Consider the following 115,343-nt stretch of genomic DNA (forward strand, 5'->3'; position numbering starts at 1 on the left):
GGTTGAGGGTGTAGAAGAAGACGAACCAGGCCAGCGACTGGCGCATGATGTTCATGCTGCTGAACATCATCAGGCTGACAAAGAAAAAGAAGGTGAACCAGGGCAGAATGAAAGGGAACTTCTCCAGAGCTTTGTAGAAAATGAACATCTGGAACAAAGCCATCAGAATAAAAATGAACGTAAAATGGGCACCTATATAGTTGAGTATTTTATACATGAACTCAAAGCCAAACTCGATTTCCCGGGACACGGAGCCGGTTTCTTTGAGTTCGAGGAAGATTTCCACGTAGACTTTGTAGTCGATGCCCACGTAGTAGCGGCAGCCAACCACGAGGCTATAAAGGATGATGAGTATAGTGAGGTTAGGCCCCCAATAGTTAGGGAAAGTGATTAGTCCGGTGCGTTGGTCAATAACCGCCCTTGCTGATGGTTGTGCAAAGAGCAGCATCGACCCCATCAGCAAGGTGTATAGAATGTATGTTCCGGGCTCGACCATGCCTCCTGGCTGTGTCATATCTACCCTTAAGCCTGCGAGACTTCTTTCTTACCGGTCGGTATGTTCAATAGATCAGTAATCATGTAGAAGTCACCTTTGGTATATATTCCCAAAAGGTAGCCGACTGGCAGTAAACCGAGCAGAATCACCGCGCGAATTCCATAGCTCAGCAGGTAATTGGTAGCGGGTATGAATTCATTCAGAACAAACCAGCCCACGGTGATGCCGGTAAAGAAAAGCATCATTCCTGGATGAAAAAACAGCCGAATCTGAGGGTCTATTTTGGCGGCATCGCGGGTGAACAGCACACGCTCAAACAGACAGGCCAGCAACAGGGCAACGGCAACGGAAACTGGCAGATCATTGAAGAAATTGAAATAGGCCATCGTGGTTGAGAAAAAGACGATAGCCACAATGAACAGGATAGAATTGCGGTTAAAAGCCCTGAAGCTGTTATTGGCAAATAAGTAGTTCTGGTAGGGAATGGTCAATATTTTGACATAAGCGAACAGAATCGACAGAATCAGCACTGGGAACGCTTCGAGGTAGCGGGCGCCAAAAACCAGTGTAATCAATTCGTTTCCGAACAGCGAAGCGGCCAGAACCGCCGGTAAGAAGCTGATAGTGATGAATCGTTCATAACTGCTTAACTGGCTGATCGTTTTGTCGTTGTTGTTGTCCGTTGCGTTCTTAGAGAAAACCGATAACAGAATACTGCCAATGCTGATGCCTAAGGTCATGAGCAGCAGCCCGAGCCGATTTCCTACGTTATAGAAGCCAATTTGCTCCGGCGAAACCTGATAAAGCCCCAATAGTACTTTATCGAAGCTGACTAATAGTCCGTAGGCAATTGTGGATGTGGAAATCGTCATGGAATAACGGATGTACTTCTTCACAACCGCCAGTGAATAGGTGCCAAAGTCCGACCGGATCAAGTTGATCAATGGATAAACAGAGCTTAAAGCGCAAGCCGCCATAATATACCAGGCAATGCCGATTTCCGACTCTCCCAGCAGAACGGCGGCAATTTTGGCAATATTGATCAGCGTCTGAGCATAAAAATCAGTCATGTTGGACCTGATAATATTGAGCTTCGACGATTGATCCGTTATGTAGATATAAAAGGGCGTCATTAAGTAATCCTGGAGGATAAAAATGACGATCAGCGAGATCTGAAGATCGGTAAAGGTGCCGTTATGACTGAAGTGATTCCAGAGAACAAAAGATAAAACCAGTAACGATGTGAGGACATTATACAGAATAAAAACAACCATGTAGTTCTTGAGTCCTATCTGGTTGTTTTCATTGTACATTTTCAAATGAACGCTGTTAACGGTATGCGTAAAGATCGACTTCACCAGAACCTGGAAAGACATGGCCAGTCCGATGTTGCCCATGATGGTTGGTCCGCCAATACGGGCAATAAATACAGAGCTCAGAATACCCAGGCCCATTGATATGATACTAATGAAAAAATTCTGTCCTATCTTCTTGCCTAACATTATTCATTTGTTGTTTACGGTGGTTACTTTACTCGGTAACTATTCTCTTTCCGGGCGTCGTTGAGTACGATGAGCGGACGTTTCAGTTTATTTTCCAGATGGGCTTCCCGGATACTCTCAAGCCGTTCTATAGGGGTGTAATTGTAACGCACAACAAAAATGGTGGTGTCGATATGATCGGCCAGCGCAAAGGTATCGGCCACTTCACCCACGGGTGCCGAGTCGATAATGACATAGTCGAAGCGTTTCCGCAGTTCGCCGATCAATGTGCCTATACCTGCATTTAGCAAAAACTCAGGCGCATTAGCAGGCAAAGGTCCCGTACCGATAACCGATAGGTTAGGCGTACCCGGAAAGGGCGTCAACAGGCTGTTCAGGGAGGGAGTGCTACCGTTCAGGTAATCCGTTATGCCAACCTCATGCTCCACGCGCAAACCAGTCAGAAGGCGTGGATTTCGGAAGTTTAAATCGAGCAGGGCTACTTTCTTATTCAGAAAGCAGAGGCTTAGAGCCAGATTGATACTAAAGAAGGTTTTCCCTTCTTTGGCTACGCTGGACGTTACCAGAATAACCTGGTGCGGCTGATTGGCAGTTGAAAAATGTAGGTTACTTCGTATCAGGCGAAGCTGCTCAATTATTGGCTTCCTGGTTTCCTGCGATATAACGAAAATCCCTTTCTTTCTATAGTGCGTTACCTCGCCCAGAATAGGCACTGCAACGGCGGTCGACACATCGCTGCGCTGGCGAACCTTGTTGCTCAACAAATCAGGAACAGTAATGAAGGCAAGCGGTAAAATCAGCCCCAGTATGAATGCCAGGGCAAAAATAACGGGTTTTTTAGGCGACACGGGCGTTTTAGAGGCCGTTGCCGGATCAATAACGCGGGTATTTGAAAGGGTAGCTGCCAGCGACAGCGACGATTCTTCCCGTTTTTGCAGCAAAAACGAGTACAAATTTCGCTTAACGCCTTCCTGCCGGTTTATGGCGTTGAGCTGGCGCTCAATATCGGGTACCTGAGTAATGTGCTCCTGTAAATTGTTGATTTTGGCTGTCAGGTCGCCCTGCGTAATGAACAGGCCTCGTTTTACGGTCTTTAAGTTTTCAAGAATGGACTGTCTGAAGCTGGCTAGCTGCTCATCGATGTGTACGACCAGTGGGTTTGTTGTTTCGCTGGTACGCAGCATACGTTCGCGCTGGAGAAGCAGATCATTGAATTTACCAATAAAGTCCTGTAACGTTGGGTCGTTGATTGTCAGGTTGCTGGGTACCAACTCATATTTTTGCTTTTGCCGTACCAGGTATCGTTCCAGCGATTCGGCAATATCGAGTTGTATTTTATTGGCTGATAGCTGATTGTTGTAAATTCTGGATTCTTCGAGATATCCATTTGCTTCGGAGCGAACATCGGTTACCTGGTTTCGGCGTTTGAACTCCTCGGTCGCCTTCTCTATATCCGACAATTCGGCGGTTAAGTCTTTTAGCCGTTCCTCAATGAATTTTATTGTGTTGAGTGCCAGTATATTACGGTCTTCCTTGTTCTCTTTATTGTACACCTCAATGAGCTTATTCAGAATAACTTTTCCTTTCTCCGGAACGGCACTCTGCATGTATACACTCAAAACATTTGCTTTTTTATTAAGCTGAATAATGGCTGTCGCTTTACTGTAGCTGTCAGCCATATCCTCCAGGTTATTGAAGAAGATGAATATTTTTTTGGGTTGCCACCGCATGGCTTCCGGATTGGCCTGAACCGTAAACGTGCCATAAGGACGTTGGATCAACTGGCCAAACCGGTAGGTATTGGCGGGGGGGGGGCCGTCCTGCAACTGAAACTCCTGGGTATTTTTAATGACTATGGCAATCGGCTTTGTATAGGCCGATTCCGAGAGTGTTTTAACGAACAGACGGATAGGTAGATCGGCGCCAAAAATCTCTCTTTTCTTGAATGAATCGGCAACGTAATAACTGGTTTGTAAGCCGAGTTCCGTTAAAACCCGGTGCATCAGGGTCACCGATCTTAACGCTTCGATCTCATCCTCAATACTGGTTGTTGAGTTTAAGATATCCAACTCCTTAAAAATCGGATTACCCGGCCGAATATCGGGGCCTTTCTCTATGTCTTTGATTAACAGGCTTATACTGACATTATATTGCGGGGTGGCCGATTTTAAATAAAGGACGGCCAGTACCAGGCTACCGGCAATGCTGATTACAAACAGATACCAGAAACGCCGGTATTTGTAAAGGAATCGTCTGAAGCTGCTTTCTCCGGATGATACGTAACTTACTTCTCCTTCGGTCATAACGTTTTTCTGTAAATTACTCGGGTTATCGAAAGAGTGATATGATCGTTAAAGCAATCGACGAGACAAGGGTAGTCCATAAGGGAATATACCGGTTAGAAGGGTCCGTCTGGTAAGTCTTCGATTTACTGTCGGGTTCTACATAAACGATGTCATTTTGATGCAGGTAAAAAAACGGCGTATCGAGAGCCGCTTTGTTGGTCAGGTCAATGCGATTGGCGGTACGAATGCCGTTCTGATGCCGGATGACCAGAACGTTCTCCCGCTTGCCAAACACAGTCATATCGCCAGCCATCCCCAGCGCTTCGAGCACGTTCACACTTTCGCGGGTTACGGTAAACGTAGATGGGCGCGTCACTTCGCCCAGTACGGTTATGTTAAAGTTGGTCAGCTTCACGCTTACAACCGGTCCTTTCAGGTATTTCGAAACGTCGAGGGTAAGTTTCTGGGCAGCTTCTTCTTTTGTCAGGTCGCCGAGTTTAATTCGCCCCAGCACCGGAAAGTCAATATATCCTTCACGATCTACTAGATAGCCTTCTTTATCCGATTTATTAGTAAGTGCATTATTGACCATACCCGGTTCGGTAGGGCTGGTACTGCTGGAGGCTAGTATCCCTTTGTTGAATAAAATAGTTGATTCAGGGTTTTGGCTGCTTACGGTTATAGAGAGCACATCATCCGGCTGAATCCGTAAGGGGGAGTTGTTCAAAATCTGTGCCTTTTCTTGATCCAGGCCCCGCAAGTCGTTCAGGTAGATCAACTTACGGTTGGTGCTACAGGCCATTAGTCCAAAAAAAGAGAGAAAAAGTAATCGTTTGAAAATCATTTGTTGAGATGTATTACTGAAAAGGGTTTCATTGGAAACGGATGGTATAATAGGATAAATAATGGGTTGAGAACGGTAAAATTCAGTCAGTTTCTGCGATCAGTACAGTCTAGGCTTACACACTGCCAGCGTTTAAATAGGATACGTTGAATTAGATAGAAATAGGATAGAAAAATTCTATAATGGCTCTCTGCCAGAAGAAAGTATAGCAGCTACACCTTCCCAAAAACAGAAGACAATAAAAAGGTAATGGTATGTTTTATACTTTCAATAGACTATTATACTGTACCCAAGGACGAAGATAATAAATTAGTTTAAATTTTTTCATTTGTTTTAACATTAAGTTAAATAAAATGTTGGTTATGAGGTGGTTAGTTCTGTGAATGAGCATCTTGCGCAGCCGGAAAGGCTATTCTATGATGGGGCATTCGGCATGATCTTTCCAGCTAAAACGAAAAAGGGCTGTTCGCTAAATTTTTGTCTTCGAGGGTGATATTTTGCAAAAATATTATAAAGAAAGCAATTACAATAAACTATAAGTGTAATGGGTAGACAATTAATTACCAGAACTGGCTGTAAAGAGCAATTACAGGCAACTACTGGAGAAAAATAAAGTGAAGTCTTCCAGAATACGGGAAATATCCCATTGATTCTCAGCCCGGATTGACAGTCATTTGCCAGAGTATAGTGTATAAGTTGACGAGTAGTTGGAATTGAAGCTGTCTCCCTTTTTATAAAAGATTACTCACCTTTTCGTCTGGCTGGTAATGGGTTACGCTACAGTAAAAAATAGTCTTTGCGTGCTGGGCCTTCTGGCCCTTCTCCAGGCCTGTTCGTATTCCGTAATTGTATCCAACAAGAATGGGGTAGCGCAACCAGACCCTTTCCGGCAGGAACTGGGTTTTTATAACCTTAAAAAGGTGCAGGATGTCAAGTTCATCAACCGCCTTTCTTTATTGCAGAATAGCGTAATGGTCATTGATTCGACCTGTACGGAAGGCTTTCACTCAATAGAATATAAGATTACGTTCGGCGATATGCTTCGGAACACGATCACGTTTGGCAAACGGAAAGCGGTAAGGGTTCGGATTGTCTGTATAAAACCGTCAAATCAGTAATGTCCATGGCGCAAATAACAACGCATCACGTTACGGACTGGAACAACTATCATTTTAACGGGCCTTACCCAACAAAATGCCTGTTTGATATCGACACCAACCGGACCATTGTTTCGCTCATTGATCGATATACTGATAGCGCCAGCAGTATTCAGGGGTTAATAAGTGATAGTCTGGCCAATAACGAACGGTTTCGGGCGTATGGCAGCGCCTGGTCATTGTCGAATGTAGCCCATCAGCGCGATCGAATGCTTTTTAACGCCAACCTGAACATCCGGCTGGAGATCAAGGACAGCCAGTTGCATCCGTCCACCACTTACCAGTCGGAAAACCTTTTTCTGTTTCAGTGCGGCAACACGATCAAGGAGATTTCGGAGTTCCTACAGAAGAAAGGTAAATCGCTGAAAACATGCGGGGCCAGTAATGGACAAACCATAGCCGGGGCTATTTCTACGGGTGTTCACGGATCATCCATTGATGTCGGGTCTGTTCAGGACTGCGTGGTGGGGCTTCAGCTAATCATCGGCCCTAATGCAAATGATCGGGTATACATTGAGCGTGAAAGCCGCCCGGCGCTGTCGGATGAGTTTGCCCGACGGATACAGTCAAGAGTTATTCGGAGCGATGACTTGTTCAATGCGGCACTGGTGAGCTTAGGGGCATTTGGCGTTATTCATGGTGTCGTTCTCGAAGCTGAGGACCTGTATCTCCTGAAGCGCTATGTCAAGAAAATAAGCAAGGCCGATGCGCTGCAAATTGCCGCAACGATGGATTTTGCCAATGCTCGCTTCAAACTTCCCGACGAAGTGCTGCCGGATGGAACCGTAAACCGACCCTTCCACTACAAACTGTACATAAACCCTTACAACGCCAGTGAGGATTTCGTAACCGAAATTATCTACAAAAAGCCCTATCGAACCGGCTACCCCAACCCGGTTCCGTTCGTGCAAAACGCTATTTTTAAAGACATACCCACTTGGGTGTCGGCATTTGCTGCCAAGCATAAGCGAATCATTCCCAGGATATTGGACGCGTTAAAAAGCGAAGCGTTTCCAAAAGTGGATGACACTATAGAAGGTACGCTTGGCGAAATATTCTGGGACACCTCTCAGTCGAGTGCGGCTTTTGGCTGCGGTTTTGGCATAGACATTGCCGACTCGCCCAAAGCCCTCGACCTGTTCATCGACCTGATGAACGACAAAGGCCCGATACCGGGTATTCTGTCTATGCGGTTCGTAAAAGCGTCGGAGGCCACGCTGGGGTTTACCCGGTTTCCGACTACCTGTATTCTGGAAGTGGATGGAGTGCCCTGGAAAGGAAATCAGAATATGATCTCACTGGACGACTTTCTGACGGATGTGATTAAAACCTTCAAGGATAGCGGCATTGCCTTCACCCTGCACTGGGGTAAAAATGCTCCCTGGTCTTTCCCGAACCTGATCGACCTGATGTACGGGAACGCTGACGACAAATGGAAGGATATGCGGAGTATACTACTCTCGAAGGAAATAGCGCATCTGTTTTCCAATGATTTTTTAAGCACCGTCAACCTGGCCGATTACCGTGTAAACATAGCACCTGACTTCGTGGCCCTACGTGATGCGGTTGCCGCTTCGGTTGTGTGAGGGGTAATTTATGGATTTGGAACGTATGCTTTTTTTAGTAATGTCAGGTTAAAGAACCTGACAGAGAAGGTTTCTCAAAACCTTCTCCAGGGAACATGAATAAAATTTGGGATGACTCATGTTTCAGGCTAGTATTTCATTGACAACTTTACCGGCTGTATCTGTAAGACGGAAGTTCCGGCCCTGGAAAGGGTAAGTGAATTTCTCATGATCGAAGCCCATTAAGTGAAGAATTGTGGCTTGTAAATCGTGGACATGCACCCGATCGGTCACGCCATAGTAGCCCAACTCATCGGTCTGCCCATGTGTGTAGCCTTGTTTGGTGCCGCCCCCGGCCATCCACATTGTAAACGCTTCCAGGTGGTGATCCCGGCCCATATAGGGCATTACCAGACCATTTCGGTTTTCCTGCATGGGGGTTCGGCCAAATTCGGCACCCCATACCACCAGAGTTTCCTCAAGCAGTCCCCGCATCTTGAGATCTTGCAGCAAGGCCGCTACTGGCTTGTCCGAGAGCCTGCATTTGTGCCGTAAACCGCCTTCTATATTGTCCGAAGCCGACGTGCCGTGCCCGTCCCAGCCCCAGTCGAAAAGCTGTACGAAACGGACGTCATTCTCAACCAGCTTGCGGGCCAGCAGGCAATTCATCGCAAAGCTGCCATCTCCGGGTTTTACGCCATACATATCCAGAATAAAGGGTGGCTCTCTCGATACGTCCATCACCTGCGGAACGGACATTTGCATCCGGAAAGCCATTTCATACTGGCTTATGCGGGTCAGAGTTTCCGGGTCTTGAGCGTCTTCGTAGGTTTGACGGTTGATGTCGTTGATAGCTTCGATGGTTTTTTGGCGCATGTTGCGATTCATGCCCTTAGGATCAGTCACGTACAGCACCGGATCACCGCCGGTGCGGCATTGCACGCCTTGGTAAACCGATGGCAGAAACCCACTGCCGTACACACTTTTTCCCGCGTCGGGTTGCCGCCCGCCCGACGCCAGCACGATAAAGCCGGGCAGATTCTGGTTATCGGAGCCTAGTCCATACACGGCCCACGCACCCAGACTCGGGCGGCCCAGCCGGGCGCTCCCCGTATGAAGCAGCAACTGCGCCGGGGCATGGTTGAACTGGTCGGTGTGCATGGCTTTCAGGAAAGTGATCTCGTCGGCCATCGTTTGCAGGTAAGGAAGGTAGTCCGATAACCACGCCCCCGACTGACCGTACTGGCCAAACTTCCCCTGAGGGCCCAGCATCTTGGGAACTCCCTGAATAAAGGCAAACTGTTTACCTTCCAGAAAAGCCGCCGGACAATCTTTACCGTGGAATTTCTCCAGTTCGGGTTTGTAATCGAACAGTTCCAGTTGAGAAGGAGCCCCTGCCATATGGATATAAATGACCCGTTGGGCTTTAGGTACAAAGTGCGGCACGTGTAAAGATGCGTCCGAACGGATAGCCGTTGTTTTTTCCCTGGTTGGCCCGCAACCATCCAGCAGTGAGCCCAGCCCCAGCACGCCCAAACCAAAACCAGCGGATTGCAGGAAGTGGCGACGGGTCTGACGCTGCACGTCGGCATGAAGTAGTTCGTTCAGTAACTTGTTCATCGTTGGTTTAGCTGGGAGAAATGGCGTGTGAAAGTGCAGAACTATTCTTTGGTGACTACTTTATCGAGGTTTAGCAGCACGTTGGCCGAAACGGTCAGCGCGGCCAGTTCCGGCGATTTTGCGCTTGCGTAAGGCAGGATGTCATTCACCTCGGCAGGGGAGGCTTTAAACGTAGACAAGGCATCAGTATAGGTAGCCAGCAGTACCGTCAGCTTTCTATCCTCGATTGGCTGGAAGGTGAGCATCCGGTACCCCTCGCGCAACTGTTGCGCCGGTGTTGTCCCCCTTCGCTGCATGGTAGAAGCCAGTTTTTGGGCAGCTTCCAGGTACACCGGATCATTGAGCGTGACCAAAGCCTGCAACGGGGTGTTGGTAGCTATTCGTCTCGACTGGCAGAACTCGCGGCTGGGGGCATCGAAGGTCGTCATGGACGGGTAGGGGGCCGTGCGTTTCCAGTAAGTATAAATGGCGCGTCGGTAGCGGTCTTCGCCCGTACTGGTTACCCAACTCTCGCCATTATAAGGCGATTGCCAGATTTTATCCGGTTGCGGAGGCATCACGCTCGGTCCGTATTGTTTATAAGAGAGCAGCCCGCTACAGGCCAGGGCCTGATCGCGCACCTGCTCCGCACTCAGCCGCACCCGGGGGCCGCGCGACAGCCAGCGATTGGATGGATCTTTCTCTGTCTTTTCCTTCGTGCTTTCCGACCGCTGTCGATACGTGGCCGACAGCACCATTCGGCGGAGGAGTTTCTTTACCTGCCAGTGGTCCTGTTCCATGAACTGCACGGCCAGCCAGTCCAGCAGTGCCTGATGAGTCGGTTCGCTTCCCTGCGACCCAAAATCTTCCAGCGTTTCGACAATGCCCCGTCCGAAAAGCTGCTCCCAAAAACGGTTTACGATAACGCGCGCAGTGAGGGCATTATTCCGACTAACAATCCATTTGGCCAGCCCAAGCCGATTGTTCGGGTAGCCAGCGGGCACCGGGGCCAGTAGCCGGGGTACTCCCGGTTTAACCTCAGCGCCTTTAACCATCCAGTTGCCCCGCACGAAAACATGGGTTTTGCGGGCAAAGTCCCCGTGGCCCTCCCAAATCACCGGCATGCTCTCGGCAGGTCTGACCAGAGTCATGGCATAGTCGGCGACTACCTTCGCATAGTTCGGCTGACCAGCGCCCGGCAAGGGTTTTTGGAAAGAAATCCAGTTTATCTGAACCCATTCCCTAGGAGATGCAGGGCTTTGCAGCGAAAGGTAGACATCATGTTTTCCCCAAACGGAGACAATCGGTGCTATCAGGACCGTATCACGGGCAGCTAGGTTGAGGGTTGTCAGTACCGGGCCGTTCAGCTTGTCGAGATGCAGCGTCAAAACGGCATTTTTTGCTTTTGTGCTTACGTTCAAAACAACGCTGGCAGTCCCTGACAGGTTAACCTGCGGAATCCGGGCATTGCCCTTGTCTTTAACGCCATAATACGAGATTAGCAAGGCGGTCGATGCGTCTCCTTTGATAAAAGAATGGGCATTGATTTTGGGTTCTAAGACCCGCATGAACTGCGTTTTTTCGACCAGTTGCTCCGGTTCATACCGACTGATCCACTGTTTAATTCGCTCGACCCGCGCGGAATCCTCCCCTTTGTAAAAGCGCAGTTTCGGCCACTCATCCCATAGGTCTTCGTCCCGGGAATTGTTGAAGTAGGCCATGTATTTGTAATAATCTTCGTGCGGTATGGGGTCGTAGGGGTGGCTGTGGCACTGAACGCAGGCAAATGTAGTACCCTGCCATACCTCCCAAGTCGTGTTTACACGGTCGATTTGGGCGGCCACCCGAAATTCTTCGTCATTGGTGCCGCCTTCATTATTAGTCATGGTGTTGCGGTGAAAGCCCGTAGCAATCAGGTTTTCTTCTGCTGGAAAACCGCCTGTATCATTCGTCAGCAAATCGCCCGCCAGTTGCTCAATCGTAAAGCGGTCGAAGGGCTTATCCTGGTTAAATGATTTTATGACGTAATCCCGATAAGGCCACATGGTTCGACCACCGTCGCTTTCGTACCCTTTCGTATCGGCATACCGGGCCAGATCCATCCACATGGCCGTCCATCGTTCCCCATAAGCTGGCGATTGCAGGAGCCGGTCAACAACGGTTTCATAAGCATGATTGGACGTATCCAGCTCAAAATTCCGGACTTCGCTCTCTGTTGGTGGCAGACCGGTCAGGTCCAAACTCACACGCCGGATGAGCGTCGCCCTAGATGCTTCGGGTGAGAACGACAACCCTTTTTCGGTTAGTTTTTCGACGACAAAGCGGTCGATTTCATTTTCAACCCAGTTAATGGCAGGAGTATTTAAAAGACCGAACCCATTACTAAGGGTTCGTAAAGAAGGAACATCGGGTTCGTCAACTCGTTTGTAAGCCCAGTGCGTTTCCCAGTGGGCTCCCTCATTAATCCATTGTTTTAGAATGGTTACCTCCTCCTCGTTCAGCGGTGTCCCATGCTTGGGCATTCTCTCGTCCGGATCGTCGGATTGTATACGGCGGATTAGTTCACTGGCATCGGCATCTCCACGTACCACTGGAATCTTCCCTGATTTACCCGGTTGGGTCAGTTCGTGTTCAAAGAGAAAACTAACATTTCCGGCTTTTTTTACGCCCCCATGACAACTCAGGCAATGCTTGTTGAGGATTGGCTTTACGTCTGCGTTGTAGTCTACCCGATGACCAAACCAGGGTGGAGACCAGGTTAAGTAGGTAATGACAACGGCCGCTATGCCTACACAAATGCCGAGGTGTTTGGTCATGATCTCGTCGGTCAATTAGTTCCTGTCCTACCGGCAGACAGCGCTGCCGTATGTTCTATTGAGAATCAGCCGTAAATATCAACGTTCTCGTGGTCTGGCATTGGTATAAACTGCCCGCCGACCTGCGTATACACGCTACATTCTGGGAAAATGACGCATATGCACAGGTCGGCAGGTAGTCTCGTAATTTATAAAGTCAACTGTTGAAGAACAAGTCGTTTAGCTGTTGTAAGCCGTCGATACTGTGTTGCCGCCTTCGCCCGTCCAGTTCGTATGAAAAAACTGCCCGCGTGGTTTGTCGATCCGTTCGTAGGTATGGGCACCGAAGTAATCCCGTTGGGCCTGCAACAGATTGGCGGGTAGCCATTCGCTGCGGAAGCCATCCAGATAACACAGTGCCGAAGTCAGCGAAGGGGCCGGAATACCATTGATCAGAGCCGCAGCACACACCCGACGCCAGCCATCCTGTGCCAATTCTACTTTCTGTTTGAAGAAATCGTCGAGCAGCAGATGCGCAAGTGCCGAATTGTTGTCAAAGGCTTTTTTGATGTCTCCCAGAAACGCAGAGCGGATAATACAGCCACCCCGCCACATCAGGGCAATGCCGCCATAATCCAGTTGCCAGCCATACTCTTTAGCGGCTTCCATCAATAAGTTGTAGCCTTGTGCGTACGAGATAAGCTTGGCACCGTATAGCGCCATTTTCAAATCGTTTAGCATGGCCTGCTTATCACCACTAAACTCGGGTTTTGGCCCACTGATTAGTTTTGATGCCTCTACCCGCATATCTTTTTGGGCCGATAAAAAGCGAGCAAACACCGACTCTCCGATCAATGTAAGCGGAACGCCTAGATCGAGAGCCGCCGAACCCGTCCATTTACCTGTACCTTTTTGTCCGGCTTTATCCAGAATTTTATCAATCATGGGGCTGCCGTCCTCGTCTTTATACGCCATGATGTCGGCAGTGATTTCGATCAGATAGGAGTCCAGTTCTTCGGTATTCCATTTGGTAAATACTTCATGCATTTCATCCGCGCTCATGCCCAGCAGATCTTTCATGATCTGATAGGCTTCGCCAATAATCTGCATGTCGCCATACTCGATACCATTGTGGACCATTTTTACGAAGTGTCCGGCCCCGTCGCTGCCTACCCAGTCGCAGCAGGGCACACCGTTGTCGACTTTGGCGGCAATCGACTGGAAAATATCTTTTACAAAAGGCCATGCCTGGGCACTTCCTCCGGGCATCATTGATGGGCCGTGTAAGGCACCAATCTCCCCACCGGAAACCCCCGTTCCTACATATAGAAACCCTTTGCTTTCTACATAGTGGGTTCGGCGGATGGTGTCCGGGAAATAGGAGTTGCCCCCATCAATAATTATATCGCCCGGCTCAAGATGCGGAATGATCTGGTCAATAAAATCATCCACAGGCTGACCAGCTTTTACCAGCATCATCACCTTGCGCGGTCTTTCCAGCGATGCGACCAGCTCTTCAATAGAGTGGGCACCGATAAAGTTTTTGCCGGCTCCTCTGCCGTTTATAAAGTTGTCGACTTTCTCAACCGTTCGGTTGTAAACGGCTACGGTGTACCCTTTGCTTTCCATGTTGAGTACAAGGTTTTCACCCATCACGGCAAGACCAATTAGGCCGATGTCTGCAGTTTTTGTCATTACGTGAAATCTACTAATTATAAGTTGTATTGGTTTGGTTTAAGTAAGTATCGCCTATGGCTGCCCTACTCATTTCTAAAGGTCGTATCGCTTTGCTGCTGGTTGTCAGGAGGTCTGCTGCTTTCGTGGCATTTTCTGTGCAAATCGAGACGAAACGAACGCTAAGATAATGCCCTCCACCGCCGACATACAAGGGCCTGAAGTTTTCGGGACGTAGTAAGTTATACGTTCAATCGGCTCAGGGGTTGTCCCAACTCCCCGTTATTCAAGCTGTTTCGTAGGCTAATCTATGAGAATGAGCCTATTAAGTTCTTGATCGTTAATGAGTTGTTTATTTTCTGTTCGTATCCCTACCGGGAGGTACCACCTCACCAACCTGCGCTGTTCTAATGCTCGGGCGCTATGAGTTCATAAAAAGGAGGAAAGCAGGTCCCTTTCTCACGGAAGGCTATTCGGGAAGAAAGTTAAAAGCCAGCAGGTTCCCGGCTGTCATCATCAGTTAACTCAAGCATAAACAGCCTGACAAAGTCAACATACTGTTTTTATATGCGCAAAACCGAAAATAGCCTGTGGTAAAAGTCAATTGCCAACGATAGAAATATTTTTTTCGAAACAGAAAAGCTTTAAGCTTGTGTACCATTTGGCATATTCTTCACGGGGACGTACGGCTTCATGCACTTCTTTTATAGCAGTTAAGGCATATTGTAATTTGCTTTGATTGGGCTCCCCACGCATGACCGAACTACAGTATTCCTGATACTCCAGAAACGATTCAACATACTTATATTCAGGTTGCTGATCATACCCTGAACCTTCAAACTCCTTTAATTCAGTAATGATGTTACGGCTATTAGTTAGCTTATTTTCATCTTGGCTAATGGCATATAAATAAGCAAAAGCAACAATAATACCGGTCATTAGAGCCGCTTTTGTTTTTATAAGGACAATATTATCCGGTTCTTCAACAAGTAAGAGGTTATAGTTTGTAAGTGCCTTAAAAGCACTTTCGAGGCCTTGCTCCAGATGTAGTTTCGCGTTCATCGTATCCCCTTCAAGATTGGTACTTGTTGTAGGGATATAGTCTCTGAATTTACAATAATGATACAGGAATAGTCCGTGTGAAAACCGTGGATCTTCGGGGTATGAAGCAATGCCCTTATGAGCATAATATTCTGATTTTTTGTAGTCTAAATTTCTACGGCATACCCAGCACAAGAGGTAATAATAGTCGCCTAACAGCTCTTTGTGGTTGCTGTCATTCTCTATTAGAGGAAGCTGTTTTTCCGCAACGTTAATAACCACAAATTCTGGCGTTATAACAAGCCCTTTTTTTCGGTCAGTCGGGATAATAATATTTAACAGACAGCGAACCAGAATATCTTCCGGACCGGGTTTCCCCTGGGCGTTAAATGATTCCTGTACATTGCTGATAATTAATTCTCTGATTTTTTCCTCCAGAAATTCTTCTTTATCCTGTAAAGACTCAACTTCATCAATAATGTACTGCGTAACGATTTTTTTGATTAGTTCTTTCTGATCTCCTCCGTTTTTAAAAAGCAGTGGGAGGTGATGCCCCGTTCCAAATACGTAGTCGTTTCCGCGCTGGATAAGAAAAGAAGGTTTATCTTTAGCATGAGGCTTGCTCCTAAGCCATTTATTGTAATGTTGGTGAAACTCCAGTTCGAAATCTATTGTGCCAAGTATTCCCTTTGACGTATCTTCCAGTGCATCGACACCTTTAATAAATACCTGTTCCTGTAGTTCTTTAAAAAGTTTAGATAAGTGTCGGTAATTACCCTCCGCTTCATTCAGGCGGTTAAATAGACGCTCAAAATCCTTAAGCTGTTTCAATAAATTTTCATGCGCGTAGCGATTCCGTAAAATATTGATACGCTCATTAAATGCTTCTTCAAACTCGGTAGCTATGGCTTTGTCGCTATCACTTACTCTCTTTGATACAATTTTCCTTATTTCGACTAAAGTAGCCTTGATATCGTTGTCCTCACGTAACAACGTCTGTATGAATATTTGCGCTGACGTTCTGTGGAAATGAAACGCCTTTTTGCCGATAACTGGATAATCAATTATGTTGATATCATCGTTGAAATAAACATCCCGTGACGTATCCGTAGAAGAAAGGAAAAGCAACAGGTACTTTTCCTGATTTTCAATAAGTGTATTGTTGATTTGACAAATCCTGTCAATGGCCTTACAGTCTGCCTCAATAGCGACTTTTCTGTTGTCACGCTTTTTACTAAAGGCTTTCATAAGTCGCTCAACCACCGCTTCCCGGCTGTTCTTCGACATTTCGAAAGCATACTCTATTGGTTTTAAGGCAGCAAATTCGCTAACGATGCGGTCAAATTCTTCGTAATTAACGATCAGCTTTTCGCCAACAAACGAATTATAGCGTTGGGCTCCCTGCTGCAAAACACCAGAAGCGGCAGAGATAAGTAAGCCAAAGTCATTCTTTATATCTTTGCCACTATTACTAAATAAATAATCAGAAAAAGTTTTATAGTCGTTATGAAATTTAATTCGTTTAAATAGATTTTCAATGATTTTATTTCGTAACTCCCGCAGCTCATCCTGATATTCATCCAGTAGTAAGAAGATATTATTGGTATCGAAAAAACGTGAAAGTGCTATGAATTGGTCCGAGATATAAGAAACGGAGTAGCCATCTTTAGTATACCCGTTTTCGGTGAGAGTACTGTCTATTCCAAACGGATAGCAGTACTTACTAATTTCATGGAGGTCAGGCGTACAATAAAAGCTATAACCTTGCTGCTCTAATTCTTCCTGATGAATTAAATCGTCTATTTGCCGTATCGTTAATGTTTCGAATATGGAGTCCCGCATGTCTGGTAATAAGAAAGTAAAATGTACTTTTAGGAAATCAGTTAATTATTTAACCAAGCCGTGATCTAGAGCTACTTAAAAGCAGCTTGCTCATGAACGCGGGAGGAATAATATAATCCTTTTTATGACGTCTTTGTACGCTTTTGGTAAGGTCGGATGTCTTAGACTTAATAATCAAATAGCTAAGTAATCGCTCACAATCTTCATCAAAGTGAGAATCCTCTTCTATAGCTGAAAGCCACAGAACCGTTTCATCCGTTAGTGACTTGAAAAAATCGTTATCGTCAACATCATTTTCTGTATCGCTGAACCAATTATGGATGACTCTGGCTGATTTGTTAATGTAAGTTATTTCATCAAACGTTACCACTATCGCATCAATAATAGCCTTGTTGGTATGATCTATATATTTACATACGTCTTCTAAAAAGAGATTGAAGTCTGGAGATGAACCATACGTTACTCGTGTACTGAAATAGCGCAAAGCCGCCTGAAAAAAATCAGGGTCTTTCTGGTGGCGTACGTCACGTAAGAAGAGTTCTCTTAGTGCATTATCATTATCATAGTCGAAGAGAACAGTTAATAAAAGGTAATGCAGGTTTAGCTTCTGATAATATCGCTTATATAATTCTTTTCGTTCTATGATTTCATAAAATTTGTCAAAATAATGTGAAATTGAAACATCCTCAAAAAAGCGGATTAAAAAATATAGTTCGTTAGTATAACTTTTGTTTTTTCTGTAAAAATCAAATACCTGTAAGAGAGCGCTCTCAAATATTTGTTCATCAATTTTATTCTCTTTAAGGTGTTCGTACAGATATTGTAAGTTATCCGCAGGAAATTCTGATGCCGGGAATGTGATCGCTAAGCCAAGCGGTTTACCTTCTAGAATGTTTCGGATCAGGGTATACCAATGCTTAACAGAAGTTGCGTTGTTTTGTCCTAGAATATGTTTTGCCGATTCGTATATCATACAGTTTTAAATCTTTTCAGCCCTTCATCAATTAGTCCGTCCCGGTTATCATGCGTACTCAGGCCTTTAACTGGCCCGCTAATCTTATGCAAAATAATTTGCTTTTTCTTGTCGTCAGTATCAACGTTTATTACATCGATTATGCGTTCGAAACCTTGATTTTTATGATTTTTAGCCCGAAGCGAGAAGGTGCGGCCCCAGCCATCCATATTACCATACGAAAGAAAGGGGCTATACGGCACATCTTCTGGTGAGCCATCCGCCTTTTTAATTTTTATCGTTGTATTCCATGTGGCCTGGGCTGTGGTTGACTGGTATGCCGTAGGAATTAAGCCAGACGGAAGCTCCAGGTACATCAACTCGGTGCCATCATGACTCAAATGCCGTAAGCCAAGTAAATCTACCAGTATTGTTGCGGCTTCATCGCCGTGAACCGTAAGGATGCCCTCCACCCACTCACATGGGGCCAGCCAAAAAACACTGGGCTTTGGCTTTTTTATGTGCGTATCGGTGTAACCCCTTGCCAGCAGGTTATCGACAGGTAGTTTTCTGTAGCTACTACTGTATGTTTTCCATTTGCTAGTTGTGGGGGACGGAAAGGTATAGTATTTGTCCACGTCTTCCTTTTTCATGATGGTGGCATACTTCTGGCAGTTAGCTCGTATATGCGTGTTGTTCGTATAGCCAGAGAATAGGGGCCCTTCAGTATGAACTATAGCCTTAATCGCATCCTGAAATTGGGTAAAGAATTGATCCACCGGTTGCTTTACATCGACTTTGTACAAGAGCGATTCGTAGCGCTCTATTGGCAGCGAGCCGTGATATAAATCAATAGCCATACATAACAAGAGTTGATACGTTAAGGGCTTATCTTCGGCAACCAGTAGCTTAAGGATTTTTTTGATGTGTCGTTGAACAGGGGCGGGGGAAAGGCTGAACTGACTAGCAATAAAATCTTTTACAGTTTCTTTATTCATGAAGATGTGGTTATTAGAAACAACTTCTGACTAATTTTCAACTGTAAATTTAATTGAACAAATAGATAATCAAAGTACTATTTAATATTCTAAGTCGCTGGTTGAAAGGTATTTAAGTGACATATTAACATGCTTATGGTTATTGCATGTCAGAGGCTGATGCTACCACGGAAGGAACGCTTTTCTTCTTCATTTTAGCTTATTATCATAGTAAGCGAGTTGGTAGATGTACTTTTTAGGCAGTCGCTCTGGCGTTGCTGTTGTCAATGATCTGGACTAGCTGAACGGTCTTGCCACTAAAGAGATTCGATACACCCGAACTGTCAATATTGGTGAAGGGTTGACGATACAGGACTTTCTTTTCGATAACGCCGTTCTCAGCCAAGTAGTGAGTGAGTGTATTGATAAATTCAATCTGTACGGCTGACATCGATCCGTTATCGAGGAGAGCTGAGAAGGCCGATTTACAAAGCAAGGGCAAGCAATGTTATAGCGGATGAAATAGACGGAGATACCGAAAAATTCCAGCCTAATCAATCTTGTTGAAAATAGACTACTATATTAGATAAGAGGTCGTTTATGTATCAAATTGTGTTCAATGTAAATAAAAAAGCACTCACAATTTAACGTAAGTGCTTTTTCTATATGGCTCCCGAAGCTGAGGTGTTATTGTTCAGTTAACATATTCATTATTAGTGGAATACGTCTAATGTTTATTATATAATGTGAGTTAATGCAAATTCTTCTTTTAAAGTGTAGTCATAAATTTATCACAAGCTATTGTAATTCAAGGGGTTACGTGCATTTCTCTGGAGTATTTGTAATAATATTTGCAACTTTATCGGGTATAGGTAAAAGCATTAACTTACTTTGAGTGAACAAATGATAGTAGAATTAATCAAAGCTATCTTATAAGAGATAAAGCGAGTTTAATAAGATCTGTTTACCATATAAAGTAATTTCGACTGGTAAAAATTCTAATGTATTAAATTGTAATCACAGTTATTACATGTTTTTAGATTGTTAATATTTTCAAAGATTTAGATTACTATTCAAATGAAAGATAGATTTTGGTCTTATTACTGGGGATCTTTTAGAAATAAAGATATTATAAAGTATAGTGTATTGCTGACTATTATATATATATTTAATTTTCCTATAAATAAGTTAATAAAAAAATATATACGAGATATACTATTTGAGGGGTTTGATAGTCAACTCTTTACTTCAATAATGTCGTTTCTTTTGTTTTTATACAGCCTGTATTTTTTTAAAAAAAAATTCACTTCTAGAAGATATATATCTGTAACGTCAGTTATATTTTCACTCTTGTGTTTTTTATTTTATTTAGTAAAATATAGAAGTAATATACTTGATTATAATTTTGTGTCATTCTTTTATCTTAATAATTTATATATAATTGATGTAGTTTTCATTAGTCTTTCGATTATCGGGTCAAAATACATTTATATCAAAGAAGATTCTAATAAAACTAATAGTAATCAATACCATTTAATAGAAGATAATTTTGAGGAAGAAAATTCAGATGAATTGTATCGTGAACCATATGCTAAAGAAGTTTCAAAAATTATAAACGATTCAAAAACGAAAAAAGTATTCTCTATAGCAATTACTTCTGAGTGGGGAAATGGTAAAAGTGTATTTATTCGGTATATTGTAAAGCATTTAAACGCTCAAGATTCAATCGTATTATTTTTTGAGCCTTGGAAGTTTGAAAATGTGAATCAGTCTTTGAGTGTTTTTTTAAATGAATTAGATAAAGAGTTTAAAAAGTATGATAGTGAAGCCGCTTTTTTAATAGATTCTTATACAAAGAAGCTGGCTAATGTAGAGTCTGCTAAGTTATTGAGTTTATCAATTAATGAATTATTATTTGCTTCTGGAAATGATGAAAGTAAGCAGATTGAAAATATTAATAAGATAATTGACCGCATTGGAAAAAAAATAATTATAATAGTTGATGATTTAGATAGACTAACTAAGGCCGAATTATTACAGGTATTTAGTATAATTCGTAATTATTTGGATTTTAAAAATGTATTTTTCCTCTCAGCTTTTGATAAAAATTATGTAAATAATCAACTTGCCGAACTTGGAAGTGGTTCTGAAAACTTTATTAATAAAATATTTCAATTGGAAATTTCGCTTCCTCCGATAAATAAAAAATTTTTAAAAAGCATTTTAATTAACCATATCACCAGTGCTCATTATTCATCTGTTGTTAAAAAACAAATGGAAATTGCGATCCATAGAATAGACTTAAATCTTTATGATAATAACATTCAACCTGTTGGTTTAGAGGATGTTAATATCTACCCTAGCGTAAGTCTTATTAATATTTTATTCAAAAATATTAGGGATGTAAAAAGATTTATGAACAGTTATAATATTGCTTATGTATCTATTGGTTCTGAAATTGAGATAATAGACTTATTTTTGCTTGAATTATTGAAATACAGATTTTTTTACGTTTACGCTTTGCTAGCCAATGGTGAAATAATAACATGGACTAAACAAAATTCCTTGTATAGGTTTGATAGTACTAAGTTGGAGGAACAATTAAAGGGTAAGGAAATAGCTATGCAGCCTTATAATATAAAAGTAATATTAAAATTATTAGAGGTTATTTTTCTAGATTCTAATTCAGAACGATCAATATCTAGACCTAGATATTATCATTTATATTTTAATTACCAACTATTAGGCACAGACTCTATTGTGAAATATAGTAAAAAGATATATTCAAGTAAAGATGTGCTGAAGAATTATATGATTGAACTAATTAGAAATTATGAAAATAATTTAGATGATAAAAGCATTGAAGAATATTTGTTTAACATAAAGCAAATAAGTTACTTTGATGATAGCCAAACCTTTGAGAACGTGGTTTTTTCATTGATTTTTCTATATTTTAATTTAAAATACAATGAATTAAAAATGCAAGTTAAAAATATTATTGAAGTCTTAGGAATATATATACCTAAAATTACAGTGTATAATAACGGAATAATGATTATCGATTTATTTGATGAAATACTTAATGATGAAAAATATAATAGTTCTATAAAGTTAATGTTCTTGTGTGAAATACTTCAAAGTATTACTATTAGTAATGACAATGAATTCCTGCCATATATAACTTCAAAAACTACTCGTGTTTTTAAAGAGGAACTCAATTCATTTGAGTCTAACGAGGTAATGATATATTTAGACTTTAAACTTCTATACAATAAATTATATAGGAGTTCTATTTGGTCTGATGAAGATGTTATAAAGGATTATTCTAATTATTTATTAAAAAATTATAAGTATTTTTTATCCAATCTATTTGAGCCAATAAAAGATGAGAATTCAGTGAATGATTATTACTTTATAAACCCCATTGCGTTATATATGTTTAATAACATAGATGGACTTAAAACTTTTTTAAATAAATTACCCCTAGACGCTTGTACGGAATTTATATCCTCAGAATTAAATAATATTACTTTGGGTGACACTTTTCATTTTCCGGATTTTGCAAGCCGCTTTCCGTGCAACAAGTATTGAAAAAGATTTTATTTGTCAGAAGAAGAGTAATTTACGGAATTTCATTCTTCCTCTAAAAATTCAAAAACTCCACTTACCCAATTGCGTGCTTCGCTAAGATTTATTTTTTCTTTATCTCTGCGTTTCATACGCTTGTAAGCATCAATGAACCATTTTTCTGTTATAAAACCTGATGTAACTATTTATATTAATCTTTTTCAATGTCACTTAGATCAATTCCTAATTCATTTGCTTGTCGTTTTAATTCTTCAAAATCTTCCTCCTCTTCTTCAAATCGTTTATTTTCTTTATCAATTAATTCGTTTGCACTCTTGCGAAATAAAGATGCCATAGAGTAGAGGAGATCATTCTTGTGTCTAAGTACTTTATTCGCGGTACGTAAGCGTATGACTTTGCCTTCTAACTCTTTTATCCGTTCTGGTTGTGGACTACTGTTGTAACCTAAGAGTTCAAGGATAGAAACACCTAATACTTCAGCTATCTTCTCAAGCATTTCGATTGTCAACCGCTTTTCCCTTTTTTCTATACGAGGGTAGTTTGTCGGTTCAATGCCTAAAGCCCTTGCTATATCACTTTGCTTAATTCCTTTCTTTTCACGAATGGCTTTGATATTTTCTGATATCATTTTAATCAGATTTTGATTAATGCAATATTACAACTAATGTGATTATAAGGCAATTATCAAATTATGATAAATAAAATTCATCATAATTTGATTTATTATATCATTTAATGATTAGTATTGCATCATTAAATGATGAAGATTTGACTTATGCAAAGAAACAGTTCCATTAGCGAAGCCCTACGATCTTACGAAGATCGTATAAAGGGGAAGTTTAAACCCGACCGAAGATTTTACGGATCGGTGGGCATCAACCAAAAGCGGTTTGGTCAATTAGTAAGAGGGGAAAAGCCAATTATGGGATTTGAAGCTCGTAACCTGTCTCAATTCTTTGGCGTGTCTTTAGAAAGTCTCATTTAACAAAAATAAGCCCTGTATCGCGGCCAGGCGATACAGGGCTAACTCTCAACCAATCACTGAATTATTATGCCAAAGGTAAAACAAGCTGAGCCGTCAGCAAAGGAAAAGCGCATGAACCGCTTAAGCGTTCAGCCGTATTTGCGAGTTACTAACCTGTATCTTAAACTGTCTTATAGTGGGAAAAGCATTTCCTTTTCTACCGGCTTGTCATGCCGGCCTAAACAGTTGGACAAAAAGGCTTTCAGTATTGAAGGAAATGAGTCCGCTACAAACTTGCTACAGGGTTTAAGGGCTGACTTTCAACGGACATTCACCGATTTTCTACTAACAAAGCGAACACCTGATTTAAGGAAAATAAAGGACGTTGTTTTGCAGAAGCTAAGTGCAGACCCAACTATACCAACTTTAATCGAATGTCTGGAGACATTCTTCAAGAATGAATTTGAAGCCTTGACGGGTATCGACTATGAACAAAAGACCGTTGAGAAGAAACGGTACATCGTGCAACGTATACGGCAATACGTTATCACTCATCATAATAATCCACATTTCAGACTGAGTGATCTTAAGTTAGTCGATGCTCAAAATTTGGTCAACTTCTGCAAACGCACCTTTGGGCATGGTCATAATCATGCCGTTTTACATGCTGAGTTTTTAAAGCGTACCTGTAATTATGCGATTGCAAACGAATGGATGGATAGAAATCCGTTTGCCTTCTTTCGGCCCAGAAGAGACCGTAAAGAAGTTGTTTCATTGAGAGAAAGCCATTTAAAGGCTTTAGAAGATGCCGTTTTTGTTGGCCGTGAGTACAATTATGTAAAGGACGTTTTTTTGTTCTGTTGTTATACCGGGCTAGCTTATGTTGATGTGAGTCAGCTAAGTGCTGAACATGTAGTGACTAAAGAGGACGGTAGCCAATTGCTAAAAATTAAACGGGGTAAAAATGGCAATATGTGTACGGTTCCGCTTGTACCAAAGGCATTACGGATACTTAAAAAGTATGAAGCTAACTCTGATTGCCTTGATAAGAATCGACTATTACCCGTTTATGCCAATCAGGTAATGAACCGTATTTTAAAAGAAATACAAGCCATTTGTAAGCTTCCTGTTCGGCTCACTACGCATGTTGCCCGCAAAACATGTGCTTCTTATTACATCGCAAATAATGTCCCTTTGACTAGTGTAGCCACAATGTTAGGGCATAAGAAGACAAGCACTACTGAGCAGTATTACACCGAGCGCACAGAAGAAGCCGTTATACGTCACATCAAAGAATTTCAAGACCGTCAAAGCGAAGTACAAGCCATTTAATTGACGCTGCCCAACAAAAAACCACGCTCCTGCCAGAACGTGGTTTCCTATTCAATTTTTTAAAGCAAAAGCAAATATATGAAAACTAACTCAAACAGTGAGGAAAACACTGAGGGGCAACCTATTATCCAGCGTATTCAGAAGTTTTTGTTTGACAAACATGAATACCGCGTTAACATTGTATCGAACCAACTAGAACGGAAAGGGGAACCCACTTCTGAATGGGAGTTGGTTAATATGGCCGATATTGAATTTGAGCTATTCAATGCCAATTTCAAAAACTTTAAAGACCCATTAAAAGCACTATTCGGTTCGAGAATCCTTCCAAAATATGACCCGTTTATTACCTATTTTGAAGGTTTGCCCAAGTGGGATGAATCACAGCCCAATTACATTGACCAGCTGGCTGACTTTGTTCAAACAGATGACGGTCTATGGTGGAAACTAATGTTTAAAAAATGGATTGTTCGAGCAGTTGGCCAAGCAATCGGAGAGATTAAATTTAATAAGCAGTGTCTAACCTTAGTTGGTAAGCAGAATGATGGTAAGACTACATTCCTAGATTTTCTCATTCCTAAAGGCTTAAAAAACTACGCCAAAAAGGGTTTTGACTTTGGGCACAAAGATGGCAAGTTTTCTCTCATACAGAACTTTATTATCAATTTGGATGAATTGGCTTCTTTTGAGAAAAAAGAACTAAATAACGAATTTAAAACCGTACTATCTGAAAGTACGGTCAAGTTCAGGCTTCTGTTTCAAAATATCGAAACTCCTTTTGCTCGTCGGGCAAGTTTTGTAGCTAGTACTAACCAGTTTGAATTTTTGACCGACGAAACCGGGAACGTTCGTTGGCTTCCATTCGTGGTTAAAAATATAAACCATGATGCCGGAGGGCCTAAGGGGTACGCGGCAGTAATTGATATTGATCGGGTTTGGGCGCAGGCACAAGCGTTACTGTATGACCCTAGATTTAACTGTAACATGACTCCCGATGAAATTAGCCAGCAAGAACTTCTAAACCGTCGTTTCCTGCGTACAACGACTGAAATGGAAGTAATTGGTAAATACTACCTATCAGGAGAGAAGGGGGATACTGAATCTACTTTTAATACAGCTTCAGACATTGAAGAATATCTACGGGGTAAGGTTTCCTTGCGTCTTCACCGAACGCAAATAGGCAAGGCTATGCAAGTAATGGGTTTTGCGCAGGAGACCAATTACAACCCGAAGAAGGGATACTCAGAGAAGGGATATTTTTTGAAAATGAAGTAAACCTGCCTACTCGCTTACTCGAATCACTAATACTATCTGTAAATCAACTACTTATTAGTAATAAATAGAGTAGATAATAAAGTACTCGATTTGTCTTGATTCTCGAAATAAAGACAAAATACGAGTAGATAGTAAAACAAAGGTACTCGAAAAAAAAGCTTTAAGGTGTTGATTAGTAGAAAGGTAAGTTGAAGAGTAAGCGAGTAATAGATTTTTCACCGCTAAAGAAAAAGGCATGAAAACTAAAGAACATATTAAGCAATTAAAAGCCATACCGATAACACATTATTTAAGTGAGCAAGGCTTACAACCTGTAAAAGCAAATGGGGCTGAGTTAGTATACTACTCTCCCAAAAATGAAGAGCATACCCCTTCATTCTTTGTCAATCCACAAAAGAACGTATTTCATGATTATAGCGGAGTAGGAGAGCAAGGGGACATAATTCGACTCATTCAATATCTAAATGGCTGTAGCTTTATGCAAGCTTTAGATGCATTAGAAGTGATCAAACCGGCGAAGGTACAATCCTTTTCTTTTAGCGGCGATAATCGCTCACAGGCTAAGAAATCATCATCTATGGAGATTGTAAACGTTCAACCCCTACGGAACCGGGCTTTGCTGGATTATGTGGCTAGTCGTAAAATCGCTCAGTCTATTGCATCGACCTATTTGCAGGAGGTCTACTACCATATTAATCAGAAGCAGTATTACGCGGCTGGATTCCAGAATGATAAAGGCGGTTATGAATTAAGGAGCCAATATTTTAAAGGTGGTACTTCTCCAAAGTGGTTCACTTATTTGCCTGTTCAAAATTCAACTGAAATAAACCTCTTTGAAGGAGTTTTTGATTTTTTATCCTGTTGCCAGTTTTTTAAAACGGTAAGGCTAAAAAACTCCAACCTTGTTTTAAACTCACTCACCTTTATTAAAGAAGCGTTACCAGTGTTGTCTGGCTGTTTAACAATTAATGCTTTCTTAGATAACGATAGTGCAGGAAAGCGAGCTTTAGAGTATTTAACTGGTATAGGGCTAACGGTTCGTGACTGTTCGAGCTACTATTTGGAATACAAAGATTTTAATGAATACTTAGTCAGTAATAGTATGCTCTAGCTTGCGACTATAGCTATTTATGCTTGCCGGGTGCTTGCCGGGTGCTTGCCGGGTGCTTTTTGCCATTTAACAGAGTGCTAAAGGGTAGCTAATGCACGGCTAACAAAGATTTAAAGCAGATTTAACACGTACATCCAAATGAAAACAGACAATAAATTAAAACATGGGAAAAATGGGCTTCGAAACTACAGCTTTGAAGAAGTAATGAAAGGTAAAGTTATCAACCGTTATGATCCTGACTTTGGTCACTTCACTGAAGAGTGGACTAACTTCTTCTACATTAAGAAATGCTTATACTGTAGTAAGGAGTTTGAGGCTAAAAGAGTAGATTGTACCTTTTGTAGTCAAAACTGTCAAAAAGCGCACATAAGATTAAGAAAGTTACTATAAAGGGAGGGGCAGAAATCAAACTTGATTTCTGCCCCTCCCTTTATAGTAACTTTCTTAATATAAGACTTACTTAATGTCAAAGTATTGGTATAAATCCATAACGGCCTTGATTTCTTAGCTTGCTAAACTTTATATGATTAATTACTGATTCAACATCAGAAGGGGGCTCCTCATTTTCAATTATTATTGATTGTTTCAGAGGAGATATAGATGCGGCATATCTATAGAAATCCATAGCTAAATCAAAGGATATTACTTCCTCATTTGCTTTAGTTTCTTTATAAGTGAGTAAAGGAGAATCAAGGATAGGAACGCCTATTGAGTAGTTTTTCGTTGTCAACATTTCATTAAAAGCATAAATGAAAATTGAATAAATTATTGCTCGTGAACCTTTTCCTGAAAGTCTTCTATCTTGGCCAGATATAACAAAATCCAGTTTGGATTCACTAAAGCCAACAGACGTGCCTTTAGGGTATTTACATTCTAAAAGTATATCTCTCATTTTTTCACATAACGTTGTAAGTAAAGCGGTTGTGATAGTAATATCCTTACTGCCTACCTTGTTGATTTGTTCTTTAAAGGACAATTCGTCTTTTAGCTTAAATAAATAGGATAATCTTTTGCTTTGAGTCAAAGCTATAATCATATCGTTTTTTTCGTTGTTAATAATATCAATATTTCTTAAAATGTCAGATAATCTTATACTAATGTCATTTTCTATAGTATCATTTAGTTCCTTTAATGACTCTTCCAATTTTGAAATTACAATGGAGTATCTGTTTAACTTTTCATCAATTAAATTGCGAGATTTAATCGATTCAGCTAAGAGTAGTTGTATTTTATCAATTTCTTTTGTACAAGAATCAATAATAGAAATAATATCATCTTCTTGGCAAATACTATTCAAAGGATTTTTGCACAAGGAGCAATATGCATCTAAAGTGTGGCTACCTTTTAATAATATACTCGCTTCAATTGTCGCCTCTAGCCGACTAATGTCACTCCTATAATGCTCATTAAGAACCGAAGAACGATATAAGATCTCCTTTAATTCAGATTTTTCTTTTTGAAATAATTCCAACCTATCGTTAGTTTCTTTTCTTCTATTGTCATTTGTTCTAAACAAACTCAGAAGATCACTGTATTTTTTCCTTTCATTAATTAATCGTACTTCTAGAGTGTCTAACAAATTATCATCTACATGAACACTTTCTTGCAGTTCAAGTTGAGTTTGTTTAATTAATTCATCTAGTAATTCAGCTCTTCCCTTACTATAATTTATATCATTTTTATTTTCGTACGCTACCAAATCACTATCATCATATCCAGTTAATAATAGTTTAAATGTGCTATCATCCGATGTATGGCTAATTACTTGATTACCTCTGATAACAGATTTATCACTTAAAATTCTTGTCTCATCTACCAATATATATTTCACTACATCTCGGTAAGATAAACCTCTAACTTCGCCAGTTTTTTTCGTCCTTACGTATTTGTTGTTTAAATTGTTTATTCCAAGTAAAAAGGTAGAGATATTATCATCTTTTCTTGTATTATGTTTCCTTTTTAATGTCTCGAACTTACTATTATTAGTAATTTCCTTGAATGAAGAATCATAAACCTTAAAGTTACCACCTTTAAGGTCACTTTGAAGAGTATAAAGTTTAGAGTTATCTACAAGTAGTTCAAGAAAAATCTTAGTGTAACCCTTAACCTCTTTAATTTCTTTAGGTATGGCACTTGAGCCTAACATATAATTTATACATTCATAAATATATGTTTTCCCAGTGTCAGAAGGCCCAGTTATTACGTTAAGCCCTTCTTTAAAGCGTATTTCAGCAGGGGGAAGTTTATCTCCCGATAGGTGCAATAAAGTAATGATATAAGCCATTGTCTTAGTTTACTGCCTTAAAGTTTATGTCATCTCCAAAAGGAGATATGTTCTCACGAATGTAATTCTTCAACAGCTCAGGAGTCATTTCCGAGAAATGGTTTATTACCCACTGAGACCTTTCACTTAAAGCTTCAAAATAGGTCGAAGTCATAGATTCTAGAAAGGGAGTTGCCTCTTCACTTGCCTTGTATTCAATTCCATTTGTAGAATAAACTATATTTATCAGTCCTTTTTGTATAAAAAAATTTAATCCATCTTCAATAATAGCCCTTCTTATTAATATTTCTCCTGTGCGATTTGGAGTCGGGGGATGTAAGCTTTTTATTCCATTTTTTACATCTCCCGAATGTACAGTCAAATAATCAAGATAAATTAAAGTTTGAACATCGTGTGATTGAGGAAACGATGAATTTAACAGACATAGAAGTCTTAATCCCGTCTCAATGCTATTATTAAATGGTGATGTATTTTTATTCATCATTTGTCCAGCTTAACCTACCTTCATTGACTAATTGATGACAAATTCCACCCCTATCTTTAACGACACTAACATCACTTAGAGGATTAGAACTTATAACTAAAGATACTGCTTTATTTTCAACTTCTTTTACTTTTTTAAAAGCGTTTTCATATTCTTCTTCAACCGTATTTATTATTCCATCAAAAATTTCATTTTGAAAGTCTTCAAATGTTCCTATCGGCAGGCTATCTCTGTAAAAATTTCTTAGTTGTTCTGCATGATGAAAGTTAATTCTAGCTCTTTCAAAATGTTTTCTATGAACGTTACTATGTTTTAAGTCTTCAATATGACTAAATACTGTTGGAGAACTTGTACTGTATGCTAATAATAGCTCGTCAACATACCTGTTTTCATAGTCTTGTACACCTGTTGGAATTGAAATTAATTTCTCTCTCTCAGGTAAACCACCGCCGAATCTTACTAAATGATTGCTGTGACGTTTATGCTCTTCAATAATTAATTTAGTAGGGATTTTATCAAATATTTTAAAGTTGAAATCATTAACATACTTTAGAAAGTCTCCTTCAAGTTTCACTTCTTCTTTATCTGTTATGTTGTTTTTGCAATTTTTGTCCCAGTTCGCTATTAGTTCTTCTTTTAAAAGCTTTGAATTAGATAGTAACGAGGACAAGGTAGTGCCGCATCCTCTTGGCGCTATAAAGTAATATTTTCTTGGTGCCGTATAATCTCCCCGATGTGTATAGTATAGAATTTTTCCGAATTCCTGCCAAACTTTAGATGGCATTAACACTGAGTCATAATGCTTACATTGATAGCAGTCCCAAAGGCAGTTTACATCTCCTTTTTTTCCAACGTAAGCTACAACATCTCTACCCTTGTCACCTGCTCCAGCTAATCTCTCCGTTTCAGTATATTCAGTTTTTGTATCAAGCCATTCCTCTATAAATGTTTCCCAATCTTCTGCCGAAAAAATTTCAATTGCTTTCACAGGAGGTATTCTTTTCCCATAATTTACTTGGCTTGATGATATATATTTTTCCATCGATAAATTTATGAATGTGTAGACTAATTTAAAATTTTAGTTATAAGTTATGATTTTAGCTTTTGCTATTGAGTGCAATACAAATGTATTAACTTCTTTAATTAACATACTGCGCTTCTTTAAGTGTTTAAAATATAATTTATGATTATCATAATTGTGTATAGAGTAGATTTATTATTAGTCACTAGAAAAGTTACTACAAAAACAAATACAAAAATGTACAAAAAAGCCCCAAATCGTAAGATTTGAGGCTTTTTGCTCCCGAAGCTGGGGAGCCTGATTTTGCGTATCGAATTGATAATCAAGCCTTGTTACAGTCATTTATTTCCATGTAGCGGAAATCTGTAGCGAAACTACGCAAAATCCCGGTTTTTACTACCACGGACGCGGCTCATGACCGCATCTGCCTATTAGCGCTTAGGGCTGTGACGCATTGGGTTTGGCCATGTACGAGTAAGCGGCCGAAGGTCGTCCATTGGTAATTTAATCATTGAACGTTTCTCTGCTGGTACACAATCAAACACAAGGGGTAACTGCCATCCCTGGGTGGTATCGCTAATAGACTCAGTTTTTACCGACTCTATATCTTTCCCTAACTGGCTGCTGACAACCGTACGCAGGATTGATACGGTTTCTTCTAAGCGGGCAATTTCTTTCCTTAATCCGGCATTCTCGGCGGCTAGGACTTGATTCGATATCGAAGGCTGTAGGCTTTCCTTTTCCTCGCCAACATCAGTATAGTCATTAAAAGCCTCCTCCGCTTCTCCAGCGGTCGCCATCGCTTTGCCTTGCGTGACGCCAACCCGTAAATCGTAATCGGCATAAACGGCAACCATCTTTTTAATGAAGTCGAAACCGGGGGCATTTCTCCCCGATGCCACCTGGCGAACAGTCTGCCGGTTCATGCCTGTTCGTTTAGCTACCGTTTCCGGCCCTCCTTTCCGGCTGATGAAATCCATGGTGTATGGATCACCTTTTGATTTTTCCTCCATTTTGTATAAGAATTGATTGATCAATTGATTGCCATTTTAAATCATTTGATTACATTTGCTTATTCCTATCGGAATCATAATGAAATCAAACCGTTACAAATGTAATCAAACCGATGAGCGATACAAGGAAAATATTCACAAATGCCGATCGGGTTTTGTTGCACGGCATTTTAAAAGGAACAGCGGAAAAAACGAAGGGTGTAAAGGTAAGCTGTTGGATGCGCAAAGTGCAGGCTATTTTGGCTACAAACAAGGTTGAAATGACAAAGGAGTCAATCAATCAGGCCATCTTTTGGAAGGCTAACAACCAGGATGTTTGGAATGCTGTCTATGAACTAGTCGAGAAAGAGCGGCCCGGTTTATTCGATGAAATACAACAAGGTGAGGGCAGTTTAGTGGAAAGCGTTGCGTAGTGGCTTCTTTTGATTGCAAAAAGTTGAAAAAAAATTTTGACTTTTTTTAATCAAATGATTGCAAAAGGTTTTTCCATTTGAAATCATTTGATTACATTTGATAAATCAAAAAGAAACCCGGCTGCTACCAACAGACCGGGCCACTCTGAAAAAAACTAACGACGCAAAATTATGCAAACTCTCACAGCTCCCCAAACCCTGACGATCGCTGATTTAGACAACGAATGGGATTTCAGCCCACTTGATGAAGCAATTGAGGAAGCCCGCCCCAATAAGTGCAGAACAGTTGAGTTCATTGACGACAATCACAAACGTGGCTACCGGGCACTGGAATACAAAGTTGAGGTTGTTGCCGGAATCGAATACGATGAGGAGGGATGGGCCTCAAAATACGAAAAGTACCTGGTTTCGATTCGTATAACACCAACGATGCCCCTGCACACAATCGTCCATGAATTGGTCGGAGAAATAAACGCCTTAATCGAATCTTAAATTTTAACCTGGCCCGGCTTACCACCGGGCCACTTACTCTTTACGACTATGCATATTATTGGCAATGCCTTTCTAGTGGTGGTGGTTTTCCTCTACTTTCTTCTTTTCGCTAATGCAACCCGGCGTTTACCACGTCCGTGGACGTTGCTAGCGGCCTGGTGGCGTCGTGGCGGCAAAAAAGACGTACTGTCTGTACTCATTCTTATCATCGGCCTGATTGCTCTAATCCAGTTGTTGTGGTTTCTGGATGCATCCGGCTTAAATCATGTAAGCCGATGAGCCTTAATCAACAGGTTTTTGCAATTCACCTCATGCGCCTGTTCGGTAAAAATGCGGTCGTTTCGGACGTCGTATATACTGAAGCGGACATACAGTTTAGCTTGCCGGTTGATGCCGTTCAGGACTTCCCCCACGGCGTCAACGTGACCATTTACGGGATCGAGAAGGGGCGGTTGATCTGCTCCATTAATGAAATCAGCTTGGAGGGTCAACTTGCCTTTGTCAATGCGTTGGCAAAAGCAGCTAAAAAACGGGATCCGCAACATGCAAGCTAAAAAGCCCAATGATGGTCCTGTTTATGATGCGATTGATTTGACGATAGCGGCATCATTCATCTTACTTATCCTTTACGCTGTCGGTTATCACCTGTCACACTACCAACAGGTTTACGGGCATTTACCGTACTAATATGCAATACACGACGATTATGCACCTGGCGAGAAAGAAGCTCGGTCTATCCTGCAACGAGTATTGTGTTGCGGATATGATTGACCTACTGGCAACGCCCACGTCACCCATACCGGGTTGGTGCCATGCGTCACGCGGTTGGATGGCGGATGAAATGGATCTGTCACGGCAATCCATTATTACGATTGTTCAAAAATTAGTGGTCAAAGGGGTGGTTCTGGAGAATGAATGGCATTACCTCCAGACCACACCTGTTTGGAAAGAGGCATTGGCTGACGCGCATAAAGCCTTAGAAGATGGGGTAAAAGAGGGTGTAAAGAAACTTGACACCCTGTCAAGAAAGTTGACACCTGACAACGGGTGTAAAGAAAGTTTACAGGATGTAAATAATCTTGACAGTGGCTGTAAAGAAAGTTTACAGGAGGGGTGTAAAGAAAGTTTACAGGAGGGTGTAAAGAATCTTGACACATATAATAAGAGTGATAATAAGACTCTTGATAATAAGATTTATAACACCACCTCCGCCGAAAACGCGGGCGAAGCAGTTGACAATCTTTCTGAAAACCTAGACGCTACCGGAACGCCTCCTAACCCCCCTGTTCCGTCCGCCCCCCTTTCCTCCAAAAAAATCTATGGTGATGGAGTGCTGCAACAACAGGTCCGGGATTATGCCCGCTCGAATCTGAATCAATATCCTGTGGATATGTACACAGAATTCCTTTCACATTGGACAACACCTGTCCAAAACAGCGAAAAGCCTGCCGATATCGGAAAGGAGCTATGGCGAACGAAAACCGTCTTTACCCTTGCCAAAAAGTTAGAAAACTGGTATCCCGGCTATCAACGTGACAAGCAAAATCAGCAACGCAATGAATCAAGTAGCAATAATCGATCAGTCAACGGCGCTGGCGCTGGCAACCGAACTAGCGGAACGAAAACTGGCGGTGGCAAACCGGCTAAACGAACTGCAACTATCAAGCCCGGTATGTTCGGTAGTCTTGGCCAGAGTCGCCGGGACACCAGTGACGAAAGCGGACGAACAACAATTAGAATTGATGTGGACTGAAATTATTTCACTCCTGAAAATTCAGTTCAAAGACGAAAGCGAAGAGGAGCAATTTGATGCGGATCTGCCGGTATTGAATGAATGGGTTAAGCGGGAATATAAAACCCTTACCTGTGAAGAACTGACACTGGCTTACAATGCGCTGGTTAAAGAAGAACTCACCAAACCGGACGGTCGATTGATTGAGGCTTATCGGTGTCTGGATCCTAAACACATTGGGGAGGTCATTGCCGCCTATCGTCGTCAGGTCGATAACGATACGGAGATAAATCGGGTAATGTCCCAACATTTATACCTACCTGCTCCAGCTGCGCTAACTGAGTCTGAGATTGACGCTCAGATGGAAAAAAATCTGAAAGATGCCATTAATCTGGTAAAAGCCGGTGTGAACTACTTTGATTTGGGGAATGGGCTGTATGCCTGGCTCTACAAGAAAGGCCGGATACGTCCAACCAATGACGAATGGGAGGAGGCCATAATACTGGCGAAAGCGCGGGTTCGTGGAAGCCTGGCTATTCAAAAAGAAACGGCCGCCAAGCTGGCCGGTTTTGAATCGCTTCGTGCTGTCATCGGCAAACGGCTGGGTACGGTGATGAATGAGGAGGGGGATTATAAACTGCGCGTTCGTCAGGAGGCTTTCCGGATCTGTCTGACCAATTGGCTGAAGCGCAAGACGGGTGTAACGGCTGAGTTGGTTTCCAATCTGCCAACAACACCCTCGCTTAAACCACCTGAATCGGATGCGCAAAAGCCATTCTCTCACAACGATTATATCAAATCGCTGACAGAGCAATTGCCGACGATGGGGGATGAGGCTGTATCTGAATTGCAACGATACTCCCGTCGACGGAACATCCTGGACGTGTACGAACTCGCCACCGCCGAATGGAACGCCCGACAAGCGGCCAAACCAGCCAAAAAGAAAAAATGATCAAGTATGCAATTGGCATTGATCCGGATCTGCACAAGTCAGGTCTTGCCGTCTGGTCAAGAACGAAGAAACAGCACAACTACATTGATTCGGTTGGTGCCTTCGAATTGATCCAACTGCTCAACCTGATCAAGCCTGGGGAGGCCTTGTTTTTCGTCGATGCGGGATGGCTCAACGGTGGCTACTTCCACTACGCCAATTTTCCACCTGAATTTGACACCTGGCATGTTAACGCGCAATACGCTTACCTGGTCAAACGAGGCATCAACGTGGGCGAAAACTTCGGCGTCGGAAAGTTCATTGTCGCTTACTTGATCGACGTACACGGTGAAAATAACGTGCGACTGGTACGGCCTGTGAATGAAAAGTGGGATGCCACAAAGCTCAAACAGCTAACCGGCTGGAGCAAACGAACAAACCCCGATAGTCGGGATGCTGCCCGCCTCTGCTGGCAGCGGATCTAATGCAATCAAATTTCTTTCATCTATAAACCAGTTTTCATTATGTGGTTCCTTTCAAAAATTAAGTATGGCATTCAGGATTCATTAGGCAAATGGAAAGCCATTTCAGAGCAATTTCTACATGATGCCATTTCCTATGGTGACGTTGAAGCGCAATTGACGGAATTCCTAAAAGATCGCGTGAAGGACTACGAACACGATATATCAAAGGTCCGGTATTATTCGGTTTATGAACCTCACGTAAAGGGGGCTTTTTATAAAGTGCAGTATGAGGAAAAAACCACTACTAAGGCGGGCGTTGAGAAAATTACCGTCAAATCTCATCTGGTTATTGCGTTGGATGTACCCGATGCCGAACGACGGGCCAAAGAGTACATGAAGAATTGGGTAACTGATACCAAGATCATCGGTGCCGATAAGACCAAAATCCTTGGGGTATGGCACCCACACAATCAGCAATGGAAAGACGATTTCACTGAACGCATGATTGCCCTGGCTGAAGCGGGTCACGAGTCTCCGGAGCCCGCGCCCACCACCCTGTTTAATGCGGACGGTACGGCCAAAAAGGTTGCATTCGGGGATGAAGCTGATCAACTCCTAAAGGAGCATGATGACGCCAAAAAGGAAGCGGATGAGGATCCTGTAAAGACGCTGGAGAATGCCTTTGGCCCTGCGAAAGTAGGAGAGAATGACGCCGATCAGGAGGGTAAAGGGGTTTCTAAACCGGTCAAACAAAAAAGCTCCCAAAGCAAAAAGAAAATCACCTTTCTGGATGAGCAGGGCGACCCCACCAATAACTAACCACCATGGCAGAAATCACGATAAAACAGCAAATAGCGGAGCAAAAACGCGAATTAGAAACCCGTAAACGCGTCTATCCCAGCTGGAGCAGTGGTCCAGCGCCAAAGTTGAAACCAGATGTGGCCAAACATCGAATTGCCTGCATTGAGGCAACGATTAAAGTACTCGAGGAACTTGATGCCCGGCAAGCTGGTCAACAACAGTCGATTTTTTAAATGGATAACCCTATTCAGCTGCGCGGTCCTCCAGCGCCAAGCCTGCCAGCATTGACGAGATTTCAGGCGTCTCAAAAATGGGAATCAATGCTGGCTTACTTTTTATACAATTCACCATGAAACAGCCGACTCCTGAACAAATGTCAATCGCCACGCCCTGCCGTGCCAGCTGGCAGATCATAAGTACCAATGGTGCCGCCTTTACCGTTCGGTGTCGTATCTGTAAAGTGTACTTAGTGAATGGTGGAACGCCCATGTGCTTACTGCCTAAACAGTCGTAAACTCTTTAAACAGATACCTAAATGAAAGTAGATTTTAACAACCTCCGCCGACAAGCCTGTCTGTCTTATGATGCGTTGGTCGGCAAATTAAACGCGGCTCTATTGACAGATGATCAGTGGGCACGGCCCAACGGAAGTATGCATGGTCAGGATATGAATATAAAAGGTTATGTCCTGATTGATGCGGAAGAACTGCAACGTGATTTGGATAACCTCAAAGTTCAAATCGGGTCAATTGCCTTGTGCTTTGAGCAGGACAATCCGGATTGCGCCGATGTGTACCCCGATACCCCTTTGTTAGATTTTAATCCGGAATTAGAATAATAGCAACCTCAACAAATACGATGGGAATTATAAACACCCTCCTTGCCGAAAAGAAAGCCGAACGGCGTGTGCTTACCGGTAAGCTGGAGGTAATCAATAAGCAAATCAACGACTTAGAAAAGGAGTTGAAAACACCCGCCGCGGCCAAACCTGCGACCGCTAAGAAAACCACTAAACCCGCTCGTAAGAGTGTGAAAAAGTAATGCACGATCCCAAAACAGTAGCATTCGAAATAAAGAACCCCTTCATCTGGGTGAAGAAGGGCGGCTATCGACCCGCCCTCATAACTGTCTGGCACGTTGATCCGGAGAATTTTAAATTCAAGGATGGCACGGAGAAGCAGGGCGGAGGTCGTGACGATAGTTGTGGCTGGTCTAGACCCATCTACCATAAAGAGGAATGGGAGGCTTTACGCCCAGGTGCCTTTTGTCTGATTTTGTCTTTTCTCTCTTCAGTAAAACGTTGTCCCCTCAATGATGCCTTTCTTTTCTCGTTAGCCTCAAAAGAAACCCTGCCTCCTTTACCGCCAGCCGCCGTATTGACCAAATTTAAGCCCCACGATCTAAAGAGATCAATGTAATGTTGCTCCCAGAATCCCCATTCTTCAATAGGGCACTCGTCAATAATTTCTATTTCAGGAATTAGTCCATCATCAACTAAAGACTTAATCCAATGTCTTCGGTAATTACCCCTTTTGTTGGCCTCATTTAGATGAGACTTTAATCGCAAAAAAAGGCAATCTGCTTTACCTATATAGCGAATATCTCCACTTGTAGGGCAGGACAGAGCATAAATAAATGTAGTTTTTCTTACCTTTAAATTATCCATTTCAATAGACCTTTTATTGGTTTGGCTAGGCCTGAACTCATGGTGCAAACACGAGTTCAGGCTGATTATTTTTACAGTTAAATCTACTAATAATCAGTGATTTATCCTAAATGGACTGATAGATAGTTTTGCCCTTTACTCGCTTCATAACCATCACTTGATTCCGATCTGGAAGGCCATTCCTATTGTGAGCAACATGAATCCAACTAGGGTTATTATTTTCATCTGGCGCTTCTAATATGAGCTGGTCGAACTTCAGATTAGCCCGGATATAATTGAACACGTCTATATTGGATGGTTTTCCAATTCCGTCACAATCGATATCAATGGCGCAACCGGCCAAATGGGCGGAGGTGGTGGCACCGCCGATGGCCTTGTTCAGCTCGGCCGATCGGAAGAAACTACTAACAGGTAATTTGCGGCCAAAATGAAGGCAAACCGGGGCGTAGAAATCCCGATAAATGGCAATCATATTGGCGTATTGCTTTGAGTTAGGTACGTTGACAATACCCTTTCTTATCGCTGTATCAGACTTGATGGACTCCTTGAATGTCAGTAAAGGTCCAAAGTCCGGAAATGTTATAACTTGGCTCATCGTCTATAAATCTATAATTGCATACGATCTAGGTATGAATGAGGGTGGTTTTAATGCCCACGTTCCACCATCCGAAGGGTATTAGTATGTACAGATCCGCTTTCACATCCTTGTTCGTGTTGCGTACGAAGCTCACCCGGTAGGGGTAGCGCATCAGCAGGGACTGAAGTTTGACCGGTCCATCAGCCAATCCGTTATTCTGGATAAAGGACCATAGACGTTCCTCCGCCTTTCCGTCCTTCTCGCCTTTCCAGTTGAGGGTACGGTACCAGGGCAGGCGGACGGCTTCAATTTTCTCCCCGGACGAATCCGAGGTGCCGTCGTCATACTTCATTTTTGGGTATTCAGCCAGCAAGGCTTTCAGATCGGCAAACAACTGCTCATTTTTATTCATGATGCATTAGGGGTTAACGTGAAACGATTACTGTTTTCGCTGATTAGCTTTTTGCTGATCGAGTGTCAGGCGATGCATGCGTAGGCTTTGATCCGTTAGGCGGCTGTTGAGTTCCTCCATTCTTTTGTCAAGGCCTGCTCTATAGGCAGAATCTTTGGCGTCCTTTTGGTTGAATTTTCCGTTTAGATCCTTGATATCCTCTTTCGTTGATTCAATGCCGGTCATCAACTCTTCCTGGTTGTCAATTGCATTGTTGAGCTTCTTATCAAACCGCTGGAGAAAGCCGATGCCACCCTCATAGGTGGCACCAATGCACCAAACGGTAAATAGAAAGCCCATTAATGGTAGGGCGAAGTACAGGACACGTCGATTCGTGGCCTCTTTTCGATTCGGTGGAACGGGTTGTAAAAACGCGTGTAAGGCCGTAGCTGAGCCAGAAACGCCGAGTAAAAAGATGGTCACTACGGTCGCTTCAAAGACGTAGATCCTCATGAAAAATGTTGTTAGAAACGTCACCAGGCAGGAAAACATCAAAAAGTAAATCGGGATGGGTAGCCACCATTTGACGTTGTGCATGCTCATGCAGGTAATCAATAGTGTCACTGTCGACAGGGCGGTGCCTGCCTGAAGCAGTCGTAGAAATATCTCTTCTTGTACCATTCGTTCATTTTGGTTTAAGACGTGCTTTGATCACGTCGTAGGTGTCCATAATCCATTCGATAAAAACCTTGATAGGCGTTTGCTGGAATTGCTTGCCTATCGTTTCCGCTCCACCCAAAACGAAGTTGGCAATGAAGGCCAATCCCGCGCCCAAAAACCACCATTCGCCCATATCCAGCCCCTTCGCTTTGCAGAGTGCCAGCGTAAGCAGATAGCCCGCAATGATGGCAATCACGGCACTGCTGAGTCCTTCCCGAATGGGTACCCCTTTGTTTCGCAAAAACACGCAGGTCGCTCCCAAGAAAGTGCCTAAAAACAATTTCATGGCGGAGGGCATAGCCTGCCAAAAAAGGTCCCATTCGTCTTTGTTCATTTCCGTCAATGTTTCTCATAGCTTTTTATTGAGTTCTTTTTCGATGTCACTTACCTCATCGATGACGCTTTTCAGACTGTCGGCTTTGTGCTGCATAGCTTTAGCCTGCCTGACCCGTTTTCTTCGCAGTATGGGTATACCTCCTTTCTGATTGGCTTTGGCCTGTTCACTCAGTTGCGATAGGCCAACTGAGGCCGTAGAAAGTCCTTTGCCTAATCGCTCATTAGCTGCCTGTAAGTAGCCGACGGTCTGCCCCAGATTGGCAACTGTGGCCGCCGCTACCGATTCGCGGGCGGCGGTTTTCAATCCGGCCGAAACAACAAGTGGGTTTTGGGGAGTCAACTTTTGGATCTCGCCTACCTGATCAGCGGATAGAGTTCCATTTTTGAGCAGGGCTTTGTAATAGGCCACTTCCTTTTCACGTTCGGTCAGGGCATCGCTGTTGGCATCCGATTCGGCAACTGCCAGGTTGAATTTGCCTTTCCACTCATTGCCGTAATCAAGTGCTTTTTTTGCCTCGCCGGTCAGCTTATCAATGAGCACATCCTTTTGCTTAACAACGTTGCCCAAACTGTCGAGCTTAAAGCCCGATCGCGTTGAATCGGACTTTAAGCTGACAACATGGACCAAATATGCTTTAGCGGTTGGATTCCACTTCTCGGGTGCATCCCAATAGAGATTATACAGGACAGAAAAGGCAACTGCCCCAATCACCAGAACGATGAAGTAACGCCCTAATTTGTCGACCATATTACTTGGGTTTATACCATTTAAAAGTCAAGTATTTTATCAAAGATAAAAGAACAATTAGTTTAAATATCTGGTCCTTTTTCATTTGTTGGCGTTAAGGTTTGAACACCCTGCTCGGTCGAATTTGGCGGCGAACTCTGATTTGTTGAGATGACCGGATTCTTTGCCTGTGCGTAGTCTGTAATGGCCGAAAGTCCTTCTCTCAGAGCGATGAAAAAAAGCGCTCCTCGTTCGGATCCTTGAAATAGCTGATCGATTGTCAGAGCGATCATCATCCGTTTGACTACCCAAATCCAACCAACTACGTTGCGGTTCCAAAGGAAAAAGGTAAGCTGTGTCTGTAACTTTTCCATACTAGTTAGCTTTAAACCACCCATCAAGTAATCCATATATCCTGCCCGTATTACTGCCGTTAACCCAGCTAAACACCTGTATGGATGCCGGACTTGTTAGCGTTGCTGTAGCGTCATATTTTGGTACCGTAACGCTGCCATAACTGCCATACGAGCAAATTAAATTAGTGCCCGATGCTGTGATGGTAATAGGTACGTAAGCCGGAACAGAGTTGCCCGCTTTGGAATAGGCCGTGACGCCATTAAAGCCCATAACAACGTTACTACCGCTGATTTTCTGAAAGTACTGTACCAGCGTCTTACCGGCGTTATCCAGTATCCGGATGTATCCTCCACCGCTACCGGCCTGGCCATACTCGCCTACGCTCGGATAGTACCTCGTTGCCTGTAGCGTAAACGACACCTTCCAACTTGTTAAACCGGTTTGGCTATTGAAAGGAACGGTGGCAAACTTGTCTCCTGCGGCATTATTGTTCTGAAAATAGAAGTCCGGTGCTGTTACCTTAGAATAGCTCAGTGCGTTGGTCCTGACAGTATATTCGCCATCGTCAGCTGCTGGTGATCGAACCAAACCAGCCGTGCCATTAGCGAGTATTGAGTTCTTGGGTAAACCGCCAAAGAGTGGAACACCCCGCGGATCCGGAGCCAAACTTACCGTTGCCGTGACAACCTGCCGTTTGTTATCACGCTTCACGATTTTCCAAAGGTGCAGGCCTGACCAGCCGTACTCCTCACCATGAACAAGGTATTGGTTTCCATTCGAACCCTGTACACCGGTAATGGCAAATACATTGCCGGCCATCCCTCTATTCGTTACCGGGTCGTCTTGCGATTCAGCCTGCGTAACGCCGAAACTTCCCTGCAGCAACCCAATGTTCGACCAGTGGCCCTGTTTGTTGACCTGGCCACCCTGCCAGTTCTCACCGTGGTAGTTCGCGTAGATATCATTGCCAACGGTCTGAACGTTGCCACCTCCATAGTTTACATTGTTGCCGATGTCATAAGCGCCATCGGTCGGGTATGGACCAACATAGTTACGGTTCGTCGCCATGTGAGTACCCCAAATAACTTTGTTGTTCTTAATGCCGCTCAGGTGATAGCCCAAACCAGCTCCCGTAACCGGATTAAACAAACTACTGTTGAAGGTGATCACAGTACCATTTGTGGTCTGCGCGAATGGTTCTGACCCGCCATAGACGGGGAACGCATCATTGGCCGTCAGGGCCACGGATTGCAGGGTAGATTCCGCCCCCCAAACCGGGTTGTTGTTGCCGTCAATGCCTAAGAACTGCTTACGCACAAACGTTGAGGTTGCCCCGTTGCCATTCAGTACCGAGCGTTGAACCGCCAGGCTACCGTCTTTCAGAATGACCCATGCATCGACGTTCTTATTCCCCTGAAGCGAAACGCCCAGATAGATGCCGGTAAACCTCAACGGGGCATTGGGCATTAATTCCACTACCGCGTAAAACTTATCAGTAAACCGCTGAATAAGGGCATACGTGTGGCCGTTAACCGTTGCTACCTGCTCAAATAGATGAACCTGAAAAACGTTCTGCAGCCGGTTAAACTCGTTCTCAAAATATTGAGTCGGTACCGTAGCCCGGTAGTTTCGTACGAGCGTCCAGGCTGTAGCCGGATTGTCATAATCTGTCACGGCGAATTCCAGCCACTGACCGAACAACCGGCTGGGATCGTTCTTGTCAACCCCTGTCGTATAGGTGTTTTCCAAATACGAGATTGGCTCGATGTACGTCCGATTAGCCGCAAAGTGCATGGCCCGGAAGTTGCCATTGTCGCCTATCCAATAGCTGCCGTTGGCTTCATAGGCCACATACGTATCGTTGATAACGCCAACCGGATCATCGAAATAAAACTTATTGGTCGTTACGTTTGGATCGTTCTGATAACCGCCTTTGAGGCCCTGCGAAGCGATGAGCGTGGCCGTCGAGGTGGAATAGTGCTTAACCTTCTGAGCGGTATCTCCATCACATACCGTCAACGTGCTGCCATCAGGCGATATGCCCATGGCCATAGGCTTGCCCAGGTACGGAATGGTGAGCCCTGTAGCCGTCAATGAGCCATCCGCGTTGATGGTGAATTGTCTCAGTACACCATTGGTTACGGCCCAAAGCAGGTTGTCATTGGTCACGTCAACACACATGGCGCCCACCGACGAAAACGCAATATCTCGAATAGGGGCACCGGTCGTTTTGTGCCAAACCCGAATCAGGTTTTTGTTAGCCCCCAGGGCGGCAAACAGGTAGTTGCCGTTTTTCTGCACCGCCCCACCTTTGAACAGGCTGGTGTTGTTGGGCATCCCAACCGTGTCCGACACGAACAGAGCAGAATTGTAGGTTTCCCCATGATCCTGACCCTTTGCCGTTTTGTAGATACTACCCCCACCGGTAAAAATGTACTCTTTATTATCGGCTACCGTGAACGCAAAAATCCAGTTTTCTTTACGCCAATCGGTCAATACATCATACCCGAAGTTATACATACGAACGCCATCTGAAACCATCAGGATGGTTGACTGTCCGGTTTTGCCATCCCTGAAAAAGTCGTTTCGTACCTGCGGGTTACTAATATCGTAATACCCCTGTGAGGGATGCCCTTCGGCGTATCCTATTCCATAATACATGCGGGATCCTACCCGGTACATCGTGTAAATCCGGCGAAACCCTTTGTGCATTTGATTCGGGTTCGACAGATTGAATGATGTATTGCCCAGCACCCCCATCCAACTGTACTGGTTGTTATTACTCTCCAGTTGCAGCACATAGTTTTGACCCGGCTCAACATCATTTCCATAGTCATCTTTACCGTCCCACGTCGCCGTAAACGTGCCCGGCTGGGTCGTAACGGCGGAGTACAACGTACGCACCAGAATGGTATCAGCTCCGACAACCTTATAAGCGCCTAAACTTGCCCTGGCAGCGGTGGCCAAGGTAAAGGCACCATTGACGGTAACACTTACCGGTTTTGATAGCGGAGCCGTGATGACTACGTTTGACTGAGCCGCTGTAGGTGGCTTACTAAGCGGAGCCCCAACCGTGGGAACTCTTGGATCCGGCTTACTAAGCGGCAACCCAACCTGACCAAACGAGGTCAGGTTGAGCAGGGATACAAATAGAATTAGCAGGTTCTTCATTAATAGGTCACGAAATTGTTAGATGAGGAGGGCATGTAAACGCGTCCGTTAAAGTGGATCGCAATACCACCATACAGCTCGCTTGTGATCGGCGTAACAGATGGGACCGTTGAACGGATATCCGTCAAAATCGTATTGTAGGTTGTTCCGTCTGTGGAGTATTCTACATTGAACGTACCCGTTGTTGTCCGTCGAAGCCTTATGTAACTGCCCGATGCTGCGGTAAATGTCGAGGCAACTTCCAGCGATGCCCGGCCCTGAACAACGGTAGCAATCTTGCCTGAACTGTTGACGTAGATGCCCGCCTGATATCGGCTTAGGTTCTGCTCGGTCTTTACGCCCGATGTGTTGAATCCAATAGCGGCAAAATCCTGCATCGGGAAATAGCGCATTTCCAGATAGCCTTCAGTACCTGCGGGTAGCCTGGTTGTTGAAACTCCGCTATTCGGACCGCTATCCCAATCGACTAGACTACCCCCTTTGTAGTATCTAAGGGGGGCACTGGAGCTATCGACTGCGACGATCGGAGCCGCAACACCCGCGTCGGTGAAAGTCAGGGCCACCCTTCCGGTTACCACTGTGCCACTGGTTGCCGTCGCTGAGGCAGTACCCGTCAGTAAGCCGGGCTTGATGCGAATAAAAGAAATCTTTGTACCGCTGATAATGGTGTCAACAGTTACAAATTGATTGGCATCAAATAGCGGCTTGTACTGAGCCAACAACGTATCACGTAGCAGGCGCATAACCTCATCATAGGTAAACTTAGTGGTCGCCACTACATTACTGGCCGTGCCGGTTACGGGCGTAGGTGCGGTCAGCGTACCGTTTACGTTGACATTGCGCGGGGTAATATCAACCTGGTTGGTAATAACCGACTGTTTTGTGGTGGAATAGCTATCCCACTGAGTGATTTTTGAATCCGGGACAAACCGCTTAGTGGAACTCTCCGCAATTTTGGAAGGATCAATATTTATCAACCAACTCGGATTGGAGTAAGTAACACTGGTTTTTATAACGGTAGATGGTAACCGCTCCTCGGGTAATATGCCTGTATTGATTTGGCTTGCATCAGCTATTACAGTTCCGGATCCGCCCCCTCCGCCGCTGGAGGCGGGCGTTGCCAGTAAGTAAGCCAGGTAAGCGGCATCGGCCGTAGACCCGTATGGCACTCCGGAAACATTGCGAAACTGAGCAGGCCGGTAGTATTTACCGGCCTGACCAACGATGGTCACACGTAACAAATTGTTGATTGATCGAACTGTGACATTGCTATAAGCATAGGCCTGCCCGTTGTTTCCATTGCTATCCGCAATTGACACCTGGTCAGCAAACCGATAGATCCGGATAGGGTAGGGGTCTGGAACTTGTGCCTTGGCAGACAATGCCCCAAAAAGGAGCAAAAACAGAATCTGAACGTGTTTCATTATCGTTGAATTAGAATTGAGTTAGTAAGATGTGCCAAGTCCCTGCTGCTCGAACGGGGAGCCGGGTCGCTGCTTCATTTCGTCAGGCGGTGTACTTGATAGGTTTCTTAAGCTGGTAGGATTGCGTACTAATGCACCTGTAGAGCGATCGTAATACAGTACATTCCAATAGTCGCGCCAGTTGGCAGCCGAACCGGGTTTGATGGCAGTGTTATTAGCTGCTTTTGATTCATAGACAACGCCATGCCACATCCGTATCTCACCTACCGGCACCGTTACCAATGTGCCTTTGGCGCTACCACTTGCGGGAAACAGCGAACTGTTACCAATCTTATCGGTCCAGGTCAGAATTTTGGTATAATCATAGTCGTTGCCGAGCCCCATGAAATTTTTAAACTCGGCGTATGGGACGGTACCTGTTAGCGTATTGCCTGACTCGATCACCGTAGCGGTGCCCGGATTGCTGTTTGACACCCACGAGGTCACTGGAGAGGAGCCATCGAAGGTGTTATTTTGTACCAGAATTTTCGTGTTCGCCCCCTTCACATCAAACTTCATGATGTAGGCTTCTCTCTGCTTTGAGGGGTAAATCCGAGTGTACGTAAGTCGGTTATGACCAAACCAGTTTCCCGCGAATTTTATGGTTAGATTCGGTATGGGAGTCCCTCCAGTAGTGCTGTTGAAGTACGTTTCGTAGAGTCCGGAGTTATTCAGCCACGCATTTTTGCGGTAGATGATTGTGTCGGCAGACGTGGTAACGTGGCCAGCCACATCGGAGGTCTGCGACAAGGCATTCAGGAATTTCTCACCGCCCCGGATGAAGATGTTCTTCTCAACCACTTGGCCACCTTCCCGCCAATCATCCTGTTTATTATTGTCTTGAAATTCCTTAAACGGGTCCTCCTCGTCAATATTGGCCAGCGTGACGTTGTTGTAAATTTTGGTCCCTCTGTGAAGCTGTCCGGTCTGGATAGCCTCCGATCCCGTTCTTACTATGACGTTATTGTAGATTTCCAGCGAATCGAATTTTGCCCAGGTACCGCTGCCCGTGTTGCCGAGATACATGCCCTCCGACTCCGTGTCATGTATGTACATGTCGTGGAATTTCATCCGGCGATAAGGGAGACACGCCGTACTGCCGGTGATGCGCATATCGTAGTTTTTGGTGTTGCAGAATACCCCGGCGAAATAGCCGCGATCAATCTCTGTAAATTCGCTTTCCACCCGCCAGCAACCACCATCCATCGCCAAACCGTTTTTCGTGCTGTCCGTCCACCGGTTGCTGAGGTAAATACCATACCGTCCTGACCGCACACCGTAGTTACCTTCATGGCCCCTATAATCAGAATCGCCATCTCCTGTTGCCGGATCGTATCGACCCGAGATTAGTAGACCCTGTGCCCCCAGAATTTGGAATGTGTTCAGTACTTTGACCTGACCATCGTAGTTCTTGATCCGGATCGGCGCTTGCGTATCAGTTGTTCGAGAGGAGTCCAGCTGGATTACCACATTCACGTAATCCGCTCCCTTCAGCCAAACGGTGGAGTTTGGGGCGAGGGTTGGCGCGTTTTTCTGACTCGTCCGGATTTGAATCGAGTGATCGCCTGAAACGAAATTTGCACCTCCAACAAGATAGTCGCCTAATTTCATTTGAGGAAATTTGGCGATATCAGCGGTGGTCACCATACGGGGAACAAATTTGGTTGCCGTCACCGTGGCGTCTGCCAAGACGATTTCGCGCGTAATGGTTTTCCCGTTAAAACTGGCAGAAAGTGTCGTGATTCGATCGTCACCTTTGATTCCATTCGTTGCATTGTCCAGCACAATTGAGGGCCCTTGCGTAATTGTCAAGCCCGATGCCGCCCCACGGCTTGCCGTAAACGTGGCGGAGGTTGTCAGATCGGACGTTGATCCCGATGGAGCGGTAGAAATTACCCGGTACGTACCTGAACTTCCTTCTGCTACTGAATCAGGACCCACAATGGCCAATGTTGAGCCCGCTGACAACAGATCCGGATTGTCGACGGTCTTTTTCTCCCAAAAAATATTGATCAAACCGGTAGTCGGATTGTACGTCATCCGGTCATGGGCGCCACTCGCCGTCACGCTGGCAATCGTACCACCAGTGGCCAGTAAACTCATATCCCGGAATCGGTTCACGACTGGTACCGAGCTGATATCAAGACTAACAACCATGGTATTGCCTGAAACGGACTGGCTTTTCTGCGTGAGCCGTTTTACTTCCTGGTATTCAAGTTGCTCGGTCATGCCCACAAACCAGACCCGATCAGCGGCAAGAGAGTCGGCATAGTTGAAAAAGTCGCTCATTTCCGGATACGTACCTAAGTGCGTTCCAAGTCGCATGCCCAGGTGTTTGCTGGCATTACTTTTGGCCATCAGATCAGCAAACTGAGCCTTCAACGTACTTACTGTACCAGCATTCCAAGAATCCTGAAGGTTGCGTGTGTACTGCACAAAGCCGGTATTCCCAAACAAGGTTGTTCCATTTGCAGGCAGTGTTTCTTCATTCAGGAAATTACCCCCGTTGTTGCTTGTGTTGAGCGCTGTATTCGTTGGGTAACCTGTGTAGCCGTCGCGTGCCGCCGTTGTGGTGATGCCCAGGTACTGTAAAGAATCTGCCGCCCTGACGAAACCCGGCCAGGCCGATGGTAGCACTACCCCCCTCATGGCGTATTCGACGCCTTCTGCTTTCAATTTGTCAAAAACAAACTTCTGGTTTTGTGCCAGATCCCAACCTGCCTGTGAATACGTATCGCTGGCAGGCGGATAGAAATTATTCGTGGTTGGCGTATCGTGGTAATAACCATGGTTTAATACACCCCATTTTCCATCCTTCACCATGGTAGCAATTTGGGCCGCCGTAAGTTTTCCGGAAATGCCCCACAAATCCCCATTATTGAAATTAGACCTGGCATTTACTACAGCACTACCACGCCAGTTGACGTTGTTGCCTGCGCCGTCAGTGTGCGTTTTGGACTGGAAAAACTGATAGTCAGTCCACGTCGATGACAACAGGTCATCACGCTCGTACTGAAACCATGCTTGCTTATTATACTTCAACGGCGCAAATGTGGCAGTGGGTGAGGTTGGCGCACTGGCATACGTAATTGTCAGACTGACGATGTTTGTATTAGCGACCGGTTCGGTCACGGTCGATGAGCTTGTACCCGACATGCGCCAAGGTAGTCTCAGGCTTTGGGCCTGCCCCTGAACTACAATCAGGAGCAGGAGAAAAATAAGTTTTTTCATAGGGTGGGTTAAGGTCTTGTTCCGGTATATTCTTCAAGTACCCATGTGTTCCAGGGTACAGAAGCCGAGCCAACACCAACTGTGCCGCCTCGGGTGATACCTAGTGTAATGACATTACTACCATCAGGCACGAGGTTTTTGAACTCAATCAATGCACCGGACGGGTCGAGTTCATTGCCTTGAGCGACACCGAAGTTGTTGTTCACGACTTTTTCTTTCGTCACGCCGCCTACCGTAAAGGCCGTACTACCCGTTGAGGTCTGTGAAACGGCATAGAGCAGGAGCCGATATTTCTTCGTTGCGTCGAGGTTGTTGAAGGTGACCTGCGCCGGAGTCGAAGCGGTCACCATCCATCCGCCCTTGTAGACATCCAGTGGGTACAGCGAATTAGCGACAGCCGTGCCACTCAGCGAACCCGATACCTGCGCGAACGGAGCCGTAATGCTAAGCGTAATGCCTGAGGCTGTACCCGTTTCGGTCAGCAGACTCTGCGAGGTGTAACCCAGGGTCGAAGTGGTAGCCTGCGTCGCGGTTGGCTTGAGCTGGTTGAATGGCGACGTTACCGGTACTGAGAACGTACTCTGCATATTCTGACCACGAACGATCCGGGTCACCGTGTAAGAGGTTTCTGCCTGTGTGGTAGCCGTAACAGTGGCAGTAGCCGCACTGCTCGTATAGCCGGATGCACTTGCGGAAACATCAAAATAGTAAGGTGTCGATGAGCTTAAGCCAGCTATCGTATAGCTGGTGGCGGAGGTGGTCACGCTGGTGGCACCGGCCATGCTGCTACTGGTCGAATAACGAAGCGTGTAGCTGGTTGCATTGCTGGAGGCTGTCCACGAAACACCAACCGCACTACTGCTAATCGCTGAGGCAATCAACCCGGTAGGCGTTGCCAGTACTGGAAGTGTACTGCTGGTTGTTGCTGAGGTTGTGCCATACGCGGATGGTGAGGTACCCGCTCCTCCAGCTGCCCGGATCCTGAACCAATACGTAGTACCCATAGCCAGGCCTGTGACGGCGTAACTCAAAGCGGAGGTAACCGTTAGTGTGGTCAGGCCTGTAGTAAATCCGCTATTGGTTGCCGATTCGATTGTATAGGAGGTCGCACTCGTTGAGGCTGGCCAGCTTAGAAGCAAAGAAGTATTGGTAACATTACTAGCTGTGAGCGCTGGAGCGGCAATGGTAAACGTTCCCGATACAGCCGCTACTGCTGCCTGTAAACTGGCAACGGTGGCGTTGAGGGCTGTGATGGCTGCCGTATTAGTGCTGATATTCGTACCTGCTGTGGTTAGCCCTGCTGCATTGGTAGCAATGTTTGTATTGGCTGTTGTGATTGCCGTGGTGTTGTTGGCAATATTGTTATTGGCCGTCGAAATAGCTGACGTATTGTTGGCAATATTGGTGTTGGCTGTCGATAGACCGTTTGTCAAGGTATTGATGGCCGATGCGACCGCCGAGTTGGCGACGGCATTGGACGACGAACTATTCAGCGACGGATCAACTATAACGGAACTTCCACCGGGAATAGTGACGGTCACGTTGTTACCTATACGTGAGGTCAATTGACCCGCGCCGGTAAAGGTGACATTAAGTGCATCTGCATTGTTGAACGGCACAAAACCCAACGCATCCTGTTTGTTATTCCAGGCTAGTTTCTCATTGTCACTCACAAACCGGTACAGGCTTGTTTGCGTAATTCGTGTCGGATCGAATGCGGTTATCCATCCGGGATTCGAATACACACCGCTCGTCTTGACCACATTGGCTGACAACCTTGCATCGTCAAGTGTGCCTGCTGTGAGCGAAGTGGCACTGGTCGTTACCGAGCCGCTACCTCCAGCAATGGCCAAATCACCGGATCCAAGTATAGACGCTCCGTTGATCGTTTTGATATTGCTCCCCGAAACGAGTTGAGCTTGTTTGTTATTCCATGCCTCCTTTTCCGCATCACTCGTAAACCGGTTTAAACTGTTCTGGGAAATCCGGGATGGGTCCAACGCGTTAATAAAGGTCGGATTCGAGTAAGTACCCCCGGTTTTGACAACGGTAGCCGGTAAACGTTCCTCCGCTAATGTGCCTGTATTGATCTGCGAGGCATCCGCAATAACAACCGTGCTGCCTCCACCTCCTCCACCGCCCGATGGCGTTGCCAGCAGATAAGCCAAATAAGCGGCATCAGCCGTAGAGCCATAGGGTACACCCGACACATTACGAAACTGCGAAGGCTTATAGTACTTGCCCGCCTGCCCAACAATCGTAACTCGAAGCAAATTGTTAATCGAGCGAACTGTAACGTTACTGAAGGCATACGCCTGCCCATTGTTGCCGTTGCTGTCGGCAATGGATACCTGATCAGCAAACCGGTAAATTCGGATGGGATTAGGATCTGTGACTTGCCCTTGGGCAGTTATTGCCCCCATAAGAAGCAATAACAGAATCTGAACGTGTTTCATAAACTTGATTTACGAATTGGACTTAAGTGAAAAATGGTAAGAGAAAAAGCCATTCCTCATGGATGAGGAATGGTGATAATCAGTAGCTATGGCTCGGGGTCGGTGTTGCTGGTATTGAACCAGCCGATGGTAATCTTCGCCCCTTCGGGCTGATTGGCGTCGAGGAGTTTGAGCAAACTGATCGTATTGTTCCAGCCTCCGTTGCTGCCCACGTTGATTTCGGCGGTCCGCCAGGTGTTATCATTGATGGTTTGGAATTGTACTTCCTGATTGGCCTGCTGTGCGTCGATCTCCTGCTGACCAGATTTCTGAAAGCGTAAGACCCGGTTGGTTGACGGCCCGGTGGCCTTATAGTACATATACAGCTTACTAATCCCCGTAGCGGGCACAGCCATGTAGGGCCATTTGATGTAGAACTCGTTCTGCGAAGTCGTCTTGGTAATTTCCACGCCCGTATTCGGCGTTGGGAAACCACTGGTCACTCCGTTTTTGATCCCAAAATGCCCGATGCCGTTTCTTTCGTTGAACTTCCAGCTGATCTTATTTCGGGGATCGGGCTGGGCTTCTGCCCAGGTGCGAATTTTATTGGCGTCACCCACGATGAAGGCATGATGACCGTACCAAACGTCGTTCCAGGCTGCTTGGATGAAAGCCCGGTTGGCGGTGTAACCTGCGCCGTTGGAAAACTCGTCAGCTCCATCCTCCACACTCTTCTGCCACTGTGTTGAGAGGTACATACCCGGCGACCATAGACCGATTGCCTTGGTATTGTCGTATACATTTTCGAGTGCGACCCAGGGTTTGCGGATATTCAAGTCAAACTGACCCGCCTGATTTTCTAGCTGGTTTAGATTGCCGTTTGCGTCAACGTACCGCAAACGCCGGTATGCCGCCCCCGTATATACGCAAGGATATTCTTGGGCTTCAAATTCATAGAAATTTTTATCGTCGGTGCGGTTGTACGTAACCTTTGTGTAAACGTGTACGACGTAATCAGCAACCGGGTCAGCCTTTACCCATTGCTCCATTATAGCGTCCGTCGTTTCATTCTGAACGGCCCAATTTTTCATGGCCGTTTTCGTATAGATCGTTGTTGCATTACGACCGTATGCCAGAATTTCAGACGGATTATCATAAACGTCGCCGTGCTGGATGGGGTCATTTCCGACACCGCCCGAAGGTGGTTGCGCCCATTGTGTATTGATTACCGCCGAAGGGTTCGGACTAATCAAGCCGCCCCGATAGAGCGCGTAACCATTCATCGTGCCCAAATCATGAATATTTATCATGTTTGAGCCGCCCGGCCGTGAAATGTGCGTAGGTGCCCCGCCGTGTCGTTTTCGTACCCGTACGGTTATACCGTTTAATTCTAAGCTGGCTTGTTCGCCTACCTGTTTGCCGAACTTATCAACCCGGCTGTCGAACTCTGTCCAGGTCGTGTTTGTCGTTATTGGCTGGTAGTCGAAGGTTTCCCACGAGGGCAGGTTTGCTGCACTGGTTATGACAGGAGTAGTTCCCGTACTAACCGTAAATGCGCGCCGGGCAGCTGTTGGATCTGTCGTCTTACAAACCGTGCCGTCTAAAACAAGGGTATAGCTGCCATCGGGCAAAGCGGTACCTAAGCTAATGCCAAACGTACTGGTCGTTAACGTACCCGAATTTCCTGAGCGGACAACGGAGCCACTTTGTTCAATTTTCCAATCAATGCTGGTAAGACTCGTTCCGTTGTACTGGACCGATAGCGAACTAGCTGAATTGACCGTTAGCCCAACAACCGTAGGGCCGCCTGCGCAAAAGGGCCTCGAATCGCCAGCGCCACCGGGATTTGTGGCGGTGCCTATCAGCGCAGTAAAAGTATTGTTTACGCTGGCGGTAAAGTTGCTGGTATAGCTGCTCCCCGACCCGTTCTTGAGCGTCAGTGCAAAGGTCGTCGGGGCTTTATTGATTTGCCACTGGCGGGTGTAATTGCCGTTACTTACTTGTCCATAGCCATAATCTACGCCGGACAGAATCTGAACGCCGTCTGGGTTGCTGGCGGTGAAATTGCTGGCCGGGACGGTGTTGAAAGCGATCGTTTCTACATTGCTATTCGCCTGAATAGACATCGTCGTTCCGTCGTGTTTCCATTGCAGGGCGGTGAGCCAGGCGGGAACGTCAGAGCAAACCGGTGGGCTGGTCGGTGGCCGGGTACCCGCTGCAATAACGCAACCCGATGAAACGACTGTGAGGTTGAGTGACCCCGACGCAATGGCGGTGGTCAGTGAGTTCAGGCCGCTGGTCGTGGCCGGATAGGTTGACCAGTTGCGAGTATACTGGACCGTGTAGGCAGATCCCGTTTTGCCCGGTGCGGGGGCAATAACCGCTGTTTTGAGGGTCGTTTGGCCGAAAGACGCAAGCGAGAAGAGCGCTAGAACTAGCGTGAGCAGGTTTTTCATGGATTTGTGTTCATTGGTTTACTCGTTAGATTTGCTTAGGCTGGTGCCCTGCTACGGTGCCCCGCTGTTATCCGTGGTTACGGTCACATCGAATTGCTGGGTGCTGCAATCGCGGGCCTGTGCTTTGTAGCCCGATGGGGGCGGGGGTGGCTCCGTCAGACTCTGGTTGCGCCAAACTAGCCTCTGCTCATCGGTGAGTGATGCCAGATATGCCTCTATCTGGGCGCAGGTGTACTGCGTGCCGTCATAGCTGATGATGACATCAACACTGCCCGTAAGCACCCCGTCAGCTTTGGTATCGAATACTGCTTTGAAATACGCCATATATTGTTGGATTGATTGAAGCGGATAGGGAGACTCACGATCCGGGTGTAATAGGCTGAAACTGGGTCACGCCGGTACTCAGGTTGATCGTGACCGTGCCGATCTTTTTCTTAGCACCGCCCGAAATGGTGAATTCGGTGTGCAAATTGTTGGTCGTGTTGCGCTGACCCGTCCCATTTCCCGCGTCATAGCCCCAGAATTCCGCTACCGCCGATTGAGGGTTGGCGTATTCGTAGTCGAAGCCGTTGGACAGTGCTTTTTTCTGGATACCCGACGATACCTGGTAGCTGCTGTTGAGCCGGTTCACAATCCGATCTACCGTGCTGTTGGGATGCACATAGACATCGAAAGCGGCAACTGTAGCCGATGGGTAGCGGGAGCGAAACAGGTTAATGCCAAACCCAAATGAAAAGTAGCCAACTCCACTGGTTGTGGTGTAGCCTGAACTGCCTAGTGCAAGCGAATTATCCACATCATTACCCCCGATGAACCGGCGGCTCTTGTCAGCGACCGCAAAGGCTCCCGCCCCACTCTCGGCAAAGCCTGGCGTTGTCAGGATAATGCTGCATTCGGCGGCATTAACCATTACAATGTTGATGGCTGCGGAACCGACCGTGGTTGGCGTCTGGGTGGCGGGTACGGCAATCTCTAACTCGAACTCATCATCAATCGACTGTCCGGCACTATCGACGTAAACGACCCGTATGGTAAGGGTCTGGTTGGGTGTTCCGGCTGGTGGCTGGGCGAAAGTGCGGGTAACAGGATCGAAAACCAGCCAGCTCGGCAGGTTCATGTAGGCGTTGAACGGGCTATAGTAATAGAGTGCCCGCAATTCTCCGGTGTCTCCTGCATTATCAGCGAACTGGTTTGCCGCCAATACTTTGGGAGTCCCGTCGAAGGCCGTAATTTTCCAATTGCCCGTCGGGTTGATAAGCTGGGGAGCGGGGTTGCCGGTCTGTTCGGTTGTTTCACAAGTGATGGTAGACGGTGCCCCTACGTCGGTAGAAGCCTCCACATTGCTACTGCCTACGAATACCCGCCATGTATGGGTTCCACTTGACTCCGCTGTCGATTTATAGTAAGCAAAGCCCAATTTATCGGTTGATGCGATGATACCCTGTTCGGCTAGATAAGCTACTACGTCAGGGCGCGAAATGTCGGTATCGACGTAAGCGACCACTACGCCATCCCGTTCGATTCTGGCTTTGCCGCCATACATCCAGCCCGTCAAGCGTGGGCAAACATTCGCATCAATACGGGCGATTTGTGGGGTTTCCGGAACTGCTTTAGGCTTAAACTCAAAATGCTCGAAAGCTCGGAAACTGTAGCTCATGACCGGTTGAGGGGTAACCACCGTCCCGCACTCATTGAAGGCTACGCACAGTAAAACACCATTCCGATTAAAGACCAGTTCGGTTTTGTTTGTGGTCGTATTGGTGATAATACGGGTTAATCCTGTTCCTACATCGGCGGTTGTCGGGTCACCGGCTTTTTCAAGCGGAGGTAGGGAGGAATCCGATCCACACGTTGGCTCACAATCGCAGATCTCCACCGGTACCGAAGCGCCATCACCGCTTTCGCCTGTGTTTCGGATGTAAAGACGGCCTGATGAAAGTACACCCGGAAAGGCATACGAATAGCTGTTTGGCTCGCCGTTGGTTCCGGCTCCTATAAAGTCCGTACCCGCCCAACCGGTACCGACGAGCTTAAATTCAGGTTTAGTCAAACTGATTAGATTCACTGTCAGAACATGGGTCAAGGCGTTGTAATCGAGGTACAGATCAAAGGGCGTCGTAGCATACTGATTGCTTGCAACGATGTTGACAGGGAGGCTTATCGATACGTTTGGATTACCCATTTGCCGAATCTTAAGCTGACCCGATTTAGTGACCTCCGTGAAGTCGAATCGGAAAACATCAGTTTGGTCATTGGGATAGGGTTCAATGAAATCGACACCCTGCCAACCGGTGCCAATCACCTTTGCTTCAGGTTTAAACGGGGCCTCAATCACTACCGTCAACATCCTGGTTTGCGCATTATAGGCGGTTGAGACAGCCAGATTGGTATCAAGCAATGTCGGTGCAGCAGGAGCGACAGAAACGCTAAAGGGCACGTTAATAGAGCCCCCACCGGGTTGAGCGACTACGGCAACAGCGGTTGTTTCGCCTGACTCGGTAGGTGTTCCGCCTAGCCTACCTCCTGAGTAGGTGACACCATTAGGCAGATTCTGCACCGTGATTTCTGGTTCTTGTAGCCGGCCAGGTGCGGCACCAAATAGGCCTTGCGGAATGAGTAAATGATTGATGGATTGCCCGGCCCTCAGCATTACACCTTTCAGCAATCCGGGAATCGTTGGAACAGGTACAGTTGCGGGGTCAAGTGTGCATGGATCAGAAAACAGAAATTCATTAATAACGCCTCCGCTACCATTCGCGCGGGCAATGGTGGTCATTGCCTTGTAGCGTAAACCACTGTTGATATCAATGAAGGGATCACCGCAATCGGTGACCGCTTCCGACTGCTCTATAATCGTTCCGGCGATAGGTACGGTAGTATCGACTCCAGCGGGCGGCTCTGCGATCGGCGGTACATACGGGGAGGCGGTGGGGTCCGTATCGGCCGGATCCGTGTAGCCAATATCCGCTAGGCTCAATCCTGTTTTTTCCGATAGTTCAGGAGTTGAACAGGTACCCCATTCTGAAATCGTTTCCTCAAACGACAGGGACACACTGAGTGTGCAGCAACTATCGGCCTTGATGGTCGTTTTGATTCGACTACCTTCCACAGTTAGGCTTTTACGCGCATCTGTGATCACAACGCGGTCAAGTAGCTCCAGGCTTTTGAGCAGGCCGGCCAACGGCTCAGATACTTCAGGATAATCGATCGTCCAAACCCGGTACTGGCGGGAATAGGTTATTTTGTCGCCAAACCGCTCGGACTTATCGGCTTCGGTGTAGTTCTTGGCCTCACCTGCGCATAACTCTCCCGGCAAACCGAAAATCTGTTTGTAACCCGTTTCATAGGGTACCTGTGCCAATTGTGCGGCATTACTTAACTCAAACAGCAGATGACCAATTGGCGGAATATGATCACCATTGGTGTAGTTAACCACCCGGAAGGGCTCCGACACCAATCCAGCGACCGTTAGGTAATATACGCCAACGGGTAAGTCGTTTGTCAGGTTCGTAGTTGCCGGAACAACAACCGTATCCCAGATGCTCTGTCGGTACACCTTGACGCCACTCAGCTGGGCGGAGGCAAATGTTTTGGCCACTGTATTATTGGTGGCATCATAAACCTTGATGACGAATTTGGCTGAGTCGGCATCTGCCTTCCGGATGAAGAATAAACCCGGCTGCCAACGCTGAGGTAGCTCAACTAAAACCCGGCTGTCAACATCCCAAACCTGCCGATCTTCCCGGCAATCACACCGGGCCAACCGGTTTTTGTCTGTCTGCAAAGGCAGACTCATCAGTGATGAGTTAAAACTTATCTTTTCCTGTGCCATTAGCAACCATTAGAAATTACATCGTTTGTAGAATATTCGCCGCACTTGCCATCGGTGTAGTAGTTGCCCCAATTGACGGCGCACGGTTGCGCTCCAGTCGCTGCGGATTGGCCTGGGAAATATTGATACTCGTACACCTCACGAATGAATTCGCCCGCTGGTGGGCAAGTGGATGGATTCTCATCCGGATCGAATGGGAGATCAACTTTGGGTACCTGGCACGGCCCCGGATGACTGATCTCCAGCGTCAGCAATTCGGCTGCCACATCCAATGTTGCTTTGACCAGGTGCCCATCAGCGCCAAGCCACGTTTCAATAGTTTCGGTAATTGAAATGGGGTTGTCTGTGCAACAGTAGGGTATCGTGATGGTGCCGATTGTGCGGACGTGAGCAACCGATTTCATGCCGCGCCGGTAGCCTTTTGGCAAGAGTGCCGTATGCTTGTTCATTACTCCAGCCGAAAAGGGCTGATTGTGCCGATGAAAGTCACGGACAAGGGAGGTTGCGGAAAAATTTCCGTTTTCGAAGTAGCCGTTCGCCATTTCCGTCAGGCCGGAGGCGATCACCGGCACCCCTCCGCCATCGGGTGTTGGGTTTTCGACGATAAACAGCCAATTCGCTTTGTCAATCGTATCATCCCACGCCTGAGCCCCGCCGATATCGGTGGCAATACGTTTTACGGTTCGCTCTTTGGCAAGGGGCTGCTCACCTGGCAGCCGGGCAACACAAGCATCGGTAAACTCAATGGTTGATACGCCAAAATCAGGCGTGGTGGCAAAGATGTTGGTCCCGAGTAAGTCAATGGTATGGTTGGTACCAATGGCCACGTTGGGTTCGATGGTCAGGCGGTATAAACCATACAGGGCTTCGGTATTGGTTTTAACCGTCCGATTGCCATCCCAGACAGGGTCCGTGTCCGGTAACGATAAGCCTTGAGTCGGGGAATCGTAGGTTAAAGCGGGAAAGTAGCTTATATGCTCCCAGCGTAACTTGCCCGTATCCGGATCGAGAAACGGATATAAACAGGTTAGCTCTATTAAATCCTCTACGACCTCTTTAAGCGTTAGTTCCGCCACTCTGGCAAAGCCATAGGTTGGCGCCGGTGCTTTGGGATCACCGGGAGCGGCAACTTCGGATGCCTGAATGCACAATGCGTTTTTCCATGTATTGGCACGGCGCGTTACCGGGTTGGTCGTTGCAGTAAGGAAAACAGAAAGGGTAGGGGATCCAGCGTCCGGAATGATAGAAGCGGCGGAGGTATCTGCCAACGACTGAGAAACCAGATTTGCCAACACATGCGTCAGGCGTCGGGCTCGGCGGTATAAGGCCTGTTTGTTCGCGCTATAAATGGTTTGTACAGGCTCAGTTTTTAGCCAGTTGACCGTTTTCGACCAGTTTTCTAACAGCGTTTGGTACCCGTCGTCAGGTTTGGGCGGATTGGGAAGCGTTGCCATGCAGGCATCGACATCAAACTTTAAGTCGGATAGGTTGAATACACCTTTCCAGGGCGTTGCCCCTGAACAGGACCGATACAGACTAACGAATACCTGTTGGCAGCAGGTCTGCTTGGCCAGATCCCAGAATAATTTAAAGTCATCACCAACAAACCTGATTTCACCCTGCCACTTAGTACGGAAAAATTGCTGACCATCTTCTAACTCGGTAATCAGGCTGACGTTACCAAGTCCCTGAGTCAAGGGATGGGCTTTTGTCGTTGTTCCGTTAACCGTGTAGGTGAGTAAAGGAATGGGCACAATCTTTCTATTTTACCGTTTAAAAGTCAAACAATAATACATCAAAAATGTAGGCTTGACAAATCCCGATTTTGGGGTTTACGGCTTAATGATTAAATCGCGCCCTATGAAGCATATATACCTTTTATTCGCACTAGCCGCTCTGTTGCTTAGTACAACATTGACGCAGGCACAGAAATATGTCAATGTTCCACCAGCCTCACCAATTCCGATTGATTCAACAACGGGAATGGTTCAATTCAGGCGAATTATTCAGATCCCTGGCGATAGCTCCGTGTCAAGCACGATCAGTCGCGCTCGTAATTGGGTAACAAAAACCTACCGATCTGCTAATGATGTTGTCCAACAATACGACCCATCTAATGGCATCATGGTTGTGCAAGGACTTTTTGTGCTTGAGTATGCCGAAATGCAGTATATGCTGCTCAACAAGATAACCAAAACGCTTCAGGTTTTCCATACCGTAACCATTGAGGCAAAATCAAATCGGGTTAGAATAACCATTGATGGGTTGCAGACTAAAAAGCCTGATTATGCTGGTACGTCGGGTCGCATTATTCAGTCGGAACGCATTAGTTATGTACCCACACCCCCTTCCAATGAAATCGCTTTGCAAGTTGAAGAGAAAAAATTAGACGAAATGCCAATGGTGGGCAAGGGCTGGGCTAGACGAAATGCTCCCGTTTATTTATATACCGACAGAAACATTGATGCAGCTCTTTATAAACGGGTGTCTGACTTGTTGTCTGACTTTGAGTCATCAATGAGTAAAAAGGAGAAAGATTGGTAGATTCTATTTTTTTTTCAAAAATTTTTTGAGTGAGAATTGTAATCTTTTGATTGTTTATGCCCATATTTTACCGTTTAAAAGTCAAATAGAGCCGCTCAAATAAAACAAAAAGGTAGACTTTGTAATCATTTGATTGATAGCTAGTTTTGCGCCCGGCAATGAGAAAATCTAGCAGTTTGGAAGTCTCGAAAACACTTGCGACCTTTGAAATGCTAAGTTACGAGTACCGGTCGGCGTCAGCCGCCCACAATTTTTTGTAGGGCTTTTTTTGTGCCTATACATTCGGCCTCAGCCATAATTGGCGGTGCGCTGTACCCTGTGCTTGTGTTGTAATGGCATAAGCAGTCGTCCGGTAACGGTAACTTAGCAGCAGGTAGTACAGCGTACCGCTTTTTCGTTTCCAATGCCCAAGGCTGTGTAGGGTAATAACTGCTAAGTTATCATGTTACAATGCAAGACAAGCCAGTCAACCGGAACTGGCCGCGCACAAGTTGCGCCCGAATCCTCCATTATCCTTTCTGATCAACTGGTTGATCATTTCAGCCAAAAGGACAACACCCACAAAGCCAGGCTCATGCTTCGGGCCTGGTTCCTCAATCACGTTCTGCACAGTGATGCGCCCGTTACTGCCAATCCCGGTAGCGCGGAAGACAATGTTTATCTCTATGAGATGCTGGATGATTTTTTGTCTGATCTACTCAAAAATGAGTAAGCCATGAACGAGCTAATCCGCATAACAACCAACGAACAAGGTTCGGAGGTTGTGTCAGCCCGTGAATTGTATGCATTCTTAGAAGTAAAGCAGCAGTTTTCCGACTGGATAAAAAACCGAATCATCCGGTACGGCTTTCGTGAGGGAGAAGACTATGTGTCGCTTTCTAAAACTTTAGAAAGCGACGATGAATCTATTTTTCATAAAACTATGAAAAATAGTAATGCTGGTAGAACTGCAACCGACTACGCCCTCACCCTTGACATGGCCAAGGAGCTGTCGATGGTCGAGCGGAACGACAAAGGCAAACAGGCAAGGCAGTACTTTATTGAAGCGGAGAAGGCTTTACGTCAGGTGGTGAGCCAACCGGCTCAACTATCCTCTGAGCAAATGCTTATCCAGTTAGCAACTCAGACAACGCAACTACTCGCCAGTCAGCAGCAGCAATTGAATCAGCTTCGTGCCGATGTGGAGGAAATAACTGCGAATCGACGATTACCCCGCCCCGCCGAACCTACGCGGCCGCATGAGTCAAAAACCAAAGCAAGTTTGCGACAGTCGATCAGCCGAAAGGTGAACGAGTACTGCGGCATATACAATGCCGAACAACAGGAAACCTATAATTATCTCTATAAGCGAATGCAACAGGTGTTTGGTATTGACATTCGGCGTTTGCGGAGGGGTAGCGGAGAAAGTTACCTGGATGCCATTGAACGGTATGGGCACCTAGAAAAACTCTATTCACTAGTGGTTGCCGAACTGGAGTACATTGAGGAATAGTACAAAAAAAAGAAAGGCCGGATTAAAACCCGGCCTTTCTTTTTAAACTACTGGATAATTACAGGATTGCAGGGCGTACACGCTTTGGCAATTCCAAAACCGAACCCCATGTGATCCGACCCGTCCAACCTTCAGTCGGGGTGTCCGTGTTGTTGACAATGCCATGCCAGCTGGAGAATGAGCCAACGACAAATTCTTTAGGACCATACAAGAACGAACCGGCAAGGGGCAAAAATTTAATGATCTTCAGACAGTTCATTTCAATATGCCACTGGTGGTTGGTAATTGAGTTGTCGTAATCAACAAATTCAATCGACTTGTTGGTTTTCTTGGCGAACTGCAATCCACCGAAGGCTGTCACAAACTCAGGCTCAACACCGGGCTTGGTGGCATCAAATACCTCCCATTTGCGGATGGCGGCATTGCCTGTGTAACCTTCAACTGTTTTTTCGCCGGTCTGCGCTAACCGGGCAACCAGGGCGGTAGTCAGAGCCGCATCTGTTGCCCATTCCGCTGTCGTAAAACCGGGGGCTCCGGATTCCGTAATCAATACCGTGTCAAAGAGGTCCACGCCAATTTTACGGCAACCGGCTACGGGTATTTCAGGCATTGTCGGATTACAGTCATTGTACTCCGATGGGCAATAAAGCAAAGCACTATTTGTGGCCATACTTGTAAAAGTTAAACTCGTTAAACCATCTATTTAAAAACAACGAACGCTAGTTAAGTGCGACGGTAAACCGTGACGTTTCCATTCTCATCGACCTCACGGATCCGGCCATCAGGGAGTTGAGTGATGGTACTCCCTTTGTTACCCTTTCGGGTTTCATCAATCAGGGTATCGAGCCGGTTGGTTAACCCATCGACCCGTCGGTGCAATTCATAATCCGGACTCGTGGACCGGGATTCATTGTAATTGTGTATCAATAGTAGATCTCGCTCCCGAACACCTTCTGGCAAATCAACCCCGGTACCATCAAGTAGATAGGCCAAGTCGCTAGTTTCAATTCGCCTACCCAACTTATTGATTTTCGTAAGCGTTTGCTTATTCGGCTGGTAAGACTCCTTCCGAATAACTCCTTCACCTATCTGCAACCGGGCATCCACTTCATCCGCTTTACGGCCGCCGCTGGTGGTGCGGGCGCGGGCGGTGTCATGCGTAACCTCATCCCCATCATGGTATTTAGGGAGTGAATGCACTTGGCTTATTGATGAGGCTAATAATGCCAGCATACCCGCAATTTGTACACCTGCTAAAATAAGGCCAAAGGGGGGCGGGTAGTCTGCAAATGTTCTAATGGTTTTCGCTAAGGCTAATGCCATTTCTGATTCTTGCAGTACGGTATTTAGGGCTATTTGAATGGTTTGATCACGGCGTTGAGCCTCAACTGCTTTTTTGCGCTCGGCTTGTAGAGCAGCTTGCTCCTGCTTCTTTAAGGCTAAATTATTGGCCAAACCCTGTTTTGATAATTCAAGCTCTACAGCTACTTCGTTTTGTTTAGCTTGTAGTTGAGCGTCGATAGAAGAAATTCGAGCTTGATCGTTGGCAATTTGGGCATCCAATATCTGATTAGCGGTGTTTATTGCCATATTGCCAGCCTCAACAAGTTGCTGTTTTACCTCATCGCTAACATCTTTACCTGATGAATCTTTGAAGGTTATATTCAATAGCTCAAAAATATTTTGGGGGCCGGTTTTCCCTTTCTCCTTAACAGACTTTAATTCTCCCTGTAATTGCTGAATCGTTTCTTTGAATCCCTGAACTGTAGAAGGATCGGTAAACGGATCCTTCTCCGCTAAAGCGAGTAATTGCCTGTAGTAGTCAAGGCGAATTTTTAACAGGGCTTCGGTGCGACGCTGTTCAAAGTCCTGCTCGGATTCTCCTGCCTGACGGGTTAACTTTTCCGTTTCCGCTAAGGCATCTTTACGCATCTGCAACTCCAAATCAGCGTACTTCTGTTGGCGGCTTAAGTTCTCCTTAGCTAGTTTCTCTGAAAAGTCTGCCTTAATTGAACTGGTTAATTTATCCGTATCGTTCTGATAAAGGTCTGGGGATGACTGCGCCCGCATGCTATCAAAAATAGCTTCGGTCGATTGTGGTAATTTGTAAGCTAAATTATCAACCTTTTCGCGTTTGCCTGTCTTTCGGTTAACGGCATAATAGCCAGTTAACTCCTGACCTAGCTTGATTAAGTGAGCGCGGGTTTGCTCAATTTCCTTCAAATCCTGCTGTTGCTTCAATAGCAAATATTCTTTACTGGATTTGTCCAGACTATCGAGCCGTTGTTTATCGTAGGTGTCTTGCAGCTTCTGCAATTCATCCTCCAGCTTGGTTTTACTTTTTACCAAATCTTCCCGCTCCTTCTGGGCCTGCTCCTCCGCCTTAACTTTCGCGCCCGCATCTGACGGTGTGGCGGTGGCGGTTTTTGTTGGCGTAAAGCCCTCGAAAGCCTCCGTAGATAAGCGTGCGCGCCGGTCCTGTCGGCGTTGGCGCATATTGTCCCGACTAACATATTTATCCATGCTAACGCGCATGTCGTCAAGGGTCTTGCCAAATTCATTTCGATACTCCTTTAGCCGTTTTCCGGATTCGATCAATTGGCCGTTTAAGGTAGACGCAAGCCCTTTGTTACCTGCTAGCTTGGCGGCTACAAGTTGACCCGCTATAACAATGGTGTTGAAGCTCTCAACGAGTTGAGCGGTAATATTGATTGTCAGTACAAATGGATCAATGACGTATTTATTGAAGTAGTAGCCAATCTTTTGCGCCGTGGTGCCGACATTACCTCCTTCACCATTTAAACTGTTCAGGGAAGTTATCAGGCTACCCACAGAGGTAAACACCTCACCAAACACTTTCGTCAAACCACTAAAAGCCGGTTGCAACGTTTTCACTAAGTCAATACCCCCTTGAACAATTTTGCTTAGCAAGTCAACAAAGTCATTCAAAACACCGGTATTGCCCTGACCGATGGTGCGAAAGAAACCTGCTACTAAATCAGTCAATGTTGAAATCTTACCGCTGAGGCTTTGACCGGCTTCAATCGTTGACCCCTGCACTTTCCCTAATGCGGAAAAAGCCTGAATCGCTTCGTATGCCCCCTTAACTGAGTTGTCAACCGTTTTCGTGAAGTCACCATAGGCAAGAGTCATCTTATTGCCTTGTGTCTTTACCGTGAAGCCTAGCTCCTTCCATCGCTCCGAATTATTGGCATCAAGAATAGCTTCGTTTAGCTGCTCAAAATCTTTGTTAATGAAGTTGGCAACGTCACCTAATCCAAGTAGCTCTTTTTTGGTCGGAATGATGCCCCGGCTTGCCAGCTTTGCAATGTTGTCAGCCAAGGTGTCAAAAGTGAAGTTAGTTGTATCAGCCGTGTTTTGAAGAACAGCAAGGTACCCTTCCGCCGCCTCCGCGTTGCCCTCGAAGATTCGCGTAAACTGGTTTTGATAGTGTTGCCCGATGCCGGTTACCTCAACAATCGTTTTGCCGATCTCAATAATTTTATCAATAAGAAACAGAATACCCGTTAGCGTGAAAGCGGCCTTGATGGATTGACCAATACGATCAAACCCACCCTTTACCCGGTCGGCGGCTTTGGGCGTTTGATCGAGCAGGTAGTTTGTTTCCTTTAGCTTATCTTTTACCCCGGCTATCTCATCAGCGGTTTGTTTCCAGTTGCCTCCTTTTGTGGCTTTATCCTGAGTGGAGGCATACTTGATTAGCTCTGACGATAAACGGGAAATCTCCCCTTGCAGTACTTTAGGGTTGGCGGTGATTTTCTTAAACAGATCACTGCCAGCCCTAAGCTGGGTATTGACTTTATTAAGGTCATCAGCTTGGCCTTTAAATGGATTGTTAGCGGTAGCTTTTTTTGCTGTTTCCCCTATCTGGTCCCATTCTTGAGCCGCCTTACCCATATTTGACTCAAAGTTCGATAAGTCAAGATTGAGCACTTGGGTAACAACAGTATTGTCCATTACTTTTTACCGTTTAAAAGTCAAACAATAATACGGACAAAACCATGCATGGGCAAGAAGCTGAATCTTCTCATTTCAACTAATATGTGTACCTACATAAAATTATACCGCCAAAGAAAAAATAGTTGACTTACGGATAGTGACCGTTATTGTCCTATCTGAGCTTTTGTGTATGATTGTAAGGTATTATTAACTGCTATCTACAAAGTAATATGAGTAAGCATTTACTTATTTTGGTATTATCCCTATTTGGGATTCTAGTTTTAGTCCTTACTAACCCTAGGGAGGAGGAACACAAATCGGCTGTAAGGGTTAAAATTAACGCCTTTATGCAACATAAGTTAAAAGAAACAACTTCCAGTTCAGGTGACTCTTTTAGCCAACTAGGACAAGGCATAGGCTCACTATTTGGCGGTTATGTGGTTGATAAGATTATCGACACAGCCATTACACGGGACAACTATTTAATTTTTTCAATAACAAAGTTCTCGTATGAGGGTAATGACAAAGTTATTGGATTGGGGATTTTAGGAAATGTCTTCTTGTCATCAAAGGTAGACGAGGCTTTAGAGGATACACAAAAAGATTCATAAAAAAGTGGACTAATATTAGTCCACTTTTTTATGAATTAAATAAGAATGTGCTTGTAAGTTCTGCCAGTCTTTATTTCACTTACCTTCCTTCTACTTGTCTGCAACTTTTTACTAATATTGGCGGGCGTTTCCCCTTTTAACAACAATTGCTTTATTGTTTTCACTAAATCATCGGAAAGCTTAGAGGCTTCAAATGCGGTAATTAAACGCACGGGCAGCACAAAGTCTCTTATTTCAAGATCAGTCAATATAATCGATTGCCAAGCCCTGCCAAGTCTTATTCCATTTACGGTTGCTTTGCTAACACCTAATGTTTCGACAATTTCCGAGGTCTTCCAATCTTTGACTATAAGGAGCTTGATAGTTCTGGCTACCTGTTCCGTTATTTTGGCATGTCCACAACTCTCTCCCTTGGCCTTACCCCTCATTACGTATTTTATACCAGTCAAGTAACTGCGAGATTGTCCCGATTTTACTTGAGATACAAATGACTTAGTAACATTAAGCATATCAGCAACAGCCTTATTCGTTTTGCCCTGAGCAATCAATTGGACGATCTTAAGAACAATATCATCCGAATGCTTAGTATTAGTTGAATAGCCTTTATTCGTCCCTGCCTGCTCCCTCAAGTTATACCCATATTGCCTGTTGTTTGCTTTATGAGCTTGGATAATATCATTTTCAAATCCTATTAACTTTCTCTGGAAATTTGACTTGGTATCACTTAAGGGAAATTCTATGACCACTAGAATGTTAAATTGCCAACACTCGGGAGGATATTTATTGTAAGCTGATTGTAAATAAATATTAGCATGCTTGTTTCTTTTCAATTTTGACTTGTGAGCTACAAATCTTGAGTATAAATCAATGGTTGATCCAATGTAGCACTTGCCGTTTACAATATTTAGAATTTGATAAACACCTGCTACATTGCGATACTCGGAACTGATTTTATTTTTCATGACACATGAGAAAAAGGCGAGATTAACTTTATAGTTAACCTCGCTTATTGATTATTGATGTACGGATTTTTTTCGAGACATTTTTGCCTTTTTTCTTAATTGAATGGGATATGAATCAGTCAATTCATGACATGAGCGACATAAACAACGACCATTTGCAATGTCCCACAAAACCGGACACATTAAAGCTTGTGCTATCGTTGTGATGTCATTCTCTCGAATGAGAACAGCTAAGCTTTTAATGTGGTCAGCTTCAATAACCCGTTTTCGACCGTTCCTAGCTCCGCAATGCTGACAGGTAAATCGGTCACGAATAAACACCGCTCTCTTCCAGTCTTCATACTCGGGTAGCTGACGAATAAGACGAACAAGGGAAGTCTTTTTTAAGAGGGGCTTGCTGTTCATAAATCATCTGAGGTATTAAGTTCATTAACAACAAGCTTGTGCAGGCTATCGAGGTGCCCGTATCGTTCTAGTGTATCAAGCATATTTTCCCCCTCATTTTGCTTAAGGCGATGTACATTGATAGCATAGACTTCAAATAGCCGCCTGTAGAGGTAATTCCAGGTTTCTCGCCGGTTGTAACCCTGATAATCACAGTAGTCGTCTATTTTACGGTTAATGCGTTGGCGTAATGAGGGATGAGGTGCGTTCATGCCCGGCAAACCAAGCTGACGACTACCACGCCGAATTTGACGCGGGGCAGTGGCGGAGCGGTCCTCAGACATAATGCGATCCACGTCAGCACGTAATTGACTGAGCAACTCCTGTGTTCCGGCCATAAGTTGATTCTGCTGAGCAACTAGCTGAATAAGCACCTGCTCAGTGGTTGGGATAGGTGATTGGAGTCGTTTTTCGCATTCCAGAAAATATCGCCTCGCCTCCTCGCCCTTTTCCGTTCGGGCTAACATGGAAAGCCGTTTAGCAAAATCCAGCGTTAGTGCATAATCGACAGAGGGTCTGCCCTTTTCTGTATTTTTCGACATCATGTCGAGAACTTGCCAATCTTCCCCCTCTGTGCTATAAGGATTGTTAATGATATTCTTCTTTGACCATCTTGACCACTGTGATTCATCAAGCCCTAAGAAAATATACAATTCGCGGGCTGACACTACGGGCGAACCTTGTCCGCCCGTAGTGATTTGAATTAGCTCATTCATGCTTCAACCGCTTCTGAAAAAATCCATTCTGCTAATACCACAGCATATAGCTCCTCTATGTAGCCGAACCGTTCAGCTACACTTATAAGGCTTTCGCCAGCCTGACGCGGGTGTGCATTTAGATTGACACCATACAAAAGCTGCAACCGGCTGTAAACGCGATGCCATACCCGGTAACGAGCCTCGCCCGTTGTCTGTGAAATCGTCGTAACGACCGTTACGGCTTTGGCGCGAGTGGTGGTTGGTTTATTCATGACCTCCACCCCCTTCTTTTGCGCCTTCCTCTGCCTCGATTTGGAAAGCCTCATACGTATCTCGTAGTCGGGCAAAAAATGAACTCATACTTAAGGCCGTATGCAACTGACTCCTAGTATGCAGGTCAGCTAAATCAACGTGAGCTTGACTAATCCATGTTGTGAGCATGTCATTAATTGTTGGCACTTGGTTTGGTGCCTCGCATTGAATGGTAATCAATTCGAGCAAGTGAGTTAAGTGCTCCAATGCTCCCGGATTATCAATAATCTTTTGCCAATAGGCGCGTCGAACGGCAGCCGCCGTTGGGGTTGAGTGATTTTCCATAGCAAGAAAGAGGATTAAGCAACCCGACGAAAGGGCTGATAGGTTACCGTGTTGACATGTCGCTTCTGCATAGCCTTATCGACAGTATGCCCGGTTGTTTTTACGTAGTATCTTTCTGTAATTGTTACCGAACTATGGCCGAGCATTCGACTAACAGCACCTATATCTTCATACTCTGAATAGAAGATAGCTCCTGCTGTTTTTCGTCCAATCTTACAGGTCAGGCGACGCTGAAAGCCGATAAGTGTAGCAACGGCATACATTTCACGGTTAATTTCCCAATCCTGCGGAATCTCACTTGTTGGCCGGGTTGCCAACAGAGACTCTAAAGCGGGCAGCACAGGAATGTGGCACTCAGCAAATGGTGGCTTTGATCGACTAATGACAATCTTCTTATCCCCCCACTGGTTTGTGCGCTCATACAGAGCTCTGTTCTCCACATACCTTACAGCATCACAATAATCTAATCCAGTCAAAAAAATCACCCCCATCCACCAACAAGCAACGCCCGCTTTACCCGGTAGGTCCAATTGCCAAAATCGATTTAAATGCTCATGGTCAAGAAAATAAACGTCTTTTGTTTTATCGCGAGGTAGTTTTTGATTAGCTAGTGGATTATGCTTTAATCTTCCTGACTCAACTATGTAATTAATCGCTTCAACCAATCGATTTACGTAACGCGTGGCGGCGTCGGCGGACATTGGTCCCGTTTTCATTAACCAACGGTGGTACGACTTAACCCAAAAAACCGTCAACTCGTCAGCAGGTCCAATACTTAACGGCTCATCAACTTGCGTCTTCGCTATATAAGCCTGCAAATAGGTCAGCCCGTATCCCCACTTATCTAGCGTTGTCTTTTTTAGCTCTTTTTCGGGAAATCCGCCCGACTGTAGCTCATTCAAATAGGTGGCATAGCAATTAACCGCCGACCACTTTTGTGCTTTAGGGGAATCTTCGAGAGTAAAAGGCTTGCCTGTTTGGTACTCCTCTTTTACGCTTTTAGGGGTGGGGCTAAATCCCATTGCTACCTGTCGGTCATATACGTCATTGATTTTAGCTCTTGTAGCATCTAAAATACCGTTGAACCTACGAGCTTCATTGGAACGATCAACTGCCCTTTGTTGCACCTGATTCCAAGATATGTTAGCTGTCGTTAAGCTAGTGCCATCAGCTAGTGTAGAGAATGCTGACCCCTCATCTCCATTCACGCTAATACGAATTTGAATGGTTGAGTAGCCTTTCCGCTGACAAAATCGGATGCTGATCGGCAATCTTCTTTTAGTAAGAAGTGTCTTAGGGGCTGTGGTAGGCAGGTTACGCATGAGATTGGCCCTCCTTACCTTTTAAAGATGCAATTCGCTCATCATTTAAGGCTGTTACGTTGCAATAGTCCGTGCCGATATTAAAATAATCGAACTCGCTATTCAGATTTACCAAGAAACCAATGAGGTTAACGACTGCATCAATGTGAGTTCGTTCGATTTGACGAATGTCCTTCGCGTTTATTAAATAGAAGTCCAGTAAAGAAACTATTCCCGGTATGGGGTTTTTGCGCTCAAATTGACCTCTCACTAACTCAAGAACCCTGAAAAGGTCATTCTTTTGTAGGTCATCAGTGGCAACCTTAAGTAAGAAGTCAGAACGCCAATCGTCAGGCAAGGGGTGGTCTTTGGCCGTAGTTTTGGCCGCTTCTGGATTTGGGATTGCAAAGGAATCCCCTTTCACGTAGTTTTGCTCCGTGTTACACATTTGACTTGGAGGTTAGATTGTTACACATCGCCCATGCAGTAGATTCGCCGTCTCTGTATGGGCACCTTTTTTTGTTGTCAACTCACTTCATACTTCGCTAGGCAACCCGCTTAGGGTACTGTGTAGCTTTCTTGTGCCTCATTGACTTTACAAATATCGCAAGACTTTACAAATAATGCAAGTGTAAGGTCAAATTTTTTATTTGTCAGTCAGGATTATTTTTAAATCCATACCCATAGCATTAGCAATCTTGAATAGCACCTCTGTTGACATATTCAATGTGCCACTTTCGTACCGAGCAACTGCCGATTCGGAAACCCCAATTTTTACCCCCAACTCTTTTTGAGTTAACCCCTTCCTAATTCTAATCTCCTTAATCTGCTGGCTTATGCTATGCTTAACGCCTTCCATAGTTGCAATTATTTTCTCAAAGGTAGCAGAATGTTGCCATATATGTAAAGTAGAAAGATAGCATTTATTTAAAGGTCAGCAATGACTAATGGATTATTTCATGTATATACACGTAATTCGTCAGCTAGCCAGCCAAAAATAAAACTGCTCAATACGGATTATCTGCAAATAAATATGCAAGATTATCTGCAAATAAATTTGATTTCATTTGATACCATTTGACCAAATATGTTGTTACTTTGACAAAGGCAGAACAAAGTTACGCTCAAACATTAGTTCTACAGTAGATCAACAGTTGTTGTGTAGTTGCTAAACAGTTGTCCCTTAGTAGACGAGTAGTATAAATAACGAAGCTAACCACATCCTCAATTGTATTATGGAAGCGATTGGAAATCTCATAGAACTTGCTGTAAATCATATAGATACGATTGCGACGGCAATTGCATTTATTATTGGATTTCAGCTTGCTTATAAGTTGTTTCGCTCATTACTGTCCGATTACAAACGCCGGAATACAGTAGAGTTCAAGCATAAAGACGCTCCCGAATCAATTACGATTTCTGTTAAGGGTAGTAAAGAGGATGCCAAAAAGCTTGTCGATTATGTAAATCGCTATCATCACTCAACGCCTGCTTAATAGTCAGTATGAGTCAAGTTGAATCCGATTCATCAACTGATGGTAATCCCTATAACCAAGCTGGCCTAACCTCTCTGATTATTGGCCTTTGTACTGGACTGACCGACGATTCTAAAATACGCAGTACAGTTGCTCTTATTGCCCCCTTTATTAGCTATGCCATCATATATCTAATAAAAGACTGGCGAAAAAAGAACAAGATTAAAAAGGCCTGCTTGTCAATTGATAATAATTTAGCCCGTATCAGGACTATCAATCAAAATCAGAATTTACCTGCTAATGAACGAGAAGAGAATGAACGGGAAATAATTAGGCTCAGTCAGTTGAGAACGAATACGGAGCTTCAACAGTACGATGTAAAATAACACCTCCGCCTCCGCCCAATATAGCGGAGGCGTTTTTTTATAGTAAACTAATAGCCAGTCACTACCCTCGTTTTCCTTAAGTTCCTGTGTAACTACCTCGTTCATGTTTCTTGGGTTGTGAAGCCTCTATGCGTTTTTTCCAGGCCTGGTAATAGAAATAGAAATCAATGGTATCCATAGCTTTTAGTGCTACTACTCCTGATGGGTTACCATCGGACATGGCCGTAAGCAGATCTGCCCAGTACTGCCGACGTGTGGCAATTTGAGCCTCTATGGTTCCAGGCTCGGTCTGTGGCTTTCGTCGGCCTCGCTGTTTATCGTCTGATCCTGACTCAAAGACATTTCGGTGATTTCGGAAGAGATTGTCGAGAAATTGGCGACCAAGCCGAGCGCCTGCCTCAAAAAAAAAGCGGAGTCAATCCCTGCGCTTTCCCAGATGCCAATTTTCGTGCGCATCACCTGGTCATTAAAATAGCGTCGGTCCTCATCAGGCATGTTTATAAACAGGGCACAGAGCCAAACCGCAAAGGGTCGTTTGGCGGCAACGTCATTAATAGCTTTCAATGCATTGTAGTTTGTATTGATAAGCGTTGTCATCACCTTTTCCCCCTGGAATGCCCGTTCACACAAATCGATGTTGTTTCGCAACACCTTAACAAGTTCGGTAAACGATACACCTAGTCCTACCTCAAGCCGAAACCGTTCAAACATGCTAAATCGGTCAATGCTTAATTTATCTTCTATCAAAAAAAGTTGGGATTGTGAATTACCAACTTCATCAATCCATCTGCACGTAAATTCAGTGGCAGTGGCGGGTATGTTAACTAGCTCAGTCATTAGTTGAGGCGGTTTAGCAACCAGGTTGCCAGATAAGACGAAAGGGCAATTAGGTATAGCAGGCCGATGATATTGAACGGTAAAAACAGGAGTCCGACCCACAAAGCGAATTGACCTGCAATGCACTTCTCACACGTCAAAATGGGTTTCAGGTAGATTTCAGACCGATCATAAGCCTCCTGCCGTATCGCGCTGAAGGATCGGTTGTCATCCGGACTTGGAATGACGCGCATGACGGCTGAATCGGCGTATAATTCACGCAAATGGTACAGGTACCGTGCCCACCAGGCTAATACCTCACCGGGCTGGGTAAACCGGAAATAAGCGACTGAAATTTGTGCCAGGATAAACGCCATAGCGGTGTATTCTAAGAACTCAGACAAGGCAAGACTCATCGACAAAGGCAGTTAAGGCCAACTCTATAGCGACGTAGCCATAGGGGGGCGTTTTGAAATTGAATAAGGGAGCAAATCCGGTGTACTTCAGGAATGGATCCGTTGTTGCGCTGGAGTAGCCCGAAAGCTGGAGCGATGTGACGGCGGAGGCTTCATCCATTATGGGTATTGTTCGCCCATTGGGGCACATTGTTGCCATCAATACCCGTCCAATTCGGTCAGGAATACAGTTGTTAATCAACTTGCCGTTAAACCAGCAAATGAGCGTCAACCGGGTTTGAACGCGCTTGAATCCATTCACCATGGATGTTCGATAGGTACCGCCCTCGAAGAACACAAAGCCGGGTTTGGCCTGATCCGGTACCAGTCGTTTCCAATCGTCCTGACAATCGCCGGTTGGGCATCCGATCGGGGCGGGATATGAAAGTTTCTTTTTGTTGCCTGAGAGGGCATCACTTTCGATGGTCTGTACCAGTCCAACAACATCCGCCAATAATCCCTGTACTTTCAAGGGCATCAAGCGTTTTACCAGTACGTCAGCAATAAGGTCGTTCATAATAGTTTGAGCCAATTGGCGGTGCCTCGTTGGATATCTTGTTGCCGGTTGGCGAGTTCTTCAGGGGTATTGCGATAAAATGCCCCGTAGCGTTTGATGTTAGCCACAAACACCGCCGCCCGATCGCCCGATATGCCGACGCGGGCGCTAACCTTTCCGTTGCTGACGGTTACCGATAAAACACCATACTGTTTCCACATTTCGCCGGTATATGTCAGGTTGACGTCTTGACTCTTCAGGCCTTGTGCCTGCCGAAGTCCATACCAGTTCACCCGCTTGTTTTCGTCGAGGTACTTTTTGCCGGATTGATTTAACTCCTGCCCTTTCAGAAAGTAGGATGGCACCTTTTTTTCAGAGTATTTGGCTTTGTTACCCGGCCTGCCATCGGCATCAATACCGGTGTCAATGCTACGGGCTTCCATTACCGATACACCTGTTTCCGCAACCTCCGTCATCAACTCAACACCTAATTCGGGCAGGCGTAAAGCGAGGGCGCGGAATCGTGCCGCCATTTCTGATTCGTTCATAGGGTTAAGGTGCCACGGTGCATTGTAAGGCCTGGTTGACAGAGGTAACAGCGTTGATCCGGAATGTTGCCGCTCCAGTTCTGGGTAAGCCATGTGATGTACTCACTCATCTTAGCGGTCCACTCTGCCTTTTTGGCTTCCAACTCCCCTTCACGGATCTGGGTATAAGGAGACAATTGCCCGTTTTCCAACTGGTCGATGACGTTGAGCCCCGTTTTGTAGTACAGCATGTACCCGATGGCGGCCGTGTATTGGTTGTTGGCCAGCAAATCACAGACAAGGCCTGTGAAGTCGCATTCGGAGTAGATGTGCAGCAACAGTCCATGGGCTAAATTGCCATTGATGCTCCTGAGCGGAGTTGCCAGAACGAGGTTCAGATTATAATCCTTGTTGCCGCAATTACAGGACAGCTGGTTGTTGCGCGGGTAGTATCCACCCAGAAGTGGGTAGGTGATACTATAGGTCGATCCGTCCGTTTCCAGCTTAAGGGGTGTCACATCATAACTGGCGCTATCCAGCATGGCAACATCCAGCGTCCAGACTCGAATAGGAACACCGTTTTTGCGGACGGTTACCGGTAAGGCATCCACGTTGGCGTTCAGTAACAGGCCAAGGCGGTCGATCACCAAACTGCCGCCTTTTAGTACGTTCGTGCGAAACTCAATGCCGGCCGTTGATCCACTGACGCTAACAATGGTTGTTGAGTCGATTTCACCAATCATCCGGGAAAACGAACTGAACCGATTTTGAACCCGTCCGCCGATAAAGCCAATGATTTCGGCGGGTAGTTGCAGCATAGCCGCTTCATAGGCATCAATCAATGGTGCCCAGTACGTTGCAGGATCCACGCCATTGGATGAGTCTGCATCAGCGAGTAAGCAGGATCCAACCAAATTCCAGACGTAAAGGCCTAAACTTGATTGGATATCTACTCCGATCGGAAACGAAGTAGGCGGGTTTTTGACAATTCCGACTAGGCCTTTAAGACAATCCATGTTGACAAAAAATAAGGTAAGCGGGCACCGGTCAGGTACCCACTTACCATGGTTTAACTTAGGCTACCACTGGAGGACACGCGTAGGGAGCGGGCGAACAGATTGTTGGCAACGTGTTATCGGCTTGGAATTCCAGAATGCCCGTACCGGTGTCACCTGTGAGGGTTGGGTTTTTAAAGGCATCCCAAACAATACGGTTTTCGAATACCCGGTACAATTCACAGTCACCGGCTTGGCCTGGTACCGCAATTGTTTGGCGTGAAACGTACACATCCTTTTGGACCGCACCCTGACGAGGTAAAACCAATCCATTGACATTTTCCTTGTAACGGATCATGTCTTTCGGTAGATCCTCCGCCCGATCGGGGTTGACGGCCTTGAACGAGAGGGCAACGGCGCCCCGGTCGAGCATAAACAGTTTGTCGAGCATACCGGCATCAATGAACGTATCCAAATCGGCCGTGATGTTGGCAAGCCCTAATGCCGTGCGTTTGGCCGGATCTGTCTCCAGCTGCGCTTGGATAAGCGCTTTAAAGAACATCGTTCCATCCAGCAAGTAAGGAGCCCGCATTTTGTTGCGTTGCTTCAGTAGTTGCAGGTAGGGAATGAAATCCTGCCATACCAGGTTGCCGCGTGGGATGCGGGTGAGGGTAGGAGTTCCAGCGGCAATGGTACCAAGGTTGGCACCGCCGAACTCGTTGCCTTGGGTAGCGACGGTTGGCACCTTGTTAACACCTGCATAACCATGGATTTTTGTCAACAACTGTACACCAAGTTGTTTGATCAGGGCGCGGTCAGCTGCCAACGACTGCGTTGCATAGATTGACTCAAAGTTGGCCAGGTTTTTACAATAAGCCTCTTTGATCATGAACGTAGCTTTGACCATCCGTTGCAGCTTGTAAGTCTGCGTAATGCTGGAGGCCATAGGTCCGGTGATTTCGCAAGGTACCACCTGGTGAACCTGATAGTTTGAGCTTGACGAAACACTTACGTTGGGCTCTACCCAGCCAATTTCCACACCTGCGCAATTGTCAGCCAATTCCAGTTCATTTTTAAACGCTGTGGTATCGTTCTGAGCGATCGCGTTTAACACCTGAACCGTTGGGTCATACAAGACATCATCACCATTTGCCTTTGCATCTGCCCATGCTGACCGTGCGGCCAATTTTAACCGGGGAACGTCTGTTGCAGTGAAATCACCTGCTGCCATCGAAATAAAAAGTAAAAGTCGTGTTAGTGCCCGAAACCGCCTTTCGGGTTAGGCTCGCTGGAGTGAGTCAAAGAAATCGCGGGCTTTCTGCTGATCCGCGAGTTCGATAGAATCATCTTCCAAAATGGTGTTTAACGCATCCTTCGTGCGTGGTTGCAGGTTGACCACTTTCTTGGGACCGGCTGGAGGGTTACCACCCTCTTTTTTGGCACCTGACGAGTCACGGTCTGGAGCTTCGAACTCAAAAAACTGACTGGCACGCTCCTGGCGGATCTGCTCCCATGTGAGGGGAACGCCCATTTGATCTTCAAGCCGCTTGTCACCCTCAAAGTAGTAGGTCTGTCCATTCTCGGTTTTTTCGGAAATGCCTGTGAACGAGTTCCGGTACTGGTCGACAAGGAGTTTCTTCTGCCCTTCGTGGGTTGGCAAAATGGCTTTCAGTTCAGTTAGGGCACTTTCTGCCTTTTGTTGCAGGTTCAGTTCGGCAATACGATTGTTTACGCGTGTGTCGAAGTCGGTTTTTAGCTTTTCAGCCTCCGACTCCGCTTTGGTGGCGCGCTGCTCAATCGTGATGTATCGGCTGTCTGCTTTGAACTTGGCATCTGACAAGGTTTTATCCTTATCATCGACGGGTTCTGGCGTGTAGTTGTCCTTCAGCGCGGCAATGGCGGCGGGGATATCGGCGGTTTCATCAACATCAATCCCAAATGTGTCCTTAAGGGCCTTGTTGAGTTTTTTTTGCGCTTCACCCATACCGGCCGAATGACGGCCTTTGTAAACTTTCGTGCTGTACAGCGTTTCGAGTTCTTTAGCTCCATCCTCTGTGGAGGCTTTTTCCTGTACCTGTTCTAAGGTCAATCCAAGCATTTTGGCAAGGAATGGACCCATGAACTTGGCAAATTCTTCAGCGTTAAACATAGTTGATGCACCTAGCCGGTGCGAGCACAATGAGAGTTAACAGACAATAGGCCGTCTGCATGGCCACTTCGTTCGTTGTTGTTGAGCCAGTTCAAGCCATGGCGGGCCACAATGTCTTTACCGGATTACCTCCACGTTTGTAAGGAGCTTACCATCTTTCAGGCGGTTATAGTCCTCAATAGGTAGGTTGGATTCTGCCTGGGTGATCGTGTTCCGGAACTTGATCATTTCACCCGATTTTGCCTTTTTGTCAACGCCCTCCACCAATGCTGGCGAGGGCGTTTGCTTGTCTCTGTCTGGCATGCTGGTTACTGAGGTTTAGCCTTTCGGCTTCGATTAGTTTTTACCTCTTCGGTGATAGTGGGATTGGTATCGGTACCTGTAGTGTCGGTACCCTCCGTTTGGCTTTCGGCTGTCTGATCCGAAGCGGTTGCAGCATCACCCGTTGGGGCATCTGCTGGTTTGGCATCGGCATTACCATCAACACTGGTGTCGACAGTCGTGTCAATCTTACCGTCAACCGGGGCATCAACCGATTGAGGTGCGTTCTGGTCACCAACCGGGGTTTCATTGTCCGTTTTGGGCTCCGATGAAACAACCTGATCGTTGGACTGATCAACCGGGGTGGTATCGTCAATCCGGTTGGGATCAAAATCGTTGGCACCTGGCTTTTGCGGATCCTCACTGAACGGCGGAATACCTACCGGTGTGGGCTGGGCAGCCTTCTCACCAGACAAACCGGGTATGCCTTCGGGCGTCGGTTGGGTGATCGCCCATCCATCATAGGTACCATCGGCATTAAGGCCAATTTGGTCCAATTGATGTTGGCTGAACATCTTAGGAATACCATCCTTACTTGCCTGGATGTTTTCTTGAAAAGGATTCATATTAAAAGGCGTTTTACCGTTTAAAAGTCAAACAATAATATAAAAAAATATTGGTTCTTCAACTTAGAACACATCTGTAGGCTGTATACGCAATAACCGTATGAGCCAATAACGAGCGTACAGTTTGATGTAATCCCGACGATGGTTATCAAAGAGTTCGGGTACCCGGTGGTACTGGTCAGGCAAAATCTCTTTAATAAAATAATACGAATGAAAACGGAATTCACTTCCCCACGTATTATCCTGATAATGCCCCGATGGCAGGCGGTTGATAACATGTAGGCAGGTGCTTTGATCCCGATTATCGAGCGCATAGACGAGAAACATTTTGTTTTCAGGCTGCAAAAAGCAATGGTGAACGGCAACCCGATGACATTGATAGTTGTAGCGCATCTCTCCACAAACAAACTCCTCTTCTGGGATTCGGGCGAAGTTGCGGGTAAAATGCCTCTCCAACCGTTCTTGGACTCTTTTGATATACCACTGTTTCATTGGTTAGTGATTAGTTTTCCACATTGACACGAACTGACGGGCTTTACTTCGGCAAATGCTTCCGCTTCTATTAGTTGTTCTTCGCTAAAGACTTCGAACAATTCCCCCTTGCTGACGCAAACCGATGCTACCGAACAGAAATTATCCGGTATGTCTTCCAGTTTTACCGTTGCCCTGTATACCACATTGGCCCACAGTTCACGCTTCAGGGTGAATTTGTCTAATGGTAGTCGGGTATACTTTGAATAGCGTGCTGCGATTGTAGACATATTGATTGTTAGTTAAGTTTGAATACTTCATTGTTTCTTGATACGTAATACTCCGTTCTTCTCCTCCAGATCGCTCCGGCGCCGTAACGCTTCGGCGTTGTTGATATAACTCCGATGGTGTCTGCAACGGATCCCTCCGCACATGGTAAATGGGTCATACCCGGTTCGTGGCTTGCCGTTGAACAACCCTTTCGACTTATCCGAATAGCCTCCGTACGTGTCTCGGGGCGTTCCAAACTTTTCCGTTTCACTGTCGAGGAATGTTTTGCCGTTACGCTCCACACAAAATGGCCGTGATGACTCGATCAAACCACCTAAGTACAAACTTGCTTTCAGGTTGGCCCGGATAGCAATGGCACGTTGCAACACCCGATCGGCCTCCACATGGGGTTGGGTATCGAGGGAGTTAAATAGATTCGTTAAGATGCCCGGCACTTTGGCTTTGCCCTGCACAGCTGGAGAGACAATGGCCGTCAGCTGCCCGGCATCCAGTTTGCGCAATTTGGCATCCGTTACCAGGCTGATCAGTTTGCGGGCTGTGCTGGTGTCGTTGAGGATCTGCGACAAATAACCCTGTTTAATCAGGTAGCCGGTTGTTGTCAATCCGATCGCTGAGAGAAACACCGTTTTACCCTCCTCCACCACCGCTGGTTTTACGCTCATGGCGGTAAAATACTCGGTGTTTAATTCGGATACTGCCAACAGACCTTGGGCTAATTCCTGAATGAGTGCGGACCACTGGTTATTCCATCCGGATAGGACAATCATCGTTTGGGCCGGATCCGCAATGAGCTTGGCGGCGGCTTCGATGAGTCGATTTGCCAAATCCTGTTCAACACCAATTACCGACTCTTCAAAATCGGCAATCAGCTTTTCGATGGCGGTTATTCGTTGCTCTGGCGTCATTAGGCGGTTTTCTGCTACTGAGGATCATTAAGCGGTAAGACCTTACCCATGTTGACTTGTAGCGTTTCGGCTGGCAAGTCGGCCATCACCTTGTCGATATACGTGTTGATCAAGGGTGTTCGCTCAGTATCCTTCATCTCGTAAAATTTCGCATTCGACCGCTCCAGGTCAGAAAATACGCTATCCTGATAGGCGAGTAACACCATATCCCGTTTGCGGATGTAGCCTTTCGCATCCAGATACTGAACCATAGCCCAACTGAGCCCCATAAAGGGAATATAGCTCATGCGGATCTGATACTTACGCAATCCCTCAGGGTCACCTTCATAACGCTTTTCCGCCAAATCCTTTATTAGCTGCTCAATCTCAAAGGCCGGTGCCTCGGCTTCGATGGCGGCTTTTAGGTCGGCGTAAATTTCACTGGTCGAAACTGGCTTCAGGTCTTTTGGCAGGTCATAGACAGTACCCAGCTTTTTGTAATCGAATCCTACCGGCGAAACGACCACGGCGGTCGCTCGTATCAAAAACTTACGGGTAGCGGCTTTATGCTTACCGAACGGCATCAATGTATTGTTGATATCGTCACGCTTTACGCCAATCTCAGTGGCGGTCGGATCCGACGCAACAACCGATTGCCTTGGTACCAACTCATTATTGAATATGGCGACATACACCCCATTCGATAGATCGGCCAAATCACCTTTCAGCGCATCAAACGTTCTTAACTCATTCTGAACGTAAACGATCAGCTTGGAGAGTTCAGGAATCTTGTCAAGGTCCTTAATCGATACCTCCAACGTATCCATCGGCTGTGTGTGGGCGGTCATCAGGCCGCTGCCTCCGCACTTTCCGCACTTGCTGCCGTCTGGTTTGAATCCACCATTGCACGTCAGGTTCATGGATGGGTTTTCACCTGGGCACGGTGGCACCGCTTGAACACGCTGCGGAAAGGTGTGCAGGTACTTCGTTAAATCGAAATTGGATCCTGTTCGCAAATGGTCGACCAACAATAAACGGGCCGGTTCAATGGGTGAAACGTAGGTTTCAAACTTAGTGGCCAGGTCGGGCAGGTAGCCTAACGGATAGGCCTGTACGAAAGGCAATTTCGTTTCATACCGTTGGCGGAGGTACTTCGGTCCGTTGGTTTCTGGCTGGTAGATGGCGTCATATCCGTCTATGGCTTTAGGTAGCGAATCTTCGTAACTAACACCCTCCTCGGTCTGCCGATTTTGCTCACCACTATTCATCTGTGAATACCGTAAAACGTACTCTCCAGCGTACAACAGGTAATCCGTTACGTCAAACTCTTTGCCATTCTGATCTACTACCGTCAGGTTTTCTTCAACGAGTAGGTAGTTCAGTTGCTTTTGCCGGTTCTTTCCCCATTCGTAGACTTCCGATGACCAATAAATTACACCCCATGGTTTGATGGTGTTAGCTTCCTTTTCAAACTCCAGTGCCACAAATGCGCCCGGGTCGATCAGGGCAACCCAATCGAATAGTAAGGATAGGTATTCATCAATACCCTCCTCCCCGTAAAACTCGTCGAGTGCTACTTTGATAGGCTCCAGTTCTTTGGCATCCTCTTTGGTGTCAAAGGTCAGTAGCTTCCGGATGTTTTGCAGGCGGGACAACCGTTGAAACTGCGCCAATGCCGGCTTAAGGATTGATGGCGTTTTAGGGATGGTAATCAACTCCCGTTGAACAAATCCGGGGTCATCTTCGCGCCGTTTGAACTGAACCAAGAAACGGGCGTAATCCTGACCGGTGGCCAGAGCGGTGTAATCAGCTGCCAGGTCGATGGTACGCTGATAGTTGATGTGCCTACCGCGTTGCTTTAGTTTGGCCGCCCGATCCAGCCGGGCAATGGCTTTTTCAATCTCAATCATAATTAACGACGATTCATGTCCTGTTCAAAAAAATTGGAGAATGCACCAATGGCAAAGTAGCTTTCGGTCGTGTAACAGTGCCCGTACTTCTCATAGGTGGTACCAGCGGCATCCTTTGCCTTTTCAACCAAAAAGCCAACCTCACCCTGTTTGAGCTTTTGATTGTCGACAATGGTGTTTTTGCAACGTGGGTCAATGATCCATTCAATTGGATACTTACCACCCAATATGTTATTGAAGAAATCCCGCTGTCGGATGACGCTCGGGTTATGCTTCATTGTCCTGTCGGAATTGTTGTGCAGTATCGGCCGTAAGCCTGCTTTAACCCAATCGTAACGCCGTTCATTGGATTTGCCTTCAATCCGGTTGTTGCCCTGGGCATCACCATAGACAAAACCTTGGGAACGTAGATGCATGGGGTAGGAATGCCAGTAACGGGCCAAATACTCTTCACAAACCGCCTCCACTGAATTGCGCGGATGCTCCAAACATATTTCATCGAACTGGCGTACCTGCCAACCTCCGGATCCGCTTGGCGCAATCTGATAACAGGTCATCGTCATGTAGGGGTTTACGTTGAAATCCCAGCTGAGGTGTACGGGTGTACCTGGTATGAAGGGTGCCGGTTTGACGTGTTTGACAAAGGAGAAATTATGCACATACTCTTTGCCGGTTCGGATCTGACCCCATTTGCCTAAAACGTAAACCTCGTAATCATATTCACTGATATCCTTAAGTGCCTCCAGGCGGGCAATATCTTCGGGAGCGGCATACTCATTATCATGGTATGTACAATGAACGACTAATACTTGGTCAGCGTAAGCCGGATTGTCTATCAATTGCGTTTTAATCCAATGATCTTCAGAGACTGGATTTAGAACTAAGACGATTTGAACTTTTGCTGTTGGATGCCGAACGCGTCGATCAAGCTCTAAGAAGTCTTCAAACTCAAATTGGTCGGCCTCTTCCATAACCGCCCGGCAATATTCAGCCGCTGATTTTAAAGAGGCAATGTCAGCTGCCCCAACAAAAGCAATTTCTCTGCCTGTTTTCTTATCACGAGCGGCCCGATTGTCACCCGAATAAGTCATGGCAATCCTATCAGGAATATAGCCCCAACTTTGAAAGTTTTTCCTAACGAGCTTGTAACAAGACTTACGAAGATCAACAGACTTTTTTCTGAGCATCAACGTGTCGGCTTTGGCTGTTAAGAGTGATAAACATTCCGATTGATGCGCACTATATGATTTGCTACTGTTAGAGCCGCCAACTATGACGATGTAACGCTTGTTGCTTTCCATTGCGGCTCTATATCTGGCAAACATGCCTGTAAAGAGCTTTCGGTCCAGTCTTTTACGACTCATCGTCTCCCTCCTCTTCGTCTTCAATGATAATATTACCATCAGCATCAGGACGAACAACGGTACGGCCCCCTTTCTTTACCACCTGCTCTGTCCGCTCCACATATCCACGGTTTTTACCTTTCGTTTTCAGAAAGAAAATAATACAGGTAGTGTCATTGTAGCCAATCTGTTGGAATAGCTTGGATTCGGCAAAATCAATGACTGACTCTGTGGCCAGGTCAGCGGCTTCCTTGTAGGCTTGATCTGTTTTCAGCCAGTTGTAATGGGTCTGCCGGGAAATATTCGCCTTGGCTGCTGCTGTGGATACGATGCCCATGGAGCGGTGTAAGGCTTTTAACATTGCCCTTTTATCTGTGTCAAAAGTGTCAAATTGATCCTCCATGGGTAAACCTCTTAAACGTCATTAAAACGGTGTTGCGGACGTATCGCGGGCCAGTTGAAACGCCCGTCTTTGGGCCGCCGCCGATGGTGCGCCCTTCTTTCCTGGATTCGATTTTAGTCTGTTGCCTTTTCCGTAGGCGGTGCTACCACTTGCCATAATTTTGAATGCCGTAAGGCTCTATTGATGGTTTTGTACTTATTTACAATTCTGGATTGAAACTCATCGGTTACCTGGTACAACTGTTGATTCTCCTCAATCATAATTTGTTCGATGTTTCCCGATGAGCGGAGGTTTGCCGAACCATGAATGACAACATGCTTACCACATTCGGTTTCAAAAGCACATAGTTTGCAATGGGTGCCTGCCACTGCCAACTGAAATCCGGGGAATTGGCCTAACTGCTCATAGATATACGGTGTCAGACCGTTACGCTCATGGGAAAAGAAATAGTCGGAGACAATCAGGTTGAGCGTTTTGACTTTGGCCAGCATGAGGCTTACCAAGCTATCCACATTGTTTTCGTTCATGGATAGGGTTGATATCGTCATTTTGTTGACACTGTACCCGTTCCGGATTATCAAGGCCTCTATAAAATCCCCGAAATAGAACGAACCATTGACGACGGCAAAAAACCGGCTGTCTGTCTCCAGCTGGACCGCTTCCGCCAATTTTTCGGCGTCATCGTACTTTAACAGGTATTCCGCAATCTCTCTGGTTTTGGGTGGTCGGATAAACCACGCTTGTGAGTCAAAGCCAGTGCCTAAGTCTAAATCGAATCCGAATAGTGATGGATCTATTGGATCAAAGTTGAAATCATTACTCGGAGTCTCCATGGTAAAGGCGAAAATACGCTTTTTACCGTTTAAATGTCAACTTGATAGGCAAAGGGGTAACACGGCTGCTAACAGCTGAATATATCCCCCACCTCCACTTTTAGCGCGTCCGCTATACGTTGCCGGGTTTCATGGCGTATGGTACCACGTTTTTTATATTCTGTGGCTGAAGAAAGGGACGATAAGCCCATGGCCTCTTGCAAGTCCACCCAAAACAGACCTTTACTGGTCAGGTAATCAAACAGCTGTTGCCCATCGTGGCACGGCTTATCAACAGGTGTCACGTTGGTTGTCATGGTACCGGCTCCTGATCGGAGCCAGGCAATGGAAATGTCGGGTAACAGGCGGACAATTTTTAACAATAGGCGGTCACTGATTTCCCGCTTGCCATTTAGATATCTGGAGAGTAAGGTTTCATTGATAAAAACCGCCTCGGCAAAATCGCGGGCACTCCCATCAAAGCGTTGATCGATGAGTTGCCGCACTCGAAAAGCTATACGTTTACCCTGAAAGCTAACATCAGGCGTAACCACTTTGGCGGGTCTGCCTCGGGGTATCCTGTGAATGTCCGGCGTAACGGGCAACGGATCCGGCAACGCCTGGGCATCGTCGGTCAGGAATGACAAAGGAATGCCGGACCACTGGGCGAACTGCGCCACCTCCGCCGCCGATGCCCGGCGCTGGCTCCGCTCCAGCTTCTTATAAGTTGGCAAACTCAAATCCAGCAAGTCAGCCAATACGGTTTGTGGTACGCCGGTTTGAGTGCGGTAGTGGGTTAGTTTCTCGCCAAAAGTCATCCGTTTGCATCTCGTTTGCAGGCAAAGGAAATCAGCGTATGCGGATTTACAATAAACTGGTAAAAGCCGCCAACGGTCTGACAATAAACCGATTAATCAATAACTTTCAATTTGTAATCATTTGATTTAATTATTGATCGAATGAAGGGGCAAAGTCATTGCCATTTGAAATCATTTGATTACATTTGTGTATCAAATGAGTGAATCAACCCAACTTCGACCATTAAGTAAATAATCAAAAATTATGAAAACGGCAATCGGCAACCCAACGATTACCCGCAATGACCGCCCCTCTGTTCTGCGCCTGACGTGGCAATTGATTCGTAAATCAGGACTCGCTTTTGGTGAGGCATTAAAGAAAGCCTATGCCGCAATACGGGCTAAACTGATCCTTTCTCAAACCGATGAGCGTGGGGTCTGGATTCAGTTCAAAAAGGTCGATGGTACAATTCGTTCGGTGCTGGCGACTCGTAACACGGCACACATTCCCACCGATAAACAGCCTAAACAGGCAGGTACGCCCGAAACGAATACCATTAAGTATTTCGATATCTGGGCGAATCAATGGAAAAGTTTTCAAGCTGACGCCCTGATTTCAATCGGTTAATTCTCCAATCCGGCCCGGTCTTGTACCGGGCCATAAACTCCTCCAGTACGTATGGAATTAAACGTGATTACCGCTCCGCTTACCATTCATGAAATTGAGTGGCGGGTGCAAAGCCAGACGAAAGACGGTCAGAAAATTGTCGTTGTACCCTACATCACCAATCGGTGTGTCATGCAACGGTTTGATGAACAATTCGGCTGGGCTGGCTGGCAGAACGAAATCAAGGAAATTGACGGTGGTTTCTTATGCACCATTACGGCTGTGATGCCGGGTGGTGAAATCGTCCGCAAAACCGATGGGGCAAGCCGTACGGCTGTCGAACCGGTAAAGGGGGGCATTAGTGATGCCATGAAACGGGCAGCCGTGCAATTTGGGTTGGGTCGGGCTTTGTATGAGTTCCCCAAAGTGCTGATCGAGACTACGGATAAATACATTCCGAATTGGGCAACGCCTTTGCTTGATAAGATGGTCGAAAAGATCAATGCCGGTGGTGCGGTGCGGGATGTGGTGGTATTGAAACCTGAACACGCTAAACCTTCCGCAAGATGAAAGCCTTCCTGATTGATCCTGATGCGGAAACCATCACCGTTGTCGAGCAAAACGGCTTGGAGGACATTTATAAGCTACTTGACTGCCGTAGGATTACCACGGCCGCAATTGGCGCGGATGACGTCATTTATTTGGATGACGAGATTTTAGATGCGGATCCGTTACCGGCCTCTTTCATGTTCGGAAGCAATCCGGCTCCTATGGTTGGCAAGGGGCTCTGTGTTGGCTCTGACGATGAGGGTAACGATGACGTACCGGCGCATGGCATCATCCAACTAACAGCACGTATTAAATGGCTGGGCATTCAACGCATCGAGCCAGACATTGACTTTATCCCTTTCACTTAATTCACCGCCTGCCGATGCTCATGCGTTGGCAGGCATAACCACTTTTATTTATGCTCTTCTCTGACAATTTCATTGCCTTGTCTGATCACCTCACATCGAATTCACACCCGGATATCGCCCTCATGAAAAAGGTTGAAGGTATGGATAGCAATGTGAATGCAACCGACTTGTATCATTTGTTGCTCAACAGCTGGTCAGCGGAATACGCCCTGCGGATTACTCCAGTGGTGAACGATGAGCAATATTTACAAAGCTCCCTGCATTGGACATTCCCCCAGGCTTATTACAGTGTTCTTTTCAGCGCCCGCGCCTTTTTACGCGTTATGGGGTCTAATCTGTCCAATGAAGAAAACATTGTACGCAAGATTTCTTCGTACGTTTCGATGGGCGTATATCCCAAATCGTTATCGTTTTACATGTATGGGACGCCTGACGATTATAAGGTAAAAAATCTCACGGATCAGCTGGCACTAACGCACTTTTTGGCTACTACTCGGGAGCGACAATTTGAAGCCTGCTTTAAGGCTGTACAGATGAGCCCATCTAGGGCATTACGCGATTATAACGGTCACCTGATTGCGAAACTTGACACTGATGTATGCCGGTTGATTGGCTCTCAGGTCAATAGAACGACCTATTTTGATTTAATGCAACGGTTGCGGATATCTACACGCAATCGGGAAATTGAGCAATTGGTTTTAGCTGAAATGGGTCTGATCGATTTTCACAGTCGGTTAACAGGCATTGTTTCTCACATCAATTCAGTTCATGAATGCTACGTGGCTCAATGCCTTGGTTTAGATGATTACCGCTCCTTAGTTGACCGTGCCCCTAGCTATTTAAGGCAAAGTTTCGTGCTGGATCGCCTTGAAACCCTTATCGTGCCAAACATGCAGGCCTTGCAACCGGCTATTACTGCGAATGAGCCGGTGGACTGAAATCCTGGACCATGGGGATGATCCCGGCCGCTACACCCTCATTGATGGCAGCGGCCGGGTTGTCACCTGTAACGAAAACGGGTCTGTGGTCTGTACTCGTAAGTGTCATAACCCGTATGGGGTTGTGGCCGAACTATGCCGGGAGAGGGGCATTAAGGTTGTCAAACCTGCCCAACAGATGGAATTGCTGAAGAAAATAAACCGGTTTTTAAAACCCGATGACGAGGAATAAAGCACATCCAACAATGACAGAATTGATAAATACAATTCAGATTTACAAACATGAGGAGGGGGCAATAATAACCGCCATTATTGATTCTATCCATCGATGGGATTTCGATGAGTTACACACGCTGTTAGCCTTCAATTATCAAGTCAGCGGAATGACGCTGTTTTATCATGGACCTGTATTCTGCGTGAACTACGATATAAACAACCATGACTTCGTGCAGGAAATTGAAACGAAGCTAACCGAGGGCAAATATCCTTTCCTATCGCTAATACAGAAATGACAACGGAAGAACTTAACGCCCTCCAGCCCGGTACGCTCATCTATGTGCCATCCGATTGGTTTGTCAAAGATTGGATTTACGCTGGCCAAGTCGACAATACTAATTATTACACCCTCACACATCCACCCGATCCGGACGGGGAGGTAAAGAACAAACGCCCGGTTTACTTCCACGCCCTTGATTTGCTTGAATCAACATTGGATGAACAAGCGGCCTGGCTTAAAGTGCTGGAGTGGATTGATGAACGTAAAGTGTGGATTTACAAAACTAAACTGCCTAATCTACATGAGTCAACAACAGCAACTTAATTTCAGTCCACCAAAGACTCTGGCTGATTACCCACTGATCACAAAGCATTACGCCAATATGAGTGATCAGTGGCTGCCAAAATGGGGGGACGATATGGCAAAACGGGTTGAAAACCCCATCGGGCCGTGGTGTAAAGAATTCGCTCACTTTCATCTGGAAGCGATTAATCTGGAAGTCGAAAAACGCAATCTCGGTTATTCAAAGACTTAAACTAATCATGATCACTATCCGCACGATCAAACGGGCATTGAGAGCCTTTCTATTATTCGCGCTGTCAGCCTTGGCGGTGCAGTTCATTCAAGCCAAACGGGTGCATCGGCAACACCCTGTCATCACAGCTGTAAGAGGCTGGTAAAATAATGCCAGGGAGGCCGATAGTTTTGCGTACACCTACAATGGTCTTTCTGGTGTTATTTCCTTTTATTGTTCACTATCACCCTAATGCACAGGCTTATTACTCTGCTAATTCAGCTTCTTTAAATAAACACTTATTTTTCGTACGAGCCTCTGCCACCAACTTTTACAAATATCTTGTTCAGAGGTCGGAGGTTCATTCCAACTGGTAACATTTATATTATTGATAATTAATAAATGAGACTGGGTTGCCGTTTTGTTAACAATCCAATGGTTGTAATTAGTAAGCCCAATCCACTTAGTAAATTCCATACCATCAATTGTAATTGGTCTGCAATCAAGAATAGAAATGTTCTTGGGTACTTCGTATTCCTCAAAAAGGAATATATTTGGTGGATTTGAAGTATTTATGTTTGTAAGCTCTTGATGGTATTTGTCAGTACCAATTGGATTAACTAAATATTCATAACCTTCCATTTCACCTCTCCAAATATATTCATTATCCAACTGAGCGATAAGCTGAATACCTCCGTCATCATGAGAGGGTCCAAGTACAAGGCCTCCCTCGGCTGCATTCACAATAAGCTTATGATGGAAAAGGAAATGCATGAATTCAGAACGAACAATTCTTTTTCCTTCTCGCCAATAAAAGATGTCAGGTGCTATGTTGTCAGGTGTTTCCATTTATTTTAAATAAGAATAAAATATTTTATTCAAATAACTTTGATGAGCAAGGATGAATATATACTAACTTTTTAAGTGTTATATATTCATCCTTACTATACTACACACAAGTAAAGGTAGCGTTTGGATAAACTATAAATTATCAGTTTCCTGGTCGACCAATTCTGAAGTGACCTTAACGTAATACCGTTCTGTTATGGCAATGCTGGAGTGCCCCAGGATCCGGCTAACAGCACGAATGGTGTACCCTCTGAGCAAAAATATATAACCGGCTGTTTTGCGGCCGATCTTCAGGGTAAATCGTTCATCAAAGCCAATCAACACCTCCACCCCTCGCATATACGCGTTTATCTCGTCGGCGGTTGGCGGCTCTCCAGCCGGCGTAAATTCAAGTAATGCCGTTAGCTCTGGCCACACTGGTATTTTGCATTCAGCTTTAGGTGGTTTGCTCCTGCGGATGACAATCGACGGACGTTTGTTACCTGGCTTATCGTATGCCTGCCGGTTCTGAACGTACCTGACGGCATCCGGATAGTCTAAGCCAGTAAGCAGAACCAATCCCATCCACCAAATGCACTCACCGCCCTTGCCTCGGTTATCCAGCTGCCAAAACTTTCTAAGATGTTCTTTCTCCAGAAAAAACACATCCTTCGTTTTTGCCCGTCCAAATTTGTAATGAGCCAATGGGTTAAACTCTATGGTTCGATAGTCTACCAAACTGTCCAGGGCATCACTGATCCGCTTTACATACCGAGTGGCCGAATCTGCTGACATTGGCCCAATCTTCATTAAATGCAGGTGATAATCTTTTGCCCATCCGACACTAACATGCTCGGCCTTTAAATGGGATTCACCTCGGCCTATTAAATATTCTTCCAGGTAGGTAAGCCCATATTCCCATTTCTCAATGGTACTGCCGGACAACTGGTTTTCCGTGCCTTTATAACTCTGCAACTGGTGGATCTTATCCCGGTAGGCTTTGAGTAAGGTATTCTGAGGAATGACGGGGAGGGGTGCCAGCTGCTCTGGTTTTTCGCCCCGTTGGTATTCAAGTTGGATCGACTTAGGTGTTGCCGGGAAATTTACCGAAAGCTGGCGTTTGTGGATAGCTCTGATATCGCGGTCGATCTGGTTGAGCTGGTCATTGAAATCAATTGCTGCCTGCGTTCTATCGGTCCGCTTCTGTTTCTTCTGATCCCAAAGACCATCAATTTGAATGGTCTTTTTATTCTTAACCGTTGAAAAGGGTGAACCCTCTACACCATCAACGGTAATACGGATCTGTAAGGTAGTGTAGTTTTTCCTTTTGCAAAAGCGTACCGTTATTGGCATCTTTTTTGGTAATCATGAATACATCTAGTTTTGTTAATATTAAAAATGAAAACTAGATAACGGAGCTTTATAATTGATGGTGCGTAGCAAAAAGATTTCCGCTACATGAAAGCCATGTATCGAGCCCATGTATCGTTGAATAATTAACTGATAGTAAAGGGCGTGTACCTGTGGATAAAAAGCGATTGGGCGCTGGAGGCTCTGAACGCAAAAAAGGCCACTATTGCTAGTGGCCTGTGGTAATAAAAACCTTAGTGATGCTCCCGAAGCTGGGCTCGAACCAGCGACCCTCTGATTAACAGTCAGATGCTCTAACCGACTGAGCTATTCGGGAATCGTGGTGCAAAAGTAGCCTTCAGGAAGATACCACGCAAGTATACGGCTAAAAAAAATCTGACTTTTCAGGCAAGCAGATGATTATCAGTACGATATTTTTTTACCGAAACGCATCCGGCCGGTGAGTCGGCACGTTTTCAAGGATCAGTTCCTTGATCCGGCGGGCATCCGCCTTCGAAAAATTCTGGATAACGATCTCAGGACGGGCTCGCGGAATGACCCGGATGGTCGAGAAGAACAAGCCGTTGTCGATCTCTACGCCCGATATATCGGAATAGAACACGAAATTGTCGGTGCCACCAATCAGCTTACGGGCACGGAACGTAACGCCTTTGTCGTTGAACTCAACCACATCGGGGTTGAGGGGATCTTTGAAACTACTGGAGCGGAATTTTTCTGACATGGTTTATTGGGAGGAGTTAGGAGTGAGGAGTTAGAAGGGCTGACGCGTTAGCGAAAAAAGGATGCCGGTCCGCCGGTGCGGTCAGCCCTTCTAACTCCTCGCTCCTAACTACTTTTTAGGTACATAAATTACTTTCTTGGTTTCGAAAAAAGGTTCGTCGAAATAATCCGAGAGGTCGTAGACGCGGTACCGGTCTGGTACTTCGGCTAGCTCTTCGGCCAGGTCGCCCCCTTTGAGGTACAGAACACCGTTAGGTCGGTCGTTGTTGCCCGCTTTGTGGATTTTATAGCGTATCCAGCCTAAAAACGGCTTTAAACGGGTAACGGCCCGGCTAACCACAAAATCGTAGGTTGTATTCAACTGCTCAACCCGGATTTGTTCGGCTTTCACGTTCGTAAGACCGAGTGCGCCGGAAACTTCCTGTACAACTTTTATCTTCTTGCCAATGCTGTCGACCAGATGGAAATCGGCCATGGGGAACAGAATGGCAAGGGGGATGCCTGGAAAACCACCGCCCGTACCTACATCGAGAATTTCGGTGCCGGGCTTGAACGACACAATTTTAGCAATTCCCAGCGAATGCAGAATGTGTTTTTCGTAAAGCGCATCGATGTCCTGCCGGGAGATAACGTTGATTTTGGCATTCCAATCCCGATACAGGCCGTCCAGAGCCGCAAACTGCTCCTTCTGCTTAGCCGTCAGATTGGGAAAATATTTTAAAATAAGATCGATATTCATAAAATGGGAGAAAAGTGGAGAATAATGGATAATGACCAACGGTTATTTGTTCTTCACTTTTCAATTCTTACTCTTTATTAAAAAGTCTATCGCCAGTAGATTTGTTTTTTGCGACGGTTGAACAGCGTTTTCAGGCCAGCCAGTCCATAATAAACCGCTATTAGCAGGTCCATGAACGGTATGAACGACCAGTGAACGGTGTGGGCCAATCGGTGGCTGATTCGTCCGACAATTGCCCAGAACGCAAGTTGCCGGAGAATAAAAAAGCCTGTACCAACCAGCAAAAGTAACCACTCGTCGCTGGAAAACGAATACCAGTGAAGCGCATGAACGAGTACCAGCAACCCCACTACCAGAGCAACAGCCCAACTTAGCACATGCGAGCCGATGAGTAACCCGAGCCGTACTTTATTGCCCGTTTTGTAGTGCTTGCCCACATTAAGGTGCCGTCGTTTCTGTTGCCGCCAGTCGGCCCAGGTTGTCTTGGGTTTCGACCATACAAAGGTGTCGGGTGCCAGACAAACGAATGTGTTAGATCGGGTAGCGACTTCGTTGATAAACAGATCATCGTCGCCACCAACCACATTCATGTGCGTATAGAAGCCTTTGTTGGCAAAAAATAGGTCGGCCCGGTAGGCCATATTCCGGCCAACTCCCATATAGGGCCGTCCCGACAGGGCCAGTGAAAAATACTGAATAGCCGTAAACAGGGTTTCTGAACGGATCAGCAGGTTGAGCAGCCCCGGGTAATACTCATAAGGCGAGAATCCAATTGTAATATCTTTGGAGCCGAAAATCAACGGCTCAGTCATCTCGGAGAGCCAGTTCAGGGAAGCCGGGCGACAGTCTGCATCTGTGAGCAGAACAGTAGGGTAGCGGGCTTTTTTAATGGCAATGGTGAGGGCGTACTTTTTGGGTGTTACGTGCTGGTGTTCTTTGTCAATACGAATAACACGAACCCGGCTTAATTCAGGGATGTCGTTTTCCAGATACGCGTAGGTGCCATCGGTCGAGCGGTCGTCCATGACGAGTACCTCGAACGTAGGGTAGTCCTGGTTGTTCAGCAGAGGGAGCAGCTCCTTAAGATTGGCTAACTCATTACGTGCACAGACAATGACAGTTACGCCCTGCTGATCGTCTGATTCGGAATAATAGTCGGCAGAATTGTAGGATAAAACAGCATAGTTTCGGTCTGGATGGCGATAAAAAGCCGTTTTGGTGTAAACGAAGAAGATATAGATAAGCTGAATACCGACTATGGATAGCCAGAATAGCAGCAGGGCAGTAATCACAAACGGAGATGTTTATTCGCTAAGGCGTTGGTTCTGAATGAAGAGCAAAGATAGGATAAAAGGGGGAATAAAGGAGTGATGAGGTAGTGGAGTGGTGGAGTGGTAGAGTAAGTAAAATGAGTGGAGTTGGTGGAGTGAGTGCACCAGTTTCACCAACTCCACTCACTCCACTACCTCACCACTCCTTTTTCCTATCTTTGTCGTATGACATTTTCGATTTCTGCCCAGGACACTCAGTCGAAGGCGCGAACGGGAACGCTGACAACGGATCACGGCCCTATTCAAACACCCATTTTTATGCCCGTTGGTACGGCAGGGACGGTGAAAGCCGTTCACCAGCGCGAACTGGAAACGGATATCAACGCCGAAATTATTCTGGGGAATACCTATCATCTTTATTTAAGACCCGGTCTGGAGGTACTGAGCCAGGCGGGTGGTTTACACGCGTTTAATGGCTGGCGTCGGCCTATTCTGACCGATTCGGGTGGGTATCAGGTGTACTCGCTCTCCCAAACCCGGAAGATCAAGGAAGAGGGCGTTACCTTCAAATCGCACATTGACGGTTCCAAACATACGTTTACGCCCGAGGGGGTGATGGACATCCAGCGAATAATTGGCGCCGACATTATCATGGCCTTTGATGAGTGCACGCCCTACCCCTGCGATTACGGGTACGCCCGGCAGTCGATGGAGATGACCCACCGCTGGCTTGGGCGGTGCATTGACCGGTTCGATGCTTCAGAAGGCCATTACGGATACCGACAAACGTTGTTCCCAATTGTGCAGGGGAGTACCTATGCCGATCTGCGCCGTCAGTCGGCCGAGATAATTGCTAGTAAAGAGCGCGAAGGAAACGCCATTGGTGGCTTGGCTGTGGGTGAGCCCGCCGAAGAGATGTATGCCATGATCGACCTGGTAAATGGTATCCTGCCCGCCGATAAGCCACGCTATTTGATGGGCGTAGGCACACCGGCCAATATTCTGGAAGCTATTGCCCTGGGCGTGGACATGTTCGATTGTGTGATGCCCACGCGCAATGCCCGACATGGACTGTTGTTTACGACAGAAGGTATTATCAATATCAAAAACGAAAAATGGAGTCGCGACTTTAGCCCCATTGATGCCGGTTTGGGCGGTTATGCCAGCACCTTTTATTCAAAAGCGTATCTCCGGCATCTGATCAAATCCGAAGAGTTGCTGGGTGGTCAGATCGCCAGTTTGCACAACCTGACATTCTATTTATGGCTCGTTCGGCAGGCACGTACGCACATAGCCGCCGGTGACTTTGTGTCCTGGAAAAAGGAAATGGTAGTGCGGCTCATGCAGCGACTGTAAAGCGTGTTGCACTACCTGGAATCGGGAAATAAGGGGATGGCTTGCTTGAGGTGGTGGCTTATTCATAAATCGTCTGATTGAGTACCCCTGGCCTTCCGACCAGTTCTGAGTTCTTTAAAGAAAAAGTCTCCAAATGATTCGATTTGGAGACTTTTTCTTTGCGTTATCGTCTCATACTCAATGCTGGTTTTCGTGATTGCCGGCAAGCTACCAACACCTTCAGCGAATCGTGCTACCCGAACCGACTCCAGTTGTGCTGACTTTTTCCACCAGTCTGGTCGTGCGTATGCTTTGGCAGGAAAAGCGTAAAGTGCTGCCGTTTCTGGTTGTTTTTGCGGTATTGGGCGTTGTTGTATCATTGCTTATGCACCCCGAATTTCGGTCGGAGGCCCGGCTGATGCCCGAAATGAGCAGCAGTTCGGGCGATGTGCTGAAACGGCTGGCGTCGGTGGCGGGGTTTGCGGGTGTTGATTTGCTGGATGAGGGGGTGGAGGCTGTCCGGCCCGACCTGTACCCGAGTTTATTGCAGAGTACGCCTTTTGTTCTGTACCTGATTCAGCAGCCAGTCACCGCATCGGATGGCCGCGTGCAAACCATAGGCGAATTTCTGGAGGGACAGGCAAGCCCGTGGTGGGGGAGCCGGTTGCTGACGCGCGGCCACGAAGATGCCAAACCGTTACGTCTGGCTGCCGGAACGCTGCAACTCACCGTTCGTCAGCACCAGCTGGCCGACGAAATCAGCGAACGGGTAAGTGCTAAATTTGATACTCGTTCGGGCATTATCACCATCACGGCTACCATGCCCGATGCCGGCGTGGCGGCCAACGTGGCGCAACTGGCCATGAATTACCTGACCCGCTATGTGCGGCACTACCGGACCGAAAAAGCACGGCAGGATTTAGGCTTCTATCGGCAGCAACTGGACGAAGCCCGTAAACGATACCATTTGGCGCAATTGACCTTGTTTCGATACAATGAACAGCACAGGAATGTAGTTCTGCTTTCTACAACCATGGACCGGCAGCGGATGGAGGCCGAACTGACGATCGCGCAAACGGTTTATACAGAACTGGCTGGACAGTTTGAGCAATCGAAGCTAAAAGTGCAGGCCCGAACGCCCGTCTTCAAGGTCCTCGAACCGCCCAAAGTGCCATTCCGGCGGGTAGCACCCAAACGAACATTGGTTGTGTTGCTGTTTGCCGGGGCAGGGCTGGCGCTGGGTGGCCTGTATGTACTGGCCCGAAATGCGGCCATGTTTACCCGAAACCGGGCTCGATTATGGCCCGAAAAAGACAGTGTAGAAAATTAGGCTCAACGAATTTAACCACTAACAAGGCTTGCTAAACGACCTTCAACAGAAAGAAAAACAACTGGCCGTTATCGGTTTGGGCTACGTAGGTCTGCCGATCGCTCTGGCCTTTGCCCAACGGTTTCGGGTGGTGGGCTTCGATACCAACGCCGAACGTGTGGCCATGCTGCAACGGCACGAAGATCCATCGCGTCAGCTACAGTCCGGTGATTTTGCCGGGGCCGATATCCGGTTTACCGCTAATCCCGATGACCTCCGGAACGCCCATTTTTTTGTCGTGGCAGTGCCTACGCCGGTTGATGAGTACAAAGTCCCCGATCTGAAGCCCCTGCAACGGGCGTCCGAAATCATTGGGCGTGTTCTGAAATCCGGCGATTACGTCGTCTATGAGTCTACCGTTTACCCCGGCTGTACCGAAGACGATTGCCTGCCGCTGCTGGAACAGTATTCCGGCCTGAAGCTGGGTGATGATTTTAAACTGGGCTACTCGCCGGAACGGATCAACCCCGGCGATAAGGTTCGAACGCTGACCGATATACTAAAAGTAGTGTCGGGTAACGATGCCCAAGTGGTGCAGACAATTGCCGATGTATACGGGAGTATCATTCGGGCCGGTATATATGCTGCGCCATCCATTAAGGTTGCCGAAGCGGCCAAGGTCATCGAAAATGTTCAGCGGGACCTCAACATATCGCTGATGAATGAATTGGCGGTCATTTTCGACAAAATGAGTATTGACACGCAGGAAGTACTGAAAGCTGCGTCGACAAAATGGAATTTTTTGCCCTTTACGCCGGGGTTGGTCGGCGGGCATTGTATTGGTATTGACCCCTATTACCTTCTTTATAAATCGCGGCAACTGGGCTATGAACCGCAGGTGATCAACTCGGGTCGGCGTGTCAACGACAGTATGCCCGCTTTTGTGGCGACCAAGCTGGTGCAATTGCTGCTCCAACGCGAGAAGAATCCGGCGCAGACTAAAGTGCTGGTCATGGGCCTTACATTCAAGGAGAACATCGCCGACATCCGAAACTCGAAAGTAGTCGACCTTGTGAGGGAGCTGATGAAATACGCCATCAACGTTCATATCGTTGATCCGTGCGCGTCGCCGAACGAAGTTGCGCTTGACTATAAAATGACCCTGCTGGATGCACCAGTCGGTCGATACGACGCTGTCGTTGTTGCCGTTGCTCATGACCAGTATCGCATGCTGGAAGCCGCCCATTTTAAGGCGCTGATGACAGAGCGGCCGATTTTACTGGATTTGAAGGGATTGTATACCATAGGTCAGGAGGATGATCTAACCCACTGGCGATTATAAACTAACCAGAAGAAGCATGAAGATTGTCATTGTTGGAAGCCGGACGTTCGACTCATTCGAGTACAATCTGTGCGATTCGTTCAGGATGCTGGGGCATGATGCATCCATCATTGATATAGTGGATGTGCTGCCGGTATCGGTCCGGCTAAATTACTGGGTGTCGCGTTTCATCGAGTCCTATGATCGGGTGGTGAGTGTTCGTCTGGCCAACAAGGTGGCGCTGCTTCGGCCCGATCTGGTGCTTGTTGTGTATAGAAACCTGCATCCGATGATTGTGAGGCAGATTAAAGATCATTGGCCCGCTGCACCCGTGGTTCAAATCAATCCGGATGCGCTGTCGAACCTCGAAAAGCAGCAGATCATTGCCGCCGATTTCGATCATTATTTCTCGAAAGAACCCTTTGTCGTTGATTTTCTGACAACCAAAATTGGGGCCAGCGCGCACTACCTGCCCGAAGGGTTTAATCCGCGCATTCACCGCAGGCCAGCCATCGAGAAAACCATCGCCGAATGGCTTACGGAGATCGATGTCCTGGTGTTCGGGAATTTATACGCCTACCGGGCCCGTATGATCGAGCACCTCATGCGGGCGGGTATAAAAGTGGCGGTGTACGGAACTGAGGGGCCTTATATGCGCCCGGTTGTCCGGTCGGCGTTTCGGAAGCAATACCTGGTTGGACCCGACAAAAATCGGTTGTTGTACGGGGCTAAAATTGTTTTCAACAATTTTCACTACGCGGAGATAACATCGGTCAACCAGAAGTATTTCGAGATCAACGGAATTGGGGCCTTTCAGCTGTCCGATTATAAACCCACCATTGAGGAGTACACAGGTGTACCGGCCGATCTGGTGACGTACCGGTCGGTCGATGAAGCCATTGAGAAGATCCGGTATTATCTGACCCACGCCACTGAACGGTACGAACTGGCCGATCGTCAGTATGGTCATTTCCAGCGGCATCACACCCTTGACCTGCGCGCCGGTCAACTGCTGCATACCGTGGGAATGTCGGAAGCATCGGCAACCGCAGTGGTTTGATGAAACGTGTTTTGCCCGCTTTTCTGCTTTTTCTGGGCATTTATCAAGGGGCTGATTTCACTGTTTATGAAGCCCTGGCAGCCGCATTGTCGGCCTACGCGTTTCAGCAATGTATAAGTCGCCTAGGCAGGACAATCGCCCTAATGGAGTGCATTGGTTTCATTGCATCGGTTGAACTGCTGCTTGTTCCAGCCATTACTTACCGGGTGTTCCCGGCATCTATGTCTGTTGAGTCCACTACCTATTTTGCCTTTATGCTGCCCGCCTTCTGCGCATTTTATGCCGGTATTCGTGGGTTTGGCAAACGCCCGTCGGCCTGTTCACACGTACCGTATTTTCAGGCTGTTGCAGCTTACCTCCGGCAAAACCAGGCAAGTGGTACAATGTTGCTTATCATGGGTTTAGCCGGGTTTACGGTTCGGACATTAGTGCCGGATGCGCCGACTATGGTTGGTTTATTGCCCGCTAATTGCCTATTCGTCAGTGCCTTTTATGCCTGGCGTTCCCAAAGTACGTATCGCCTGATACACATCGGCGTTGTCGTTGTTGCGCTGCTGGCCTACACGGTTTGGTCGGGTATGTTTGGCGACCTGTTTCTATGGGGTATACTGGCGGTCGTTTTCGCTTCGCCGGGCATTCCCGGACTGTTGACAACCCGGCTGAAAAGCGTGAGTGTGGTGGTGGCTTTCCTGCTTTTGTTGCTTATCCAGTCGATTAAGGGCGAGTATCGGTACAATACCTGGGGCCAGCAGCGAACCGAACGCCGTGGAGATGCCCACCTGATGGTCGAGCTGCTCACTGACCGCCTTGCTAATCCGTCGAAAGTGCTGAACGCTGATCATGCTTTTCTATCGATTGTCCGGTTCAATCAGGGCATTATGGTAGGGAGTGCAATGGCTAAAGTACCCTTGCACGAATCCTATGCGCAGGGCGATGTACTACTGTCGCTCTTGTATCCCTTTATTCCCCGATTTATCTGGCCGCATAAGCCACAAACAGGTGGGTATGAGAATATTCGCCGGTTTACAACCCTGCCGCAGTCCGAGAATACCAGCATCAATCTGTCGCCGTTGGGGGAGGGGTATGTCAATTTTGGCTTTGGCGGGGTGCTGTTTGCGTGGTTCTACGGCTTCTTGCTGCGAAGCGGGTTTCAGTATGGTCTGTCCCTGGCCGGGCGCATACCATCTGTTATTCTTTGGTTACCTATGCTGTATATCGGCTGTCTAACGATGGAAACCGACTTGCTGTCTACTTGGGGTAGTCTGGCTAACAGCGCTGTTTTCGTGGCACTGCTCTTTTGGGGGACAAAACGTTTTGGTGTCCAACTCTAATCCGCCTATGACCGTTCTGTACTTGTTTAGATGTCCCGGCTCCGGATATAGCCTTGAGTACTTGTTTGCTGGCATACGCACTGAAATGGCCACGTGCGGCCTGCAAACGATGGCTGTTCATTTGCCCCATATCAGTCGGGGGGTGCGTAAGGTCTGGCAAAACCTGCGTTTTGTGAAGCAGCTAACCGCCGACGTTTTTCACGTCACCGGCGATGTGCATTATGTCGCCCTCGCTTTACCCGCGTCCCGAACGATACTCACTATTCACGATTGCTTTCTGTTGGAACACAATCGACATCGTCCGCTCCGTTATGCCGTATTCTGGCTGTTCTGGTACTACTTACCCATTTGTCGAGCAGGGGTTGTAACCGCCGTGTCGGAAAAAACCAGGCAGGAACTGATCAACTATGTAGGTCGTGCTGCCCGGCATGTACAGGTCATCCCTAATGGCTATGATCCGGTGTTCACGCCCGTCGACAAACCCTTTTGCCATGCCCGGCCCACGCTGCTTCAGATTGGTACCGCAGCTCATAAAAATGTACCCCGTTTAGTAAAGGCAATTGAGGGAATCTGTTGTACGCTTATTCTGGTCGGCCCGTTATCTGCCGAACTACTGAGGGAACTCGGCCAGCGTGGCATTAGGTACCGGAATTATGTCGCTCTGAGCCGGGCTGACGTCATTCAACTATATGCGAATTGTGACATTGTCACCTTTGTCTCGACCTACGAAGGGTTTGGCCTCCCCATTCTCGAAGCCAATGCCGTTGGACGGGTGGTTCTTACGTCCGATAGGTCGCCCATGCGGGAGGTAGCTGCCGACGCGGCCCATCTGGTTAATCCAACGGATACCGAGGCCATTCGCCAGGGTGTTCTGCGGCTCATTCGGGACGACCGTTACCGCCAGCGTCTATTAGGCAATGGCCTGCAAAACGCCCGGCGATTTACTAGCGCCCTGGCCGTTCAGCGCTATCGGAAAGTATATAATGACGTCAGTTTTACACACGGGTCAACGCCTTCGTTCTCATGAAAATAGTTATGTCAGCCGACTGGTTTTACCCCGCACAGGTAGGCGGTTCGGCCAGTACAATCTACTGGCAGGCAAAGGCCTTAACGACAGAAGGGCATCAGGTATCCATTGTGGCTACTTCGCAGAATATCGACAAATCGATACCGAGAAATCGTTGGCTGTCAATGGACTGTGGCCAGGTTATTTATACGGAAAATCCGCATTTCTATTTGCCTTTCAGACACATTCTGCATGGTTTGAAAGCCATCCGGAAGGCCGATGTCGTGCATGTAAACAGCCTTTTTTATCCCGCTTCGTTTGTTTGGGTTATAACCTGTCGGTTGCACAGGAAACCGGTTGTGTGGTCACCCCACGGCGAATTGAGCCCGGCGGCATTACGGTTTCGACCTTACCTGAAGCGGTGTCTGCTGCTGCTATTTCGGTGCGTAAGCGCAGGGGTGCTGTTTCATGCCACTTCAGTGGATGAGGTGAGGCAGATTCAGCGTCGTTTCGGGGCGCGTGTTCAGGTTGCAAAACTCAGAACAATGATGGAGTTGCCGCTGCCGGTGGTACGCGTGGCCCGGCCTTACCTGCTGTTTATGGGACGATTGCATCCAATAAAAGGTATTGAGCGGCTGCTGGAGGCTCTCGCTGGGTCAGATGTGTTTCTGGAAAGTTCTTATTCGTTGCAAATCGCAGGTCCGGATACCGACGAAGCCTATACCCGTAAACTGAAAGACCAGGTAGACAGGCTGGGCCTTTCGGCAAAGGTATGTTTTGTCGGCGCCGTACGAGGGAAGGTCAAAGAACATATTTATGCCAATGCCCATGTGTTGATCCTGCCATCGCATGCCGAGAACTTTGGTAATGTCGTGATCGAGTCGCTGGCGCAGGGAACCCCTGTTATTGCCTCGACAAATACCCCCTGGCAAGTCCTTGAAACGAAGCAGACCGGCCGTTGGGTCGCGAACGATGCCGAATCGCTCCGGAAGGCCGTCGAGATGTTCCTGACTATGACGTCTGACCACTATGCCGGGTATCGGGACAGAGCTGCGCAACTGGCCCGAATCAATTACACGATACATGCGCATGTATCACTCTGGTCGGACATGTACCAGGCTGCCAACGCACAGCACAAATCTGTATGGTGATGGATTATACGGGGGAGAGTATACTCGTCAGGGTTCGAAAAGTGGCTCGTTATGTAAGGCTGTACGGACTTGCCAGAACGATTGCCAAAGTACGGGCACACTACCACATGAATAGGGTGTACCCTCAAAGGCCGTCGCTCCCGGTACCTGCGGGGCCAACCGAAAGGCATGTTGGGATACTCGGTTGCGGGAAATTCGCCTATGCCAATGTTGCGTATTATGTGCATCGGCATGTTGGAGCGGTTATTCGGGGCGTCATGGACACGGACCCGAACAAAGCAATCTCACTGGCGCAGCGTTACCGGGCAGATTATTACACAACTAACGCCGATGATGTACTGAATGACCCGCACATCGACCTGATTTACATTGTCTCGAATCATGCGTCACATGCCGAATACGCCATTGCTGCCATTCGGAAAGGCAAAGCCGTTCATATTGAAAAGCCGCCTGTAGTCAATGCCGATCAGTTGATTCGACTTTGTGTCGCCATTGACGAGAATAACGGGTGCGTTCGATTGGGTTTCAACCGACCCAAAAGCCCTCTGGGTCTGCTGCTAAAACAGCAAATGGACGCTCAGACAGGTTCGGCTATGATCAACTGGTTTGTTGCGGGCCACGCCATTACCCCCGGCCATTGGTATTTCGCGGAGGAAGAGGGTGGACGAATTTTGGGAAATCTGTGCCACTGGATTGACTTTACATTACGGCTGATACCAGCCGCCAGCCGCTACCCCGTTCAGATTATCCCGACGCGTGCCCAGCGGTCCGATTGCGACATTAGTGTGTCTTATCTGTTTGGTGATGGCTCCATCGCAACTATCACTTTTTCGGCGAAAGGGCACACGTTTGAGGGGGTTCGGGAAACGGTGAATGTCCATAAAGGGAACCTGCTGGCCCAATTGACCGACTTTCAGCGTTTACGGCTGGACATTGGCCCTGTTGTGCGTCATAGGCAATTGTGGTTTCGGGATCACGGACACCGGCAATCTATTCTCGATAGTTACTTAATGCGGGGGGATAAGTCAAAGCAGGAAACGGTGGCAATGATCCGGGAGACGGGCTGGCTCATGCTCAAAACCAGGGAAGCGCTGGAGACAACGACGGTAATTACCGTGACGGCCAATTTTTCGCGATAAACCGCGTGACCCCCACACCATGAAGATTATCAGTGTCATTGGCACCCGGCCTAATTTTGTGAAAGTGGCTCCGCTGCACCGTGCCCTGCTGACAAAACCGGGCGTTGTTCCGAAACTCGTTCATACGGGTCAACATTACGACGGTCAGTTAAACGACGTTTTTGTTCGGCAACTCAATCTGCCTCCACCAGACTACTGTCTGGATGTTGCTGCCGGAACCATACCCCAACAGACGGCCGACATAATCCGGAAATTCGAAGGGGTACTCCGGGCTGAACAGCCCGATTGGGTGCTGGTTGTAGGCGACGTGACGAGTACGCTGGCCTGTGCGCTCACGGCCATTCAACTGGGAGTTCAGGTGGCTCATGTAGAAGCCGGTCTGCGCTCCGGCGACCGGGAAATGCCCGAAGAAATCAACCGGATACTGGTCGATTCCATGGCCGATTTACTTTTCGTGACGGAACAGGCCGGGCTCGATAATCTGCTTCGAGAGGGTATTCCAGCCCATAAAATACATTTGGTTGGTAACGTGATGATCGACTCGCTGGTGGAGTATCGCCAAAAAGCCAGTTCGTTGAATACCGTTGGCACACTCGGCCTGATGCCCAAACGGTACGCCCTACTGACCATGCACCGCCCGGCCAATGTCGATACCGAAGCTGGGTTGAACCGGCTCTTTTACCTGATTAAACAAACGGCGCAGCACCTGATAGTAGTGTTTCCTGTTCATCCGAGAACCCACGCCAATCTGGAAAAATTTGGCCTGATGACTGAGTTAATGGCTTTTGAAAACGTCTGGCTACTTGCTCCTCAGGGGTATCTGGAATTCCTGAACTTGATGGAGCAGGCGGCCGTTGTCGTCACCGATTCGGGCGGCATCCAGGAGGAAACGACCTACCTGAACGTACCCTGCCTAACCTTCCGGACCTCAACCGAGCGCCCCGTGACCATCGAGTTGGGTACCAATCAGTTGGTGGCCGACTTAAACCCCGTAACTGTCGGCCAAAAAGTGGCGGTTATCCTGAATGGCCGGGTCAAACCGGGTCGGGTGCCCCCATTATGGGATAGTAAAACCGCTACCCGAATCGTGAACATACTAACTGCCGCCGGTCAGGTAATGCCATGAAACAACTCATCCAGAATCTTAAAACCGGGGCTGTTCAGCTGGAAGAAATACCCACTCCCCAGGTTAGCCGGGGGCAGGTACTGATTCAGACGCGCCGGTCGCTGGTGTCACTCGGCACGGAGCGGATGCTGGTTGAGTTTGGCCGGGCCAGTCTGATCAACAAAGCGCGTCAGCAACCCGACCGGGTGAAGCAGGTGATCGAGAAGATACAGTCGGATGGCCTTCTGCCCACGCTGGAGGCCGTATGTCGTAAACTCAATGAGCCGCTGCCGCTTGGTTACTGCAACGTAGGAACGGTACTGGCCGTGGGCGATGGGGTTACTGACCTGAAAATTGGCGACCGGGTTGTGTCGAATGGTCACCATGCGGAAGTGGTTTGTGTACCCCGTAATCTGGTCGCCTTAATTCCGGCGGAGGTGAGCGACGACGAGGCTGCGTTTACCGTTGTCGGGGCCATTGGTCTACAAAGTATCCGGCTGCTGGCCCCAACCTTGGGCGAAACCGTGGTTGTCGTTGGCCTCGGGCTACTTGGTCAGTTAACGGCCGAACTACTACGTATCAACGGTTGCCGGGTGATCGGGGTAGACATCAATGAAACCAAATGCAGGTTGGCTGCCCGAAGCTGCGTAGCCGTTATCAACCCTGCACATGGTACCGACCCGGTTAGCGCGGTGCTGGCGTTGACGAATGGAGCCGGGGCCGACGGGGTTATTATTGCCGCTTCGGCCCCGGCTGATCAGTTGCTTTCGCAGGCGGCACGGATGAGCCGGAAACGGGGGAAAATCATCCTCTCCGGTGTCGTGGACCTGGCGATAAAGCGGGCTGATTTTTATGAAAAGGAGCTGTCGTTTCAGGTGTCATGCGCCTACGGCCCCGGTCGCTACGAGGCCGATTACGAGCAGCGAGGGCAGGACTATCCCCTGGCTCATGTACGCTGGACCGCCAACCGAAACTTTCAGGCCATTCTGCAGGTACTGGTTACGGGGCAGTTGCAGGTAAAGCCCTACATCACCCAAACGGTACCCCTGATTGAATACGATAAAATCTATGGCTGCCTTGATTCGTCGGAGCAGATTGCGGCTTTGCTGACCTATCCTGACCAACTGGCGTTGCCATCGGTGCGTATACTGCGGCCTTACCTGCATGAACCGGGTAGGGCAACGGTGGGCATTATCGGGGCCGGAAACTTTACGGGTGCGGTGCTATTACCCGTCCTGAAAGCCGCCGGTGCCGATCTGAGAGTCATTGCCAGTGCTGGCGGGCTACGGTCGACGTTGCTTGCCCGGAAATTCAACATACCGTTAAGTACCACCGATTGCCGTCAGGTTCTGAACGATCCGGCCATTGACCTGTGCATCATTACCACTCGCCACGACAGCCATGCTCAGCTGGCTCTGGAAGCCCTGCAGGCCGGTAAGCATGTATTTGTGGAGAAACCACTGGCTATTTATGCGGATGAACTCACCCGCCTGATTGAGCAGCAGCAAGCATCAGGCCGGATTTTGATGGTTGGATTTAATCGACGGTTCTCGCCTTTTGTTCAGAGAATGAAAGCCCTGCTGGGTGGAGAACGTGCTGGTACCATACCCATGAATATCGTCGTGACGGTCAATGCGGGGGCTGTTCCGGCTACCTCTTGGTTGCATGACCGCAACAGTGGAGGTGGGCGGATTTTGAGCGAAGCCTGTCATTTTGTTGACCTAATCAGCTTTCTGGCAGGTAGTTCAATCAATAGCGTATGCCTCAACGCCATGGGCTCGCAACCGTCAGAAACGAGCGATTCGGCATCTATGCTGCTACGGCTGTCCAATGGGTCAACGGGCGTAGTCAATTACTTCAGCAATGGCAGTAAAGCTTATTCCAAAGAGCGCGTGGAGGTGTACGCACAAGGGCAAACGCTGGTGCTTGATAACTTTAGGTCGCTGACGGGCTACGGCGTTAAAGGCTTTCGCCGGCTGGTGGGTCGGCAAAACAAAGGCCATACTGAACTGATAAAGCACCTGATTGGCGCGCTACGAAGCGGTCAAAGCGGTGATGCCGCCCCTGAAAGCGCCGGGGTAAGCCTGATCCCGTTTGCGGAGATTATCAATACAACCCAGACTATGTTAGCCGCTTTGGAAAGCCTGCATGAGAATCGTTTCGTCGATGTTGTTGGTATGGGCGTGTCCCGACCAACCCCTTTATCGACCCATTAGCTATGAGTAAACTAGGCTTGGTCTGGCGAACGGTGCGTCACCTGACGATGCGGCAGCTCGTTTTTCAGGTGCTGGTTCGTATCCGTACTCGTCCGCGGCTGCGTTTCCCGAAAATCACTCCAGCAACTTATTCCCTGACCGTGCCTGACGCTGCTAAACCGGTAACCTACAGGGCAGGGGTATTCACGCTGTTGAATCGTACGTATGAGCCGGAAACCGGTGCCATTGACTGGAGCGGGCAGCATTCGGAGGTCGCCGGGTATCGCAAACTCTGGACATACCATCTCAACTATTTCGATTTCCTGAATCAGCCGGGCTTGTTGCCGGAGACGGGTCTTGCGTTGATCCATGACTTTATCTACCAACCCGGCTCGTTGCGGGACGGACTGGAGCCGTATCCTACCTCACTGCGGATTATGAACTGGATTCAGTTCCTGAGCCGTCATCAGCTTCAGAATAAGGTCATCAGTCGGCATTTAGCGGCTCAGATTGAGCTGGTGAGTCGTCGGGTGGAGTATCACATTGGTGGAAATCATCTGCTCGAAAATGGGTTTTCGTTGCTGATGGGAGCTTTGTATTATCGAAACAAGCAGTGGTTCTCGAAAGGGTCGGCGCTTGTTCAGGCTGAATTACAGACGCAAATTCTGGCCGATGGCGGGCATTACGAGCGCAGCCCCATGTACCATCAAGTACTACTCGATCAGTTATTGACCGTTCTGCTGGCGTTACAGGCTGACGACTGGCATCGAGGCCAAAACGCGACCTTCGCTGACTTTCTGGCCGGGAAAGCTCATCAAATGAGTTGCTGGCTTGATCGTATCACGTTCTGTAACGGCGACGTTCCGATGGTCAATGATTCGGCGTTTGGGATTGCTCCTGCAACCAACCAGCTACGAAAAAAAGCTGCCAGTCTTTGGCCCGTGACGCATAAATGCAGGATGGAGACGGGGCATTCCGGGAAACAAAAATCGACGGATACTGGCTACCGGATGTTTCGGCAGGATCGCTATGAACTTTTCGTGGACGTTGGTTCCGTTGGTCCATCTGAGCAGCCCGGTCATGCTCATGCCGACACCTTCTCCTTTGTCCTGTATGCCGATGGTGTGCCGCTGATCGTGGATAGTGGCACATCGACGTATGAGCCGGGGCCACGTCGGGCATGGGAGCGAAGCACGGCGGCTCATAATACCGTTGAGGTAAATGGAGTTAACTCATCCGAAGTCTGGGCGAACTTCCGGGTAGGCCGACGGGCGCGGGTAACAATTCTGGACGATACCTCTGACCAACTCACCGCCCGGCATGATGGGTACCGGCACCTTGGACTGACTCACGAACGGGCGTGGCTAATAGAGCCGACCGGCATTACCATTACCGATCAACTGGTAAGGGTTCGAAACCGACCTAACGAAGTGCCCACTGGGGTAGCCCGGTTTCATGTTCATCCGGCGGCTACCGTACAGATTGCGGGTCAAACCGTAAGTGTAGACGGCTGGACGTTTGCGTTTGTATCGGAGGCTGAACGACTCGTAACGCTGGAAAGCTACGCGATGGCAGAGGGATTTAATCAGTTGCACCCTGGCTACTGCATCCGGGTCGACTTTCGCGGGAATTTGAAAACTACCCTTACCCTTCTCCAATGACTATTCTGTTGCTAACCTTCTATTTCGAACCCGATACTGGTCCGGGAGCCTTCCGGACAACGGCGCTGGTGCGTGAACTGGCTCGTCAACTCCCTGCCGAAAGTACCGTTCATGTCATGACAACGCACCCTAACCGGTATGCCTCCTACAAGCCACCCGCTGCCGACCGGGAAGAGTGGACGGACGGCAACTGCCCGGTAACAATCCATCGCGTTCAGACACCCGCGCACAACAGTGGTCAATTGGGACAGATACGCTCGTTTATGGTCTATTACCGGGCTGTCCACCGGCACACGCGCCGGAAAAAATACGACCTTATTGTGGCGTCATCGTCCCGTCTCTTCACGGCCTTTCTGGCGGCACGGGTAGCCCGTAAACACCGGTTACCTCTGTTTCTGGACATTCGCGACCTATTCCGAGAAGCCATGCTGGATACGATTAGGGGATCGTTGGCAACTGTACTGCTGAACCCGTTGCTGCAAGCGGTTGAGCAGTACACGTTCAGGACGGCCAGGCATATAAACCTGGTTTCGGAGGGTTTTCGTCCTTATTTCAATCCTTATCCCAATGCAACCTACAGTTATTTTACGAATGGAATCGATACCGTTTTCCTGACGGAACTGGCTACTAAGCCGGGGCCGGTACCCCAACCCCGGTTGATACTCTATGTGGGTAATATTGGCGAGGGACAGGGGCTTCATAAAGTTGTTCCGCAGGCGGCCCGTAAGCTGGGTGCGGATTATCGCTTTCTGATCATTGGCAATGGCGGAGCCCGTCACAAGCTGGAAGTCGCTATTCGTCGGGAAGGAATCGATACGGTCGAGCTACGCGACACTGTTAATCGGGAGGCTTTACTGGAGCCTTTTCGCCGGGCCGATTACCTGTTCCTGCACCTCAATGACCTGGAAGCCTACAAACGAGTGCTGCCATCGAAGTTGTTCGAGTATGGTGCCACCAACAAACCTATTATTGCAGGCGTTGCCGGATATGCGGCCTCGTTCATCCGCGAATATCTGACAAATTGTATTGTGTTTGAACCCGGCAATGTGGATGAACTGGTTTGGCAACTACACAAAACACCGTATTATATCCAAACCAGAGCGGAGTTCAGAACAAAATTTCAGCGCAGTACCATCAGCCGGGCTATGGCAGCCGAAATTCTGAAAACCGCGGAACAGCCAGATCGACATCTGGTTTAACGTACGCCTATGAGTCTTACCGGTTCTTTTTTGCTGACGATAGCACTGGTTCTAATCGAGTGGCTTTATGTGCGGCTGGCTCGTCGGTATGCGTTTTTCGAGAAGCTCAATGAGCGCAGTATGCACCAGCACCCAACGACAGTCCGCGCCGGTGGATTTATCTTTTACCTGGCTGCGCTGGCTGCTGTCTGGCAACACGATTCTCTTGTTTGTTTCTGCCTTGGGTTGACAAGTTTGGCACTTGTAAGCTTTTGGGACGATTGGGCCGACCTGCCCAAACGTTATCGACTCGCTGTGCAACTACTGGCAGTGGGGTTGCTGCTTGGTCAACAGGGCCTACTGGTTAGTCACTGGTATATCGCCGTTGCGTTACTGGTTGCGGGCGTTGGGCTGCTGAATGCGTACAATTTTATGGATGGCATCAATGGCATGACCGCCTTTTGCAGCCTTGTTGCCATTGGTACGCTCTGGTTTGTAGAAGGGGAGCTCCTAGGTACAACGAATGCCCTATTCCCTTGCGTGCTGATCGCCCTGCTTGTGTTTTGTTATGTAAATGCCCGACCGCAGGCCATTTGCTTCGCGGGCGATGTTGGGAGTGTTTCAATGGGGTTTATTGTGCTGTACGGTATCGTGGACTGCGTTAGCCGCAGTCATTCCTGGCTGCCTGTGCTGTTCATCGCTGTATACGGCCTGGATAGTGGGCTGACAATTCTTTACCGACTTTATCTTGGGCAGAACATTATTCAACCCCACCAGATGCATCTGTATCAGGTACTGGTCAGTGCCCGGCGGTGGTCGCATCTGCGCGTCTCGGCTTTGTACGCGTGCGTTCAGCTTTGTGTTAACGGGCTTGCCATTGTCACGCTGACAAAGCCGCTGATGGATCAGTGGCTGGTGGTCGGCTTGGTTGTGGGATGCTTGGGTGCCGGCTATGTTATGGCCCGAATTCAGCTCGACAAAGACACAAAAAAGCGGGTTGGCTTCGAAAAGCCAACCCGCTTGTAGTACCGCTCCAGCGATATTACATCACTTTACGCTCTTGCCGATGGCGATGAGGTTTTCGGGTGTTTGAAGTCCCAGTACTTTTTTCAGGACTTTACCATTGCCGTCAATGAACAGCAGGGTTGGATACGCTTCCAGCGGATATACCTGCGAGAGGGCCGGTCCTTCGCCTTTTTCCATATCCATTTTCACGTTAATGAATTTGCCGTTGTAGAACTCGCCAACGGCCTTTTTTGTAAATACGTTTTTCTGCAACAGTTTACAGGGACCGCACCAGCTGGCGTAAGCATCCAGAAAAATCACTTTTTTCTCTGCTTTTGCCTTCTTCAGAATGTCTTTCCAGGAAGCCTCCGTAAACTGAATTCCTTCGGTGTCGTCAGCCGGGGCACGTTTGCCGACTTTGGCAGGACGGGGTTCGGATGAGTTTAGAGCAGCGCTGGTTGGTACAGAATGGATTCCCACCAGCAGGATTGCCAGTAGCCAAATTACTTTTTTCATAGTCGAACCGGTGTACCGGTAGTCTTTTTGGTTTTCGGGATGATAACGAACGAACGGACGAATTTCGTTTCCGTCGGTGGGTCGTTTTATAGAACATAGTTAGCTTATAGCAGAGCAAATTACAAATCATGTGCCATTCTCCTTAATCTTTCCGAACTTTGCGGCCGTTTTAGTCAATAACATCATGCCAGTTAAGCAAGCCGAATTCTTTGTCAGCAACTCCGACCCAGCCAAGTGCCCCAAGCCCGACCGGCCCGAGTATGCGTTTATTGGTCGCTCAAACGTCGGTAAATCATCGCTGATCAACATGCTGACCAGCCGCTCATCGTTGGCCAAAATATCGGGCAAGCCCGGTAAGACTCAGTTGATCAACCATTTCATTATTGACAACGAGTGGTATCTGGTCGACTTGCCCGGTTACGGGTATGCGCAGGTCAGCAAAACCGAGCGTGAGAAGTTTGCGGCTCTTATTGATGGGTACCTCACGAGTCGGCCCAACCTGCTGTGCATATTTGTACTGGTCGATTCGCGCATTGCTCCTCAGAAACTAGACCTTGATTTTATGGCCAATTTGGGCGAAAGGGGCTTGCCGTTCGTCATCGTCTTTACAAAAACGGAAAAACTGGGCCCGACTAAACTCCAGACTACTCTCGAAACGTATCGAGATCGATTACTTGAAGACTGGGAAGAAGCTCCTCAGTTTTTTGTAACCTCGGCGGTCACAGCGGCTGGTCGCGAAGATATTCTATCCTTCATTCGCCCGCTTAATGAACGTTATAAGAAATAAGTGAAAGATAAAATAGCGGGAATTTTCAGAGCGGGAAGCCTGATGGGCTTTATAGGCGCTCTTTCATTCTTTCGCTCTTTAGTAAGGCAATACTCGCAGCAAAACACACGTTACCAATTTACAAAGTCTCTCTATGGAACCATTAAAACAGATTGCCAATGTGGCTGGCTACAGCGGCCTTTACCGAATTCTGAAACCCGGACGGGCCGGTGTAATTGTTGAGTCATTAGACGAAAAGAAAGCGAAAACCATGATGGGGCCAACGGCTCGGGTATCAGTGTTGAGCGATATTTCGATTTATGTTGATGACGATAGTGAAGAACAATCCATCGCGCTGGGTCAGGTTTTACTGGCAATCAATGAAAAATACGGCGATACGCTAACGGTCGATCCGAAGGGCTCGAACAACGAATTAGCGGATTTTATGGCGTCTGTTGTGCCTGCGTACGACCGTGAGCGCGTTCGGACTACCGACATTAAGAAACTGATTACCTGGTACAGTATCCTGCGTCAGTATGCCCCGGAGGTTTTTGAGGTGGTTGCTGATGCGCCTGCTGACGAAACGACCGTCGAAGAGGCACCAGTAGCCGAAGAAACTCCGGTAATAAATGAAGCGCCTGCCGAAGAAGCGTCGGTTGCCCAGGAAAAGAAAGCGTCTAAATCGCAAAAAGCCTAAACATACGTTTACCAGATGGGTTAGTAACCCAGGTAAGACGAATAAAATTCTTCATTTTCAGTGAGAACAGAAAAGCCGCGATGACCATTGGTTTCGCGGCTTTTTAGTTGCTGATTGGTGAAGTAAGTGAAGTAGTGGCGTGAGTGAAATGGTTGGTCTGACTCTATTTCACTCACGCCACTACTCCACGAATTTACTAATCTACCGTACTCAGTTTCACCGTATTTGTCCGGCGGGCCTGAGTAAGGGGCATACTGAGCGTATTGATGAAAATATCGCCCGATTCCAGCTGGCCCTGACCAACGAGTGTTTGTTTGATACCTTCTACCGTCTGGTCGATGGTTAAGTTTAGATCTGGCTCGTAAGGTATTACCTGAACGCCCCAATAAAGTCCCAGTGTATTTCGCAGTTGGGCGTCATTGGAGAATACGAACAGATCGGCTTTGGGGCGGTGGTGCGACAGCCGTACCGCTGTGTAGCCGGAGTTGGTAATGCCAATAATGGCTTTTGCTTTCGTATCACGCGCCAGTCGGCAGGCACTCATCACCACGTTGTCGTTGATGACGTTCTCGCTTGGCTGCTCATTTACCTGGGCATGGTAGCGATAGTAAATTTTATCGGTCGATTGCTCAACCTGCCGAATGGTGTTGGCCATGCTCTCAACCGCCAGAACCGGGTATTTACCCGACGCAGTTTCTGCACTCAGCATAACAGCATCTGCGCCATCCATTACTGAGTTGGCAATGTCATTGACTTCCGCGCGCGTAGGACGTGGGGCATCGATCATGCTTTCCAGCATCTGCGTAGCCACAATAACCGGCTTGGCGGCCCGATTGCACTTCTCAACGAGCATCTTCTGAATCATCGGTACCTCTTCGGCCGGCAACTCAACGCCGAGGTCACCGCGGGCTACCATCAGGCCGTCTGTAGCGGCAATGATTTCGTCGATATTCTGAATAGCTTCGGGCTTTTCAATTTTCGCAATAACGCGACTTTTCTTGCCTTTTGACTTAATGTATTCCTTGATTTCGAGGATTTCGGACGCTTCCCGAACAAACGAAAGGGCAATCCATTCGGCATCGTGCTCCAGGCCAAACTCCAGATCAGCCCAGTCTTTTTCGGTAACGGCGGGCATCGATACTTTTGTGTTAGGCAGGTTTACGCCTTTTTTTGACTTCATAGAGCCACCGTAAACGACTTCCGTAACGACATCGGTACCTTCTTTGCGGAGAACGCGCACTTCTAATTTGCCGTCGTCCATCAGAATCCGTTCGCCGGGGTGTACATCGCGGTACATGTTTTTGTACGGGGTACTAACACGCTCGGCGGTACCAATAATGTCGTCGTTAGTGAAGATAAGTTCCTGACCGGCAACGATCGTGACCCCATCTTTATTTTCAACATTACCAATGCGGATCTTTGGCCCCTGCAAATCCTGTAATATGCACAGGTGGAGGTTATGTTCTGCATTTAGCTCGCGGATGCGGGTAAGCCGCATCAGGTGATCTTCGTGGGTGCCGTGGGAGAAATTGAGCCGGAAAACGTTTACACCAGCTTTGGCGAGTGCCAGCAACTGCTCTTTCGTTTCGGAAGCCGGACCAATAGTGGCCACAATCTTGGTTTTCTTTGACATGGGACGGGAAAATTGGGCAAAATCGGCCAGAAGCCGGTGCAAAAATAACCGTATGGGCTGATAAACGGTGGTATTTACTGAAATTTTACAGTAAGAGTAGACGAACTCATAAACAATCCACGTCGGCTACGATACTTACCTGCCGCAATCCTTTATCGGTGAGGATGTCGTTGATGCGATCCTGAATGTACGTTTTCACCGCTTTTATGTTTACTTTATCACGTTCGATCTTGATCAGGATGTCAAACAGGAACTGGTTTCGGATACGCTCGACCAGCGGTTCTTCGGGGCCCAGTACCCGGCTGCTTCCCAGCGCGTCGATTAGTTCGGCGGCCAGTCGTTCGGCGGCCTGGTGACTAATGGCCCGGTCGGTGTGGCGAACGGTTAGCTTGATGAGCCGCGAAAAAGGCGGGTAATTAAAATCCTGCCGTTCCTGAAGTTCTTCGGTATATAACCCTTTGTAGTCGTTGTCGATAACTTTTTGCAGAATCGGCTGCTGTGGATTGCTGGTCTGAATCAACACCGTTCCCTGACGACCCGCCCGCCGACCCGCCCGGCCACTTACTTGGGTAATCATCTGAAACGCCCGTTCGGTAGCGCGGAAATCAGGAAAATGGATAAGCCGGTCGGCGTCGAAAATGCCAACCAGACTAACATTGTCGAAGTCCAGCCCTTTGGTAATCATCTGGGTACCTACCAGAATATCGACCTGCCCGCCCTCAAATTCCTGAATGATCTGCTGATAGGCGTTTTTAGCGCGGGTGGTGTCCAAATCCATGCGCAGCACCCGCGACTGCGGAAAGAAAATCTGGAGTTGGTCTTCCAGCTTCTCTGT

Annotated in this window: 114 protein-coding genes and 1 tRNA gene (1 of these 115 running past the window's edge); 49 read left to right on the top strand and 66 right to left on the bottom strand. The window is 46.8% G+C overall.

What is annotated here, in order from left to right; all coding sequences use genetic code 11:
• The 4 genes from NT073_RS27865 to NT073_RS27880 form a co-directional block, all read right to left on the bottom strand.
• Positions 1–514 (bottom strand): EpsG family protein (locus tag NT073_RS27865; protein WP_297380467.1); only part of this gene is annotated, 514 nt, incomplete at its 3' end.
• Between the two features lie 8 nt (positions 515–522).
• Positions 523–1,998: a hypothetical protein gene (locus NT073_RS27870; RefSeq protein ID WP_297380468.1), complete on the bottom strand. Its 1,476-nt coding sequence runs from the start codon at positions 1,996–1,998 to the stop codon at positions 523–525.
• Positions 1,999–2,021: 23 nt separating this feature from the next.
• Positions 2,022–4,301: a polysaccharide biosynthesis tyrosine autokinase gene (locus NT073_RS27875; RefSeq protein ID WP_297380469.1), complete on the bottom strand. Its 2,280-nt coding sequence runs from the start codon at positions 4,299–4,301 to the stop codon at positions 2,022–2,024.
• A gap of 25 nt (positions 4,302–4,326) precedes the next feature.
• Positions 4,327–5,127, bottom strand: a complete 801-nt coding sequence (locus NT073_RS27880) for a polysaccharide biosynthesis/export family protein (protein ID WP_297380470.1) — start codon at positions 5,125–5,127, stop codon at positions 4,327–4,329.
• Positions 5,128–5,894: 767 nt separating this feature from the next.
• On the opposite strand from NT073_RS27880, the gene NT073_RS27885 reads away from it, so the two are divergent.
• Positions 5,895–6,245 (top strand): hypothetical protein, encoded by a 351-nt coding sequence (locus tag NT073_RS27885; RefSeq protein ID WP_297380471.1) that lies wholly within the window; start codon positions 5,895–5,897, stop codon positions 6,243–6,245.
• A 5-nt stretch (positions 6,246–6,250) separates the two neighbouring features.
• Positions 6,251–7,870, top strand: coding sequence for an FAD-binding protein (locus NT073_RS27890; RefSeq protein ID WP_297380474.1), 1,620 nt, complete (start codon positions 6,251–6,253; stop codon positions 7,868–7,870).
• A gap of 123 nt (positions 7,871–7,993) precedes the next feature.
• On the opposite strand, the gene NT073_RS27895 is transcribed toward NT073_RS27890, so the two are convergent.
• From NT073_RS27895 to NT073_RS27925, 7 genes are all read right to left on the bottom strand, one after another.
• Complete coding sequence (locus tag NT073_RS27895) at positions 7,994–9,469, bottom strand: DUF1501 domain-containing protein (RefSeq protein ID WP_297380477.1); 1,476 nt, start codon at positions 9,467–9,469, stop codon at positions 7,994–7,996.
• A gap of 41 nt (positions 9,470–9,510) precedes the next feature.
• Positions 9,511–12,264, bottom strand: coding sequence for a DUF1553 domain-containing protein (locus tag NT073_RS27900; protein ID WP_297380480.1), 2,754 nt, complete (start codon positions 12,262–12,264; stop codon positions 9,511–9,513).
• A gap of 219 nt (positions 12,265–12,483) precedes the next feature.
• Complete coding sequence (gnd, locus tag NT073_RS27905; RefSeq protein WP_297380482.1) at positions 12,484–13,938, bottom strand: decarboxylating NADP(+)-dependent phosphogluconate dehydrogenase; 1,455 nt, start codon at positions 13,936–13,938, stop codon at positions 12,484–12,486.
• 579 nt (positions 13,939–14,517) lie between these two features.
• Positions 14,518–16,800, bottom strand: a complete 2,283-nt coding sequence (locus NT073_RS27910; protein ID WP_297380484.1) for a hypothetical protein — start codon at positions 16,798–16,800, stop codon at positions 14,518–14,520.
• Positions 16,801–16,849: 49 nt separating this feature from the next.
• On the bottom strand, positions 16,850–17,773 hold the full coding sequence (locus NT073_RS27915) for a hypothetical protein (RefSeq protein ID WP_297380487.1): 924 nt from the start codon (positions 17,771–17,773) through the stop codon (positions 16,850–16,852).
• Positions 17,770–18,750 (bottom strand): hypothetical protein, encoded by a 981-nt coding sequence (locus NT073_RS27920; RefSeq protein ID WP_297380489.1) that lies wholly within the window; start codon positions 18,748–18,750, stop codon positions 17,770–17,772. The genes NT073_RS27915 and NT073_RS27920 overlap by 4 nt, the downstream gene beginning before the upstream one ends.
• A gap of 235 nt (positions 18,751–18,985) precedes the next feature.
• Positions 18,986–19,231 (bottom strand): type I restriction-modification enzyme R subunit C-terminal domain-containing protein, encoded by a 246-nt coding sequence (locus tag NT073_RS27925; protein ID WP_366107940.1) that lies wholly within the window; start codon positions 19,229–19,231, stop codon positions 18,986–18,988.
• Between the two features lie 575 nt (positions 19,232–19,806).
• On the opposite strand from NT073_RS27925, the gene NT073_RS27930 reads away from it, so the two are divergent.
• On the top strand, positions 19,807–22,320 hold the full coding sequence (locus NT073_RS27930; RefSeq protein WP_297380495.1) for a P-loop NTPase fold protein: 2,514 nt from the start codon (positions 19,807–19,809) through the stop codon (positions 22,318–22,320).
• 187 nt (positions 22,321–22,507) lie between these two features.
• On the opposite strand, the gene NT073_RS27935 is transcribed toward NT073_RS27930, so the two are convergent.
• The gene (locus tag NT073_RS27935) at positions 22,508–22,945 is read right to left on the bottom strand and encodes a helix-turn-helix transcriptional regulator (RefSeq protein ID WP_297380496.1); all 438 of its coding nucleotides are present in this window, start codon (positions 22,943–22,945) and stop codon (positions 22,508–22,510) included.
• Between the two features lie 423 nt (positions 22,946–23,368).
• Here NT073_RS27935 and NT073_RS27940 point away from each other — a divergent pair, with 423 nt between their 5' ends.
• From NT073_RS27940 to NT073_RS27955, 4 genes are all read left to right on the top strand, one after another.
• Positions 23,369–24,613, top strand: coding sequence for a site-specific integrase (locus NT073_RS27940; protein WP_297380498.1), 1,245 nt, complete (start codon positions 23,369–23,371; stop codon positions 24,611–24,613).
• Between the two features lie 78 nt (positions 24,614–24,691).
• On the top strand, positions 24,692–25,885 hold the full coding sequence (locus NT073_RS27945) for a VapE domain-containing protein (RefSeq protein WP_297380502.1): 1,194 nt from the start codon (positions 24,692–24,694) through the stop codon (positions 25,883–25,885).
• A 235-nt stretch (positions 25,886–26,120) separates the two neighbouring features.
• The gene (locus NT073_RS27950) at positions 26,121–26,996 is read left to right on the top strand and encodes a toprim domain-containing protein (protein WP_297380504.1); all 876 of its coding nucleotides are present in this window, start codon (positions 26,121–26,123) and stop codon (positions 26,994–26,996) included.
• A 138-nt stretch (positions 26,997–27,134) separates the two neighbouring features.
• Positions 27,135–27,386 carry a hypothetical protein gene (locus NT073_RS27955; RefSeq protein ID WP_297380507.1) on the top strand — a complete coding sequence of 84 codons (252 nt, stop codon included), beginning with the start codon at positions 27,135–27,137 and terminating at the stop codon, positions 27,384–27,386.
• A gap of 76 nt (positions 27,387–27,462) precedes the next feature.
• Here NT073_RS27955 and NT073_RS27960 read toward each other — a convergent pair whose 3' ends face one another.
• The 4 genes from NT073_RS27960 to NT073_RS27975 form a co-directional block, all read right to left on the bottom strand.
• Positions 27,463–29,280: a hypothetical protein gene (locus NT073_RS27960; RefSeq protein ID WP_297380510.1), complete on the bottom strand. Its 1,818-nt coding sequence runs from the start codon at positions 29,278–29,280 to the stop codon at positions 27,463–27,465.
• A 4-nt stretch (positions 29,281–29,284) separates the two neighbouring features.
• On the bottom strand, positions 29,285–29,764 hold the full coding sequence (locus NT073_RS27965) for an ABC-three component system middle component 2 (RefSeq protein WP_297380512.1): 480 nt from the start codon (positions 29,762–29,764) through the stop codon (positions 29,285–29,287).
• Positions 29,754–30,806 carry an ABC-three component system protein gene (locus tag NT073_RS27970; RefSeq protein ID WP_297380513.1) on the bottom strand — a complete coding sequence of 351 codons (1,053 nt, stop codon included), beginning with the start codon at positions 30,804–30,806 and terminating at the stop codon, positions 29,754–29,756. The genes NT073_RS27965 and NT073_RS27970 overlap by 11 nt, the downstream gene beginning before the upstream one ends.
• 410 nt (positions 30,807–31,216) lie before the next feature.
• Positions 31,217–31,798, bottom strand: a complete 582-nt coding sequence (locus tag NT073_RS27975) for a hypothetical protein (protein WP_297380516.1) — start codon at positions 31,796–31,798, stop codon at positions 31,217–31,219.
• Positions 31,799–31,911: 113 nt separating this feature from the next.
• Here NT073_RS27975 and NT073_RS27980 point away from each other — a divergent pair, with 113 nt between their 5' ends.
• The 12 genes from NT073_RS27980 to NT073_RS28035 all read left to right on the top strand — a co-directional run bounded on the left by NT073_RS27980 (position 31,912) and on the right by NT073_RS28035 (position 37,672).
• The gene (locus NT073_RS27980; RefSeq protein ID WP_297380519.1) at positions 31,912–32,211 is read left to right on the top strand and encodes a hypothetical protein; all 300 of its coding nucleotides are present in this window, start codon (positions 31,912–31,914) and stop codon (positions 32,209–32,211) included.
• 171 nt (positions 32,212–32,382) lie between these two features.
• On the top strand, positions 32,383–32,703 hold the full coding sequence (locus NT073_RS27985; protein ID WP_297380522.1) for a hypothetical protein: 321 nt from the start codon (positions 32,383–32,385) through the stop codon (positions 32,701–32,703).
• 48 nt (positions 32,704–32,751) lie between these two features.
• On the top strand, positions 32,752–32,982 hold the full coding sequence (locus NT073_RS27990; protein WP_297380524.1) for a hypothetical protein: 231 nt from the start codon (positions 32,752–32,754) through the stop codon (positions 32,980–32,982).
• A complete protein-coding gene (locus NT073_RS27995; protein ID WP_297380526.1) occupies positions 32,979–33,257 on the top strand; it encodes a hypothetical protein in 279 nt (92 codons plus the stop codon). Before NT073_RS27990 ends, NT073_RS27995 begins: the two co-directional genes overlap by 4 nt.
• A 134-nt stretch (positions 33,258–33,391) precedes the next feature.
• Positions 33,392–34,456: a hypothetical protein gene (locus NT073_RS28000; protein ID WP_297380528.1), complete on the top strand. Its 1,065-nt coding sequence runs from the start codon at positions 33,392–33,394 to the stop codon at positions 34,454–34,456.
• On the top strand, positions 34,446–35,387 hold the full coding sequence (locus tag NT073_RS28005; protein WP_297380531.1) for a hypothetical protein: 942 nt from the start codon (positions 34,446–34,448) through the stop codon (positions 35,385–35,387). The genes NT073_RS28000 and NT073_RS28005 overlap by 11 nt, the downstream gene beginning before the upstream one ends.
• Positions 35,342–35,851 (top strand): hypothetical protein, encoded by a 510-nt coding sequence (locus NT073_RS28010; RefSeq protein WP_297380533.1) that lies wholly within the window; start codon positions 35,342–35,344, stop codon positions 35,849–35,851. The genes NT073_RS28005 and NT073_RS28010 overlap by 46 nt, the downstream gene beginning before the upstream one ends.
• Before the next feature lie 39 nt (positions 35,852–35,890).
• On the top strand, positions 35,891–36,649 hold the full coding sequence (locus tag NT073_RS28015) for a DUF4494 family protein (protein WP_297380535.1): 759 nt from the start codon (positions 35,891–35,893) through the stop codon (positions 36,647–36,649).
• A 5-nt stretch (positions 36,650–36,654) separates the two neighbouring features.
• Complete coding sequence (locus tag NT073_RS28020; RefSeq protein ID WP_297380538.1) at positions 36,655–36,864, top strand: hypothetical protein; 210 nt, start codon at positions 36,655–36,657, stop codon at positions 36,862–36,864.
• Positions 36,865–36,980: 116 nt separating this feature from the next.
• Positions 36,981–37,145 carry a hypothetical protein gene (locus NT073_RS28025; protein WP_297380541.1) on the top strand — a complete coding sequence of 55 codons (165 nt, stop codon included), beginning with the start codon at positions 36,981–36,983 and terminating at the stop codon, positions 37,143–37,145.
• 21 nt (positions 37,146–37,166) lie between these two features.
• The gene (locus NT073_RS28030) at positions 37,167–37,469 is read left to right on the top strand and encodes a hypothetical protein (protein WP_297380544.1); all 303 of its coding nucleotides are present in this window, start codon (positions 37,167–37,169) and stop codon (positions 37,467–37,469) included.
• Between the two features lie 20 nt (positions 37,470–37,489).
• Positions 37,490–37,672: a hypothetical protein gene (locus tag NT073_RS28035; RefSeq protein ID WP_297380547.1), complete on the top strand. Its 183-nt coding sequence runs from the start codon at positions 37,490–37,492 to the stop codon at positions 37,670–37,672.
• 181 nt (positions 37,673–37,853) lie between these two features.
• On the opposite strand, the gene NT073_RS28040 is transcribed toward NT073_RS28035, so the two are convergent.
• The 15 genes from NT073_RS28040 to NT073_RS28110 all read right to left on the bottom strand — a co-directional run bounded on the left by NT073_RS28040 (position 37,854) and on the right by NT073_RS28110 (position 59,747).
• Positions 37,854–38,297 carry a GIY-YIG nuclease family protein gene (locus NT073_RS28040; protein ID WP_297380551.1) on the bottom strand — a complete coding sequence of 148 codons (444 nt, stop codon included), beginning with the start codon at positions 38,295–38,297 and terminating at the stop codon, positions 37,854–37,856.
• A 106-nt stretch (positions 38,298–38,403) separates the two neighbouring features.
• Positions 38,404–38,892, bottom strand: coding sequence for a D-Ala-D-Ala carboxypeptidase family metallohydrolase (locus NT073_RS28045; RefSeq protein ID WP_297380555.1), 489 nt, complete (start codon positions 38,890–38,892; stop codon positions 38,404–38,406).
• 28 nt (positions 38,893–38,920) lie between these two features.
• Positions 38,921–39,286: a hypothetical protein gene (locus NT073_RS28050; RefSeq protein WP_297380558.1), complete on the bottom strand. Its 366-nt coding sequence runs from the start codon at positions 39,284–39,286 to the stop codon at positions 38,921–38,923.
• 27 nt (positions 39,287–39,313) lie between these two features.
• Positions 39,314–39,946: a hypothetical protein gene (locus NT073_RS28055; RefSeq protein WP_297380561.1), complete on the bottom strand. Its 633-nt coding sequence runs from the start codon at positions 39,944–39,946 to the stop codon at positions 39,314–39,316.
• Between the two features lie 4 nt (positions 39,947–39,950).
• Positions 39,951–40,319, bottom strand: coding sequence for a hypothetical protein (locus tag NT073_RS28060; RefSeq protein WP_297380564.1), 369 nt, complete (start codon positions 40,317–40,319; stop codon positions 39,951–39,953).
• Between the two features lie 15 nt (positions 40,320–40,334).
• Entirely contained in the window at positions 40,335–41,069 is a 735-nt protein-coding gene (locus NT073_RS28065) for a hypothetical protein (RefSeq protein ID WP_297380567.1), read from the bottom strand.
• Between the two features lie 62 nt (positions 41,070–41,131).
• Positions 41,132–41,422 carry a hypothetical protein gene (locus tag NT073_RS28070; RefSeq protein WP_297380569.1) on the bottom strand — a complete coding sequence of 97 codons (291 nt, stop codon included), beginning with the start codon at positions 41,420–41,422 and terminating at the stop codon, positions 41,132–41,134.
• 1 nt (position 41,423) lies between these two features.
• Positions 41,424–44,576 (bottom strand): hypothetical protein, encoded by a 3,153-nt coding sequence (locus NT073_RS28075; protein ID WP_297380573.1) that lies wholly within the window; start codon positions 44,574–44,576, stop codon positions 41,424–41,426.
• A complete protein-coding gene (locus tag NT073_RS28080; RefSeq protein WP_297380576.1) occupies positions 44,576–46,000 on the bottom strand; it encodes a hypothetical protein in 1,425 nt (474 codons plus the stop codon). The genes NT073_RS28075 and NT073_RS28080 overlap by 1 nt, the downstream gene beginning before the upstream one ends.
• Positions 46,001–46,021: 21 nt before the next feature.
• A complete protein-coding gene (locus NT073_RS28085) occupies positions 46,022–49,270 on the bottom strand; it encodes a hypothetical protein (protein WP_297380579.1) in 3,249 nt (1,082 codons plus the stop codon).
• Positions 49,271–49,278: 8 nt separating this feature from the next.
• Positions 49,279–51,726: a fibronectin type III domain-containing protein gene (locus NT073_RS28090; RefSeq protein WP_297380582.1), complete on the bottom strand. Its 2,448-nt coding sequence runs from the start codon at positions 51,724–51,726 to the stop codon at positions 49,279–49,281.
• 86 nt (positions 51,727–51,812) lie between these two features.
• Positions 51,813–54,161, bottom strand: coding sequence for a hypothetical protein (locus NT073_RS28095; protein ID WP_297380583.1), 2,349 nt, complete (start codon positions 54,159–54,161; stop codon positions 51,813–51,815).
• A 51-nt stretch (positions 54,162–54,212) separates the two neighbouring features.
• Positions 54,213–54,485 (bottom strand): hypothetical protein, encoded by a 273-nt coding sequence (locus NT073_RS28100; RefSeq protein ID WP_297380585.1) that lies wholly within the window; start codon positions 54,483–54,485, stop codon positions 54,213–54,215.
• A gap of 34 nt (positions 54,486–54,519) precedes the next feature.
• Positions 54,520–57,957: a hypothetical protein gene (locus NT073_RS28105; protein WP_297380588.1), complete on the bottom strand. Its 3,438-nt coding sequence runs from the start codon at positions 57,955–57,957 to the stop codon at positions 54,520–54,522.
• A gap of 35 nt (positions 57,958–57,992) precedes the next feature.
• Positions 57,993–59,747 (bottom strand): hypothetical protein, encoded by a 1,755-nt coding sequence (locus NT073_RS28110; protein ID WP_297380591.1) that lies wholly within the window; start codon positions 59,745–59,747, stop codon positions 57,993–57,995.
• Positions 59,748–59,853: 106 nt separating this feature from the next.
• On the opposite strand from NT073_RS28110, the gene NT073_RS28115 reads away from it, so the two are divergent.
• From NT073_RS28115 to NT073_RS28125, 3 genes are all read left to right on the top strand, one after another.
• Positions 59,854–60,537 (top strand): DUF4468 domain-containing protein, encoded by a 684-nt coding sequence (locus tag NT073_RS28115; protein ID WP_297380594.1) that lies wholly within the window; start codon positions 59,854–59,856, stop codon positions 60,535–60,537.
• Positions 60,538–60,979: 442 nt separating this feature from the next.
• Positions 60,980–61,249, top strand: a complete 270-nt coding sequence (locus NT073_RS28120) for a hypothetical protein (protein ID WP_297380597.1) — start codon at positions 60,980–60,982, stop codon at positions 61,247–61,249.
• Between the two features lie 3 nt (positions 61,250–61,252).
• Entirely contained in the window at positions 61,253–62,029 is a 777-nt protein-coding gene (locus NT073_RS28125; RefSeq protein WP_297380600.1) for an antA/AntB antirepressor family protein, read from the top strand.
• A gap of 58 nt (positions 62,030–62,087) precedes the next feature.
• Here NT073_RS28125 and NT073_RS28130 read toward each other — a convergent pair whose 3' ends face one another.
• Complete coding sequence (locus tag NT073_RS28130) at positions 62,088–62,699, bottom strand: hypothetical protein (protein WP_297380602.1); 612 nt, start codon at positions 62,697–62,699, stop codon at positions 62,088–62,090.
• Between the two features lie 53 nt (positions 62,700–62,752).
• A complete protein-coding gene (locus NT073_RS28135; RefSeq protein WP_297380603.1) occupies positions 62,753–66,007 on the bottom strand; it encodes a hypothetical protein in 3,255 nt (1,084 codons plus the stop codon).
• A gap of 212 nt (positions 66,008–66,219) precedes the next feature.
• Between NT073_RS28135 and NT073_RS28140 the strand changes: the two genes are divergently transcribed.
• On the top strand, positions 66,220–66,600 hold the full coding sequence (locus tag NT073_RS28140) for a DUF4359 domain-containing protein (protein WP_297380605.1): 381 nt from the start codon (positions 66,220–66,222) through the stop codon (positions 66,598–66,600).
• A gap of 35 nt (positions 66,601–66,635) precedes the next feature.
• On the opposite strand, the gene NT073_RS28145 is transcribed toward NT073_RS28140, so the two are convergent.
• The 7 genes from NT073_RS28145 to NT073_RS28175 all read right to left on the bottom strand — a co-directional run bounded on the left by NT073_RS28145 (position 66,636) and on the right by NT073_RS28175 (position 71,461).
• Positions 66,636–67,562 (bottom strand): GIY-YIG nuclease family protein, encoded by a 927-nt coding sequence (locus tag NT073_RS28145; RefSeq protein ID WP_297380608.1) that lies wholly within the window; start codon positions 67,560–67,562, stop codon positions 66,636–66,638.
• Positions 67,563–67,963: 401 nt separating this feature from the next.
• On the bottom strand, positions 67,964–68,722 hold the full coding sequence (locus NT073_RS28150) for an antA/AntB antirepressor family protein (protein WP_297380611.1): 759 nt from the start codon (positions 68,720–68,722) through the stop codon (positions 67,964–67,966).
• On the bottom strand, positions 68,719–68,976 hold the full coding sequence (locus NT073_RS28155) for a hypothetical protein (RefSeq protein ID WP_297380613.1): 258 nt from the start codon (positions 68,974–68,976) through the stop codon (positions 68,719–68,721). Before NT073_RS28155 ends, NT073_RS28150 begins: the two co-directional genes overlap by 4 nt.
• Positions 68,969–69,301: a hypothetical protein gene (locus NT073_RS28160; protein ID WP_297380615.1), complete on the bottom strand. Its 333-nt coding sequence runs from the start codon at positions 69,299–69,301 to the stop codon at positions 68,969–68,971. Before NT073_RS28160 ends, NT073_RS28155 begins: the two co-directional genes overlap by 8 nt.
• Positions 69,302–69,315: 14 nt before the next feature.
• On the bottom strand, positions 69,316–70,623 hold the full coding sequence (locus NT073_RS28165) for a phage integrase SAM-like domain-containing protein (protein ID WP_297380617.1): 1,308 nt from the start codon (positions 70,621–70,623) through the stop codon (positions 69,316–69,318).
• A complete protein-coding gene (locus NT073_RS28170) occupies positions 70,616–71,026 on the bottom strand; it encodes a hypothetical protein (RefSeq protein WP_297380620.1) in 411 nt (136 codons plus the stop codon). Before NT073_RS28170 ends, NT073_RS28165 begins: the two co-directional genes overlap by 8 nt.
• Positions 71,027–71,248: 222 nt before the next feature.
• Positions 71,249–71,461 carry a helix-turn-helix transcriptional regulator gene (locus tag NT073_RS28175; protein WP_297380623.1) on the bottom strand — a complete coding sequence of 71 codons (213 nt, stop codon included), beginning with the start codon at positions 71,459–71,461 and terminating at the stop codon, positions 71,249–71,251.
• 376 nt (positions 71,462–71,837) lie between these two features.
• Here NT073_RS28175 and NT073_RS28180 point away from each other — a divergent pair, with 376 nt between their 5' ends.
• On the top strand, positions 71,838–72,098 hold the full coding sequence (locus NT073_RS28180) for a hypothetical protein (RefSeq protein ID WP_297380626.1): 261 nt from the start codon (positions 71,838–71,840) through the stop codon (positions 72,096–72,098).
• An 8-nt stretch (positions 72,099–72,106) separates the two neighbouring features.
• Entirely contained in the window at positions 72,107–72,463 is a 357-nt protein-coding gene (locus NT073_RS28185; protein WP_297380630.1) for a hypothetical protein, read from the top strand.
• Positions 72,464–72,733: 270 nt separating this feature from the next.
• On the opposite strand, the gene NT073_RS28190 is transcribed toward NT073_RS28185, so the two are convergent.
• The 17 genes from NT073_RS28190 to NT073_RS28270 form a co-directional block, all read right to left on the bottom strand.
• Positions 72,734–73,300: a hypothetical protein gene (locus NT073_RS28190; protein WP_297380632.1), complete on the bottom strand. Its 567-nt coding sequence runs from the start codon at positions 73,298–73,300 to the stop codon at positions 72,734–72,736.
• A complete protein-coding gene (locus NT073_RS28195) occupies positions 73,300–73,695 on the bottom strand; it encodes a hypothetical protein (RefSeq protein WP_297380635.1) in 396 nt (131 codons plus the stop codon). The genes NT073_RS28190 and NT073_RS28195 overlap by 1 nt, the downstream gene beginning before the upstream one ends.
• Positions 73,676–74,251: a hypothetical protein gene (locus tag NT073_RS28200; protein WP_297380637.1), complete on the bottom strand. Its 576-nt coding sequence runs from the start codon at positions 74,249–74,251 to the stop codon at positions 73,676–73,678. Before NT073_RS28200 ends, NT073_RS28195 begins: the two co-directional genes overlap by 20 nt.
• Complete coding sequence (locus NT073_RS28205; protein WP_297380638.1) at positions 74,248–74,778, bottom strand: hypothetical protein; 531 nt, start codon at positions 74,776–74,778, stop codon at positions 74,248–74,250. Before NT073_RS28205 ends, NT073_RS28200 begins: the two co-directional genes overlap by 4 nt.
• Positions 74,775–75,626 carry a hypothetical protein gene (locus NT073_RS28210; protein ID WP_297380640.1) on the bottom strand — a complete coding sequence of 284 codons (852 nt, stop codon included), beginning with the start codon at positions 75,624–75,626 and terminating at the stop codon, positions 74,775–74,777. The genes NT073_RS28205 and NT073_RS28210 overlap by 4 nt, the downstream gene beginning before the upstream one ends.
• A gap of 205 nt (positions 75,627–75,831) precedes the next feature.
• The gene (locus NT073_RS28215) at positions 75,832–76,983 is read right to left on the bottom strand and encodes a hypothetical protein (RefSeq protein ID WP_297380643.1); all 1,152 of its coding nucleotides are present in this window, start codon (positions 76,981–76,983) and stop codon (positions 75,832–75,834) included.
• 48 nt (positions 76,984–77,031) lie between these two features.
• Positions 77,032–77,901: a hypothetical protein gene (locus NT073_RS28220; protein ID WP_297380645.1), complete on the bottom strand. Its 870-nt coding sequence runs from the start codon at positions 77,899–77,901 to the stop codon at positions 77,032–77,034.
• Positions 77,902–78,018: 117 nt separating this feature from the next.
• Entirely contained in the window at positions 78,019–78,204 is a 186-nt protein-coding gene (locus NT073_RS28225) for a hypothetical protein (protein ID WP_297380648.1), read from the bottom strand.
• A 5-nt stretch (positions 78,205–78,209) separates the two neighbouring features.
• Positions 78,210–78,788, bottom strand: a complete 579-nt coding sequence (locus NT073_RS28230) for a hypothetical protein (protein WP_297380652.1) — start codon at positions 78,786–78,788, stop codon at positions 78,210–78,212.
• Between the two features lie 63 nt (positions 78,789–78,851).
• Positions 78,852–79,280 carry a hypothetical protein gene (locus tag NT073_RS28235; protein WP_297380655.1) on the bottom strand — a complete coding sequence of 143 codons (429 nt, stop codon included), beginning with the start codon at positions 79,278–79,280 and terminating at the stop codon, positions 78,852–78,854.
• A complete protein-coding gene (locus NT073_RS28240) occupies positions 79,277–79,549 on the bottom strand; it encodes a hypothetical protein (protein WP_297380657.1) in 273 nt (90 codons plus the stop codon). The genes NT073_RS28235 and NT073_RS28240 overlap by 4 nt, the downstream gene beginning before the upstream one ends.
• A 27-nt stretch (positions 79,550–79,576) precedes the next feature.
• Positions 79,577–80,455: a hypothetical protein gene (locus tag NT073_RS28245; protein ID WP_297380660.1), complete on the bottom strand. Its 879-nt coding sequence runs from the start codon at positions 80,453–80,455 to the stop codon at positions 79,577–79,579.
• A gap of 14 nt (positions 80,456–80,469) precedes the next feature.
• A complete protein-coding gene (locus NT073_RS28250) occupies positions 80,470–82,344 on the bottom strand; it encodes a hypothetical protein (protein ID WP_297380663.1) in 1,875 nt (624 codons plus the stop codon).
• A 2-nt stretch (positions 82,345–82,346) separates the two neighbouring features.
• Positions 82,347–83,645: a PBSX family phage terminase large subunit gene (locus NT073_RS28255; RefSeq protein WP_297380665.1), complete on the bottom strand. Its 1,299-nt coding sequence runs from the start codon at positions 83,643–83,645 to the stop codon at positions 82,347–82,349.
• A gap of 52 nt (positions 83,646–83,697) precedes the next feature.
• On the bottom strand, positions 83,698–84,048 hold the full coding sequence (locus NT073_RS28260) for a hypothetical protein (RefSeq protein WP_297380668.1): 351 nt from the start codon (positions 84,046–84,048) through the stop codon (positions 83,698–83,700).
• 155 nt (positions 84,049–84,203) lie between these two features.
• Positions 84,204–84,923: a hypothetical protein gene (locus NT073_RS28265; RefSeq protein WP_297380671.1), complete on the bottom strand. Its 720-nt coding sequence runs from the start codon at positions 84,921–84,923 to the stop codon at positions 84,204–84,206.
• A 68-nt stretch (positions 84,924–84,991) separates the two neighbouring features.
• Positions 84,992–85,720 (bottom strand): helix-turn-helix transcriptional regulator, encoded by a 729-nt coding sequence (locus NT073_RS28270; protein WP_297380674.1) that lies wholly within the window; start codon positions 85,718–85,720, stop codon positions 84,992–84,994.
• A 244-nt stretch (positions 85,721–85,964) separates the two neighbouring features.
• Here NT073_RS28270 and NT073_RS28275 point away from each other — a divergent pair, with 244 nt between their 5' ends.
• From NT073_RS28275 to NT073_RS28315, 9 genes are read left to right on the top strand one after another with little or no spacing between them, the layout of a single operon-like run.
• Positions 85,965–86,327 carry an SH3 beta-barrel fold-containing protein gene (locus tag NT073_RS28275; protein ID WP_297380677.1) on the top strand — a complete coding sequence of 121 codons (363 nt, stop codon included), beginning with the start codon at positions 85,965–85,967 and terminating at the stop codon, positions 86,325–86,327.
• A gap of 51 nt (positions 86,328–86,378) precedes the next feature.
• Positions 86,379–86,876: a Rad52/Rad22 family DNA repair protein gene (locus tag NT073_RS28280; protein WP_297380680.1), complete on the top strand. Its 498-nt coding sequence runs from the start codon at positions 86,379–86,381 to the stop codon at positions 86,874–86,876.
• Positions 86,873–87,223 (top strand): hypothetical protein, encoded by a 351-nt coding sequence (locus tag NT073_RS28285; protein ID WP_297380682.1) that lies wholly within the window; start codon positions 86,873–86,875, stop codon positions 87,221–87,223. Before NT073_RS28280 ends, NT073_RS28285 begins: the two co-directional genes overlap by 4 nt.
• Positions 87,224–87,273: 50 nt before the next feature.
• A complete protein-coding gene (locus NT073_RS28290; RefSeq protein ID WP_297380685.1) occupies positions 87,274–88,161 on the top strand; it encodes a hypothetical protein in 888 nt (295 codons plus the stop codon).
• Complete coding sequence (locus NT073_RS28295) at positions 88,145–88,393, top strand: hypothetical protein (protein ID WP_297380688.1); 249 nt, start codon at positions 88,145–88,147, stop codon at positions 88,391–88,393. Before NT073_RS28290 ends, NT073_RS28295 begins: the two co-directional genes overlap by 17 nt.
• A 13-nt stretch (positions 88,394–88,406) precedes the next feature.
• Positions 88,407–88,673: a hypothetical protein gene (locus NT073_RS28300; RefSeq protein WP_297380691.1), complete on the top strand. Its 267-nt coding sequence runs from the start codon at positions 88,407–88,409 to the stop codon at positions 88,671–88,673.
• A complete protein-coding gene (locus NT073_RS28305; protein ID WP_297380694.1) occupies positions 88,670–88,981 on the top strand; it encodes a hypothetical protein in 312 nt (103 codons plus the stop codon). The genes NT073_RS28300 and NT073_RS28305 overlap by 4 nt, the downstream gene beginning before the upstream one ends.
• The gene (locus NT073_RS28310; protein ID WP_297380696.1) at positions 88,959–89,192 is read left to right on the top strand and encodes a hypothetical protein; all 234 of its coding nucleotides are present in this window, start codon (positions 88,959–88,961) and stop codon (positions 89,190–89,192) included. The genes NT073_RS28305 and NT073_RS28310 overlap by 23 nt, the downstream gene beginning before the upstream one ends.
• A gap of 7 nt (positions 89,193–89,199) precedes the next feature.
• Positions 89,200–89,337, top strand: a complete 138-nt coding sequence (locus tag NT073_RS28315) for a hypothetical protein (protein ID WP_297380699.1) — start codon at positions 89,200–89,202, stop codon at positions 89,335–89,337.
• 107 nt (positions 89,338–89,444) lie between these two features.
• Here the strand turns inward: NT073_RS28315 and NT073_RS28320 are convergent, their stop codons facing one another.
• From NT073_RS28320 to NT073_RS28345, 6 genes are all read right to left on the bottom strand, one after another.
• Positions 89,445–90,020 carry a hypothetical protein gene (locus NT073_RS28320; protein WP_297380702.1) on the bottom strand — a complete coding sequence of 192 codons (576 nt, stop codon included), beginning with the start codon at positions 90,018–90,020 and terminating at the stop codon, positions 89,445–89,447.
• A gap of 132 nt (positions 90,021–90,152) precedes the next feature.
• Complete coding sequence (locus NT073_RS28325) at positions 90,153–91,352, bottom strand: phage integrase SAM-like domain-containing protein (protein ID WP_297380705.1); 1,200 nt, start codon at positions 91,350–91,352, stop codon at positions 90,153–90,155.
• 260 nt (positions 91,353–91,612) lie between these two features.
• A tRNA-Asn gene (locus tag NT073_RS28330) sits at positions 91,613–91,686 on the bottom strand.
• Between the two features lie 102 nt (positions 91,687–91,788).
• Positions 91,789–92,091, bottom strand: a complete 303-nt coding sequence (locus tag NT073_RS28335; protein WP_297380707.1) for a hypothetical protein — start codon at positions 92,089–92,091, stop codon at positions 91,789–91,791.
• Between the two features lie 108 nt (positions 92,092–92,199).
• On the bottom strand, positions 92,200–92,829 hold the full coding sequence (gene rsmG, locus NT073_RS28340; protein ID WP_297380709.1) for a 16S rRNA (guanine(527)-N(7))-methyltransferase RsmG: 630 nt from the start codon (positions 92,827–92,829) through the stop codon (positions 92,200–92,202).
• 86 nt (positions 92,830–92,915) lie between these two features.
• Positions 92,916–94,121 (bottom strand): glycosyltransferase, encoded by a 1,206-nt coding sequence (locus NT073_RS28345; protein WP_297380712.1) that lies wholly within the window; start codon positions 94,119–94,121, stop codon positions 92,916–92,918.
• Between the two features lie 204 nt (positions 94,122–94,325).
• Here NT073_RS28345 and tgt point away from each other — a divergent pair, with 204 nt between their 5' ends.
• The 13 genes from tgt to NT073_RS28410 all read left to right on the top strand — a co-directional run bounded on the left by tgt (position 94,326) and on the right by NT073_RS28410 (position 110,917).
• Positions 94,326–95,456 carry a tRNA guanosine(34) transglycosylase Tgt gene (gene tgt, locus NT073_RS28350; RefSeq protein WP_297380715.1) on the top strand — a complete coding sequence of 377 codons (1,131 nt, stop codon included), beginning with the start codon at positions 94,326–94,328 and terminating at the stop codon, positions 95,454–95,456.
• Positions 95,457–95,709: 253 nt separating this feature from the next.
• Entirely contained in the window at positions 95,710–96,765 is a 1,056-nt protein-coding gene (locus NT073_RS28355) for a GNVR domain-containing protein (RefSeq protein ID WP_297380717.1), read from the top strand.
• Between the two features lie 28 nt (positions 96,766–96,793).
• Positions 96,794–98,086: a nucleotide sugar dehydrogenase gene (locus tag NT073_RS28360; protein ID WP_297380720.1), complete on the top strand. Its 1,293-nt coding sequence runs from the start codon at positions 96,794–96,796 to the stop codon at positions 98,084–98,086.
• A gap of 16 nt (positions 98,087–98,102) precedes the next feature.
• The gene (locus NT073_RS28365; RefSeq protein WP_297380723.1) at positions 98,103–99,125 is read left to right on the top strand and encodes a glycosyltransferase; all 1,023 of its coding nucleotides are present in this window, start codon (positions 98,103–98,105) and stop codon (positions 99,123–99,125) included.
• Positions 99,125–100,456, top strand: coding sequence for a hypothetical protein (locus tag NT073_RS28370; protein ID WP_297380726.1), 1,332 nt, complete (start codon positions 99,125–99,127; stop codon positions 100,454–100,456). The genes NT073_RS28365 and NT073_RS28370 overlap by 1 nt, the downstream gene beginning before the upstream one ends.
• An 85-nt stretch (positions 100,457–100,541) precedes the next feature.
• Positions 100,542–101,483, top strand: a complete 942-nt coding sequence (locus NT073_RS28375; RefSeq protein ID WP_297380729.1) for a glycosyltransferase family 1 protein — start codon at positions 100,542–100,544, stop codon at positions 101,481–101,483.
• Positions 101,480–102,613, top strand: coding sequence for a glycosyltransferase (locus tag NT073_RS28380; RefSeq protein ID WP_297380731.1), 1,134 nt, complete (start codon positions 101,480–101,482; stop codon positions 102,611–102,613). The genes NT073_RS28375 and NT073_RS28380 overlap by 4 nt, the downstream gene beginning before the upstream one ends.
• Complete coding sequence (locus NT073_RS28385) at positions 102,607–103,752, top strand: Gfo/Idh/MocA family oxidoreductase (protein WP_297380733.1); 1,146 nt, start codon at positions 102,607–102,609, stop codon at positions 103,750–103,752. The genes NT073_RS28380 and NT073_RS28385 overlap by 7 nt, the downstream gene beginning before the upstream one ends.
• Positions 103,753–103,771: 19 nt before the next feature.
• The gene (gene wecB / locus NT073_RS28390; protein ID WP_297380736.1) at positions 103,772–104,878 is read left to right on the top strand and encodes a UDP-N-acetylglucosamine 2-epimerase (non-hydrolyzing); all 1,107 of its coding nucleotides are present in this window, start codon (positions 103,772–103,774) and stop codon (positions 104,876–104,878) included.
• Positions 104,875–107,073, top strand: a complete 2,199-nt coding sequence (locus NT073_RS28395; RefSeq protein ID WP_297380739.1) for a bi-domain-containing oxidoreductase — start codon at positions 104,875–104,877, stop codon at positions 107,071–107,073. The genes wecB and NT073_RS28395 overlap by 4 nt, the downstream gene beginning before the upstream one ends.
• 2 nt (positions 107,074–107,075) lie before the next feature.
• The gene (locus tag NT073_RS28400; RefSeq protein WP_297380742.1) at positions 107,076–108,713 is read left to right on the top strand and encodes an alginate lyase family protein; all 1,638 of its coding nucleotides are present in this window, start codon (positions 107,076–107,078) and stop codon (positions 108,711–108,713) included.
• Positions 108,710–109,912: a glycosyltransferase family 4 protein gene (locus NT073_RS28405; RefSeq protein WP_297380746.1), complete on the top strand. Its 1,203-nt coding sequence runs from the start codon at positions 108,710–108,712 to the stop codon at positions 109,910–109,912. The genes NT073_RS28400 and NT073_RS28405 overlap by 4 nt, the downstream gene beginning before the upstream one ends.
• 9 nt (positions 109,913–109,921) lie before the next feature.
• A complete protein-coding gene (locus tag NT073_RS28410; protein WP_297380748.1) occupies positions 109,922–110,917 on the top strand; it encodes a hypothetical protein in 996 nt (331 codons plus the stop codon).
• A 21-nt stretch (positions 110,918–110,938) separates the two neighbouring features.
• Here NT073_RS28410 and NT073_RS28415 read toward each other — a convergent pair whose 3' ends face one another.
• A complete protein-coding gene (locus NT073_RS28415) occupies positions 110,939–111,412 on the bottom strand; it encodes a thioredoxin domain-containing protein (RefSeq protein WP_297380751.1) in 474 nt (157 codons plus the stop codon).
• Between the two features lie 184 nt (positions 111,413–111,596).
• Between NT073_RS28415 and yihA the strand changes: the two genes are divergently transcribed.
• Both yihA and NT073_RS28425 read left to right on the top strand, forming a co-directional pair.
• Positions 111,597–112,199 (top strand): ribosome biogenesis GTP-binding protein YihA/YsxC, encoded by a 603-nt coding sequence (gene yihA, locus NT073_RS28420; RefSeq protein ID WP_297380753.1) that lies wholly within the window; start codon positions 111,597–111,599, stop codon positions 112,197–112,199.
• A gap of 133 nt (positions 112,200–112,332) precedes the next feature.
• On the top strand, positions 112,333–112,875 hold the full coding sequence (locus NT073_RS28425) for a DUF5606 domain-containing protein (protein ID WP_297380756.1): 543 nt from the start codon (positions 112,333–112,335) through the stop codon (positions 112,873–112,875).
• A 196-nt stretch (positions 112,876–113,071) separates the two neighbouring features.
• Here the strand turns inward: NT073_RS28425 and pyk are convergent, their stop codons facing one another.
• Positions 113,072–114,508 (bottom strand): pyruvate kinase, encoded by a 1,437-nt coding sequence (gene pyk / locus NT073_RS28430; protein WP_297380759.1) that lies wholly within the window; start codon positions 114,506–114,508, stop codon positions 113,072–113,074.
• Between the two features lie 106 nt (positions 114,509–114,614).
• Positions 114,615–115,343: the 3' portion of a primosomal protein N' gene (gene priA / locus NT073_RS28435; RefSeq protein ID WP_297380761.1), read on the bottom strand. It continues 1,806 nt past the right edge of the window; 729 of the gene's 2,535 nt are visible here — the last part of the coding sequence; its start codon lies beyond the right edge, outside the window — the gene reads right to left on this strand; its stop codon occupies positions 114,615–114,617.

This window comes from Spirosoma sp. (assembly GCF_026391055.1).
Classification (GTDB): Bacteria; Bacteroidota; Bacteroidia; order Cytophagales; family Spirosomataceae; genus Spirosoma.

What these genes read in the sequence shown, in the direction of transcription:
- NT073_RS27870 (WP_297380468.1), bottom strand. Translation starts at nt 1,998, where the DNA reads ATGTTAGGCAAGAAGATAGGACAGAATTTTTTCATTAGTATCATATCA.
- NT073_RS27875 (WP_297380469.1), bottom strand. Translation starts at nt 4,301, where the DNA reads ATGACCGAAGGAGAAGTAAGTTACGTATCATCCGGAGAAAGCAGCTTC.
- NT073_RS27880 (WP_297380470.1), bottom strand. Translation starts at nt 5,127, where the DNA reads ATGATTTTCAAACGATTACTTTTTCTCTCTTTTTTTGGACTAATGGCC.
- NT073_RS27885 (WP_297380471.1), top strand. Translation starts at nt 5,895, where the DNA reads ATGGGTTACGCTACAGTAAAAAATAGTCTTTGCGTGCTGGGCCTTCTG.
- NT073_RS27890 (WP_297380474.1), top strand. Translation starts at nt 6,251, where the DNA reads ATGGCGCAAATAACAACGCATCACGTTACGGACTGGAACAACTATCAT.
- NT073_RS27895 (WP_297380477.1), bottom strand. Translation starts at nt 9,469, where the DNA reads ATGAACAAGTTACTGAACGAACTACTTCATGCCGACGTGCAGCGTCAG.
- NT073_RS27900 (WP_297380480.1), bottom strand. Translation starts at nt 12,264, where the DNA reads ATGACCAAACACCTCGGCATTTGTGTAGGCATAGCGGCCGTTGTCATT.
- gnd (WP_297380482.1), bottom strand. Translation starts at nt 13,938, where the DNA reads ATGACAAAAACTGCAGACATCGGCCTAATTGGTCTTGCCGTGATGGGT.
- NT073_RS27910 (WP_297380484.1), bottom strand. Translation starts at nt 16,800, where the DNA reads ATGCGGGACTCCATATTCGAAACATTAACGATACGGCAAATAGACGAT.
- NT073_RS27915 (WP_297380487.1), bottom strand. Translation starts at nt 17,773, where the DNA reads ATGATATACGAATCGGCAAAACATATTCTAGGACAAAACAACGCAACT.
- NT073_RS27920 (WP_297380489.1), bottom strand. Translation starts at nt 18,750, where the DNA reads ATGAATAAAGAAACTGTAAAAGATTTTATTGCTAGTCAGTTCAGCCTT.
- NT073_RS27930 (WP_297380495.1), top strand. Translation starts at nt 19,807, where the DNA reads ATGAAAGATAGATTTTGGTCTTATTACTGGGGATCTTTTAGAAATAAA.
- NT073_RS27935 (WP_297380496.1), bottom strand. Translation starts at nt 22,945, where the DNA reads ATGATATCAGAAAATATCAAAGCCATTCGTGAAAAGAAAGGAATTAAG.
- NT073_RS27940 (WP_297380498.1), top strand. Translation starts at nt 23,369, where the DNA reads ATGCCAAAGGTAAAACAAGCTGAGCCGTCAGCAAAGGAAAAGCGCATG.
- NT073_RS27945 (WP_297380502.1), top strand. Translation starts at nt 24,692, where the DNA reads ATGAAAACTAACTCAAACAGTGAGGAAAACACTGAGGGGCAACCTATT.
- NT073_RS27950 (WP_297380504.1), top strand. Translation starts at nt 26,121, where the DNA reads ATGAAAACTAAAGAACATATTAAGCAATTAAAAGCCATACCGATAACA.
- NT073_RS27955 (WP_297380507.1), top strand. Translation starts at nt 27,135, where the DNA reads ATGAAAACAGACAATAAATTAAAACATGGGAAAAATGGGCTTCGAAAC.
- NT073_RS27960 (WP_297380510.1), bottom strand. Translation starts at nt 29,280, where the DNA reads ATGGCTTATATCATTACTTTATTGCACCTATCGGGAGATAAACTTCCC.
- NT073_RS27965 (WP_297380512.1), bottom strand. Translation starts at nt 29,764, where the DNA reads ATGATGAATAAAAATACATCACCATTTAATAATAGCATTGAGACGGGA.
- NT073_RS27970 (WP_297380513.1), bottom strand. Translation starts at nt 30,806, where the DNA reads ATGGAAAAATATATATCATCAAGCCAAGTAAATTATGGGAAAAGAATA.
- NT073_RS27975 (WP_297380516.1), bottom strand. Translation starts at nt 31,798, where the DNA reads ATGGAGGAAAAATCAAAAGGTGATCCATACACCATGGATTTCATCAGC.
- NT073_RS27980 (WP_297380519.1), top strand. Translation starts at nt 31,912, where the DNA reads ATGAGCGATACAAGGAAAATATTCACAAATGCCGATCGGGTTTTGTTG.
- NT073_RS27985 (WP_297380522.1), top strand. Translation starts at nt 32,383, where the DNA reads ATGCAAACTCTCACAGCTCCCCAAACCCTGACGATCGCTGATTTAGAC.
- NT073_RS27990 (WP_297380524.1), top strand. Translation starts at nt 32,752, where the DNA reads ATGCATATTATTGGCAATGCCTTTCTAGTGGTGGTGGTTTTCCTCTAC.
- NT073_RS27995 (WP_297380526.1), top strand. Translation starts at nt 32,979, where the DNA reads ATGAGCCTTAATCAACAGGTTTTTGCAATTCACCTCATGCGCCTGTTC.
- NT073_RS28000 (WP_297380528.1), top strand. Translation starts at nt 33,392, where the DNA reads ATGCAATACACGACGATTATGCACCTGGCGAGAAAGAAGCTCGGTCTA.
- NT073_RS28005 (WP_297380531.1), top strand. Translation starts at nt 34,446, where the DNA reads ATGTGGACTGAAATTATTTCACTCCTGAAAATTCAGTTCAAAGACGAA.
- NT073_RS28010 (WP_297380533.1), top strand. Translation starts at nt 35,342, where the DNA reads ATGGAACGCCCGACAAGCGGCCAAACCAGCCAAAAAGAAAAAATGATC.
- NT073_RS28015 (WP_297380535.1), top strand. Translation starts at nt 35,891, where the DNA reads ATGTGGTTCCTTTCAAAAATTAAGTATGGCATTCAGGATTCATTAGGC.
- NT073_RS28020 (WP_297380538.1), top strand. Translation starts at nt 36,655, where the DNA reads ATGGCAGAAATCACGATAAAACAGCAAATAGCGGAGCAAAAACGCGAA.
- NT073_RS28025 (WP_297380541.1), top strand. Translation starts at nt 36,981, where the DNA reads ATGAAACAGCCGACTCCTGAACAAATGTCAATCGCCACGCCCTGCCGT.
- NT073_RS28030 (WP_297380544.1), top strand. Translation starts at nt 37,167, where the DNA reads ATGAAAGTAGATTTTAACAACCTCCGCCGACAAGCCTGTCTGTCTTAT.
- NT073_RS28035 (WP_297380547.1), top strand. Translation starts at nt 37,490, where the DNA reads ATGGGAATTATAAACACCCTCCTTGCCGAAAAGAAAGCCGAACGGCGT.
- NT073_RS28040 (WP_297380551.1), bottom strand. Translation starts at nt 38,297, where the DNA reads ATGGATAATTTAAAGGTAAGAAAAACTACATTTATTTATGCTCTGTCC.
- NT073_RS28045 (WP_297380555.1), bottom strand. Translation starts at nt 38,892, where the DNA reads ATGAGCCAAGTTATAACATTTCCGGACTTTGGACCTTTACTGACATTC.
- NT073_RS28050 (WP_297380558.1), bottom strand. Translation starts at nt 39,286, where the DNA reads ATGAATAAAAATGAGCAGTTGTTTGCCGATCTGAAAGCCTTGCTGGCT.
- NT073_RS28055 (WP_297380561.1), bottom strand. Translation starts at nt 39,946, where the DNA reads ATGGTACAAGAAGAGATATTTCTACGACTGCTTCAGGCAGGCACCGCC.
- NT073_RS28060 (WP_297380564.1), bottom strand. Translation starts at nt 40,319, where the DNA reads ATGAACAAAGACGAATGGGACCTTTTTTGGCAGGCTATGCCCTCCGCC.
- NT073_RS28065 (WP_297380567.1), bottom strand. Translation starts at nt 41,069, where the DNA reads ATGGTCGACAAATTAGGGCGTTACTTCATCGTTCTGGTGATTGGGGCA.
- NT073_RS28070 (WP_297380569.1), bottom strand. Translation starts at nt 41,422, where the DNA reads ATGGAAAAGTTACAGACACAGCTTACCTTTTTCCTTTGGAACCGCAAC.
- NT073_RS28075 (WP_297380573.1), bottom strand. Translation starts at nt 44,576, where the DNA reads ATGAAGAACCTGCTAATTCTATTTGTATCCCTGCTCAACCTGACCTCG.
- NT073_RS28080 (WP_297380576.1), bottom strand. Translation starts at nt 46,000, where the DNA reads ATGAAACACGTTCAGATTCTGTTTTTGCTCCTTTTTGGGGCATTGTCT.
- NT073_RS28085 (WP_297380579.1), bottom strand. Translation starts at nt 49,270, where the DNA reads ATGAAAAAACTTATTTTTCTCCTGCTCCTGATTGTAGTTCAGGGGCAG.
- NT073_RS28090 (WP_297380582.1), bottom strand. Translation starts at nt 51,726, where the DNA reads ATGAAACACGTTCAGATTCTGTTATTGCTTCTTATGGGGGCAATAACT.
- NT073_RS28095 (WP_297380583.1), bottom strand. Translation starts at nt 54,161, where the DNA reads ATGAAAAACCTGCTCACGCTAGTTCTAGCGCTCTTCTCGCTTGCGTCT.
- NT073_RS28100 (WP_297380585.1), bottom strand. Translation starts at nt 54,485, where the DNA reads ATGGCGTATTTCAAAGCAGTATTCGATACCAAAGCTGACGGGGTGCTT.
- NT073_RS28105 (WP_297380588.1), bottom strand. Translation starts at nt 57,957, where the DNA reads ATGAGTCTGCCTTTGCAGACAGACAAAAACCGGTTGGCCCGGTGTGAT.
- NT073_RS28115 (WP_297380594.1), top strand. Translation starts at nt 59,854, where the DNA reads ATGAAGCATATATACCTTTTATTCGCACTAGCCGCTCTGTTGCTTAGT.
- NT073_RS28120 (WP_297380597.1), top strand. Translation starts at nt 60,980, where the DNA reads ATGTTACAATGCAAGACAAGCCAGTCAACCGGAACTGGCCGCGCACAA.
- NT073_RS28125 (WP_297380600.1), top strand. Translation starts at nt 61,253, where the DNA reads ATGAACGAGCTAATCCGCATAACAACCAACGAACAAGGTTCGGAGGTT.
- NT073_RS28130 (WP_297380602.1), bottom strand. Translation starts at nt 62,699, where the DNA reads ATGGCCACAAATAGTGCTTTGCTTTATTGCCCATCGGAGTACAATGAC.
- NT073_RS28135 (WP_297380603.1), bottom strand. Translation starts at nt 66,007, where the DNA reads ATGGACAATACTGTTGTTACCCAAGTGCTCAATCTTGACTTATCGAAC.
- NT073_RS28140 (WP_297380605.1), top strand. Translation starts at nt 66,220, where the DNA reads ATGAGTAAGCATTTACTTATTTTGGTATTATCCCTATTTGGGATTCTA.
- NT073_RS28145 (WP_297380608.1), bottom strand. Translation starts at nt 67,562, where the DNA reads ATGAAAAATAAAATCAGTTCCGAGTATCGCAATGTAGCAGGTGTTTAT.
- NT073_RS28150 (WP_297380611.1), bottom strand. Translation starts at nt 68,722, where the DNA reads ATGAATGAGCTAATTCAAATCACTACGGGCGGACAAGGTTCGCCCGTA.
- NT073_RS28155 (WP_297380613.1), bottom strand. Translation starts at nt 68,976, where the DNA reads ATGAATAAACCAACCACCACTCGCGCCAAAGCCGTAACGGTCGTTACG.
- NT073_RS28160 (WP_297380615.1), bottom strand. Translation starts at nt 69,301, where the DNA reads ATGGAAAATCACTCAACCCCAACGGCGGCTGCCGTTCGACGCGCCTAT.
- NT073_RS28165 (WP_297380617.1), bottom strand. Translation starts at nt 70,623, where the DNA reads ATGCGTAACCTGCCTACCACAGCCCCTAAGACACTTCTTACTAAAAGA.
- NT073_RS28175 (WP_297380623.1), bottom strand. Translation starts at nt 71,461, where the DNA reads ATGGAAGGCGTTAAGCATAGCATAAGCCAGCAGATTAAGGAGATTAGA.
- NT073_RS28180 (WP_297380626.1), top strand. Translation starts at nt 71,838, where the DNA reads ATGGAAGCGATTGGAAATCTCATAGAACTTGCTGTAAATCATATAGAT.
- NT073_RS28185 (WP_297380630.1), top strand. Translation starts at nt 72,107, where the DNA reads ATGAGTCAAGTTGAATCCGATTCATCAACTGATGGTAATCCCTATAAC.
- NT073_RS28190 (WP_297380632.1), bottom strand. Translation starts at nt 73,300, where the DNA reads ATGACTGAGCTAGTTAACATACCCGCCACTGCCACTGAATTTACGTGC.
- NT073_RS28195 (WP_297380635.1), bottom strand. Translation starts at nt 73,695, where the DNA reads ATGAGTCTTGCCTTGTCTGAGTTCTTAGAATACACCGCTATGGCGTTT.
- NT073_RS28200 (WP_297380637.1), bottom strand. Translation starts at nt 74,251, where the DNA reads ATGAACGACCTTATTGCTGACGTACTGGTAAAACGCTTGATGCCCTTG.
- NT073_RS28205 (WP_297380638.1), bottom strand. Translation starts at nt 74,778, where the DNA reads ATGAACGAATCAGAAATGGCGGCACGATTCCGCGCCCTCGCTTTACGC.
- NT073_RS28215 (WP_297380643.1), bottom strand. Translation starts at nt 76,983, where the DNA reads ATGGCAGCAGGTGATTTCACTGCAACAGACGTTCCCCGGTTAAAATTG.
- NT073_RS28220 (WP_297380645.1), bottom strand. Translation starts at nt 77,901, where the DNA reads ATGTTTAACGCTGAAGAATTTGCCAAGTTCATGGGTCCATTCCTTGCC.
- NT073_RS28225 (WP_297380648.1), bottom strand. Translation starts at nt 78,204, where the DNA reads ATGCCAGACAGAGACAAGCAAACGCCCTCGCCAGCATTGGTGGAGGGC.
- NT073_RS28230 (WP_297380652.1), bottom strand. Translation starts at nt 78,788, where the DNA reads ATGAATCCTTTTCAAGAAAACATCCAGGCAAGTAAGGATGGTATTCCT.
- NT073_RS28235 (WP_297380655.1), bottom strand. Translation starts at nt 79,280, where the DNA reads ATGAAACAGTGGTATATCAAAAGAGTCCAAGAACGGTTGGAGAGGCAT.
- NT073_RS28240 (WP_297380657.1), bottom strand. Translation starts at nt 79,549, where the DNA reads ATGTCTACAATCGCAGCACGCTATTCAAAGTATACCCGACTACCATTA.
- NT073_RS28245 (WP_297380660.1), bottom strand. Translation starts at nt 80,455, where the DNA reads ATGACGCCAGAGCAACGAATAACCGCCATCGAAAAGCTGATTGCCGAT.
- NT073_RS28250 (WP_297380663.1), bottom strand. Translation starts at nt 82,344, where the DNA reads ATGATTGAGATTGAAAAAGCCATTGCCCGGCTGGATCGGGCGGCCAAA.
- NT073_RS28255 (WP_297380665.1), bottom strand. Translation starts at nt 83,645, where the DNA reads ATGGAAAGCAACAAGCGTTACATCGTCATAGTTGGCGGCTCTAACAGT.
- NT073_RS28260 (WP_297380668.1), bottom strand. Translation starts at nt 84,048, where the DNA reads ATGTTAAAAGCCTTACACCGCTCCATGGGCATCGTATCCACAGCAGCA.
- NT073_RS28265 (WP_297380671.1), bottom strand. Translation starts at nt 84,923, where the DNA reads ATGGAGACTCCGAGTAATGATTTCAACTTTGATCCAATAGATCCATCA.
- NT073_RS28270 (WP_297380674.1), bottom strand. Translation starts at nt 85,720, where the DNA reads ATGACTTTTGGCGAGAAACTAACCCACTACCGCACTCAAACCGGCGTA.
- NT073_RS28275 (WP_297380677.1), top strand. Translation starts at nt 85,965, where the DNA reads ATGAAAACGGCAATCGGCAACCCAACGATTACCCGCAATGACCGCCCC.
- NT073_RS28280 (WP_297380680.1), top strand. Translation starts at nt 86,379, where the DNA reads ATGGAATTAAACGTGATTACCGCTCCGCTTACCATTCATGAAATTGAG.
- NT073_RS28285 (WP_297380682.1), top strand. Translation starts at nt 86,873, where the DNA reads ATGAAAGCCTTCCTGATTGATCCTGATGCGGAAACCATCACCGTTGTC.
- NT073_RS28290 (WP_297380685.1), top strand. Translation starts at nt 87,274, where the DNA reads ATGCTCTTCTCTGACAATTTCATTGCCTTGTCTGATCACCTCACATCG.
- NT073_RS28295 (WP_297380688.1), top strand. Translation starts at nt 88,145, where the DNA reads ATGAGCCGGTGGACTGAAATCCTGGACCATGGGGATGATCCCGGCCGC.
- NT073_RS28300 (WP_297380691.1), top strand. Translation starts at nt 88,407, where the DNA reads ATGACAGAATTGATAAATACAATTCAGATTTACAAACATGAGGAGGGG.
- NT073_RS28305 (WP_297380694.1), top strand. Translation starts at nt 88,670, where the DNA reads ATGACAACGGAAGAACTTAACGCCCTCCAGCCCGGTACGCTCATCTAT.
- NT073_RS28310 (WP_297380696.1), top strand. Translation starts at nt 88,959, where the DNA reads ATGAGTCAACAACAGCAACTTAATTTCAGTCCACCAAAGACTCTGGCT.
- NT073_RS28315 (WP_297380699.1), top strand. Translation starts at nt 89,200, where the DNA reads ATGATCACTATCCGCACGATCAAACGGGCATTGAGAGCCTTTCTATTA.
- NT073_RS28320 (WP_297380702.1), bottom strand. Translation starts at nt 90,020, where the DNA reads ATGGAAACACCTGACAACATAGCACCTGACATCTTTTATTGGCGAGAA.
- NT073_RS28325 (WP_297380705.1), bottom strand. Translation starts at nt 91,352, where the DNA reads ATGCCAATAACGGTACGCTTTTGCAAAAGGAAAAACTACACTACCTTA.
- NT073_RS28335 (WP_297380707.1), bottom strand. Translation starts at nt 92,091, where the DNA reads ATGTCAGAAAAATTCCGCTCCAGTAGTTTCAAAGATCCCCTCAACCCC.
- rsmG (WP_297380709.1), bottom strand. Translation starts at nt 92,829, where the DNA reads ATGAATATCGATCTTATTTTAAAATATTTTCCCAATCTGACGGCTAAG.
- tgt (WP_297380715.1), top strand. Translation starts at nt 94,326, where the DNA reads ATGACATTTTCGATTTCTGCCCAGGACACTCAGTCGAAGGCGCGAACG.
- NT073_RS28365 (WP_297380723.1), top strand. Translation starts at nt 98,103, where the DNA reads ATGAAGATTGTCATTGTTGGAAGCCGGACGTTCGACTCATTCGAGTAC.
- NT073_RS28370 (WP_297380726.1), top strand. Translation starts at nt 99,125, where the DNA reads ATGAAACGTGTTTTGCCCGCTTTTCTGCTTTTTCTGGGCATTTATCAA.
- NT073_RS28375 (WP_297380729.1), top strand. Translation starts at nt 100,542, where the DNA reads ATGGCCACGTGCGGCCTGCAAACGATGGCTGTTCATTTGCCCCATATC.
- NT073_RS28380 (WP_297380731.1), top strand. Translation starts at nt 101,480, where the DNA reads ATGAAAATAGTTATGTCAGCCGACTGGTTTTACCCCGCACAGGTAGGC.
- NT073_RS28385 (WP_297380733.1), top strand. Translation starts at nt 102,607, where the DNA reads ATGGTGATGGATTATACGGGGGAGAGTATACTCGTCAGGGTTCGAAAA.
- wecB (WP_297380736.1), top strand. Translation starts at nt 103,772, where the DNA reads ATGAAGATTATCAGTGTCATTGGCACCCGGCCTAATTTTGTGAAAGTG.
- NT073_RS28395 (WP_297380739.1), top strand. Translation starts at nt 104,875, where the DNA reads ATGAAACAACTCATCCAGAATCTTAAAACCGGGGCTGTTCAGCTGGAA.
- NT073_RS28400 (WP_297380742.1), top strand. Translation starts at nt 107,076, where the DNA reads ATGAGTAAACTAGGCTTGGTCTGGCGAACGGTGCGTCACCTGACGATG.
- NT073_RS28405 (WP_297380746.1), top strand. Translation starts at nt 108,710, where the DNA reads ATGACTATTCTGTTGCTAACCTTCTATTTCGAACCCGATACTGGTCCG.
- NT073_RS28410 (WP_297380748.1), top strand. Translation starts at nt 109,922, where the DNA reads ATGAGTCTTACCGGTTCTTTTTTGCTGACGATAGCACTGGTTCTAATC.
- NT073_RS28415 (WP_297380751.1), bottom strand. Translation starts at nt 111,412, where the DNA reads ATGAAAAAAGTAATTTGGCTACTGGCAATCCTGCTGGTGGGAATCCAT.
- yihA (WP_297380753.1), top strand. Translation starts at nt 111,597, where the DNA reads ATGCCAGTTAAGCAAGCCGAATTCTTTGTCAGCAACTCCGACCCAGCC.
- NT073_RS28425 (WP_297380756.1), top strand. Translation starts at nt 112,333, where the DNA reads ATGGAACCATTAAAACAGATTGCCAATGTGGCTGGCTACAGCGGCCTT.
- pyk (WP_297380759.1), bottom strand. Translation starts at nt 114,508, where the DNA reads ATGTCAAAGAAAACCAAGATTGTGGCCACTATTGGTCCGGCTTCCGAA.